96 protein-coding genes and 1 pseudogene (1 of these 97 running past the window's edge) are annotated in these 115,343 nt (G+C 66.7%); 48 read left to right on the forward strand and 49 right to left on the reverse strand.

Going from position 1 to position 115,343, the window contains the following annotated elements:
• The 4 genes from AC1DW3_RS17130 to AC1DW3_RS17145 all read right to left on the reverse strand — a co-directional run.
• Positions 1-1,057, reverse strand: a 1,057-nt coding sequence (locus tag AC1DW3_RS17130; RefSeq protein ID WP_477933043.1) for a tryptophan halogenase family protein, incomplete at its 3' end; no start/stop codon positions are given.
• A complete protein-coding gene (locus AC1DW3_RS17135) occupies positions 1,054-2,595 on the reverse strand; it encodes a tryptophan halogenase family protein (protein ID WP_477933045.1) in 1,542 nt (513 codons plus the stop codon). The genes AC1DW3_RS17130 and AC1DW3_RS17135, both read right to left, overlap by 4 nt.
• Positions 2,596-2,734: 139 nt before the next feature.
• A complete protein-coding gene (locus AC1DW3_RS17140) occupies positions 2,735-5,875 on the reverse strand; it encodes a TonB-dependent receptor (protein WP_477933047.1) in 3,141 nt (1,046 codons plus the stop codon).
• 158 nt (positions 5,876-6,033) lie between these two features.
• Positions 6,034-8,517, reverse strand: a complete 2,484-nt coding sequence (locus tag AC1DW3_RS17145; protein ID WP_477933049.1) for a glycoside hydrolase family 2 protein — start codon at positions 8,515-8,517, stop codon at positions 6,034-6,036.
• A 209-nt stretch (positions 8,518-8,726) separates the two neighbouring features.
• On the opposite strand from AC1DW3_RS17145, the gene AC1DW3_RS17150 reads away from it, so the two are divergent.
• The 7 genes from AC1DW3_RS17150 to AC1DW3_RS17180 all read left to right on the forward strand — a co-directional run bounded on the left by AC1DW3_RS17150 (position 8,727) and on the right by AC1DW3_RS17180 (position 17,252).
• Positions 8,727-9,965 (forward strand): extracellular solute-binding protein, encoded by a 1,239-nt coding sequence (locus AC1DW3_RS17150; RefSeq protein WP_477933051.1) that lies wholly within the window; start codon positions 8,727-8,729, stop codon positions 9,963-9,965.
• A complete protein-coding gene (locus tag AC1DW3_RS17155) occupies positions 9,962-10,846 on the forward strand; it encodes a carbohydrate ABC transporter permease (protein ID WP_477933053.1) in 885 nt (294 codons plus the stop codon). The genes AC1DW3_RS17150 and AC1DW3_RS17155 overlap by 4 nt, the downstream gene beginning before the upstream one ends.
• A complete protein-coding gene (locus AC1DW3_RS17160) occupies positions 10,843-11,721 on the forward strand; it encodes a carbohydrate ABC transporter permease (protein ID WP_477933055.1) in 879 nt (292 codons plus the stop codon). The genes AC1DW3_RS17155 and AC1DW3_RS17160 overlap by 4 nt, the downstream gene beginning before the upstream one ends.
• A 73-nt stretch (positions 11,722-11,794) precedes the next feature.
• A complete protein-coding gene (locus tag AC1DW3_RS17165; protein ID WP_477933057.1) occupies positions 11,795-13,867 on the forward strand; it encodes a GDSL-type esterase/lipase family protein in 2,073 nt (690 codons plus the stop codon).
• Positions 13,864-15,075, forward strand: a complete 1,212-nt coding sequence (locus tag AC1DW3_RS17170) for an AGE family epimerase/isomerase (RefSeq protein WP_477933059.1) — start codon at positions 13,864-13,866, stop codon at positions 15,073-15,075. Before AC1DW3_RS17165 ends, AC1DW3_RS17170 begins: the two co-directional genes overlap by 4 nt.
• 4 nt (positions 15,076-15,079) lie before the next feature.
• Positions 15,080-16,213 (forward strand): glycoside hydrolase family 5 protein, encoded by a 1,134-nt coding sequence (locus tag AC1DW3_RS17175; RefSeq protein WP_477933061.1) that lies wholly within the window; start codon positions 15,080-15,082, stop codon positions 16,211-16,213.
• 13 nt (positions 16,214-16,226) lie between these two features.
• Positions 16,227-17,252, forward strand: coding sequence for a glycoside hydrolase family 5 protein (locus AC1DW3_RS17180; protein WP_477933063.1), 1,026 nt, complete (start codon positions 16,227-16,229; stop codon positions 17,250-17,252).
• Here the strand turns inward: AC1DW3_RS17180 and AC1DW3_RS17185 are convergent.
• Complete coding sequence (locus AC1DW3_RS17185) at positions 17,224-18,222, reverse strand: saccharopine dehydrogenase NADP-binding domain-containing protein (protein ID WP_477933065.1); 999 nt, start codon at positions 18,220-18,222, stop codon at positions 17,224-17,226. The genes AC1DW3_RS17180 and AC1DW3_RS17185 overlap by 29 nt on opposite strands.
• An 88-nt stretch (positions 18,223-18,310) precedes the next feature.
• Between AC1DW3_RS17185 and AC1DW3_RS17190 the strand changes: the two genes are divergently transcribed.
• Together AC1DW3_RS17190 and AC1DW3_RS17195 are read left to right on the forward strand one after the other, a co-directional pair.
• Positions 18,311-18,907, forward strand: a complete 597-nt coding sequence (locus AC1DW3_RS17190) for a TetR/AcrR family transcriptional regulator (RefSeq protein ID WP_477933067.1) — start codon at positions 18,311-18,313, stop codon at positions 18,905-18,907.
• A 107-nt stretch (positions 18,908-19,014) separates the two neighbouring features.
• The gene (locus AC1DW3_RS17195; protein ID WP_477933069.1) at positions 19,015-19,812 is read left to right on the forward strand and encodes a class II glutamine amidotransferase; all 798 of its coding nucleotides are present in this window, start codon (positions 19,015-19,017) and stop codon (positions 19,810-19,812) included.
• On the opposite strand, the gene pgm is transcribed toward AC1DW3_RS17195, so the two are convergent.
• The 4 genes from pgm to garD form a co-directional block, all read right to left on the reverse strand.
• Positions 19,798-21,453, reverse strand: a complete 1,656-nt coding sequence (gene pgm, locus AC1DW3_RS17200) for a phosphoglucomutase (alpha-D-glucose-1,6-bisphosphate-dependent) (RefSeq protein WP_477933071.1) — start codon at positions 21,451-21,453, stop codon at positions 19,798-19,800. The two genes, AC1DW3_RS17195 and pgm, sit on opposite strands and share 15 nt — an antisense overlap.
• Before the next feature lie 83 nt (positions 21,454-21,536).
• Complete coding sequence (locus tag AC1DW3_RS17205) at positions 21,537-22,472, reverse strand: ketopantoate reductase family protein (RefSeq protein WP_477933073.1); 936 nt, start codon at positions 22,470-22,472, stop codon at positions 21,537-21,539.
• A gap of 107 nt (positions 22,473-22,579) precedes the next feature.
• The gene (locus tag AC1DW3_RS17210) at positions 22,580-23,734 is read right to left on the reverse strand and encodes a tellurite resistance TerB family protein (RefSeq protein WP_477933075.1); all 1,155 of its coding nucleotides are present in this window, start codon (positions 23,732-23,734) and stop codon (positions 22,580-22,582) included.
• A gap of 20 nt (positions 23,735-23,754) precedes the next feature.
• A complete protein-coding gene (gene garD, locus AC1DW3_RS17215; protein ID WP_477933077.1) occupies positions 23,755-25,344 on the reverse strand; it encodes a galactarate dehydratase in 1,590 nt (529 codons plus the stop codon).
• Positions 25,345-25,460: 116 nt separating this feature from the next.
• Between garD and AC1DW3_RS17220 the strand changes: the two genes are divergently transcribed.
• From AC1DW3_RS17220 to AC1DW3_RS17245, 6 genes are all read left to right on the forward strand, one after another.
• Positions 25,461-26,186 (forward strand): FadR/GntR family transcriptional regulator, encoded by a 726-nt coding sequence (locus AC1DW3_RS17220; protein WP_477933079.1) that lies wholly within the window; start codon positions 25,461-25,463, stop codon positions 26,184-26,186.
• A gap of 112 nt (positions 26,187-26,298) precedes the next feature.
• Positions 26,299-27,210: a 5-dehydro-4-deoxyglucarate dehydratase gene (kdgD, locus tag AC1DW3_RS17225; protein WP_477933081.1), complete on the forward strand. Its 912-nt coding sequence runs from the start codon at positions 26,299-26,301 to the stop codon at positions 27,208-27,210.
• A gap of 30 nt (positions 27,211-27,240) precedes the next feature.
• The gene (locus tag AC1DW3_RS17230) at positions 27,241-28,212 is read left to right on the forward strand and encodes a Bug family tripartite tricarboxylate transporter substrate binding protein (RefSeq protein WP_477933083.1); all 972 of its coding nucleotides are present in this window, start codon (positions 27,241-27,243) and stop codon (positions 28,210-28,212) included.
• Positions 28,213-28,219: 7 nt separating this feature from the next.
• On the forward strand, positions 28,220-29,551 hold the full coding sequence (gudD, locus tag AC1DW3_RS17235) for a glucarate dehydratase (RefSeq protein WP_477933085.1): 1,332 nt from the start codon (positions 28,220-28,222) through the stop codon (positions 29,549-29,551).
• Between the two features lie 22 nt (positions 29,552-29,573).
• Complete coding sequence (locus tag AC1DW3_RS17240) at positions 29,574-31,013, forward strand: aldehyde dehydrogenase family protein (RefSeq protein ID WP_477933087.1); 1,440 nt, start codon at positions 29,574-29,576, stop codon at positions 31,011-31,013.
• A 63-nt stretch (positions 31,014-31,076) separates the two neighbouring features.
• Complete coding sequence (locus AC1DW3_RS17245; RefSeq protein WP_477933089.1) at positions 31,077-32,438, forward strand: MFS transporter; 1,362 nt, start codon at positions 31,077-31,079, stop codon at positions 32,436-32,438.
• 149 nt (positions 32,439-32,587) lie between these two features.
• Here AC1DW3_RS17245 and pelA read toward each other — a convergent pair whose 3' ends face one another.
• Positions 32,588-33,895 carry a pectate lyase gene (gene pelA, locus AC1DW3_RS17250; RefSeq protein WP_477933091.1) on the reverse strand — a complete coding sequence of 436 codons (1,308 nt, stop codon included), beginning with the start codon at positions 33,893-33,895 and terminating at the stop codon, positions 32,588-32,590.
• A 94-nt stretch (positions 33,896-33,989) separates the two neighbouring features.
• Between pelA and AC1DW3_RS17255 the strand changes: the two genes are divergently transcribed.
• From AC1DW3_RS17255 to AC1DW3_RS17265, 3 genes and pseudogenes are all read left to right on the forward strand, one after another.
• Complete coding sequence (locus tag AC1DW3_RS17255) at positions 33,990-35,375, forward strand: metallophosphoesterase (protein WP_477933093.1); 1,386 nt, start codon at positions 33,990-33,992, stop codon at positions 35,373-35,375.
• Between the two features lie 194 nt (positions 35,376-35,569).
• Entirely contained in the window at positions 35,570-37,009 is a 1,440-nt protein-coding gene (locus AC1DW3_RS17260) for a S41 family peptidase (RefSeq protein ID WP_477933095.1), read from the forward strand.
• A 224-nt stretch (positions 37,010-37,233) separates the two neighbouring features.
• Positions 37,234-37,452: pseudogene (locus AC1DW3_RS17265) on the forward strand (helix-turn-helix domain-containing protein); the annotation flags it as partial.
• 52 nt (positions 37,453-37,504) lie between these two features.
• Here the strand turns inward: AC1DW3_RS17265 and AC1DW3_RS17270 are convergent.
• Positions 37,505-38,674, reverse strand: a complete 1,170-nt coding sequence (locus tag AC1DW3_RS17270; RefSeq protein ID WP_477933097.1) for an MFS transporter — start codon at positions 38,672-38,674, stop codon at positions 37,505-37,507.
• Between the two features lie 82 nt (positions 38,675-38,756).
• On the opposite strand from AC1DW3_RS17270, the gene AC1DW3_RS17275 reads away from it, so the two are divergent.
• The 6 genes from AC1DW3_RS17275 (at position 38,757) to AC1DW3_RS17300 (ending at position 44,288) form a co-directional block, all read left to right on the forward strand.
• Complete coding sequence (locus AC1DW3_RS17275) at positions 38,757-39,536, forward strand: HesA/MoeB/ThiF family protein (RefSeq protein WP_477933099.1); 780 nt, start codon at positions 38,757-38,759, stop codon at positions 39,534-39,536.
• A 181-nt stretch (positions 39,537-39,717) separates the two neighbouring features.
• Positions 39,718-40,602 (forward strand): LOG family protein, encoded by an 885-nt coding sequence (locus AC1DW3_RS17280; protein ID WP_477933101.1) that lies wholly within the window; start codon positions 39,718-39,720, stop codon positions 40,600-40,602.
• Positions 40,599-41,519: an arginase gene (gene rocF / locus AC1DW3_RS17285; protein ID WP_477933103.1), complete on the forward strand. Its 921-nt coding sequence runs from the start codon at positions 40,599-40,601 to the stop codon at positions 41,517-41,519. Before AC1DW3_RS17280 ends, rocF begins: the two co-directional genes overlap by 4 nt.
• A 7-nt stretch (positions 41,520-41,526) precedes the next feature.
• Positions 41,527-42,360 carry a phosphodiesterase gene (locus AC1DW3_RS17290; RefSeq protein ID WP_477933105.1) on the forward strand — a complete coding sequence of 278 codons (834 nt, stop codon included), beginning with the start codon at positions 41,527-41,529 and terminating at the stop codon, positions 42,358-42,360.
• A 28-nt stretch (positions 42,361-42,388) separates the two neighbouring features.
• The gene (locus AC1DW3_RS17295; RefSeq protein WP_477933107.1) at positions 42,389-43,810 is read left to right on the forward strand and encodes an amidohydrolase family protein; all 1,422 of its coding nucleotides are present in this window, start codon (positions 42,389-42,391) and stop codon (positions 43,808-43,810) included.
• 52 nt (positions 43,811-43,862) lie between these two features.
• Entirely contained in the window at positions 43,863-44,288 is a 426-nt protein-coding gene (locus tag AC1DW3_RS17300) for a PH domain-containing protein (RefSeq protein WP_477933109.1), read from the forward strand.
• Between the two features lie 131 nt (positions 44,289-44,419).
• Here the strand turns inward: AC1DW3_RS17300 and AC1DW3_RS17305 are convergent, their stop codons facing one another.
• Positions 44,420-45,313, reverse strand: a complete 894-nt coding sequence (locus tag AC1DW3_RS17305; protein WP_477933111.1) for a hypothetical protein — start codon at positions 45,311-45,313, stop codon at positions 44,420-44,422.
• Positions 45,314-45,338: 25 nt separating this feature from the next.
• Entirely contained in the window at positions 45,339-46,160 is an 822-nt protein-coding gene (locus AC1DW3_RS17310) for a DUF429 domain-containing protein (protein WP_477933113.1), read from the reverse strand.
• A 29-nt stretch (positions 46,161-46,189) separates the two neighbouring features.
• Between AC1DW3_RS17310 and AC1DW3_RS17315 the strand changes: the two genes are divergently transcribed.
• Positions 46,190-47,896, forward strand: coding sequence for a GGDEF domain-containing protein (locus tag AC1DW3_RS17315; protein WP_477933114.1), 1,707 nt, complete (start codon positions 46,190-46,192; stop codon positions 47,894-47,896).
• Here the strand turns inward: AC1DW3_RS17315 and AC1DW3_RS17320 are convergent.
• On the reverse strand, positions 47,893-48,813 hold the full coding sequence (locus tag AC1DW3_RS17320; RefSeq protein WP_477933116.1) for a LysR family transcriptional regulator: 921 nt from the start codon (positions 48,811-48,813) through the stop codon (positions 47,893-47,895). The genes AC1DW3_RS17315 and AC1DW3_RS17320 overlap by 4 nt on opposite strands.
• Positions 48,814-48,913: 100 nt before the next feature.
• On the opposite strand from AC1DW3_RS17320, the gene AC1DW3_RS17325 reads away from it, so the two are divergent.
• A complete protein-coding gene (locus tag AC1DW3_RS17325; protein WP_477933118.1) occupies positions 48,914-49,573 on the forward strand; it encodes an NAD(P)-dependent oxidoreductase in 660 nt (219 codons plus the stop codon).
• 175 nt (positions 49,574-49,748) lie between these two features.
• Positions 49,749-50,780 carry an asparaginase gene (locus tag AC1DW3_RS17330; RefSeq protein WP_477933120.1) on the forward strand — a complete coding sequence of 344 codons (1,032 nt, stop codon included), beginning with the start codon at positions 49,749-49,751 and terminating at the stop codon, positions 50,778-50,780.
• A gap of 11 nt (positions 50,781-50,791) precedes the next feature.
• On the opposite strand, the gene AC1DW3_RS17335 is transcribed toward AC1DW3_RS17330, so the two are convergent.
• Positions 50,792-51,274 (reverse strand): hypothetical protein, encoded by a 483-nt coding sequence (locus AC1DW3_RS17335; protein WP_477933122.1) that lies wholly within the window; start codon positions 51,272-51,274, stop codon positions 50,792-50,794.
• A gap of 204 nt (positions 51,275-51,478) precedes the next feature.
• On the opposite strand from AC1DW3_RS17335, the gene AC1DW3_RS17340 reads away from it, so the two are divergent.
• The 4 genes from AC1DW3_RS17340 to AC1DW3_RS17355 are packed head-to-tail and all read left to right on the forward strand — an operon-like array spanning position 51,479 to position 57,764.
• On the forward strand, positions 51,479-52,117 hold the full coding sequence (locus AC1DW3_RS17340) for a TetR/AcrR family transcriptional regulator (RefSeq protein WP_477933124.1): 639 nt from the start codon (positions 51,479-51,481) through the stop codon (positions 52,115-52,117).
• The gene (locus AC1DW3_RS17345; RefSeq protein WP_477933126.1) at positions 52,114-53,568 is read left to right on the forward strand and encodes an efflux transporter outer membrane subunit; all 1,455 of its coding nucleotides are present in this window, start codon (positions 52,114-52,116) and stop codon (positions 53,566-53,568) included. Before AC1DW3_RS17340 ends, AC1DW3_RS17345 begins: the two co-directional genes overlap by 4 nt.
• 5 nt (positions 53,569-53,573) lie before the next feature.
• Entirely contained in the window at positions 53,574-54,662 is a 1,089-nt protein-coding gene (locus AC1DW3_RS17350; protein WP_477933128.1) for an efflux RND transporter periplasmic adaptor subunit, read from the forward strand.
• Between the two features lie 12 nt (positions 54,663-54,674).
• On the forward strand, positions 54,675-57,764 hold the full coding sequence (locus AC1DW3_RS17355) for an efflux RND transporter permease subunit (protein ID WP_477933131.1): 3,090 nt from the start codon (positions 54,675-54,677) through the stop codon (positions 57,762-57,764).
• 3 nt (positions 57,765-57,767) lie between these two features.
• On the opposite strand, the gene AC1DW3_RS17360 is transcribed toward AC1DW3_RS17355, so the two are convergent.
• The 7 genes from AC1DW3_RS17360 to hutC form a co-directional block, all read right to left on the reverse strand.
• A complete protein-coding gene (locus AC1DW3_RS17360) occupies positions 57,768-58,160 on the reverse strand; it encodes a cupin domain-containing protein (protein ID WP_477933133.1) in 393 nt (130 codons plus the stop codon).
• 70 nt (positions 58,161-58,230) lie between these two features.
• The gene (locus AC1DW3_RS17365; protein ID WP_477933135.1) at positions 58,231-59,784 is read right to left on the reverse strand and encodes a methyl-accepting chemotaxis protein; all 1,554 of its coding nucleotides are present in this window, start codon (positions 59,782-59,784) and stop codon (positions 58,231-58,233) included.
• A gap of 149 nt (positions 59,785-59,933) precedes the next feature.
• Positions 59,934-61,319, reverse strand: coding sequence for a formimidoylglutamate deiminase (hutF, locus tag AC1DW3_RS17370; RefSeq protein WP_477933137.1), 1,386 nt, complete (start codon positions 61,317-61,319; stop codon positions 59,934-59,936).
• Positions 61,307-62,107 carry an N-formylglutamate deformylase gene (gene hutG, locus AC1DW3_RS17375; RefSeq protein ID WP_477933139.1) on the reverse strand — a complete coding sequence of 267 codons (801 nt, stop codon included), beginning with the start codon at positions 62,105-62,107 and terminating at the stop codon, positions 61,307-61,309. The genes hutF and hutG overlap by 13 nt, the downstream gene beginning before the upstream one ends.
• Positions 62,104-63,285 carry an imidazolonepropionase gene (hutI, locus tag AC1DW3_RS17380; protein WP_477933141.1) on the reverse strand — a complete coding sequence of 394 codons (1,182 nt, stop codon included), beginning with the start codon at positions 63,283-63,285 and terminating at the stop codon, positions 62,104-62,106. Before hutI ends, hutG begins: the two co-directional genes overlap by 4 nt.
• A 12-nt stretch (positions 63,286-63,297) precedes the next feature.
• The gene (locus AC1DW3_RS17385) at positions 63,298-63,837 is read right to left on the reverse strand and encodes a HutD/Ves family protein (RefSeq protein ID WP_477933143.1); all 540 of its coding nucleotides are present in this window, start codon (positions 63,835-63,837) and stop codon (positions 63,298-63,300) included.
• Between the two features lie 67 nt (positions 63,838-63,904).
• Entirely contained in the window at positions 63,905-64,624 is a 720-nt protein-coding gene (hutC, locus tag AC1DW3_RS17390) for a histidine utilization repressor (RefSeq protein ID WP_477933145.1), read from the reverse strand.
• Between the two features lie 66 nt (positions 64,625-64,690).
• On the opposite strand from hutC, the gene hutU reads away from it, so the two are divergent.
• The 4 genes from hutU (at position 64,691) to AC1DW3_RS17410 (ending at position 70,045) form a co-directional block, all read left to right on the forward strand.
• Positions 64,691-66,367, forward strand: a complete 1,677-nt coding sequence (hutU, locus tag AC1DW3_RS17395; protein ID WP_477933147.1) for a urocanate hydratase — start codon at positions 64,691-64,693, stop codon at positions 66,365-66,367.
• A gap of 8 nt (positions 66,368-66,375) precedes the next feature.
• Entirely contained in the window at positions 66,376-67,881 is a 1,506-nt protein-coding gene (hutH, locus tag AC1DW3_RS17400) for a histidine ammonia-lyase (RefSeq protein ID WP_477933149.1), read from the forward strand.
• Between the two features lie 41 nt (positions 67,882-67,922).
• The gene (locus AC1DW3_RS17405) at positions 67,923-69,131 is read left to right on the forward strand and encodes an alpha/beta hydrolase (RefSeq protein WP_477933151.1); all 1,209 of its coding nucleotides are present in this window, start codon (positions 67,923-67,925) and stop codon (positions 69,129-69,131) included.
• Positions 69,132-69,322: 191 nt separating this feature from the next.
• Positions 69,323-70,045, forward strand: a complete 723-nt coding sequence (locus AC1DW3_RS17410) for a PEP-CTERM sorting domain-containing protein (RefSeq protein ID WP_477933153.1) — start codon at positions 69,323-69,325, stop codon at positions 70,043-70,045.
• A gap of 21 nt (positions 70,046-70,066) precedes the next feature.
• Here AC1DW3_RS17410 and clsB read toward each other — a convergent pair whose 3' ends face one another.
• From clsB to AC1DW3_RS17435, 5 genes are all read right to left on the reverse strand, one after another.
• A complete protein-coding gene (gene clsB / locus AC1DW3_RS17415) occupies positions 70,067-71,329 on the reverse strand; it encodes a cardiolipin synthase ClsB (protein ID WP_477933155.1) in 1,263 nt (420 codons plus the stop codon).
• Complete coding sequence (locus AC1DW3_RS17420; RefSeq protein WP_477933157.1) at positions 71,326-72,117, reverse strand: endonuclease/exonuclease/phosphatase family protein; 792 nt, start codon at positions 72,115-72,117, stop codon at positions 71,326-71,328. Before AC1DW3_RS17420 ends, clsB begins: the two co-directional genes overlap by 4 nt.
• Before the next feature lie 76 nt (positions 72,118-72,193).
• Complete coding sequence (nudB, locus tag AC1DW3_RS17425; protein ID WP_477933159.1) at positions 72,194-72,670, reverse strand: dihydroneopterin triphosphate diphosphatase; 477 nt, start codon at positions 72,668-72,670, stop codon at positions 72,194-72,196.
• Positions 72,671-72,689: 19 nt separating this feature from the next.
• Complete coding sequence (locus tag AC1DW3_RS17430; protein WP_477933161.1) at positions 72,690-73,490, reverse strand: CsgG/HfaB family protein; 801 nt, start codon at positions 73,488-73,490, stop codon at positions 72,690-72,692.
• A 120-nt stretch (positions 73,491-73,610) separates the two neighbouring features.
• Entirely contained in the window at positions 73,611-74,279 is a 669-nt protein-coding gene (locus AC1DW3_RS17435) for a response regulator (protein WP_477933163.1), read from the reverse strand.
• A gap of 124 nt (positions 74,280-74,403) precedes the next feature.
• Here AC1DW3_RS17435 and AC1DW3_RS17440 point away from each other — a divergent pair, with 124 nt between their 5' ends.
• Together AC1DW3_RS17440 and AC1DW3_RS17445 are read left to right on the forward strand one after the other, a co-directional pair.
• Positions 74,404-76,296, forward strand: a complete 1,893-nt coding sequence (locus tag AC1DW3_RS17440; protein ID WP_477933165.1) for a sensor histidine kinase — start codon at positions 74,404-74,406, stop codon at positions 76,294-76,296.
• Between the two features lie 250 nt (positions 76,297-76,546).
• The gene (locus tag AC1DW3_RS17445) at positions 76,547-77,182 is read left to right on the forward strand and encodes a hypothetical protein (protein WP_477933167.1); all 636 of its coding nucleotides are present in this window, start codon (positions 76,547-76,549) and stop codon (positions 77,180-77,182) included.
• A gap of 79 nt (positions 77,183-77,261) precedes the next feature.
• On the opposite strand, the gene aspS is transcribed toward AC1DW3_RS17445, so the two are convergent.
• The 6 genes from aspS to AC1DW3_RS17475 form a co-directional block, all read right to left on the reverse strand.
• Positions 77,262-79,055, reverse strand: a complete 1,794-nt coding sequence (aspS, locus tag AC1DW3_RS17450; protein WP_477933168.1) for an aspartate--tRNA ligase — start codon at positions 79,053-79,055, stop codon at positions 77,262-77,264.
• 87 nt (positions 79,056-79,142) lie between these two features.
• Complete coding sequence (locus AC1DW3_RS17455; RefSeq protein WP_477933170.1) at positions 79,143-79,811, reverse strand: DUF502 domain-containing protein; 669 nt, start codon at positions 79,809-79,811, stop codon at positions 79,143-79,145.
• A gap of 11 nt (positions 79,812-79,822) precedes the next feature.
• Positions 79,823-80,122, reverse strand: a complete 300-nt coding sequence (locus AC1DW3_RS17460) for an FmdB family zinc ribbon protein (RefSeq protein WP_477933172.1) — start codon at positions 80,120-80,122, stop codon at positions 79,823-79,825.
• Between the two features lie 45 nt (positions 80,123-80,167).
• On the reverse strand, positions 80,168-81,631 hold the full coding sequence (locus AC1DW3_RS17465; protein WP_477933174.1) for a high affinity choline transporter 1: 1,464 nt from the start codon (positions 81,629-81,631) through the stop codon (positions 80,168-80,170).
• 67 nt (positions 81,632-81,698) lie between these two features.
• A complete protein-coding gene (gene ubiB / locus AC1DW3_RS17470) occupies positions 81,699-83,264 on the reverse strand; it encodes a ubiquinone biosynthesis regulatory protein kinase UbiB (RefSeq protein WP_477933175.1) in 1,566 nt (521 codons plus the stop codon).
• Positions 83,261-83,815 carry a hypothetical protein gene (locus AC1DW3_RS17475; protein WP_477933177.1) on the reverse strand — a complete coding sequence of 185 codons (555 nt, stop codon included), beginning with the start codon at positions 83,813-83,815 and terminating at the stop codon, positions 83,261-83,263. The genes ubiB and AC1DW3_RS17475 overlap by 4 nt, the downstream gene beginning before the upstream one ends.
• A gap of 132 nt (positions 83,816-83,947) precedes the next feature.
• Between AC1DW3_RS17475 and AC1DW3_RS17480 the strand changes: the two genes are divergently transcribed.
• The 8 genes from AC1DW3_RS17480 to rfbC are packed head-to-tail and all read left to right on the forward strand — an operon-like array spanning position 83,948 to position 92,425.
• A complete protein-coding gene (locus tag AC1DW3_RS17480; protein ID WP_477933179.1) occupies positions 83,948-85,336 on the forward strand; it encodes an undecaprenyl-phosphate glucose phosphotransferase in 1,389 nt (462 codons plus the stop codon).
• 28 nt (positions 85,337-85,364) lie between these two features.
• Positions 85,365-86,576, forward strand: a complete 1,212-nt coding sequence (locus AC1DW3_RS17485) for a hypothetical protein (RefSeq protein WP_477933181.1) — start codon at positions 85,365-85,367, stop codon at positions 86,574-86,576.
• Positions 86,576-87,595, forward strand: coding sequence for a UDP-glucose 4-epimerase GalE (galE, locus tag AC1DW3_RS17490; RefSeq protein WP_477933183.1), 1,020 nt, complete (start codon positions 86,576-86,578; stop codon positions 87,593-87,595). The genes AC1DW3_RS17485 and galE overlap by 1 nt, the downstream gene beginning before the upstream one ends.
• A gap of 16 nt (positions 87,596-87,611) precedes the next feature.
• Complete coding sequence (locus AC1DW3_RS17495; RefSeq protein ID WP_477933185.1) at positions 87,612-89,045, forward strand: mannose-1-phosphate guanylyltransferase/mannose-6-phosphate isomerase; 1,434 nt, start codon at positions 87,612-87,614, stop codon at positions 89,043-89,045.
• The gene (gene rfbB, locus AC1DW3_RS17500) at positions 89,042-90,100 is read left to right on the forward strand and encodes a dTDP-glucose 4,6-dehydratase (protein WP_477933186.1); all 1,059 of its coding nucleotides are present in this window, start codon (positions 89,042-89,044) and stop codon (positions 90,098-90,100) included. The genes AC1DW3_RS17495 and rfbB overlap by 4 nt, the downstream gene beginning before the upstream one ends.
• Entirely contained in the window at positions 90,097-90,978 is an 882-nt protein-coding gene (gene rfbD / locus AC1DW3_RS17505) for a dTDP-4-dehydrorhamnose reductase (RefSeq protein ID WP_477933188.1), read from the forward strand. Before rfbB ends, rfbD begins: the two co-directional genes overlap by 4 nt.
• 8 nt (positions 90,979-90,986) lie before the next feature.
• The gene (rfbA, locus tag AC1DW3_RS17510) at positions 90,987-91,871 is read left to right on the forward strand and encodes a glucose-1-phosphate thymidylyltransferase RfbA (RefSeq protein WP_477933190.1); all 885 of its coding nucleotides are present in this window, start codon (positions 90,987-90,989) and stop codon (positions 91,869-91,871) included.
• A 2-nt stretch (positions 91,872-91,873) separates the two neighbouring features.
• The gene (gene rfbC / locus AC1DW3_RS17515; RefSeq protein ID WP_477933192.1) at positions 91,874-92,425 is read left to right on the forward strand and encodes a dTDP-4-dehydrorhamnose 3,5-epimerase; all 552 of its coding nucleotides are present in this window, start codon (positions 91,874-91,876) and stop codon (positions 92,423-92,425) included.
• A 70-nt stretch (positions 92,426-92,495) separates the two neighbouring features.
• Here rfbC and AC1DW3_RS17520 read toward each other — a convergent pair whose 3' ends face one another.
• From AC1DW3_RS17520 to AC1DW3_RS17530, 3 genes are all read right to left on the reverse strand, one after another.
• A complete protein-coding gene (locus AC1DW3_RS17520; protein ID WP_477933194.1) occupies positions 92,496-93,599 on the reverse strand; it encodes a nucleotidyltransferase family protein in 1,104 nt (367 codons plus the stop codon).
• Positions 93,600-93,672: 73 nt separating this feature from the next.
• Positions 93,673-94,998, reverse strand: a complete 1,326-nt coding sequence (locus AC1DW3_RS17525) for a UDP-glucose dehydrogenase family protein (RefSeq protein ID WP_477933196.1) — start codon at positions 94,996-94,998, stop codon at positions 93,673-93,675.
• A gap of 151 nt (positions 94,999-95,149) precedes the next feature.
• Positions 95,150-96,157 (reverse strand): NAD-dependent epimerase, encoded by a 1,008-nt coding sequence (locus tag AC1DW3_RS17530; protein WP_477933198.1) that lies wholly within the window; start codon positions 96,155-96,157, stop codon positions 95,150-95,152.
• A gap of 267 nt (positions 96,158-96,424) precedes the next feature.
• On the opposite strand from AC1DW3_RS17530, the gene AC1DW3_RS17535 reads away from it, so the two are divergent.
• The 3 genes from AC1DW3_RS17535 to AC1DW3_RS17545 all read left to right on the forward strand — a co-directional run bounded on the left by AC1DW3_RS17535 (position 96,425) and on the right by AC1DW3_RS17545 (position 101,573).
• Positions 96,425-98,680 (forward strand): DUF1800 family protein, encoded by a 2,256-nt coding sequence (locus tag AC1DW3_RS17535; RefSeq protein ID WP_477933200.1) that lies wholly within the window; start codon positions 96,425-96,427, stop codon positions 98,678-98,680.
• Between the two features lie 5 nt (positions 98,681-98,685).
• On the forward strand, positions 98,686-100,113 hold the full coding sequence (locus AC1DW3_RS17540; protein ID WP_477933201.1) for a DUF1501 domain-containing protein: 1,428 nt from the start codon (positions 98,686-98,688) through the stop codon (positions 100,111-100,113).
• Between the two features lie 365 nt (positions 100,114-100,478).
• Positions 100,479-101,573 (forward strand): acyltransferase family protein, encoded by a 1,095-nt coding sequence (locus AC1DW3_RS17545; RefSeq protein WP_477933203.1) that lies wholly within the window; start codon positions 100,479-100,481, stop codon positions 101,571-101,573.
• Between the two features lie 137 nt (positions 101,574-101,710).
• On the opposite strand, the gene AC1DW3_RS17550 is transcribed toward AC1DW3_RS17545, so the two are convergent.
• The 13 genes from AC1DW3_RS17550 to epsF form a co-directional block, all read right to left on the reverse strand.
• Positions 101,711-102,733 (reverse strand): acyltransferase family protein, encoded by a 1,023-nt coding sequence (locus AC1DW3_RS17550; RefSeq protein ID WP_477933205.1) that lies wholly within the window; start codon positions 102,731-102,733, stop codon positions 101,711-101,713.
• Between the two features lie 32 nt (positions 102,734-102,765).
• A complete protein-coding gene (locus AC1DW3_RS17555; RefSeq protein WP_477933207.1) occupies positions 102,766-103,875 on the reverse strand; it encodes a DUF1972 domain-containing protein in 1,110 nt (369 codons plus the stop codon).
• Between the two features lies 1 nt (position 103,876).
• Positions 103,877-105,019 (reverse strand): glycosyltransferase family 4 protein, encoded by a 1,143-nt coding sequence (locus tag AC1DW3_RS17560; protein WP_477933209.1) that lies wholly within the window; start codon positions 105,017-105,019, stop codon positions 103,877-103,879.
• A gap of 143 nt (positions 105,020-105,162) precedes the next feature.
• A complete protein-coding gene (locus tag AC1DW3_RS17565; RefSeq protein WP_477933211.1) occupies positions 105,163-106,197 on the reverse strand; it encodes a glycoside hydrolase family 99-like domain-containing protein in 1,035 nt (344 codons plus the stop codon).
• 29 nt (positions 106,198-106,226) lie between these two features.
• Complete coding sequence (locus tag AC1DW3_RS17570; protein ID WP_477933213.1) at positions 106,227-107,075, reverse strand: glycosyltransferase family 2 protein; 849 nt, start codon at positions 107,073-107,075, stop codon at positions 106,227-106,229.
• Complete coding sequence (locus AC1DW3_RS17575; protein ID WP_477933215.1) at positions 107,075-108,526, reverse strand: oligosaccharide flippase family protein; 1,452 nt, start codon at positions 108,524-108,526, stop codon at positions 107,075-107,077. The genes AC1DW3_RS17570 and AC1DW3_RS17575 overlap by 1 nt, the downstream gene beginning before the upstream one ends.
• Positions 108,527-108,529: 3 nt before the next feature.
• On the reverse strand, positions 108,530-109,429 hold the full coding sequence (locus AC1DW3_RS17580) for a polysaccharide pyruvyl transferase family protein (RefSeq protein WP_477933217.1): 900 nt from the start codon (positions 109,427-109,429) through the stop codon (positions 108,530-108,532).
• Between the two features lie 10 nt (positions 109,430-109,439).
• Positions 109,440-110,363, reverse strand: a complete 924-nt coding sequence (locus AC1DW3_RS17585) for a glycosyltransferase family 2 protein (protein WP_477933219.1) — start codon at positions 110,361-110,363, stop codon at positions 109,440-109,442.
• Positions 110,363-111,694 carry an O-antigen ligase family protein gene (locus AC1DW3_RS17590; RefSeq protein WP_477933221.1) on the reverse strand — a complete coding sequence of 444 codons (1,332 nt, stop codon included), beginning with the start codon at positions 111,692-111,694 and terminating at the stop codon, positions 110,363-110,365. Before AC1DW3_RS17590 ends, AC1DW3_RS17585 begins: the two co-directional genes overlap by 1 nt.
• On the reverse strand, positions 111,691-112,401 hold the full coding sequence (gene epsI / locus AC1DW3_RS17595) for an exosortase-associated protein EpsI, B-type (protein ID WP_477933223.1): 711 nt from the start codon (positions 112,399-112,401) through the stop codon (positions 111,691-111,693). The genes AC1DW3_RS17590 and epsI overlap by 4 nt, the downstream gene beginning before the upstream one ends.
• Before the next feature lie 8 nt (positions 112,402-112,409).
• On the reverse strand, positions 112,410-113,321 hold the full coding sequence (gene xrtB / locus AC1DW3_RS17600; protein WP_477933225.1) for an exosortase B: 912 nt from the start codon (positions 113,319-113,321) through the stop codon (positions 112,410-112,412).
• Positions 113,322-113,326: 5 nt separating this feature from the next.
• On the reverse strand, positions 113,327-114,196 hold the full coding sequence (locus AC1DW3_RS17605) for a polysaccharide biosynthesis tyrosine autokinase (RefSeq protein ID WP_477933227.1): 870 nt from the start codon (positions 114,194-114,196) through the stop codon (positions 113,327-113,329).
• A gap of 22 nt (positions 114,197-114,218) precedes the next feature.
• Positions 114,219-115,343: the 3' portion of a chain length determinant protein EpsF gene (gene epsF / locus AC1DW3_RS17610; protein ID WP_477933229.1), read on the reverse strand. Its footprint extends 297 nt past the window's final position; only the last 1,125 of its 1,422 coding nucleotides appear in the window; its start codon lies off the right edge, out of view; the stop codon is at positions 114,219-114,221.

Consider the following 115,343-nt stretch of genomic DNA (forward strand, 5'->3'; position numbering starts at 1 on the left):
ATTCCAGCGGCTCCAGGAAGCCCGACGACAAACCCACCGCGACGACGTTCTTCTCCCAGATGCGCTTGCGCATGCCGGTCTTGAAGCGCAGCTGGCGCGGCTCGCCCTGGGGTGCGCCGTCGAGGTTCTGCATCAGCACCTGACCGGCTTGCTCGTCGCTCGTGTAGGCGCTGCAGTAGACGTGGCCATTGCCCGTGCGGTGCTGCAGCGGGATACGCCACTGCCAGCCGGCGCTGCGCGCGGTGGACGTGGTGTACGGCGTCAGAGGCGCCACCTTGTCGCAAGGCACGGCCTGCGCGCTGTCGCAGGGCAGCCAGTGGGTCCAGTCGTGATAGCCGGCCTTCATGACGCCTTCGATCAACAGCGCGCGGAAGCCCGAGCAGTCGATGAAGAGATCGCCCTCGATGCGCCGGCCGTCGGCCAGAGTCACGGCCGTGACGAAGCCGTCGCCGGGGCGCAGCGACACGTCGACGATGGTGCCCTCCTCGCGCTTGACGCCGCGCGCCATAGCGTACTCGCGCAGGTAGGCCGCGTACAGGCCGGCGTCGAAATGGAAGGCGTAGGAATACGAGTTCGCAGCCGACGGCGGCCCGCCCTCGGGTGGCACGAAGCGGTTGCGCAGCGCCATCACGGTGGCGGTGGACCATTCCTCGTAGCTGGGCATGTCACCCGCGCGGTTCAGCTTGAGCCAGTGCGCCACGGACGAGCGGTTGACGATGGGCGGCCCGAAGCCACCGAAGCCGTGGAAGAAGCGGTTGCCGACGTGGCCCCAGTCCTTGAACTCGATGCCCAGCTTGAAGCTCGCCTGCGTCTTGCGCATGAACTCGGCGTTGTCGAGCTCGAGCGCGTCGTTGTAGTAGCGGATGCTGGGCAGCGTGGCCTCGCCCACACCCACGGTGCCGATCTCGGCCGACTCGATCAGCACGATCTCGCAACCCACGGGGTTGGCGGTCCCGCCCGGCTGCGTGCCGAACACCTGGCTGAGCGGCGCGGCGCTCATCCAGCCGGCGCTGCCGCCGCCGACGATGACGATGCGGCGGATGGCTTGGTCGTTCATGGCTTGACTGCCTGCATGGCTGGGGCACGGACGTGCCGATCGATGAAGGCGCCGTGGTCAGGCATGCCGTCCACGGTCTGCGAGATGGCCGCGCGAAGACGCTGGAAGTGCGCGCGTAGCGCTTGTTCGTCCACCTGTCGCAGCAACGGGTCGTGGCGCTCCGGCCAGCAGCCGAGGCCCAGGAACAGCGACACCCAGGAAGGCTCGGCGAAGCTGTCCGGGTCGAGGATGGCGACGCGCCCACTGCGGCGGAAGAGCTCGATCTGGTGGCTCAAAGCGTCCGGGATCGACATGGCCGCGCAGTAGCGCCAGAACTCGCTGTCGTCGCGCTTCGTCAGCTTGTAGTGCAGCACGATGAAGTCRCGGATGGACTCGTAYTGCCGCGTCATGCGGCGGTTGTATTCGTCGGCGAGGTAGCGGTCGCAGCGCTTGTCGGGAAAGAGTTCAATCAGGCGGCCGACGCCGTCCATGATGAGCTGGATGCTGGTGGATTCCAGCGGCTCCAGGAAGCCCGACGACAGGCCGATGGCCACGACGTTCTTGTCCCAGGCCTTCTTGCGCATGCCGGTCTTGAAGCGCAGCTGGCGCGGGTCGGCCTGAGGCGCGCCGTCCAGGTTCTGCATCAGCACCTGCCCGGCTGCCTCGTCGCTCATGTAGCCGCTGCAGTAGACATGACCGTTGCCGGTGCGGTGCTGCAGCGGGATGCGCCACTGCCAGCCGGCGCTGCGCGCCGTGGACGTGGTGTAGGGCGTCAGCGGCTGCACCTTGTCGCAGGGTACGGCCTGGGCACTGTCGCAGGGCAGCCAATGAGTCCAGTCGTGATACCCGGCCCTCATGACGCCCTCGATCAGCAGCGCGCGGAAGCCCGAGCAGTCGATGAACAGGTCGCCCTCGATGCGCCGGCCGTCGGCCAGCGTCACAGCGGTCACGAAGCCGTCGCCGGGGCGCAGCGACACGTCGACGATGGTGCCCTCCTCGCGCTTGACGCCACGTGCCATCGCGTACTCGCGCAGGAAGGCCGCGTACAGGCCGGCGTCGAAGTGAAAAGCGTAGGAATAGGCGTTGGCCGCCGACGGCAGGTCGCCCTCGGGTGGCACGAAGCGGTTGCGCTTAGCCATCACGGTGGCGGTCGACCATTCCTCGTGGCTGTCCATGCCGCCCTGTTGGTGGAGCCTGAGCCAGTGCATCACCGACGAGCGGTTGACGACGGCCGGCCCGAACTCGCCGAAGCCGTGGAAGAACCGGTTGCCGAGATGGCCCCAGTCCTTGAACTCGATGCCCAGCTTGAAGCTCGCCTGCGTCTTGCGGATGAACTCCACGTTGTCCAGTTCCAGCGTGCGGTTGTAGAACCGGATGGTGGGCAGCGTGGCCTCGCCCACGCCCACGGTGCCGATCTCGGGCGATTCGATCAGCACGATCTCGCAGCTGGCCGCGTGTTCGCCACGGCCCATGATCTGGCCGAGCGGCGCTGCGGTCATCCACCCGGCCGTACCGCCGCCCACGATCACGATGCGGCGTATGGCTTGGTCGTCACGCATGCTGTCAATCTCCTCTTGGCGCCCGGGAGCGCCGCTGGCCCTGGGCGCTGATGTCTTGTCTCACGACGCTACCCCAAAAAAAAGGCCCGGCGCGAGAGCGCCAGGCCTGTCTGGAGCCGGGACAAACCCGGCCGTTCGATCAGAAGGTGTAGCGCGCCGTCATGGTGTAGCGCGGGCCAGATGCGAACCAGGTGCGCCCCATCAAGCCGACGTGCTGCTGCATGAGCTGCTTGTATATCGAGTCGGTCAGGTTCTGACCTTCCAGACCCAGTTGCAGGCTCTCGGTGACCTTGTAGTGCATACCGACATCCAGCTGACCGTAGTTGTCCGTCCAGATCGGCAGGCCCAACGGCATGTTGTTGCGGCCTTGTTGCGGGCTATCCGGGTTGCCGTTCAAGCCGTTCGTCTGGTTCGGGCCGGTGTTGTCCGGGAAGGCGACACCGTTGAGGTACTTGCCGCGCCAGGCATAGGCCACGCGTGCCGAGAACGCACCATGGTCATACAGCAGCGCCAGGTTGAACGCCTTGCGCGACAGGTTGGGCAGCGGCATGTCCCCGTAGGACTGGCCGTTGGTGTCGCAACCGTTGACGAACAGGTTCAGGTTGGTGCCGTCCGCATTGCTGCTGCACCAGGCCGCACCCACCGAGTTGTAGCGCGTCTGGCGGCTGTCCACATACGTGGCGTTGGCCTGCACACCCAGGCCAGCGAGCAAGCCCGGCAGCCCATTGAAATAGTGCTGCACCGCGACCTCCACACCGCGCGCCCAACCCTTGGCCCCGTTGACCTTGGTCGAGTAGGCGAAGTCGTAGGACTTGCCCGTCGTGTCGGCCGCGGTCGCCACGCCTGTCTGGTTGACGATCACATCCTTGAGCCGCTTGTTGAAGGCGGCCACCGTGATGGAACTGGCGCGGTCGATGTACCACTCACCGGACAGGTCGAACTGATCCGACTTGACCGGCTTGAGGATCGGGTTGCCCAGCGCCGAGCCGACGTTGCGTAGATCGTCGACGAAGATCGTGCGCGACGAGTCTGCGTTGACCACCGTACGCGTCTGTGCAGCACCCGCCGTCAGCTGCAGGTTGGGCTGCAGGTCGCTGAAGTCAGGCCGCGCCACCGCCTTGGCATAGGCAAAGCGCAACTGCATCTGGTCGTTGGCCTTCCAGCGCAGGTTCAGGCTGGGCAACACATTGACGTAGTTGTTTTCAACAGCGACCGGCGTCAGGAACGGCGTGAACGTCGGGATGGGACGGCTGAGGTTCGGTGCCGTTGCCGCAGCTGTCGAGTTGAAAACCAGCGTCTGGTATCCGGTGGTGTCGTACTTGGTTTCCACCACGCGCAGACCGACGTTGCCGTCGATGGGCAGGCCGTGCTCTTCCAGGCCGAAGCGCAGTTGGGCGTAGGCCGTCTTGGTGTTCTCCTTCTGCTTGTTGCTGTTGGGCGAGTTCTCACCGAAGTCCGCCGGCTGCCAGGACACCGGGCAGGCCGCAGCATTCGGGCCCTGCAGCTGCCGCCGGTACTCGGTACACAGGGTGTCGTAGTAGCTGTGCAGCGTTGCGTAGGACTCTGGGTAGTTCGACGCGACGGCCATCTTCGGCAGCACCAGCGACGCCACCGAGTTCTTGCCGTTCATGAAGTTGTTGAAGTTCTTGACCTGGGTCTCGCCACCAAAGCGGGACAGGTAGGCCAGGCTTCTGATCGGGTGCCAATCCCAGGACTGGTCCCGGGCGCCGGCATCGAACTCAGCCGACTGCCAGCTCTGCGTGACGGCCTTCCAGTTGTAGCCGGGGTTGCTGACGACGTTGTTCGTGTCGCGGTCCGTCAGGCGCAGGCCGACGCGCAGGTCGTGCAGCACCGGATGGTCGAACACGTAGCGGATGTCGCCCTTCCACGCCTTCTGCGTCGCCCGGCTCCTGTCCAGGTGCTCCATCGTGAAACCCCAGTAGTACTTGGAGGGGTCTTGCAGGAAAGCCTTGTCCGTGTCATCCAGGATCAGGCGCGGCATGCCACCCGACAGGTCCACGGTTTCCTTCGGCATGTTGATGCCGGTGGCCACGGTGGAGTCGAAGTTGCTCGTGGTGGACTCGATGAACTGGAAGTCGTTGGACACGCGCAAGGCGGGGGTCGGCGTCCAGACCAGGTTGAAGGTGGTTTCCTTCGTGAGCGAATTGCGCTTGGAGAAGCGCGTGTTCGCGTTGAAGGGAATGCCGCCGTGCCCCGGGTCGGTGATCGTGCCCGTTTGCAGGGCACCGTTCGGACCCCACTTCGCGTCTGCCGCCACGATCGAGGTGTACGGATCGGCCTGGCTGTCGATCGAGCTTTCGTCCCAGAAGTTGTTGTACTTGGAACTGAAGTGCGTCAGCGAAGCCGCCAGGGTGTCGTTCTTCCACTGGCCGGCAAGGTAAGTGCCCTGGCGTGTGCGATCGAACTCGAGCGAGCGCCAGCCCACGGCCTTCGGGAACCAGTGATTGCCGGGCAGTGGCTCGTAGTAGGTGTTGTTGTCGGCGTCCGTCTTGGTCGACTTCTGGACGGTCTGGAAGTACGGGTCGACGAACATGCCGTCGGTGCGCGTGGCGCTTTCCGAGTGGGCCACGTCGATCAACAGGCCGACCTTGCCGATGTCGGTGTTCCAGGTGTTGGACAGCAGCGCCGAGACCGACGGCTTCTTCTTGTTGCCGAGCTGGTTGTTGGTGATCGAAACGCTGACACCGGCCTTGAAGCCGTTGTAGTCGAACGGCAGCGCCGTGCGCAGGTTCACCAGGCCGCCGATGGCGCCTTCGATCTGCTCCGCCGAGGGGTTCTTGTAGACGTCCACGCCGGCCATCAGCTCTGGCGGCACATCCTCGAAGCTGAGGCCGCGGCCGCCGTTGGCCGAGAAGGTCTCGCGGCCGTTCAGCTGCGACGACACATACGTCAAGCCGCGGATGATGACGCCCGAGCCTTCGGCCGAGAAGCGACCCGGGTCGCCACGGGCCATCACGCGGTCCATCGTCACGCCGACGATGCGCTGCAGCACCTCGCTGACGGAGCGATCCGGCAGTTTGCCAATGTCGTCGGCGACGATGGAGTCGACGATCTCGTCGGAGTTCTGCTTGATCTTCTGGGCCGATTGCAGGGCAGCGCGCTGACCCGACACGACCACGGTCTCCAACTGCTGCGAACCCGCCGCAGAAGCCGCTGGTGCGGGTGGTGTCGCGGCGGTCTGCGCCATGGCTGGCGCCGTCCAGACCATGACGGCCTGGAGGGCCGCCAGGGACAGCGTTGTCCTCTTGAAATGTCTCATTCTCTTGGCTCCTCTTTGGTGGGAAACATTCAGCCCTTGCGGGCTTCGTGTCGGTCCTGCTGATTTCTATGTCGCAGGTATTTGGTAACGCTAACAATCATCATGCAATCCAGCATCGGGACTACTAGGGATAGGGGATGTACGCATTTCTTCTGCATTCACGCCCCCTTTCTCCGCAGGTGGATCTGCTGCAACGGCAGCTCGAGTGCAAGCGCTTCCAATGCATTTGGTAGCGCTATCCTTGAGTCAACCCGGCGTTCGGTTCCAGGCACCAGGTCGATGAAGTTGTCGGCCACGGCCAGGCCCTGGTGCTGCAGCCACAGACCCTTGACGGGCCGGTCGCAACTCAGGCGCAAGGTCTGGCCGTCGGCCTCGATGGCGAGGCGGGCGCCGGCCAGTCGGTAGAACTTGAAGGGCTCGGTCCAGGCGCAGTCGCGCGCCAGCTCGCGGCCGTCGCCGTCCAGAGCGCACAGCTCGGCGACAACGGGCTCGTCGAGGCTCGGCAAGGGCTGGGTCGCCTCGACGCTGGTCGAAGCTGGAACCGCTTGCAAGACGCGCGTACTGGCCAGTTGTCGCCCATCCATGGCGAACACGCGCAGCTGCAGCGTCAGGGCAACGCTGTCAGCGTGGCCGTTCATCACCGCCAGCCGCGCCTGGCCGCTCTCCAACCGCACCGCCACCGCCAGCGGCGCCAATGCGCGGCGCACCGCATGCCAGGCCGGCTTGACGGTGCCCGCCGAGTCGATCAGCGCCCAACTCGTCACCGGCCAGCAGTCGTTCAGCTGCCAGACCAGGGCGCCGCCCACGGCGCGCGCGCCGGGCCGCTGCCAGCGGCGGCGGAAGTCCTGGTAAGCCACGCGCATGGCCTCGGCCTGCACGAACTGCGTCGCGTAGACGTGATCCGCCAGAGTGCTGCCGACGCGCAGGTTGTCGGCCAGATAGACCGACAGGCGCCTGTGCCCGTCCGGCCCGGCGGCCGAGCCGGCCTTGTTGTGCCATTGCACGGTGCGGCTCTCGGGGAAGCGCTCGGCCTCGGGCAGCACCGATTCGAGCAGCGCCAGCGAGGGATGCGACTGCATGCCGAACTCGCTGACGAAGCGCGCCTGCACATCGCCATAGCGCTGGTAGGGCAGCATCTGCTGGTGCCAGACCTCCCAGCTGTGGCGATCGCCCACGGTCACGTCGGAGGACTTGGCGCCGTCGCCGGGTGTGAAAGGGCTGCCCGGCCAGTAGGCGGTGTCGGGGTCCAGCGCTGCGCAGACCGCCGGCAGCAGTCCCTCGTAGATGGCACGTGCCTCGAAGCGCTCCGCCGGCACGCCGGGGCCGGCCAGGCCGACGGACTCGGCCAGCATGTAGTCCTCGTTGTTGCCGCACCAGAGCGCCATGCAGGCGTGGTGGCGCAGCCGCTTCACGGCGGCTTCGGCCTCGGCGCGCACGCTGGCCAGGTAGTCGGCATTGGCCGGGTAGAGGCCGCAGGCGAACATGAAGTCCTGCCAGACCAGCAGGCCCTGCTCATCACAGGCCTCGTAGAAGGCTTCGTGCTCGTAGATGCCGCCGCCCCAGACGCGCAGCATGTTCATGTTGGCGTCGGCGGCCTGGGCCACACGTTCGCGGTAGCGCGCGGGCGTGATGCGCTCCAGCAGGTTGTCGTCCGGAATCCAGTTCGCGCCACCGGCAAAGAAGGCCTGGCCGTTGACCTCGAAATGGAAGCTACTGCCCGCCTCGCCTTCAACCGCGGCCTGCACGAGGCGCAGCGTGCGCAGCCCAATGCGTCGGCTGTCCTGCGCCACCACCTGCTCGCCGTCCAGCAGGCTCACCACCAGCGTGTACAGCGGCTGCCCGCCCAGGCCGCGCGGCCACCACAGGTGGGCAGCGTCGACATTCAGCGTCGCCCGCGCCGCGTCGGCCGGCACCGTCTGGCGGGCCACGCTGCGGCCCTCGGCGTCCCGCAATTCGAAGCTGCAGCGCAGGCCCGCGCCGCCGGCAGGTCGGGCCGAGACCTGCAGCGTCGCGCGCCGGCTGGCCACGTCCACCTCGCTGCGGCAGTGCAGGTCATCGATGCGCGCCGCCCAGCTGTGCCGGCGCACCGCGCGCCAGGGGCCGCTGACGAGGAGCTCGGGGCCCCAGTCCCAGCCGAAGTGGTACTGCGCCTTGCGGGCGTGCAGGCGGGCGCTGTCGCCATTCCACAGCGCGCGCTTGCCGTGCACGGCCTCCACCTCGCGAGCGCTGGCCAGCGGCGGCTCGAAGCACAGCAACAGCTCGTTGCGCCCGGGCAGCAGGCGGCGGCGCACGTCGACACGGCGCGGCACGAACATGTTGTCGGACTCCAGCAAGCGCTCGCCGTTGAGCCAGACGCTGCACCAGGTGTCCAGGCCCTCGAAGACCAGGTCCTCATGGTCGGCCAGCTCGCCGGCGTCAAAGGCAAGCCGCCAGGCCCAGCGGCGCTCGCCGACCCAGCGCACCTCGGCCTCGTTCATGCCGTAGAAGGGATCGGGAATGCGGCCGGCCGCCAGCAGCGCGCCGTGGGCCGTGCCGGGAACGACAGCCGGCAGCCAGGCCGCGTCGGGCAGCGCAGACATGGCCCGCGCATCGGCGCCAAGCGGCGCCTCGGCGAGTTGCCAGCCCTCATGTAGATCGATCAAGCGTTCGGAGATCACTGCTGTCGAGGTCCTCGCGGTGCGCCTTGCGCTTGCCGCTAAACATTAATTTGTTGCGCATTTTGTTTCGTCGTCAAACGGACTGCGATCAGGGATAGCACCGACAAATTGCAGGTAGACAACGCTGTTTTCGCCGTTCCGAACTGCGGATAATCATTTCGTTTACTAAACATCATCGTATTTCCGCCGCCGCCGTGAGCCGCCTCCCGCTCCTCGTCAAGCTCAGCCTCTCGCTCTGCCTCGCCCTCGCCTGCGGGTGGGCTCAGGCCGGGCGCCTGGTCATCTGGATGGTGGGCGACGACAAGACGCCCCAGGTCATGCAGCCGGCCGTCGCGGCCTTCAGCACCGCCCACCCCGGCGTCGCCGTCGAAGTGCGCGACGTGCCCTGGGCGGACGCGATGACCAAGTATTCCGCCGCGCTGGCCAGCCGGCGCGGGCCCGACCTGGTGACGGGCAGCACGTCCTATGCAATCGCGCTGGGCGCCAAGGGCGCGCTGGTGGACCTGAACGAGGCGGCGCCCGATCTCGCCCGCCAGCTCGAACAACACGCCAACCCCGGCGCCCTGCGCGCGATCCGCCGCGCGGACGGCCGCCTCTACGGCGCGCCCTTCGACATGCATGTGCAGCTGCAGTACTACCGCAGCGATCTGCTCCGCGAAGCCCCGGCCGACTGGGAGGGCTTCATCACCGCCGCCCGCGAGCTGCGCGCCCGGGGCCATGGCTTTGCGCAGCAATGGGGCAACACGAGCTGGCTGGGCTTCTATCCCTATCTGCGCCAGGCCGGCGGCGCGGTCTACGACGCGACCTGCCAGCGCGCCGTGATCGACAGCCCCGAGGCCGTGCGCGCGCTGACGTACTACGCCCGCCTCTACCGGGAGCTGCAGGCGCCCACCGACAGCTGGCCCGATGCCGACGGTGGCCTGGAGAGCGGCGCTTATGGCCTGATGCAGTCCGGCACCTGGCTGCTGTCGCGCATGGACATGGTGCACAAGGGCCTGGTCGGGCGCTGGGCCGCCGCGCCGCTGCCCAAGGGGCCGACGGGCAAGCGCACGGCGGTGCTGGGCGGCACGGTGCTGGCCATCACGCGCTTCTCACCCAACCGGGCGCTGGCGCTGGATTTCATGGGCACCATCTACCAGCCCGAGGTCACGCGCCGCATGGCCGAGGCGGCCCTGGCCTATGGCGGCATGTGGCTGCCCTCGGGCAGGCAGGACCAGAYCGCCAGCCTGCCGCTGCCGAATCGCGACGCGCTGCTCCTGCAGCTCGCCGACGCCGAAGGCCCGCCACCCTGCCCCGCCTGGATGCGGCAGGACTACATCGTCACCCGCGCCGTGCAGCGCGTCGTGCTGGCCGGTGGCGACCCGCAAGCCGAATTGAGCCGCGCTGCTGCCGTCATGAACCGCGCGCTGGCCGCGCTGAGGGCACAGCCATGATCTGGCGCCGCCACGGCCGCGACATCCTGCTCGTCGCGCCCTTTTTCGCCCTCTTCGGCCTGTTCGGCGTCTGGCCCGTGCTGCGCTCGGCGTGGCTGAGCTTCACGGACTACCACGCCACCGACGATCCCGCCTGGGTCGGCCTGCGCAACTACGCCGAGCTCTTTGCCGACGAACGCTTCTGGATGGCCTTGGGCAACACCGCCGCCTACATGGCTTCGGTGTCCGTCATCGCCGTGCTGCTGGGACTCGTGCTGGCGCTGAACTTCGGCAGCAACTCGCGCCTGCACCAGTGGGTGCGCGTGGCCTTCTTCCTGCCCGCCGTGGCCGGCGGCGTCGGCGCCATCTCGGCCTGGAAGTGGCTGGCCAACTCCGAGGCCTATGGCCTGTTCAACAGCATCCGTGCGGCCTTCGGCCTGGAGCCCGCCCGCTTCCTGGGCGATCCGCAGTGGACGTTGCCCGTGCTGGTGCTGGTCGGCGTCTGGTCGGTGCTGGGCTACAACCTCGTCATCTTCGTCGCCGGCCTGCGCGCCATTCCCGAAGAGCTCTACCAGGCCGCGCGCCTGGACGGCGCCTCGCGCTGGCAGCAATTGCTGCACATCACGCTGCCCAACCTGCGGCCCACGCTGGTCTATGTGACGGTGACCGGCATGATCGCCAGCTTCCAGGTCTTCTACGAGCCCTATCTGCTCTATGGCTCGGTCGAGACGCTGGGCGGCCCGCTGGACTCGGCGCTGATGCTGGTGACCTATCTCTTCGATCGGGGCTTTCGCCAGCTCGACCTCGGCCTGGCTTCGGCCGCCGCCTGGGTGCTGACGACCCTGCTGTTCGGCCTGACCTGGCTCAACCTGAAGCTGATCGGCAAGGAGGGCGACCGATGAAGTGGACTCGCCTCCTCCAGGCACCGCTGTGGCTGCTGGTGCCCGCCATGCTGCTGCCCTACTACTGGATGGCCATCGGCGCCTTCAAGAGCGTGGCCGAGCTGCTGCGCCAGCCACCCACCCTGCTGCCCCAGGCGCCCACCTCGCACAACTTCTTCAACCCCGACTGGGCCGGTACCACCGCCGACCCCGACAAGCTCGCCGGCATCCTGCAGGTGCAGGTCGACGGCCACGGCTTCCTGCGCTTTTATGCCAACAGCCTGCTCGTCACCGTCGTCGTCACGGTCGTGAGCCTGCTGGCCGCGTCCCTCGTCGCCTTCGTGCTGACCAAGCGCCCCTTCCCCGGCAGCCGCTGGCTGTTCCGCGCCCTGCTGGTGTCGATGATGCTGCCGTGGGAGGTGACCATCGTCCCCAACTTCGTGACGGTGGCGCAGCTCGGCTGGATCAACAGCTACGCCGCCTTGCTGGTACCGGGCCTGGCCAAGGCCTTCGTCGTCTTCTACTTCCGCCAGGCCATGTTGAGCGTCCCCGACGAACTCATCAGCGCCGCGACGCTGGATGGCGCCGGCACGCTGCGCATCTGGTGGAGCGTCGTGCTGCCCATGCTGCGGCCGGCGCTCGCGGCGATTGCCATCCCTGTCGCGGTGGGCGAGTGGAACAACTTCCTGTGGCCGCTGCTCGTCGTCAACGACGCGGCCACGCTGACCCTGCCGCTGCAACTCGGCAAGATGGCCGGCGACCTGAGCTTCAACCCGCAGTCGGCCGCCGTGCTGATGGCCGGGTCGCTGCTCGCGTCGCTGCCGGCCGTCGTGCTCTTCCTGCTCTTCCAGAAGCAGTTCGTTGCCGGGCTGCAAGCGGGCGCCACCAAAGGTTGATATGAATTGGTTGAAAGGATTGGGATTGGCTTTGTCTTTGATGCTTCCAGCCGTTAGCCAGGCAGATGCGCGCTTGCAGGCCGTCTTGCAGCGGCTGGCCGCCGGCGAGCCCATCACCCTCGCCACCATCGGCGGCTCCATCACGACCGGCTATGCCGCCCAGCCGCCGCGCGAGAAGGGCTGGGCCGCACTGCTGGCCAAGTCGCTTGGCCCCAAGGTCAAGCTGGTCAATGCCGGTGTCAGCGGCACCGACTCGGCCGCCGGCGTGCAGCGCCTGGACAAGCAGGTGCTCGACGCCTCGCCCGATCTCGTCATCGTCGAGTTCGGCGTCAACGACCAATGGCTGGACCCGGCCGTGCGCGGCAGCAGCTATGAAGCCATGCTGCGTCGACTGCTCACCGCGAAGAAGCCGCCCGCCATCGTCGTGCTCGGCCTGACGCAACAGGGCAACCAGGCCCGCGACGCGGTCGATATCCAACTGAAGCTGGCGGCCCGCTACGGCCTCACGGCGCTGGACTTCGGCCGCTGGATGCAGGCCCGTGTCGATGCCGGCCAGGACCGCTGGGCGGCCCTCTACGACGAGCCCGTCCATCCCAATGCGACCGGCCACCAGCGCATCGCCCTCGCCCTGGTCGAAACGCTGCGCAGCGCCACGGCGGGCCCGGTCGCCGCCCTGCCCCCAGCGCTGTACGGCCGCGACCACGAATTCACGCGCATGCTCGCCGGCGAGACGCTCAAGCCCTACCAGTCGCGCGGCTTCGAGCGTGGCGGCGAGCTGCATCCCGAATGGACCGGCCAGCAACCCGGCTGGACCGCCAAGGCCGACGACGCCGAGGCCCACTTCCTCGTCTGGGGCCGCGAGGTCGCCGTCTTCCACGCCGAGAGCGAGCACTACCGCAACCTCGAGGCCTGGGTGGACGACGGCCCGGTCGTCACGCTGCAGGGCCAGGTGGCGGAGCGCAAGGGCTATCTCGGCTGGCATTACGCGGTGGTCGGTCGCGACCTCGAGCCCGGTGCCCATCTGCTGCATGTCCGCGTGAAGAAGGATGAGTGGGCGGGCAGCGGCCGCCCAGCCAGTCTCCTGGCTGTCATGCAGGCCGGCATCTTGCCGCCTGAACTGCATCCGAGCGACTTCGTGCGCGAGGCACCATCGGGCAAGCCGGGCTTGATAGCGGCGGACGACCCCAAGCTGCGCTGGATCGGCCGCATCGCCCCCGTACCCGGCGGCAAGCAGCTGAGCTGGAGCGGCAGCGAGCTGCGCGCCCGCTTCACCGGCGACCAGCTCGTACTGCGCCTGGCGCCTTCGCGCGGCGGCATCAACCATTTCACCGTCGAGGTTGACGGCCGCCGTCATGCGCTGGCCTTGCGCGGCGATGGGCCGGCGGATTGGCGTCTGCCCCTGCCGGCGGGCGAACACGAGCTGCGCCTGCTCAAGCGCACCGAGGCCTCGCAAGCCGAAGCCCTCTTGCTCGGTCTGCGCCTGGCTGAAGGCGGCCGACTGCTCGACCCACCCGCACCGCGCCCGCTGAAGCTGGAGTTCTACGGCGACTCCATCACCGCCGGCGCCTGCAACGGCGACATCGCCGACGACCAGTACGCCGACTTGTCCAGCCACGACGGCACGCGGGCCTATGGCGCGGTGACGGCCGCGAAGCTGGGCGCGGACTATGTCGGCATCGCCATCAGCGGCATCGGCATCACGGCGACCTGGGACCAGCTGCTGATGCCCGAGGTCTGGAACCGCTTTGCGCCGCGCCTGGATGCCCCCGTCGCACCGCCCGACCCGCGCGCCCCCGACGTCGTGCTGCTCAACCTCGGCCAGAACGACCACGGCTTCCCGGCCTCCAAGGGACAAGCCATCGCCGCCGACTTCGGGCCACGCTATCTCGCCTTCGTGCGCCAGCTGCGTGGCCGCTATCCCAACGCCAAGATCGTGCTGCTGATGGGCGGCATGTCGGCCCCGCGCGAACAGCCCGCCATCCCGCGCGGCGTGCTGGGCGCGGTGCAGACCTTGCGTGCGGAAGGCGATGCCAAGGTCTGGTCCTACCGCTTCGAAGCCTTCTCCTGGGCCCACCCGCGCATCGACGTGCATGCGCAGATGGCCGACGAGCTGACCCGCTTCCTGAAAGACGAGGTGCTGAAATGATTGTTCCGGACATGCGCCAGCCCGGGGCGCTGTGGGCCCATATGCGCCACACGCTGGCCTTCTACGCGCCGCGTGCGCGCGACGAGACCGGCGGCTGCTTCCAGTTCTTCAAGGACGACGGCAGCGTCTACGACCGCCGCACGCGCCACCTCGTCAGCAGCACGCGCTTCGTCTTCAACCATGCGCTGGCCTGGCGCTGGTTCGGTGGATCGGTGGACGACGTGGCGCATGCGCTGGCCTTCGTCAACCAGGCCCATGCCCAGCCGCAAGGGGGTTACGCCTGGGTGCTCGATTGGCAAGACGGCCATGCCACCGTCACCGACGCCACCAATCACTGCTATGGCCTGGCCTTTGTGCTGCTGGCCAACTCGCATGCAGCCGAGGCCGGCGTGCCTGGCGCACGCGCGGGCATCGCCGCGGCCTTCGAGCTGATGGAGCAACGCTTCTGGGAGCCTGCCCACGGCCTCTACGCCGACGAGGCGACGCCCGACTGGGGCATCGGCCCCTACCGCGGCCAGAACGCCAATATGCATGCCTGCGAGGCCATGCTGGCCGCTCACGCCGCCACCGGCGAGGCCCGCTACCTCGACCGTGCGCTGACCCTGGCCACGTCCATCGCGCAACGCCAGGCCGCCCTGGCCGGTGGCCTGGTCTGGGAGCACTACAAAACCGACTGGACGCCCGACTGGGACTACAACCGCGACGACAAGACCAATATCTTCCGGCCCTGGGGCTTCCAGACCGGCCACCTGACCGAGTGGGCCAAGCTGCTGCTGATGCTGGAGCGGCGCCTTGGCAATGCCGCGCCGACCTGGCTCGTGCCAACGGCCCGCCACTTCTTCGACACCGCGATGAAGCACGGCTGGGATGCCGCGCACGGTGGCCTGGTCTACGGCTTTGCGCCTGGCGGCGAGGTGTGTGACGGCGACAAATACTTCTGGGTCCAGGCCGAAAGCCTGGCCGCCGCCGCCTGGCTGGCCGTGCGCACCGGCGATGACGCCTACTGGGCCTGGTACGACCGGATCTGGGGCTATGCCTGGCAGCACTTCGTCGACCACGAGCACGGCGCCTGGTACCGCATCCTGGCACCCGACAACCGCAAGCTCACCGACGAGAAAAGCCCCGCCGGCAAGACCGATTACCACACCATGGGGGCCTGCCAGGACGTGCTGGCCGCCCTCGGCGTGCAGCCGCCGGCCGGGGCCTGACGCCATGGGCCGCCTCGCCACTGCCCTGCTGATCGCGCTGCTGGCCGCCTGTGGAGGTGGGGGCGGCGGAGCTGCCGCCGAGCCAGCTCCCGCCACGCCCATCGATCCCTGGGCCGCCTATCCCACGACACCCGCCGGCACGCTGCCCGGCGCCTCGGCCCAGGCGCGCGCTGCCGCCACGGCCCTGGCCGGTGGCATCAACTTCGGCAATATGCTGGAAGCGCCGAGCGAAGGCGCCTGGGGCCTGAAGGTTGAGGACGAATTCATCCAGCTCTTCGGTCAGGGCGCAGGCCCCGGCACCAAATACAGCCAGGCCGTGCGCCTGCCGGTGCGCTGGAGCAACCACGCCAGCCTGGATGCCGCGGCCACCATCGACGCAGCCTTCATGAGCCGGGTCGAGAGCATCGTCACCCGGCTGCTCGCGCGCAACGTCACCGTGGTGCTGAACATGCACCACTACCACCAGCTCGACGGCGACGCCGTCGAAACGGGCGAGGCCAGCGTCGCGGCCGACGTGGTGCAGCTGCGCTTCCTGGCGATGTGGCGCCAGATCGCCGAGCGCTTCGCGGCCGCAGGGCCGGGCCTGGTGTTCGAGCTCTACAACGAGCCGCACAACAAGCTCGAAGCCGACTGGAACACGCTGGCCTCGCGCGCGCTGCGCGTGGTGCGCACCAGCAATCCGACCCGCGTCGTCATGATCGGCCCGGTGCAGTGGAACAGCCCCTATGCGCTGTCCAAGCTGCAGCTGCCCGCCGACGCCAACCTGCTGATCACGGTCCACCACTACGAGCCCTTCGCCTTCACCCACCAAGGCGCCGAGTGGATCAGTCCGGTGCCGCCGCTCGGCGTGGACTGCTGCGACGCGACCCAGCTGGCCAAGATCCGCGAAGGCCTGGACCTGGCCACCAACGAAGGCAGGCGCCTGGGCTACCCCGTCGTGGTGGGCGAGTTCGGCGCCTACAGCCGCGCGGCGCCGGGCGCTCGCGTGCGCTATCTCAAAGCCATGCGCGCCGAGATGGCTACGCGACAGCTGCCCTGGATGTACTGGGAGCTCGCCGCGGGCTTCGGCCTCTACGACCCGCAAGCCCACGCCTGGCGGACCGATCTGGTCCAGGCCCTGTACGGCAACACGCTCTGATGAAAGAACCAAGATGCGACATCTGTTGACCCTCTGCTTGCTGGCAGGCCTCGCACAGAGCGCCTGCGCGGCCGAACCGCTGCCCTGGCGCGGCATCAGCCTGTCCAGCGCCGAATGGGGCGAGAAGAATTTCCCCGGCGTCTACGACAAGGACTTCGTCTACCCCAGCGTCGCCAGCACGGCCTACTACCAGGCCAAGGGCATGAACCTGATGCGCATCGCCTTCCGCTGGGAGCGGTTGCAGCCTGCGTTGATGGGCGAATTCGATGCGGCGGAGCTGGCCCGCCTGCGCGAGTTCGTCGACGGCACGACGGCGCGCGGCCTGCACGTGCTGCTGGACCCGCACAACTACGCAGCCTACAAGGAGGTGCACATCGGCAAGCCCGAGGTGCCCTTCGCCGCCTTCGCCGACTTCTGGCGCCGCTTGGCGCTGCAGTTCAAGGACAACCCCAAGGTCCAGTTCGGCCTCGTCAACGAGCCGCGCAACATGCCGACCGAGACCTGGGGCCAGGCGGCCCAGGCCGCCATCGACGCCATCCGCAGGACCGGCGCCACCAACCTCATCACCCTGCCCGGCAATGGCTACACCGGCGCCTGGAGCTGGTTCGAGTCCAAGTGGTACGGCACGCCCAACGCCGAGGTGATGGGCAAGGTGAGCGACCCGCTCGACCGCATGGTCTTCGAGGTGCACCAGTATTTCGACAAGGACGGTTCGGGTACGAATGCCGAATGCGTCAGCCCCGAGATCGGCGTCGAGCGGCTCAAGCGCTTCACCGAATGGCTGCGCAAGAACAAGAAGCGCGCCATCCTGGGCGAACTGGGCGGCGGCGCCAATGCCGTCTGCGAGCAGGCCGTCACCGGCGCGCTGCTGCACCTGCAGGCCAACGCCGATGTCTGGGACGGCTGGCTGTGGTGGGCCGGTGGCCCGTGGTGGAAGGACTATTTCCTTTCGCTGGAGCCGCGCGCCGACGGCCGCGACAAGCCGCAGATGCGCTGGTTGGAGCCCTTCCTCAGCCCCACTGCAGTTCGACGTCCTTGATCGCCTGAAGGAAGTCCCTGGCATCGAAGGCCTCGCCCAGCGCCAGCGCGCCGCTGCGCTTGAAGGACGGTTGCAGCATGCGCTCGGCCGCTTCCACGACCAGCGGGGCCGACACCGCGTAGATGTCCTGGCCGCGAGCGACCGCCTTTCTTGCGCTCTGACCCTCGCCCGCCTGCACGACCATCTCGAAGCGCTGCGCCGAGCGCCCCTGCGCGTCGCTGGCCGCGGGCGGCGGCGTGGTGGTATCGCGGATTTCTTGAAGCGACGACAGCGTCAGCCACGAGCGCAGGTTCTGCACGCGCAGATGGCGAGCGATGGTGATGACTTCGCTGAAAGGCAGCTCGACCATGGCCTGCTCACCGTGCTCAACGCTGAACACCCAGTCGCGCTGCGCCGCCGGCGTCGGCATGCGCGCGATCTGGCCGCCTTGCAGCACGACGCGCGGCACCTGGTTGCGCTCGCCGGTCTTGCGCGTGCCCTCGGTCGGCCACCAGTGATCCAGCGCGATGGCAATGGCCAGGTCGTGAACGGCACCGTCGCCTACCAACGCCGTCGCCAGCAGATCGGCCAAACCACCGTAGAAGCCGGCAGCCGGGATGACGGCCACGCCGGCCTCGCGGGCCCGGGCACCGAAGTTCTCGAAGACGGCTTCAGCGCTGGCCTGCTCGGCCGTCACGTCGATATAGCCACAACCGGCGCGCAGGGCCGCCTCGATGACGGGCGCCGCCGTGTCGAGAAAAGGTCCGGCGCAGTTGATGACGACGCCACAGCCTCTCAGCGCTTCGTCCAGCGCAGCCGCATCGTCGACGGCCGCCACCCGCGCCTCCACGCCGGCCGGCAGCCGCGACGCATCCCGCCCGATGGCGACGACTCTGAGTCCGCGCCTCAGCGCCTCGTTGACGACGAAACGCCCGGTGTGCCCGCCCGCACCGTAAATCGCGATTGCCTGCTTGCCCAAATCCTTGGTCATGATCATCCTTTGAAACGAGACAGACCTGTCTGTTCTTTGAACGATACAGAATGGTCTGTATCGTGTCAACATCGAATCGACCGCCGTGATGAACATGCCCGCTGAAACCGCCCCGGAAGCCCAGAACGTCCGCGAACGCCTGCTCGGCGTGGCCTCCAATCTCTTCTACAAGAACGGCGTGCGCGCCGTCGGCATCGATCTCGTCATCGAGCAGGCCGGCGTGGCCAAGAGCAGCCTGTACCGCCACTTCCGCACCAAGGACGACCTCATCGTGGCCTTCCTGGAGCGCGAGGACGTCGACTTCTGGGCGACCTGGGACCAGGTCGCGGCGGACCACGCGGGCGATGCCGCGGCCGAGCTGGACGCGCATATGCGCTGGATCGGCGAGCGCCTGGGGCGCGCCAACTACCGCGGCTGCCCGCAGATCAATGTGGCCGCCGAGTTCGCGGAGCAGGATCACCCCGCCCGCGGCGTGGCGCGCGCCCACATGCAGGCGCTGCGCTCGCGGCTGATGGCCCTCGCCCAACGGCTCGACGTCCGCCAGCCCGAACTGTTGGCGGCGCAGTTGGCGGTGCTCATCAATGGCGCCTTCGTCAGCGCCGAGCTGCTCGCGCCCGACGAGGCGACGGCGGTGCTGATGGCGGCCCAGCGCGCCCTCGTGAAGGGTGCACGCCGCACGGCGTGACACATGCCGCAAGGCATGAGCTCATGACAAAAGCTTTGTTGGGCTTTCTGTCATCCGCCATCAGACTTGCGGCGTTCCCACAGCACCGACAGCTTCCGCCCCCACCGATGTGTGAGCTTTTCGCCCTCAACAGCCGCCAGCCGGCCGCCGCCACCTTCTCACTGAGTGGCTTCGCCGCCCGCGGTGGGCGCACCGCGGATCATGTCGACGGCTGGGGCGTGGCCTTCCACGATGGCGAGCGCTGCGAGGTCACCGTCGAGGACAGCCCGGCCGCCGAGTCCGAACTGGCGCGTCATCTGGGCCACCACCCGGTGCGGGCCCGCAACATCCTGGCCCACATCCGCAAGGCCACCCAGGGCGCCCGCACGCTGGAAAACTGCCACCCCTTTCGCCGCGACTGGGCCGGCCGCACCTGGGTCTTTGCCCACAACGGCGACCTGAAGGACTTCCACCCCGCGCTCGACGGCAGCTTCACGCCCGCCGGCCAGACCGACAGCGAACGCGCCTTCTGCTGGTTGATGCAGCGGCTTGAGCAGCACTTCGGCGACCACCTGCCTGCATGGCCCGAGCTGGCGGCCACGCTGACGCCCTGGATCCACGAAGTCGCCGAGCACGGCCGCTTCAACCTGCTGCTCACCGATGGCCGCGCCATGCTGGCCCATGCGTCCACCAAGCTGCACTGGCTGCAGCGCCGCCCGCCCTTCGGCCATGTGTCGCTGCGCGACGGCGACCTGAGCGTGGACCTGGCCACCGTCAACAACCCGGCCGATCGCATGGCCCTGGTGTCGACCGAGCCGCTGACGCACGAGGCTTGGCAGGCATTCGCGCCCGGCGAGGTGCGTGTGTTCCAGGACGGCGACTGCGTGTTTCTGAGCGAAGGCGTGGCGGAACTAGCCGCCGCTTAAGGCGGCATCCACAAGGCCTCGTGCTTCCTGCAGCAGCAGCTGCAGATGCGCTTCGTCCCGCCAGCTCTCGGCGTAGACCTTGTAGATGTCTTCGGTGCCCGAGGGCCGCGCGGCAAACCAGCCGCCGCCGGTGATCACCTTGAGGCCGCCAATCGGCGCACCGTTGCCGGGCGCCTGGCTCAGGACTGCCTCGATGGGATCCCCCGCCAATGTCTTCGCGGTGACCTGGGCCGCTGTCAGCGCGGCCAGCTTGGCTTTCTGCTCCCGCGTGGCCGGGCCTTCCACCCGATCCGCATGCGGCGTGCCGAGCTCGGCAGTCAGGCGCTGGTAGTACACGCCCGGGTCGCGGCCCGTGCGGGCCGTGATCTCGGCGGCCAGCAGCGCCGCCGCCATGCCGTCCTTGTCCGTTGTCCACACGCGGCCGTCGCGGCGCAGAAAGGACGCCCCCGCGCTCTCCTCGCAGCCCAGGCCCAGGCTGCCGTCCAGCAGCCCCGGCGCAAACCACTTGAAGCCCACGGGCGCCTCGAACAGGCGACGGCCCAGGCGCTGCGCGACGCGGTCGATCAGTGCCGTGGTGACGACGGTCTTGCCGACGGCGGCACTCGCCTTCCATCCCGGGCGGTGGCCGAACAGATAGTCCACCGCCACGCTGAGGTAGTGGTTGGGCGGCATCAGGCCAGCGCTGCGCGTGACGATGCCATGGCGGTCATGGTCGGTGTCGCAGGCGAAGGCCACGTCGAAGCGCTCACGCATCTGCGTCAGCCTGCGCATCGCCCAGGGTGACGAGGGGTCCATGCGGATCTGCCCATCCCAATCCAGCGTCATGAAGGCAAAGCGCGGGTCCACCACATCGCTGACGACGGTCAGCGGCAGGCGGTAGCGCTCGGCAATCGCCGGCCAGTAGTCCACGCCGGCGCCGCCCAGGGGGTCCACACCCAACTGCAACCCGGAGCCGCGGATGACGTCGAAATCGATGACCTGCTGCAGCGCCGCGACGTACTGGGCCAGATAGTCGTGCTCATGGCAGCCCAGCGCCGCGAGCGCCTGCTCGGGGTCCTTGCGCAGCACGCCCTTGAGCCCTTGCTGCAGATAGGCGTTGGCGGCGGCCTGGATGCTGCCCGTGACATCGCCATCCGCCGGGCCGCCATGGGGCGGGTTGTATTTGAACCCGCCGTCGCGCGGCGGGTTGTGCGAAGGCGTGACGACGATGCCGTCGGCGCGCTGCCAGCCCTCGCGACCCTGGTTGTATTCCAGGATGGCGAGGGACACCGCGGGCGTTGGCGTGAATTGACCCGGCGGCGCCAGCATGACGTTCACGCCGTTGGCCGCCAGCACCTCCAGTGCGCTGCGAGAGGCGGGCTCGGACAGCGCATGCGTGTCGGCCCCAAGGAAGAGCGGCCCGGCTATGTTGTGCTGCTTGCGGTGGTCGCAGATGGCCTGGGTGATGGCCAGCACATGCCATTCATTGAACGAGCCGTCCAGGGAAGAGCCCCGGTGGCCCGAGGTGCCGAAGCTGACGAGCTGTTCGGCACAGGAAGGGTCGGGTTGGCGCGAGAAATAGGCCTCCCGCAGGGCCTCGACGTCGATGAGGATGTCGGGCGGCGCGGGTTGGCCGGCAAGTGGATGGTGTTCTGCACTCATGCCCCGCATGCTGCCCAGCATGGCGAGTCGATGATGCCGGACTGTTACACCTGGATTTGCAGGCCCTGGCCTACAGCACGGGGCTATGCCTGTTCGACCGGTACCACGCCATGCTCATGCAGCAGCAGCCCGCGGTACACCGCCGTGTGCGCCGGCGTCCCAACGCCCAGTTGCAAGCCCAGGCCATGCACGCGCCCGCTGAGCCAACTCAGCTCGAGGCGATTGCCTCGCTCCAGGTCTTCGGCCATCGATGAGCGAAAGGCCGCCGGCATCGCGGCAAGCTTGCCCATGACCTCGTCGGCGAGGCCCGCGCGCATCGCCACGCCATGGGCCTGTGCCACGGCAACGGCTTCGTCCACCAATTGGCGCTGGAAGGCCCGCGTCTCGGCATTGCCAAGGATGGCCCCCATGCGCGCACGCAGCAGCGAGGTGGCGCCGGACAGCGAGGCCAGGGCGACAAACTTCTCCCAGATCGTCTGCGTCGCGTTGTCGCTGAGCTTCACGGACAGCCCGGCCAGACCCGCCGCGGTCCGCTCCAACTCGGCCATCGTCGCGTCGCCATTCAGCCGGTCGGCAACGATCATGTGCAGGCCACCCGGTGAGCGGATCACGCCCGGCCGGGCGACGACGGCGGACACATAGATCACACCGCCCAGCACCGTGGCGGACGCATCAAGGTGAGCGCGGATCATGGCCACGCTGTCGATGCCGTTCTGCAGCGTGAGCACCCGCGTGTGAGGCCCGACCAGCGCGGCCATGGCCCGGGCCGCGCTCTCCGTGTCGAAGAGCTTGACCGCAAAGATCACCAGATCGACCGGCCCCACGCTGGCAGGGTCGTCCGTGGCGCTGACATGCGGAAGATGCAGCGCAAGCTCGGGGTGCTCGATCCGAAGGCCCTCTCGCTGCAATGCGGCCAGGTGAGCGCCGCGGGCGATGAACACCACGTCATGCCCTGCCTGCTGCAACCACGCGCCGGCATAGCCGCCAACGCCGCCCGAGCCCATGATCGCGATGCGCATGATCGTCCTGCCGCCTGAACCTTGAAGAACGCGCAGGATAGTGGGCTGCCGCGCGGCGCGCTCGCCTGTGGTTTCAGCTCATCGGCGCGGGTTTGAACGGCAGCAGATCAGCGGTCTGGCGGCCGCTTCTTCATTCTTTCAATGCCGGCCTTGGCCAGATCCAGCGAACGCTTGGCCTTGTCCTGGACCTGCTCAGCACTGGGCATCTTCTCCTCGGCCCAGGCCGCGACCTTGCGCACGCCCTGTTCCACCTGGGTCGCGGTCGTGCTCGCCGCGGCTTGCAACTGCTCCGGCGATGGCAGGCGTTCGCGCGTCCAGTCGGCGGCGTCTTTGGCCGACGTGCCCAGCTGCTCCGCACCCGCCCTGGCGCCATGCAAGGCCTTGGTCGCCACGCTGCCGGCGGCGGCCTGCAGCTCCTCGGGCGACGGCAGGCGCTCGCGCGTCCATTCGGCGGCTTCCTTCGCCGAATGCCCCAATTGGCCGGCGGCCTTGCCGACGCCCGACCTGGCCGTGACCCAGGCCTTGGCGAGTGGACCGTCAGGCTCGTGCAGCAGCAGCGTCAGGCTGGCCTGCAGCGCCGTCTCTTCAGCCTCGGACAGCGGCCCGCCGGCCTCCAGCAGCCGGCGCAGGAACTCGCCGAGATCGGTGGCGATGGCCTTGTGGTTGCAGTCGGGGTTGGCATGCAGGAACGCCGACAGCTCCGCCGCCATCTCTTCGACCGAGCCCTGCATGACGCCCGGCTCGATCTGCGCGATGGCCTGGGTGACGAAGCTGGCATCCAGACCCCAGTCGTCCACCAGGTGCTGCACCAGCGCATGCCTCTCGGCGGGCTCGATGCTGCCATCCACCGCGGCCAGCCGCAGCGCCAGCGGCGCGATGAGATCGAAGAGGGCCAGGCCCAGGGTATCCAGCGGCGTGTTCAGGAATTTGGGGATCTCGATGACGCGCGAGCCCTTGGTGTCGCCCAGCCATCGGTACAAGCCGTAGCAGGCGCCGCCCGAGGCCAGCGCAGCCAGTGCCACCCAGCCGATGGGCGTGGTGGCGGCGCCGATGCCCAGCACACCAGACTTCACGACGGCCGCGCCCGCGCCGGCGGCGCCCAGCACGTCCCAGACTTCGCGGGTGCGGTTGATCATGCGCAGGGACTTGTAGGCGTTCTCGCCGATGGCGAGCTTGGCCTTGAACCGCAGGGGCTCGGCAACGACGCGCGTGACGCCTTCAAGCGCGGTGCCGGTTTCGCTGGGGCTGGGTTGGGTGCTCATGGCACCCAAGCATAGAGGGATCAGGTGACAGGCGCAGGGTTGAACAGCACCAGGCTGTTGTGCAGCTTCCAGTGCTCGGCCCAGGTCTTCTTGCGGCCACTGGCGACGTCCAGCAGCAGGCGGAACATCGCCCAGCCGGTCTCTTCGATGGTGGCTTCGCCGTCGGCGATCTTGCCGGCGTTGATGTCCATCAGGTCATGCCAGCGGCGCGCCAGGTCGCTGCGCGTCGCGACCTTCACCACGGGGCATTCGGCCAGGCCATAGGGCGTGCCGCGGCCAGTGGTGAATATGTGCAGATTCATGCCGGCGGCCAATTGCAGCGTGCCGCAGATGAAGTCGCTGGCTGGCGTCGCCGCGTAGACGAGGCCGCGCTGGTCTTGCCGCAGCTTGTCGCCCGGCGCCAGCACATGCGAGATGGCCGAGCTGCCGCTCTTGATGATGGAGCCCATCGCCTTCTCGGCGATATTGGAAAGGCCGCCGGCCTTGTTGCCGGGCGTGGTGTTGGCGGCGCGGTCGACGCGGCCACGGTCGAGGTAGCGGTCGTACCAGCCGAGTTCGCGAATGATGGCGTCGGCCACTTCCGCGCTGGCGGCGCGGCTGGTCAGTTGCTCGACGGCATCGCGCACCTCGGTGTTCTCGCTGAACATGATGGTGGCACCGGCGCGCACCAGCAGGTCAGCGCAGAAGCCCACGGCCGGGTTGGCCGTCACGCCCGAGAAGGCGTCGCTGCCGCCGCACTGCACGCCGACAACGAGTTCGCTGGCCGGCACGGTCTCGCGGCGGCGCGCATTCAGGCGTTCGAGGTGCGGCCTGGCGCTGTTGAGGATGTCGTCGAGCATGGACATGAAACCGACGTGCACATCGTCCTGCAGGCAGATGGTCTCGGGGCCGCTCGCGGGGTCGCGCTCGTCGGTGATCGGGAAGGAGCCCGGTGGCAGCAGGCGCGCCGGCTGCAGCTTTTCGCAGCCCAGGCTCACCACCATCACTTCACCACCGAAGTTGGGGTTCAGCGAGATGTTCTTCAGCGTCCGGATCGGGATGACGGCGTCCGGCGCGTCGATGGCCACGCCGCAGCCATAGCTGTGCTCCAGGCCGATGACGTCGTCGACATGGGGATAGAGCGGCAGCAGCTCGGCCTTGATGCGCGCCACCGCCTGCGCGACGACGCCGGCCACGCACTGCACGGTCGTTGTGATGGCCAGGATGTTGCGCGTGCCGACCGAGCCATCCTTGTTGCGATAGCCCTGGAAGGTGTAGCCCGCCAAAGGCTCGACGGCCGGCGGCTTGACGGTCGCGATGGGCAGGCCTTCGAGCGCACGCGCCGCCGGCATCTGCAGCAGGCGCTCATGCACCCAGCTGCCGGCGGGGATGGCTTTCAGCGCATAGCCGATGGGCACGCCGTAGCGCAGCACCACCTCGCCCTCGGCCAGGTCGCGCAGCGCGACCTTGTGGCCCTGCGGCACCTTGTCTCGCAGAACCAGGCCCGCGCCGGGCACGCCGTCCGGCAGCTTCGTGCCTTCGGGCAAGCCGCCGTCGTTGGCGACGATGGCGACGTTGTCCTCGTCGCGCATGCGGATGGTCAGCGGGGGGCGAGTAGAAACGACATTCATATCCGGCGGCGGCGTGGCTAAAGTGCGAACAGGGCTTGTTGTACGTCGTCTAGTTGTCGTACAACTACTCCACTTTAGACGCCCTTGCCACTTCAAAACTCCGGGAAAACCCGCGAATGCACCCTCCCATCACCCGCCGCCGGCCGCGTTCGCTGGCTTTTGAACTGGTCGATTCGCTCGGAGACCGCATCCGCGCCGGCCAGTTGCAGACGGGCGACAAGCTGCCGACCGAGGCGGCCATCATGGAGGAGTTCGAGGTCAGCCGCACCGTCGTGCGCGAGGCCATCTCCAAGTTGCAGGCGGCCGGGCTGGTCGAGACGCGGCATGGCATCGGTACCTTCGTGCTCGGGGCGGGCGATGCGCCCTCCTTCAAGATCACGCCGGAGCAGTTCAGCACCTTGCAGGACGTCATCGCCGTGCTGGAACTGCGCATCGGCCTGGAAACCGAGGCCGCCGGCCTGGCGGCCCAACGCCGCAGCGAAGCCAATCTTGCTGCCTTGCGCAAGGCGCTGGACGCCGTCATCGCCGCCGTCGAGGCCGGCCAGGACTCGGTCGCGGCGGATTTCCAGTTTCACCTCGAGATCGCGCGCGCGACACAGAACGGCCACTTCGCCGAACTGATGGCGACACTGGGCGCCCAGATCATTCCGCGCGCGCGGCTGGAGCCGGTGGCGGACATGAGCGCCGAGCGCCTGGCTTATATGCGCCGGGTCAACACCGAACACGAGAACATCCTGGATGCGATCGCCAACCAGGACGCCGAATCGGCCCGCGCAGCCATGCGCACTCATCTGAGCAACAGCCGCGAACGCCGCCGCCGCGCCCAGGCCGAAGCCAACTGACCTTCGGTAAAGAAGCGATCCTCGCGGGTTTTCCCTAGTCTTTGTGGATTTGATCTAAGTTGTACGATGACCTACAACTTCTGCATCCCCACACCCTTTCGGAGAGCCGCCCATGTCGCCCCAAGAACTCAAAGCCGTGCTGGAAGCCGGCCTGCTGTCCTTCCCGCTGACCGACTTCGACGCGCAACTGAACTTCGCGCCCAAGCCCTACGCCGACCGCCTGGAGTGGCTGCAGCCCTATGGCGCATCAGCGCTGTTCGCGGCCGGCGGCACGGGTGAGTTCTTCTCGCTGGAGCCGGGCGAATACAGCGACATCATCAAGGTCGCCCTGGACACCTGCCGCGGCCGCACGCCCATCCTGGCCGGCGCCGGCGGTGGCACCCGCGTCGCCATCCAGTACGCGCAGGAGGCCGAGCGCCTGGGCGCGCAAGGCGTGCTGCTGCTGCCCCACTACCTGACCGAAGCCAGCCAGGAAGGCCTGATCGCCCACGTCGAGGCCGTCTGCAAGAGCGTCAAGTTCGGCGTCGTCGTCTACAACCGTGGCGCCTGCAAGCTGACGCCGCAGAGCCTGCTGGTGCTGGCCGACCGCTGCCCCAACCTGATCGGCTTCAAGGACGGCCTGGGCGACATCGAGAAGTTCGTCTCCATCCGCCAGACCCTGGGCGATCGCTTCGCCTACCTGGGCGGCCTGCCCACGGCCGAGCTGTTTGCCGGCGCCTACAAGGCCATGGGCTGCCCGGTCTACTCGTCGGCCGTCTTCAACTTCATTCCCAAGACGGCGATGGAGTTCTACAACGCCCACGCGGCCGGCGACACCGCCACCTGCGACCGCCTGGTGCGCGACTTCTTCATCCCCTATGTGGCCCTGCGCAACAAGGGCGAGGGCTATGCCGTGTCCATCGTGAAGGCCGGCGCGACGCTGGTCGGCCACAGCGCCGGCCCGGTGCGCCCGCCGCTGTCCGACATGCTGCCGACGGAAGTCGACCAGCTCGGCGCGCTGATCTCCAAGCTCGGCCCGCAATAAACCACAACGATTCCAACAGGAGACCAACCGATGAAGCGACTGCTGACCTCCGCGCTGCTGAGCCTCGCCACGCTGGCCATGGCGAGCACCGCCATGGCCCAGGCCTGGCCCGCCAAGCCCGTCACCCTGCTCGTGCCCTTCCCGCCCGGCGGCTCCACCGATGCCATTGCGCGCATGCTGAGCGTCAAGCTACAGGAGAAGCTCGGCGGTAGCTTCGTCGTCGACAACCGCGGTGGTGCGGGCGGCACCATCGGCACCGTCGCTGTCAAGCGTGCGGCGCCCGATGGCTACACCGTCCTCGTCACGTCCCTGGGCCCGCTGGTCATCGGCCCGCACCTGATGAAGAACATCGGCTACGACCCGACCAAGGACCTGGACTTCATCAGCGTCGCCGTACAGGCGCCCAACGTGCTGGTCGTGCCGGCCGCGTCGCCGCACAAGACCATGGCCGACGTGCTGGCCTTCATGAAGGCCAACCCCGACAAGATGAGCTTCGGCACCTCGGGCAACGGCAGCAGCGACCACATCACGGCCGAGTTGTTCTGGCAGCAGACGGGCACGAGCGGACTGCACATTCCCTACAAGGGCGGCGGCCCGGTCATGACCGACCTGCTGGGCAACCAGGTGGATTCCAGCTTCATGAACATCAACACTGCGCTGCCGCAGATCAAGGCCGGCAAGCTGCGCGCACTCGGTATCACGAGCGCCAAGCGCTCGCCAGTGCAACCCGATGTGCCGACGCTGGACGAACTGGGCATCAAGGGCGTGCAGGTTTATTCGTGGCAGGCCGTGGCGGCCCCCAAGGGTCTGCCGGCGGACATCAAGACCAAGCTGCACGGCGCGGTTGTCGCCGCGCTGAATGCGCCGGACGTCAAGCCCAAGCTGCTGGAGCAGGGCTTTGAAATCGTCGGCAACACGCCCGAGCAGTTCACCGCCTTCCAGGCCGCCGAGTTCGAGCGCTGGAAGAAGGTCATCACCGAGCGCAAGATCACGGCGGATTGAAGTTTCCATGAGCAGTTCCACACCCGTCATCAAAGAGCTGCGCGTCGTGCCCGTCGCCGGGCGCGACAGCATGCTGCTCAATCTCAGCGGCGCGCATGCGCCCTTCTTCACGCGCAACATCCTGATCCTGACCGACAGCGCCGGCCACACCGGCGTCGGCGAAGTGCCGGGCGGCGAGAAGATCCGCCAGACGCTGGAAGACGCGCGCCAGCTGGTCATCGGCCAGCCCATCGGCGCCCACCAGCGCGTGCTGCAGCAGGTCAGCCAGAGCTTTGCAGACCGCGATGCCGGCGGCCGCGGCCTGCAGACCTTCGACCTGCGCACCACCATCCATGCGGCCACGGCCATCGAGTCGGCCTTCCTCGACCTGCTCGGCCAGCACCTCGGCGTGCCGGTCGCGGCCCTGCTCGGCGAAGGGCAGCAGCGCGACGCGGTCGAGATGCTGGGCTATCTCTTCTACGTCGGCGACCGCAAGAAAACCGACCTGCCCTACAACGCCGAGCCCGACGCCGACAACGCCTGGAGCCGCCTGCGTCACGAGGTGGCGCTGACTCCCGAGGCCGTCGTCAAGCTCGCCGAGGCAGCGCGAGAGCGCTACGGCTTCAACGACTTCAAGCTCAAGGGCGGCGTGCTGCGCGGCGACGAGGAAGTCGAGGCCATCCGTGCGCTGCACGAGCGCTTCCCCGATGCCCGCGTGACGCTGGACCCCAATGGCGGCTGGCTGCTGAAGGATGCGATCCGCCTGATGCGCGACATGAAGGGCGTGCTGGCCTATGCCGAAGATCCCTGCGGCGCCGAAGACGGTTTCTCGGGCCGCGAGGTGATGGCCGAGTTCCGCCGCGCCACCGGCCTGCCCACGGCCACCAACATGGTCGCCACCGACTGGCGCCAGTTGAGCCACGCGCTGTCGCTGCAGAGCGTGGACATCCCGCTGGCCGACCCGCATTTCTGGACCATGGCCGGCTCGGTGCGCGTGGCCCAGACCTGCCGCGACTGGGGCCTGACCTGGGGCTCGCATTCCAACAACCACTTCGACGTCTCGCTGGCCATGTTCACCCWTGTCGGCGCGGCCGCGCCCGGCAAGGTCACGGCCATCGACACGCACTGGATCTGGCAGGATGGCCAGCGCCTGACCAAAGAGCCGCTGCAGATCCTCGGCGGCCACGTGAAGGTGCCCGAGAAGCCAGGCCTGGGCGTGGAACTCGACATGGCCGAAGTGGAAAAGGCACATGCGCTATACAAGCAACATGGCCTGGGCGCACGCGATGACGCCATCGCGATGCAATACCTGATCCCCGGCTGGACCTTCAACCCCAAGCGGCCCGCCCTGGACCGTTGAACAACCGATAAAGCAGTAGCCCATGTTCAAGAACCTGATTGCTGGCGAATGGCTGGACGGCCACGCCGTCTCCCGCAACATCAACCCGTCCGACACGCGCGACCTGGTGGGCGAATACGCCCAGGCCGACGCCGCCCAAGCCGAACTCGCGATTTCCGCCGCGAGCGCCGCCTTCCCGGCCTGGAGCCTGTCCACGCCGCAGCAGCGCTTCGACATCCTCGACGCCATCGGCACCGAGATCCTGGCTCGCCGCGCCGAGCTCGGCGACCTGCTGGCCCGCGAGGAGGGCAAGACCCTGCCTGAAGCGATTGGCGAGGTCGGGCGCGCCGGCTACATCTTCAAGTTCTTCGCCGGTGAGGCGCTGCGCCCGGGCGGCGAAAGCCTGCCCTCGGTGCGCCCCGGCGTCGGCGTGGAAGTCACGCGCGAAGCCGTCGGCGTCGTCGGCCTCATCACGCCGTGGAACTTCCCCATCGCGATTCCGGCCTGGAAGATCGCGCCGGCCCTGGCCTTCGGCAACTGTGTCGTCTTCAAGCCGGCCGACCTCGTGCCCGGCTCGGCCTGGGCGCTGGCCGAGATCCTGTCGCGCTCGGGCCTGCCCGCCGGCGTGTTCAACCTCGTCATGGGCCGCGGCTCCGTCGTCGGCGAGAAGCTGTTGAACGACCCGCGCGTGGCGGCCATCAGCTTCACGGGTTCGGTCGCGACCGGCCAGAAGGTCGCTGCCGCCTGCGTCAGCCGCATGGCCAAGTTCCAGCTCGAGATGGGCGGCAAGAACCCCATGATCGTGCTGGACGACGCCGACCTCGGCGTGGCCGTGAACGCCGCCGTCAACAGCGGCTTCTTCTCCACCGGACAGCGCTGCACGGCTTCGTCGCGCCTGATCGTCACCGAAGGCATCCATGACCGTTTCATCGCCGCCATGGTCGAGAAGATGAAGACGCTGAAGGTCGACGACGCCCGCAAGGCCGGCACCGACATCGGCCCCGTGGTGGATGCCAGCCAGCTCGGCCAGGACGTCGACTACCTCGGCATCGCCAAGGCCGACGGCGGCAAGCTGGCACAGGGCGGCGAGCGCATCGAGCGCAACGCCGACGGCGCGCCGGGCTTCTACCTGACGCCGGCCCTCATCACCGACACGACGCCCGAGATGCGCATCAACCGCGAGGAAGTGTTCGGCCCGGTGGTCAGCGTGCTGCGCGCCCGCGACTACGAGCACGCACTGGCCCTGTCCAACGACACACCCTTCGGCCTGGCCGCCGGCATCGCCACGACGTCGCTCAAATACGCCACCCACTTCAAGCGCCACTCGCAGGCCGGCATGGTCATGGTCAACCTGCCGACGGCGGGCGTGGACTATCACGTGCCCTTCGGCGGCCGCAAGGGCAGCAGCTACGGCCCGCGCGAGCAGGGCCGCCATGCGGCCGAGTTCTACACGACCGTGAAGACGGCCTACACCCAGGCCTGACCCCACCCCATTGGCACCACCGCCCGACAAGAGGCGGAGCCGCTGCATTCCCGGAGACAACCGATGCACACCGCCACCGCCTCGCTGGCCCAAGCCGCAAGCGCCACGCGAACCAAGAAGCGCTTCGCCATCCTGGCCATGCTCTTCATCGTCACGACGATCAACTACGCCGACCGCGCCACGCTGTCCATCGCCGGGCCTGCGTTGTCCAAGGACCTGGGCATCGACTCGGTGACCATGGGCTTCATCTTCTCGGCCTTCGGCTGGTCCTATGTCATCGCGCAGTTGCCCGGCGGCTGGTTGCTGGACCGCTTCGGCTCCAAGAAGGTCTATGCGGCCAGCATCTTCATCTGGTCGGTGTTCACGCTGCTGCAGGGCGGCATCAGCTTCCTGACCGCGACGGCCACGACCGCCGTCGTCGTGCTGTTCGCGCTGCGCTTCCTGGTCGGCGCGGCCGAGGCGCCCTCCTTCCCGGCCAACGGCCGCATCGTCGCGTCCTGGTTCCCGGCCAACGAGCGTGGCACGGCTTCGGCCATCTTCAACTCGGCCCAGTACTTCGCCACCGTGCTGTTCGCGCCGCTGATGGGCTGGATCACGCACAGCTATGGCTGGCCAGCCGTCTTCGTCGTCATGGGCTTGCTGGGAATTGCTCTCAGCGCCGTCTGGATGAAGACCGTCTTCACGCCCAAGACCCACCCCGGCATCAACCAGGCCGAGCTCGACTACATCGCCGCCGGCGGCGCCCTGGTCCACATGGACCAGCCCGGCACGCAGAGCCGCAGCTTCAAGCCCGAATCGCCCAAGCTCGACTACATCAAGCAGCTGCTCTCCAACCGCATGCTGATGGGCGTCTACGTCGGCCAGTACTGCATCACCACGCTGACCTATTTCTTCCTGACCTGGTTCCCCGTCTACCTCGTCAAGGAACGCGGCATGTCCATCCTCAACGCCGGCTTCGTTGCGGCGCTGCCGGCCATCTGCGGCTTCGCCGGCGGCGTGCTGGGCGGCGTGATCTCGGACGGCCTGCTGCGCCGCGGCAAGAGCCTGACCATCGCCCGCAAGACGCCCATCGTCATCGGCATGCTGCTGTCCACCAGCATGATCCTGTGCAACTACGTCGACAGCGCCACCGTCGTCGTCGCCATCATGTCGCTGGCCTTCTTCGGCAAGGGCCTGGGGGCGCTGGGCTGGGCCGTCGTGTCGGACACCTCGCCCAAGGAAATCTCGGGCCTGTCGGGCGCGCTGTTCAACACCTTCGGCAACACCGCCGGTATCACGACGCCCATCGTCATCGGCTATCTGATCAAGGGCACGGGCTCGTTCAATGCGGCCCTGGCCTTTGTCGCCGCCAACGCGCTGGTGGCCGTCTGCTGCTACCTGTTCGTCGTGGGCGACATCAAGCGGTTTGAACTCAGGAAAGGTTGAATGGGTCTCCGCGATGCAGCGCGCCCTGGTTTGGGATGGGCTGCAAGGCGCAAACCGGAGTCGGGTTGAACACCCGACGAGGATTTGCAACGCCGCAGACCGCCCAAAGCAGGGATGCGATGCGCGCTAGAGATTCGTTCAGCCTTTCCTCATGGCTTGACCCACCGCGGCGCCCAGACCTTGTCGTAGAACTCCAGCGTCTTCACCGGCGAGGCGCCCCACCAGTTGTAGCCGTTGCGGCGTTCCAGGCTGATGTCGTTGACGTCGTCATGCAGGCTCTTGTCGCGGTCGCCGAACACCGGCTTGAGCGTCTTCACGTCGTAGTAGCGCGCCCACAGCGGCCCGGCACCGGGCTGCACGACGAGGCGACGACCCTGGGCTTCGTCCACCTTGGTCCAGGCGCGGTCGCGCACGGCCAGCGCGCGCAGCATGGCGATGCCCGAGCGCACGGCGTCGACGACGGCTGGCGAGGGCTGCGGCAGGCTCATCAGATAGCCCAGCGCGTGGGCGCTCTCGCCGCTGCTCAGCGCCGGCGGCTCGTAGTTGCGTGCCGAAGCCGGCGCCAGCGTCAACGCGTCGTGCTGCTGGGCCCACAGCGTGGGCTTGCCGTCGATGCGGATCTGCGTGGCCAGCAACAGCTGCACGGCGCGCTTCTCGGCCGCGGCCGCCTCGGCCCGCAGCGGCGCCGGCAGCACGCCCAGGCCGGCCTCGCCGCGGGCCACGGCGCCCATCAGCTCCGCCACGTCGGTGACGGCGTTGTCGTTCATCGTGATGGCGTCGTGATAGCCGCCCTGCAACGGCCACACCTGCGGCCAGCCGCCGTTGGGGAACTGCGCCGCCAGCAGATAGCGCACACCGCGTTCGGCCCCCTGGCGGTAGGCATTGCCGGCCTCGCCGGGCAGGGCCGCAGCCACCTTGGCGAGGAAGCGGGTTTCAGTGATGGTCGCGTCGTTGTCGATGGTGCCGACATAGCTCCACTGCGCATCGTGCGGAAAGTCGAAATCGTCCGCAGGCGGCGGCTTCTTCGGGCTGTTGTCGGCCACGAAGGACTGACCCGGCTGGCGTGGCGCGGCGTCTCTGGGCTGGTTCTTGCCCCAGCCGCCGGCCGGCGTCTGATAGCTCAGCACATTGCGCGCGATGAGCAGGGCGGCGTCGCTGCCGTACCAGTCTGCCGGCTTGTCCAGCGGCATGCTGGCCGCGCCGTCACCACGCGACGCTGGCGGCGCAGGCCAGGTGCTCAGGCCCTTGCGCTCGGCGGCCAGCGCGGCGCGATCGGCCATGCGCTGGGCGTCGGAACGGGCCAGGTAGTCGGCCCAGGCCGCACGCTCGGTAGCCGGCAGCGTGGCAACGCGTTCGGCCGTCAGCGCCTGCGCCGACGGAATGGTGCCGATCTGCGCGGCAAAGGCCGACGACGAAAGGGCCAGGGCGAGCAGGGTGAGGCGGCTGGCGACGGTCATGGCGGGCGGCAAAGTTACAGGTGGCCCGCAATCTAACGGCTAGCCGCCGTCATGGGCGCGCTAATCTCCCACCGCTCACACAGTTGATCGACACATGATTCATCGCGCGCGTTTCCCGTGGCTCGCGGCCCTGCTGGTGCTTGCCGGCTGCGCCGCACCTCCTCTGCCACCGGCGCCGCCGGCCTCGCCTGCCCAGGTCGGGCTGCAGCAGGCCTGGGTGCAGGCCGTCGCCGGCCCCGCCTGGGCCGTGCGGGCGCTGACGGCCGACGCCGGCTGCCCGCGCCTCGTCTGGCCGGAAGGCAGCGCGGCGATGACGGAGCGCAGCGCCCCCGGCGACGAGCCCCCGCCGCCAGGCAACAAGGAGCCCGAGCGCAAGCCGACCGCCTTCACGCTGCGCGCCTGCGAGGCGCCCTGGCCGGGGGGCGTGGCGCAGCTGCAGGTGGGAGGTGTCGCCCTGCAGGCACCTGCGGCCGAGGCCCACCGCATCGTCGTCATCGGCGACACCGGCTGCCGCCTCAAGGCCTCGGACCGCGACTTCCAGGGCTGCAACGATGCCTCCGGCTGGCCCTTCCCGCGCGTGCTGGCCCTGGCCCTGGCGCTCAAGCCCGACCTCGTCATCCACGTCGGCGACTACCACTACCGCGAAAGCCCGTGCCCGGCGGACATGGCCATCTGTGCCGGCAGCCCCTGGGGCTATGGCGACGACACCTGGCAGGCCGACTTCTTCCACCCCGCCCGCGCCCTGCTGGCGGCCGCGCCCTGGGTCTTCGTGCGCGGCAACCACGAGGCCTGCGCCCGCGCCGGCCAGGGCTGGCTGCGCTATCTGGACGCCGAAACCGGCCCGGCACGCAGCTGCCAGCCCGCCGGGCCGGGCGCCAACGACGGTGATTTCACGGCGCCATTCGCCGTGCCGCTGTCGTCGCGCAGCCAGCTCATCGTCTTCGATTCCTCGGAGATTGGCAGCCGCACGCCGCCCCGGGATTCGCCGGCCTGGACCCGCTGGCGCCAGCAGCTCGACCAGGTGGGCGAGCTGGCCCGGGGCAGCGCCCAGAGCCTGTTCGTCAACCACCACCCCAGCCTGGCCTTCAGCCCCAGCCTGACCGGGGCGCCCGGCACGGCCCGATCGGGCCTGACCCCGCTGCTGCAGGACGCCACGCCTGGCCGGCTCTTCCCGCCCGGCGTGCAGGCGACCCTGCACGGCCACATCCACATGCACCAGGCCCTGGGCTTCGCCAGCAATCACCCCGTCACCCTGGTCATCGGCAACGGTGGCTCTGCCGCATCCGGCCGCGTCAACGACGCCGCGGCGCTGAAGCACGAACTGCTACCCGGCGCCCGGCTTGAGACGGTGCGCACGCATACCGATTTCGGGCTGTCGCTGCTGACCGCCACCCCCGAGGGCTGGCAGCTGCAGGCCCTGGACGCCCTCGGCCAACCGCTGTCGACCTGCCGCCTGGCCGGCCAGAAGCTCAGTTGCTGACGGCTACGTCTCGTACCAATGACTTTCGTCAGGCCACACGAGAAGTAACGCCCGCGCATTCCATCACTTCGATACCCGATTTGAAGGGTTTCCGGCAGGTAAATCGATGCCGCGCATAAATCACCGCCGGCTAAACTGGGCCCACCTGTCAAGCTGTTTTTGGCAGGACCTCGTTGATGACAGGACTCGGCCACATGAGCTCCAGATTGAAAGTCGCCGGTTGGGTTGCCCTCGGTGCCGTTGCAGGTGCACTCACCACGATGCAACTCCAGGCCAATGCGCGCAGCAGCCTTTCCCCACTGCCCCTGGACGAAATGCAGCAGCTCGCTGCCGTCTTCGGTCTCGTCAAGAGCGACTACGTCGAATCCGTCGACGAAAAGAAGCTGATCAACGACGCCATCGCCGGCATGGTGTCCGGCCTGGACCCGCACTCCCAGTTCTTCGACAAGAAGACCTTCAAGGAATTCCGTGAAGGCACGACCGGCAAATTCGTCGGCGTCGGCATCGAGATCGGCATGGAAGACGGCCTGGTCAAGATCGTCTCCCCCATCGAAGGCTCGCCCGCCTTCCGCGCCGGCCTGAAGAGCGGCGACATGATCAGCCGCATCGATGACACGGCCGTGCGCGGCATGACCATCGACCAAGCCGTCAAGAAGATGCGCGGCGACCCGTCCACCAAGGTCAGCCTCACCATCTACCGCAAGGCCGAGAACCGCACCTTCCCCGTGACCATCGTGCGCGAGGAAATCAAGGTCCAGAGCGTGCGCGCCAAGGTCGTCGAGCCGGGCTACGCCTGGATCCGCGTCAGCCAGTTCCAGGACCGCACCGTCGACGACTTCGCCAAAAAGCTCGAGGAAATCTACAAGCAGGAGCCCAACCTCAAGGGTCTGGTGCTGGACCTGCGCAACGACCCGGGCGGCCTGCTGGATGCGTCCATCGCCATCTCGGCGGCCTTCCTGCCCAAGGACGTCGAGGTCGTGTCGACCAACGGCCAGATCGCCGAGTCCAAGGCCAGCTACAAGGCCAGCCCCGACGACTACCGCCGCCGCAGCAGCGACGACCCGATCAAGCGCCTGCCCGCCGCCTTGAAGAACGTGCCGCTGGTGGTGCTCGTCAACGAAGGCTCGGCCAGCGCCAGCGAGATCGTCGCCGGCGCCCTGCAGGATCACCAACGCGCCACCGTCATGGGTGCCCAGACCTTCGGCAAGGGCTCGGTGCAGACCGTGCGCCAGCTGGGCCCGGAAACGGCACTGAAGATCACCACGGCGCGCTACTACACGCCGAGCGGCCGCTCCATCCAGGCCAAGGGCATCGTGCCCGACGTGCTGCTGGACGAAACCGCCGAAGGCAATGTCTTCGCTGCCCTGCGCATGCGTGAGGCCGACCTCGAGAAGCACCTGAACAACGGCCCCGAGGCTGAAGAGACCGAAGCCCGCACCAAGGCCCGCGAGGAAGCGCGCCAGAAGCTGGAAGCCGAGTACGCCAAGCGCGCCGAGCCGCCCAAGCCCCTGCCCGAGTTCGGTTCGACCGAAGACTTCCCGCTGATGCAAGCGCTGAACAAGCTCAAGGGCCAGCCTGTCATCGCCTCCAAGTCGGCCGTCGAGCGCAAGGCCGAAGCCAAGACGCCCGAGTAACCGGAGTCGTACACCTCATTGAAAACGGGCCTCAGATTGAGGCCCGTTTTTTTATTGGGTTGGCTTTGCCTGGGACTTCATGACTCGCGTGCAGTGAGCCGGGAGTCCGCCCCGGCAGGGCGGCTAACCTTTCTCTGACGCGCTGTATAGACCGGGGACATAGGTAACGGGTGTGCCAGGACATGGGTAACGCTTTGGGGGTTTAGAAGCCCCGGAAGAAGCCCATGGTCTGGACGGAGAAGAGCACCGTGTCCCTGCGTCAAGAATTCGTGCACCTGGCCCGCCAGGACGGCGCCAACGTGCGAGCGCTGTGTCGTCAGTTCGGCATCAGCCCCAAGACCGGCTACAAGTGGCTCGGCCGCTTCGAGCTCGCCCAGGGCGATGTTCAGGCGTTGCATGACCGCAGCCGCCGCCCGCTGATCAGCCCCGCTCGCAGCTGCGATGCCACCGAGCAGGCCGTGCTGGCCAAACAACCTTCAGCGCCTCAGAAGCACCTCAGCGCCGCCCCCAAGCCACCATCAACGCCCCCGCCGCAGCGGCAGCGCCCAGCGCAGGYACCGCCCTCCATCCAAACGACGCCAACAGCACAGACCCCAGCGCCGCACCGCTGGCCATGCCGACGAACATCGAGCTGACGAGCACGGCATTGAGCCGGCTGCGCGAGGCCGGGTCCAGGCTATAGACCACGCTCTGGTGCGACACCAATGCCGCCTGCACGCCCAGGTCGAACACGATCGCCACGCCCACCAGCAGCCACAGCGACGCCGGCGCCAGGGCCTGCACGGCGAAGGCGATGAAGACCAGCAGCGCGCCGACGCGGATGACGGCCTGTGGGCCGCGCTGGTCCGCCATGCCGCCGGCCAAAGGTGCCGCCAGGGCCCCGGCCGCGCCGGCCAGGCCGAAGGCGCCGGCCACGGCGCTGCCCTGGCCGAACTCCGGCCCCGCCAGCACCAGGGCCAGCGTCGACCAGAAAGCGCTGAAGGCCACGCTCAGCAGCCCCTGGGCCAGGGCGGCCCGCCGCAGCGCGGGATGCCTGACCCACAGGCCCGCCATGGACGCCAGCAGCGCGCCATAGCCCGCCTGCGTCGCCGGCACGAAGCGCGGCAGGCCACGCCACAGCAGCGGGATCAGGGCCGCCACCGCCACGGCGGCCACCGCATAGACGGCGCGCCAGCCGGCCAGGGCCGCCAGCGCACCGCTGGCCACGCGCGAAAGCAGGATGCCCAGCAGCAGGCCGGTCATGACCTGGCCCACGCGCTTGCCGCGCTCGGCCTCGGGCGCCAGCGTGGCCACGGCGGGCACGATGTCCTGGGCCAGCGTCGCCGTCAGGCCGATGGCCACGCAGGCCACGCACAGGGCCGCAAAGCCGGGCGCGAGCGCGGCGAAGGCCAGCGCCGCCACCAGCGCGACCGCCTTGACGAGGATGATGCGGCGCCGGTCGAAACGGTCTCCCAGCGGTGACAGCAGCAGGATGGCCGCCGCATAGCCGAGCTGGGTCAGCGTGGGCAGCAGGCCGATGGTGGCGCTGCCGACACCGAACTGCCCGGACAGCAGGCCGAGCAAAGGCTGCACGTAATACAGGGATGCGACGGCCAGGCCGGTGGCCGTGGCCATCAGCAACGTCAGCGCCGGGCTGAGGGGGGTGATTTCGGATGTGGATGGCATGGGCCCGGCAGTGTCGGCCCGCAGCCCAAGCCCTTGCCCGGCCGCGGGTCTCATGCAGATGGCGTAGAGCTATCCTGACGCCATGACCGACGACGATCTGCTGCGCTACTCCCGCCATCTGATGCTCGACGAGATCGGCATCGAGGGCCAGCAGCGCCTGCTCGACGCCAGTGCCCTCGTCATCGGCGCCGGCGGCCTGGGCTCGCCGGTGGCGCTCTACCTGGCCTCCGCCGGCGTCGGCCACATCACCCTGGTCGACCACGACACGGTGTCGCTGACCAATCTGCAGCGCCAGATCGCCCACGACATGGGCAGCCTGGAGCGGCTGAAGGTCGAGTCCGCCGCCGCGCGCATGGCGGCCCTGAACCCCGGCGTGCAGGTGCGCGCCCTGGCTCAGAAGGCCGATGCCACCCTGCTCGATGACGAAGTCCCGCGCGTGGACGTCGTCATCGACTGCACCGACAACTTCGCCACCCGCCATCTCGTCAACGCCGCCTGCGTGCGCCACGCCAGGCCGCTGGTGTCGGGCGCGGCCATTGGTTTCGACGGCCAGATCAGCGTCTATGACAGCCGCTCCCGCGAGCTGCCCTGCTATGCCTGCCTGTTCCCGCCCGAGTCCGGTTTCGAGGACGTGGCCTGCGCCACCATGGGCGTGTTCGCGCCGCTGGTGGGCATCGTCGGCAGCATGCAGGCCGCCGAGGCGCTGAAGCTGCTGGCCGGCATCGGCGAGCCGCTGGCCGGGCGACTGCTGATGCTGGACGGCCGGCGCATGCAGTGGAGCGAGATCGCCATGCAGCGCGACCCCGAATGCTCCGTCTGCAGCGGCGAATATGGAACCCCTCGTCCGGCCTCGCCTCGCTGAACGCGGGCGCCCCCAGCCGGTCCCCCGAGGGGACGAGGCCGCTCACGGCATTGAGCCGCTAGCGGCCCCTGGCGGGCCGGCTTGGGAGCGGCCCGGCGCTCGGCCCCGGATTTCATGCAGCGGTGGCTTCGGAATGAAGCACAAAATCCAGCGCTGACCTGCCCACAATCTCTCTCGCCCCATGAAGCCCACCGACGTCCCGACGCGCAACTTCCCGACCGCCAAGGAAGAGTGCCGCGACCTGCCCCCTCACCCCGACTACGACGGCCCGGGCGCCGCCTACAACCTGGCCTTCAAGGACGAGACCTTCCTGCTGCGCCAGGACATGCGCGCCGTGCGCATGCAGCTGGAGCTGATGAAGCCCGAGCTGCTGCAGAACGAGCACGGCGTCAAATCCACCATCGTCATCTTCGGCAGCGCCCGCATCCTGTCCGAAGAGGCCGCTCAGGCCCTGCTGACGGTGGCCGAGGACCGCGGCGACGAGGCCGGCGCGCTGCGCGCCCGACGCCACCTCGCCATGAGCCGCTACTACGAGGAAGCACGCCGCTTCGCCCAGATCGCGACGGCCGCCTGTGTCGAGCGCGGCAACCATGTCGTCATCGCCACCGGCGGCGGCCCCGGCATCATGGAAGCCGGCAACCGCGGCGCCTACGAGGTGGGTGGCAAGAGCGTCGGCCTGAACATCGTGCTGCCGCATGAGCAGTACCCCAACCCCTACATCACGCCGGAGCTGTGCTTCCGCTTCCACTACTTCGGCTTGCGCAAGATGCATTTCCTGATGCGCGCCTTGGCCCTGGTGTGCTTCCCCGGCGGCTTCGGCACGCTGGATGAACTGTTCGAGACGCTGACGCTGATCCAGACCAAGAAGAGCCGGCCCCGCCCCATCCTGCTGTTCGGGCGCGAGTTCTGGACCAAGCTCCTCAACATCGAGTGGCTGATCGAGACCGGCATGATCAAGCCCGAGGACCAGCAGCTCTTCCACTACGTCGAGACCGCCGAGGAAGCCTGGGCGGTGCTCGAATCCCAACCCGAACTTGCCACGCCCGCGAGCCCAGCCAAGCCATGACCAAACTCCGCAATGTCTCCCTGATCGGCGCCCCCACCGACATCGGCGCCGGTGCCCGCGGCGCCAGCATGGGCCCCGAAGCCATGCGCGTGGCCGGCCTGGCCGAGGCCCTGCGTGCCCGCGGCGTCGACGTGGTCGACCGCGGCAACCTCAGCGGCCCGTCCAACCCCTGGCTGCCGCCGACCGAGGGCTACCGCCATCTGCAGGAAGTGGTGGCCTGGAACCAGACCGTTCACGACGCCGTCTACAACGAGCTCAAGACCGGCCGCATGCCCATCCTGCTCGGCGGCGACCACTGCCTGGGCCTGGGCTCCATCAGCGCCGTGGCCCGCCACTGCCGTGATGCCGCCAAGAAGCTGCGCGTGCTGTGGCTGGACGCCCATGCCGACTTCAACACCAGCGAGCTGACGCCCAGCGGCAACATCCACGGCATGCCGGTCGCCTGCCTGTGCGGCTTCGGCCCCAAGGAGCTCATCGAGATCGGCGGCCATGTGCCGGCCATCTCGCCGAAGTGGATCCGCCAGATCGGCATCCGCAGCGTCGACGAGGGCGAACGCGCCTTCGTGCACGAGCACGACCTGGAAGTGTTCGACATGCGCTTCATCGACGAGATGGGCATGCGCCACACCATGGAGCTGGCGCTGGCGACTCTGGACGACAACACCCATCTGCACGTCAGCTTCGACGTCGACTTCCTCGACCCGGTGATGGCGCCCGGCGTCGGCACGACGGTCGGCGGCGGCCCGACCTATCGCGAAGCCCATCTGTGCATGGAGATGATCGCCGACACCGGCCGCATGGCCTCCATGGACCTGATGGAGCTGAACCCGGCGCTGGACGAGAAGAACCGCACCGCGTTGGTGGCGGTCGACCTCATCGAAAGCTTGTTCGGCAAGAGCACCTTGATGAGGAAGTGATGGCGCCATGGACGCCACGCCCTATCTGCTCGTCCAGCTCAGCGACCCGCACATCACGCATCCGGGCCGGCTGATCTGCGGCCGCGTCGACACGGCCGCGGCGCTGCGCCATGCGGTCGAGCGCGTGCTGCAGATCAAGCCACGCCCAGTTGCCGTGCTGATCAGCGGCGACCTCGTCGACGCCGGCCACCCGGCCGAGTACGCGCTGCTGCGCGACCTGCTCGCGCCGCTGATCGAGGCTGGCCTGCCGCTCGCGCTGCTGCCCGGCAACCACGATGCGCGCGGCCCGCTGCAGCAGGCCTTTGCGGGCCTGCTCAAGGTGTTCTGCGGCGATGCCGGCGCGCCGGCCATCCAGTACGCGCTGGACCTGCCCGGCCCGCTGCGCCTGGTCGTGCTCGACAGCCTCGTCGATGGCCGGCCCGAAGGCGGCCTGGACGAAGCCCGGCTCGCCCAGGCCGAAGCCCTGCTGGCCGAACGCCCTTCCATACCCACCCTGGTCGCCCTGCACCACCCGCCCCACACGACAGGCCTGGCGGTGATGGATGGCATGGCTCTGCAGCAGGGCCTGGCTGGCTTCGAGGCGCTGATCGCCCGCCACCCGCAGGTGCAGCGCGTCGTCTGCGGCCATCTGCACCGCATGACGCTGGGCCGCATCGCCCACGCCACCTCGCTCAGCGCGCCGTCCACGGCCCATCAAGTGGCACTGGATCTCGCACCCGATGCGCCGCTGGCCATCGCGCTGGAGCCGGCTGGCTGGCTCATCCATGCCTGGGGGCCGGGCCTGCCCCTGGTCAGCCACCTCGCCCACGCGGGTCACCCCGAGGTCATCCCCGATCTCTGAGCGCGATGGCCGTGCGAGGATGCTTCGCATGAAGAAGCCCAGCCTCCTCCTCGGTGCCCTGCTCTGCACGGCCGCCCTCGCGCAAACGCCTGCGCCGCCCAGCGACACCGAGCGCTTCACCCTCTTCAACGCCCCCGTCACGCTGCTGCGCAACGCCCAGCTCTACGACGGCACGGGCAGTGCGCCGCGCGAGCACATGAGCGTGCTGATCCGCGATGGCCGCATCGTCTCGGTCGCCCCCGACGCCGAGCTCAAGACCCCCGCCGGCGCGCTGGTGAAGGACCTCGCCGGTGGCGCGCTGATGCCCGGCTTCGTGCTGCTGCACGAGCACCTGTTCTACCCGACCGAGCGCGGCAGCTACGGTGCCTTCTTCCAGAGCTTCCCGCTGCTGTACTTGGCCGGCGGCGTGACGACGATGCGCACGGCCGGCAGCATGAGCCCCTATGCCGACCTCAACACCTGGAAGGACATCCGCGACGGCAAGGCACCCGGCCCCGACCTGGACGTGACGGCCCCCTTCCTGAACGGCATCCAGGCCTTCGTGGCCCAGGTGCCGCGCCTCGTCAACGCCGAGGACGCCGTGCGCCAAGTAGGCTACTGGGCCGACGTCGGCGCGACCTCGTACAAGGGCTATATGCATCTGACGCGCGAGCAGCTCGACGCGATCGTCAAGGCCGCCCACGAACGCAAGGCCAAGGTCACGGCCCATCTCTGCGCGGTGACCTATGCCGAAGCGACAGCCATGGGCATCGACAACCTCGAGCATGGCTTCTTCGCGTCCAGCGATTTCGTCGACGGCAAACAGGCCGACGCCTGCCCCAGCGGCGACGCCGTGCCCAAGTCCCTCGATGCCCTCGCCGTCGACGACCCGCGCATGGCCGCCCTGCAGCGCCAGATGATTGAGCGCAAGGTGGCGCTGACGTCGACGCTGACCATCTTCGAAACCTTCTCCTACGGCCGCCCCATGGCCCCGGCCGCGGCGCTGGACCTCTTGATGCCGCAGCTGCGTGAGCAGTACGTCGGGCGCTACACCGCCATCCAGCGCGGTGGCCCGAATCCGCACGGCCGCATCTTTCCGAAGAACATGGTGTGGGAGAAGCGCTTTCACGACGCCGGCGGCCTGCTCGTCGCCGGCACCGACCCGACGGGCTATGGCGGCGTCATCCCCGGCTGGTCGTCGCTGCGCCAGTTCGAGCTGCTGCGCGAGGCCGGCTTCGACGCGGCGGCGGCGGTCAAGGTCATGACGGCCAACGGCGCGACCTACCTGGGCCGCACGGCCGACATCGGCCGCATCGCCCCGGGCCTGCGCGCCGACCTGATTGCCTTTGCCACACCGCTGGATGCGGCCAAGCCGGCTTTGCCTGAAGTGGCGTGGACGATGAAGGCCGGCCGCGCCTGGGACCGGGCCAAGATCCTGAATGCCTGGAAGGGGCAGGTGGGACTGCGCTGACGGGCGCCAAGCTTTCAGCGCCCGGGCATCTTCCAGAGAAAAGGATCTCACCATGTCCAGCTATGTCGATGAAGTTCTCGTGCCCGGCGAACAAGTCGTTCACCTCGGGCGTACCAGCCTGTGGTCGGTCTGGCACCTGTTGCTGTTCGGGCTGCTGTTGCTGCCTGCCTTCGGGCTGGGGCTCATCCTGTGGGGCGTTGCCTACGTGCGCATCCGCTCCACCGAGGTGGCCGTGACCACCAAGCGCTTGATCGTCAAGCACGGCTTCATCCGTCGCCACACCATCGAGATCAACATCAACAAGGTGGAGAGCATCCAGGTCGATCAGTCGCTGGTGGGTCGCATGCTCAACTTCGGCACGCTGGTCATCGCGGGCACGGGCTCATCCCATGCGCCCATCGATGGCATCGCGGAGCCGCTGGCCTTCCGCCGCGCCTTCGTCGAAGCGCAGGACGCGGCGCACGGCAACCCGCCTTAGGCCTGCAGACGTACGCACGCGATGGCCCAGGGGCCGACCTCGGCGCGATGCAGTACTGGGTCGTGTCGGACGTCGACGCCGCCGAGCTGCAGCGCTTTGCCACGGCCTGGCGCGCGGCGGCGAGGCGCTAGCTAGCGTGCCTCGATGACACGCCGGATCGCCGCACCCGGCGCCGCGTCGTCCAGCCGCACGCCGTCACCCTCGGCCACCACGCCCAGCTCGCGCCACAGCGCGGCGAGGTCGACGGGCATGGCCGTGTCCTTCATGTCGCGATAGAGCTCGGTCAGCACCGTCTGGCCGACGGCGGCATCGGCCACGGCCAGCAGGCGCTTGACGCTCCAGTCCTGGCCATAGTGGCCGCCCGCCGCCTGCACGCCCTGCAGGGCCTGCCGCAACCCCGCGCGGCCACCGCTGGCCCGCAGCATGCGCACATCGGCCTGCAGGCAGAAGATGGCGCCGCCCCAGTAGAGACGGCCCCAGCTGTGCGTGCCGTCGAGGCCGCCATCGCCGCGGGCGGGCAGGCCTTGCGGCATGCCGCGGACCAGCTCGGTCCAGAGCTGCGTGACCGGCGTGATGCCGGCGCGCGCACGCGCCACCGTCTCGACATAGGTCGCCAGCCCTTCGTGCAGCCAGGTGTGCGCACGCGGCAGATTGGGCACGCTCAGGTGCACCAGTTCATGCACCAGCACCCAGTCGTTCAGAAAGCGCGCGGCGGCGGTTTGCCGGCCCACCCGCACGCTGACGAACGGCTGAGGGTCGACATCGGTCCAGCCGCCGTTGATGCCTTCGCCGGGAGCCGCCCGCAGGCGCAGCTCGATGCGCGGCTGGGGCTGGCGGCCGAAATAGCCCGCCAGCGCGGCCACGCTGCGCGCGACCCAGAGGTCGATCTCGCGCCGGGTGTTGGCAGAGAAGTCACCGTCCAGCAGCAGCGCCACCTCGCCCGAGGGCAGGCGCAGACTGTCGGCCCTGGCTTGCAGAGGCAGCAGGCCGAACAGCGTGCTGACGCAGAGATGGCGGCGGTTCATAGGGGGTGGGCGTGATGATGCTTCGCTAGGCGCTGACGATCCACCCCTCGAGCGGATCGACAGCCTCCGGCCAGCCATGGCGCGGCTGCTGTGCCGCCCAAACTGCCTGCAGCATGGCGAGCACCGCATCCAGGCTGTCGCCGCTGGCATCCGCCACCAGTTCGTCGCGCTGCGCGTGGCTGAGCTTGAGGCGCAGCCCCAGCCGCGTGCGGCCCTGCTCCAGGCCCTCGACGATGTCCTTGCGCGCGATCAGCCGTTCGGGCGTCTGCGCGGCCTTGGTGTCGCTCTTGTAGGAGCGCCTGCCAATCAGTTCGCGCGCCAGCAGGCCCGGGTAGGCCTCCAGCGCGACGCGGCTGGCGTCGCCGTCCAGATGGCCGGCCAGATGCACGCCGGCCTGGATCAACCTCGGCACACCGGCATGCAGCATCCAGGCCACCGGCGGGTTGACCCACTTCATGCTCGGGCTGGCGCCGGCCGGCCCGTCGCAGGCGCGATGGGCGAACTTGGACCCTGCCGGCCGCGCGTCGCAGAAGGCGGCGAAGCGCGCGCGGATTTCTTCGCGGCTCAGGCCGGCGTAATGCGCCATCAGCGCGGCGTAGTCGGTCGGCCAGCCCAGTTGCTCGACGAGCTCACGCGGCAGGCCGAAGGGCAGGTCGAAGCCGGCCACCCAAGGGCCGGGGCGGGCCAGCCAAGTGGAAAACTCGTCCAGGTCATGTAGCGCTACCAATCCTGTCAGGCGCACGACAGAACCATGGCGCTGGCCGCCGGCGACCCGGATTGGCTTGCTACGGCGGGGTGCACTCGTGAAGTCGACCCCGAAAACAGCTGTGTCGCTCATGGGCGGCATTCTGGGCCTAGGCAGAATCGCCTGATTCCATGTCTGACCTGCTAGACCTCCCCGCACTGCCTGCCGAAGACACCGGTTTTGACACCGCCGCCTTCGACGAGGGCTTTGCCGCCGCGCGCCTGCGCGCCGCGACGGGGGGCTACCAGGCGTCCAGCGAGGCCCTGGAGCAGCTGCTGCTGACCTGCCCGCTGACCCAGCTGCGCCGGCGTGCCGAGGCCCTGGCGCTGCTGGCCCATCAATACCCGCGCCTGGGCCGGTTGACGGCCAGTGCGCGCTGCGCCACCGAGGCCCTGAGCCTGGCCGAGCGGCTGGCCGACGACGCCCTGCTGGCCGACGCGCTGACCTCCGAGGCCTTCATCTACGGCCAGTTGCTGATGGGCCGCGAGGCGCTGGAATCCGGCATGAAGGCGCTGGCGGCGGCGCGCCGTGCCGCCGACCCCACCCGCGAAGCCTGGGCGCTGAACCGCCTGGGCGTGGCCTATTCCAGCCTGGACAACCCAGCCCAAGCCTGCGCCTCGACCGACCAGGCGCTGGAGATCGCCGCCCTCACCGACTGCGCCGAGGTGCTGTTCTCCTGCCACAACAACCTGGCCTATTTCTGGCTGCGCCGCGTCGAGGAGGCCCGGACCTGCGGCGAAACCGCCGTGCTGGCGGAAGCCGTGGCCAGCGCACGCCGCACCGCCGAGCAGGCCACCGTGCTGGCGCGCCAGTCGGGCAGCCCCTTCCAGGTGGCGGTGGCCGTGTCCAATCTCGTCAACGCGCTGCTGGCCGGCGGACTGCTCGACGAAGCCTTGCCGCTGCTCAACGAATTCGGCCACCTCGCCCACGACCACGGCTACCGCACGCTGGCCATCGAAGCCGACGCGCAGCGCGCCGTCTTCCTGCGCCTCAAGGGCGAACCGCTGCAGGCCGCGCGCATCCTGGAGGCGCTGCTGCACGCCGCCGTCGAGCCGCCGCCCAAGCTGCGCCGCCTGCTGATCCGCTCGCTCTACGAGACCCACAAGGCCTGCGGCCAATACCGTGAGGCCCTCGCCTGGCTGGAGGAACTCGTCGGCCTGGACCGCCAGATCACGCGCGACAACCTCGTGCTGCAGACCGAGGTCATCCTGATCCGCGATCAGGTCGAGCAGGCCCAGGCCCGCGCCGACAGCGCCACCGCCGACGCCCGCCGCGAGCGCGCCCGCGCCGTCCACCTCGAGACCGAGCAGGCGCGCCTGCGCGAGCACGCCATGGCCCTGGACCGCGCCGCCCACGAGGACGTGCTGACCGGCCTGCACAACCGCCGCCACGCCGAGTTCGCCCTGCCCCTGCTGGTGGAGGGAGCGCGCATGGCCAACCAGGTCATCAGCGTCGCCGCGCTGGACGTCGATCACTTCAAGAAGATCAACGACACCCATGGCCACGCCGTCGGCGACGCCGTGCTGCAGCAGCTCGCCCAGCTGCTGCGCCACCGCCTGCGCAGCGCCGACCTGATGGCCCGCATCGGCGGCGAGGAATTTTTAGCCGTGCTGGTGGGCATCGCGCCGCAGCAGGCCGCCGAGATCTGCGAACGCCTGCGCCTGGCCGTCGTCGAGCATGACTGGGCCGCCATCACGCCCGGCCTGCTCGTGCGCATCAGCGTCGGCATCTCGGGCGGCGCGCCGCTGCAGCATCAAGGCGACAGCCTGCTCAACCGTGCGGACCAGGCTCTCTACGCGGCCAAGCGGGGTGGGCGGAATCGGGTGCACGTCGACTAGACAAGCCCCGGCAGCGTCGCGAAATACCGCTTCAGCGCCTCGATCGCCACCCTCACCTTGGCCGGTTCGCCTTCGCGCTTCGGCGTAACCGCCACCGCGGGCATCGGCGTGAAGCGCCATTGCGGCAGCAGCCGCACCAAGGTGCCGCGCGACAGCGCCAACAGCACGTCTGAATAGCCCAGGCGCGCAATGCCCAGGCCCTGCTCGCACATCTGCTGCAACGCCACATGGTTGTTGCTGGCAATACGCACGGGCACCTGCAGGCGCTGGCTTTCGCCGCCGGCGCCGTGCAGCAGCAGGGCAATGGTCGGCGCGGCGTCCGGGGTGTCCTGCGCCTCGCGGGCCCAGGCCAGCCAGTCGAAACCAAGCAGATCGGCTGGCGTCGCTGGCTCGCCGTGGCGCTCGACATAGCTCGGCGCCGCGCACAGCACCATCTCGATCTCGCACAGCGGCCGCGCCACCCAGTTGGAGTCGGCGAGCTGGCCGACGCGCACCGCGATGTCGATGCGGGCGTCGATGAGGTCGATCATGGCGTCGTCCACCAGCAAGCGCAGCCGCAGCTGCGGCGACTGCGCCAGCACCGGCGCCAGCGCCTGGGCGATATGCGCCGCAAAGCCGACGGGTGCAGCGACGCGCAACTCGCCGCTGGGCGCGTCACGCGCGTGGGCCAGCGAATCCGCCGCCGCGCGGGCCGCCTCGACGAGGCGCAGGCAGTGCGGGTAGCAGCGCTCGCCGGCCTCGGTCAGCGCGAGCTTTCGGGTCGAGCGGTGCAGCAGCGTCACGCCCATCTGGCGCTCCAGCGTGCGCAGCGTCTGACTGACGGCCGAGGCGCTCATGCCCAGGCGCCGCCCGGCCGCGCTCATGGAGCCGGCGGCCACGGTTTCGGCGAACACGGCAAAGGGCTTGAGCTCGTCCATCTTCAACTCCTGCTTCAAGGTCTTGGCGATTTTGGCCGTCTTATCGCCAGATCTTGAAGCCCATATCGTTCACTCATCACTTCACCCTTTGGAGAACACCATGAACATCGCCCTCATCGGCCCCACCGGCTTCGTTGGCAGCGCCGTGCTGGCCGAACTGCTGCGACGCGGCCATCAGGTCACGGCACTGACCCGCGACCCCGCCAAGCTGGAAGCCCGCCCGGGCCTGACGGCCGTCGCTGCCGACGCCTACGACGCCAACGCCGTGGCGACCGCCGTGCATGGCCACGACGCCGTCGTGTCGGCCTTCAATCCGGGCTGGAACGAGGCCGAGCTCTATGACAAGTTCCTGCGCGGCGCCACCGCCATCACCCAGGGCGTGGAGGCCAGCGGCGTGAAGCGCCTGCTTGTCGTCGGCGGGGCGGGCAGCCTCTTCGTGGCACCCGGCGTGCAACTCGTGGACACGCCGGACTTCGCCAGCCATGTGCCGGCCAACATCGTGCCCGGCGCCCGCGCCGCCCGTGACCACCTGACGGCCCTGCGCGGCAACACCGCGCTGGACTGGACCTTCCTGAGCCCGCCGGCCCTGTTGGCGCCGGGCGCACGCAGCGGCGGCTACCGTGTCGGCGGCGAGCAGCTGCTGATGGCGGGCGACGCCCCCGCCGGCATCACGGTGGCCGACCTGGCCGTGGCCATTGCCGACGAGATCGAGCAGCCGCACCATCAGCGCGCCCGCTTCACGGTTGCCGCGCTCGGGTAGGGCTGCACTGACGATCGCATGCGGCCTCGCTCACCTGTGCAGTCGACGGCGTTCGACTAGATTGGAGTTGTCGCGAGCCAGAGTTGCAGCTGAAGAGTTGCTCTACAGGCGCTGACCGACACCAGGGCCCGATGCCTGAACGCATCGGGCCTTTTCTTCGGTGATGATCGGCGGCATGAACCCCGTCCTGATCGAAGTGCTGCGCGGCAGCGCCGTCGAATCCCGGCATGCCGGCGCGCTTGCCATCGTCGACGCATCGGGCACCGTGCACACGGCCCTGGGCGACATCGACCGACCCATCTTCCCGCGCTCGGCCGTCAAGCTGCTGCAGGCCCTGCCGCTGGTGGCCAGCGGTGCGGCCGAAGCCTTCGGGCTGACGGACGCCGAGCTGGCCCTGGCCTGCGCCTCGCACAGCGGCGAGCCCGAGCATGTGGCCACGGCGGCCGGCGTGCTGGCCAAGCTGGGGCTGGATGCCGATGCACTGGAATGCGGCACGCAATGGCCCAGCCGCGAGCCCGTGCTGCGCGGCATGGTGGCGCGCGGCGAGCTGGCCACGCCGCTGCACAACAACTGCTCGGGCAAGCACAGCGGCTTTGTCTGCGTCGCCTGCCTGATGGCACGCAATGCCGGCGCCGAGCCGGTCGAGTTCGTGCGGGGCTATGTCGCGGCCGAGCACGCCGTCATGCGCGAGGTGTCGGCATCCTTGTCGGCAACAACGGGCATCGACGTCGAGCAGGCGCCGCGCGGCATCGACGGCTGCTCCATCCCGACCTTCGCCCTGCCGCTGCGCTCATTGGCGCTGGCCTTCGCGCGCTGCGGCAGCGGCCAGGGCCTGTCCGACGGCAACGCCCGCGCCGCGCGCAGGCTGCGCCAAGCCGCCGCCGTCGCACCCTTCATGGTGGGCGGCACCGACCGTTTCGACACCCGCGTCATGCAGGCCTATGGCGAGCGCGTCTTCTGCAAGATTGGCGCCGAGGGCGTCTATTGCGCAGCCCTGCCGGAACTGGGCCTCGGCATCGCGCTCAAGATCGACGATGGCGCTGTCCGCGCGGCCGAAGCAGCCTTTGCCGCAGTCGCCCAAGGCCTGCTGAAGACCGAGGACGAGCTGTTACGCGGCCACAGCCACTTGCAATTGCGCAACTGGCGCGGCATCGACGTTGGCTCGCTGCGGCCGGCGCAAGCGCTCAGCCAGGCGCTCGCGCTCTAGCCTTCTCCGCCTCAGTGGCGGTCGCGCCGCGGCGGCAGTGCCTGATCGGCGTTGTTGTTGCTGCTGGTCGACGTGTCGGTCGTGGTCGTCGTGGTCGTGTCGGTGCTGCTCGGATACACCGGTGTGCTCGGCTGCGTGGGCTGCGTCGTCTGGGCGGGCATGGGCGCGCTGACATCCGTCGCCGGCGAAGCGGGCGTGGCCTCGCTGAGGGGCTGGGCGGGCTGAGGCTCGATGCTGGCCACGGGCGGCGCGGCGGCGACCGGGGTTTCCGCAGGCATGGGCGTCGCGATGACGTCGGGGGCATTGGGCTGGCTCGTCGTGTCCAGCGGATTGGTGGGGGTGGCCTGGGCCAGCGTCGGGGTCGTGTCGGCGTCGCGAGACAGGCCGGCGGTTTCGTCGTTGGAGCGCGTGGACGCGCAGCCGGCGATGCCGATCACCAGGGTCGCCGTCGCCACGGCAACGGCTGTCGACAAGGGGTTGAATCTCTTGCTCATGATGAACTCTCCAGGGTTGAGGAAGCGGTTCACGCGGCAAACGCCGCCTGAGTGGGTGGGCAAAGCCCGTTCCCGTGCCGGAAGCACCCCCTGCCGGCAGAGCCCATCTGATGCCTTGCGCGCCGTCCCGTCAGTCGCCAGCCGATAAAAAACGATACAAAACGCGACCAAGCAAGCGCTTGATTGGCTTTACAGTCCGCCCCCATGCGTGCTGAAAAGCCTTCCTCGACCGCCCCCATGCCGCCGCGCGAGCGTCTGTTGCAGGAGGCCATGCGCCTGTTCGGCGAGCGTGGCTTCGACGCCGTGACGACGCGGGAGATCTGCGCCGCCGCCGGCGTCAACCCGGGCGCCATCCACTACCACTTCGGCGACAAGGACGGCCTCTACCGCGAGGTGCTGCGCCTGCCGGTGCAGGAACTGCAGCAGCAACTCACCGGTTTCGACGACTCCGACCTGAGCCTGCACGAATCCATCTGCCGCTTCCTGCGCCCCTTCCTGTTCGACGATGGCGCCTGCAGCGCCCAGATGTTCTTCCGCGAGATGCAGGCTCCGAGCCCCATCTTCATGGAGACGGTGGCCCAGGAAGTCGGCCCCATCTTCGACCGCTTCGCCCGCCTGCTGGGCCGCCACGCCGGGCTGGATGAGCCCACCGCCGCCATCCACCAGCTCGCCATGGGGCTGCAGGCGATGGCCCACGACTACTCGATGACGCGGCCGATGCTGGACGCCTTCCACCCTGAACTGCTGGCCGACGACCCCCAGCTCGAACGCACCTGCCACCGCCTCGCCGACTGGGGCTGCGCCCTCGTCGCCTACGAGCGCGACAAACACACCGCCCCATGAGATTTTCAAGACGTCTTCTCTTCGCCGCGCCCCTGCTGGCCCTGCTGACCGCCTGCATGACGACGCCGCCGGCCGCCGCGCCGGCCGCGACGGCCATTCCCGCCGCCTGGCGCTCGCCGCTGCCGCACGACGGCAGCACGGCGGCCCTCAACAATTGGTGGCGCGCCTTCGACGACCCGCTGCTGGCCCGTCTCATCGAGCGCGCCGAGAGCGGCAGCCCGACGCTGGCCGAGGCCGCCGCCCGCCGCCGCCAGGCCGAGGCCAGCGCCACCCAGGCCCGTGCCGCCCTGCTGCCCCAGCTGACGGCCAATGCCCAGGTCCAGCGCGGTCGCAACCTCAACGCCGTCCCCGGCATCAGCAGCCAGGGCAGCGCCCAGTTCAACGCGAGCTGGGAGATCGACCTCTTCGGCGGCCAGCGCGCCGCCGCTGCCGCGGAGAACCTGCAGGCCCAGGCCGCGACGTCGGACTGGCATGCCGCACGCGTCAGCCTGGCCGCGGACGTGGCCCAGGCCTATGTGCAACTGCGCCTGGCCCAGGGCCACGAGGAATCCACGGCGCTGGACACCCGGTTTGCCGAACAGATTGCCGGCTGGGCGCGCGAGCAGCAGAAGGCCGGCCTGATGAGCGCCAGCGACGCGGCCATCCTGAACACCGAACGCGCCGCGGCCTCCGCCGCTCGCAGCCAGTGGCGGGCCGAGGCCCAGATCGCGCTGCAGAGCCTGGCCCTGCTGTGCGGCGAGCAGGCCCAGGCCCTGGCCATGGAGCTGGCGCCGCCGGCCATCGCCGACGAAAAGTTCGAGCTGCGCCGCAGCCAGCCCAAGGCGCCGGGCTTTGACGTCAGCGCCCTGCCCGCCCAGTTGCTGGCCCAGCGCCCCGACGTCGCCGCCGCCCACCAGCGCTGGCTGGCCGCCACCCAGCAGCAGCGCAGCGTCGAGGCCCAGCGCTGGCCGCAGCTCAGCCTCGGCGCCCTGGCCGGCGAGTCGCGGCTGCGCGTCGGCGGTGCCAGCAGCAGCGCTTCGATGTGGGCCGTCGGCCCATCGTTGAGCCTGCCCTTGTTCGACGGGGGCCAGCGCAAGGCCCGTGCCGAGGGCGCGCAGGCCGCCGCCGACGAAGCCGCCGCGGCCTTGCAGGCGCGGTGGCAGACGGCGGTCGCCGAGGTGGAAGAAAGCCTGCAACGCGTCGCCGCCGGTGCCGAGCGCGAGCGCGAGATCGATGCCGTCAAGCGTGAATGGGAGGGCATCGCCCTGCGTTCCTTCTCCCAGGCCCAGGCCGGCCTGCAGAGCGGCGTGCAGCGCAACACCACCTTCCGCAACGCGCTGGTCGCCTACGACGCCGTGCTCAGCGTGCGCGCCGAGCACGCGCTGGCCTGGATCCGCCTTTACCGCAGCCTGGGTGGCGGCTGGACCGCCGACGCCCCCACGACGAACACGAACACCGCCTCCGCGCGCTGAACGCCATGAAGATCCGCATTCCTTTCCTGACCACCGCACTCACCGTCGCCCTTGCGGCGGCCTTTGTCGCTGCCCTGTCCAGCCCCGCCTTCGCCGCCGACGCCGCCAGCGCGGCGCCCAAGGCGGCGCTGACCGTCAAGCGCGTCGTCGCCCAGGCCGGCACCTGGCCTCAAACCCTCGCCGGTACCGGCTCCATCGCCGCCTGGCAGGAGGTCGTCATCGGCGCCGAGATCGGCGGCCAGCGCCTGGCTGCGCTGCTGGTCGACGTGGGCGACCGCGTCAAGAAGGGCCAGTTGCTGGCCCGCTTGAGCCCCGGCACGCTGGAGACGGATCTCGCCGCCAGCAAGGCCGCGCTGCTGGAGGCCGAGGCCTCGGGGCGTGAGGCGCATCAGACCGCCGAGCGCGTGAAGACGCTGCAGGGCAGCGAGGCGCTGTCGCCCCAGGCCATCGACCAGGCCCTGGCAGCCGACGCGGCCGCGCAGGCCCGCGTGGCTGCGGCCAGGGCGCGCGTGCAGGCCGACCAGTTGCGCCTGTCGTACACGCAGATCACGGCGCCCGACGACGGTGTCATCAACGCCCGCATCGCCACGCCCGGCGCGCTGGTGCAGCCGGGCCAGGAACTGTTCCGCCTGCAACGCCAGGGCCGCCTGGAATGGCGCGCCGAGGTGCCCGGCGCCGAGCTGGCCCAGCTCAAGGTCGGCCAGACGGTGCGTGTGCAGCCCAGCGGCGCTCAGGCCGTGGAAGGCCGCGTCCGCCGCGTCGCGCCGCAGATCGACCCGCAGACGCGCAACGGCCTGGTCTATGTGGACCTGAAGGCCGGCGAGGCTTTGCGTGCCGGCCTGTTCGCCCGCGGCGACTTCGTGCTCGGCGAGAGCCAGGGACTGACGCTGCCGCAGACGGCGGTGCTGCTGCGCGATGGCTTCAGCTATGTCTTCCGCCTCGACGGCAGCAAGGTGCGCGAGCAGAAGGTGCAGCTCGGCCGCCGCGAGGGCAACCGCGTCGAGGTCAAGTCAGGTCTCGCCGCAGGAGCTGCCGTCGTCGAGTCGGGCGTGGGCTTCCTCGCAGACGGTGACACGGTTCGCGTGGCGCAGTAAGGAGGCGCCACCATGTTCAACGTCTCCCGCTGGTCCATCGCCAACCCGGTGCCGGCCATCATGTTCTTCATCATGCTGACGGCGGCCGGGCTCTACGGCTTCAAGCAGATGAAGATCCAGCAGTTCCCCGACATCGAACTGCCCACCATCGTCGTCAGCGCCTCGCTGCCCGGCGCAGCACCCGCGCAGATGGAAACCGAGGTCGCCCGCAAGATCGAGAACTCGGTCGCCACGGCCCAAGGCGTCAAGCACATCTACACCAAGGTGCAGGACGGCATCGCCACCGTCACCGTCGAGTACCGCCTCGAGAAGCCGCTGCAGGAAGCCCTGGACGACACCCGCGACGCCGTCGCCAAGGTGCGCGCCGACCTGCCGGCCGATTTGCGCGACCCGGTCATCACCAAGATAAATCTGTCGGGCATGCCCATCCTGACCTACACGGTCTCGAGCAACCGCATGGACGACGAGGCCCTGTCCTGGTTCGTCGACAACCAGGTGACCAAGCGCATGCTGTCGGTGCGTGGCGTGGGCTCGGTGGCCCGCGTCGGTGGCGTCAGCCGCGAGCTGCGCGTGGAGATCGACCCCAGCCGCCTGCTGGCCCTGCGCGTCAGCGCCGCCGATGTGTCGCGCCAGTTGAAGCAGGTGCAGCAGGAGGCTCCCGGCGGCCGTGCGACGCTGGGCGGCTCCGAGCAGTCGCTGCGCACCATCGCCACCGTGCAGACGGCCGCCGAGCTGGCCGCGCTGAGCATCCCGCTGCCGGACGGTCGCCATGTGCGGCTGGACCAGGTCGCTGCCGTGACCGACACCCTGGGCGAGAAACGCGCCGGCGCCTTCCTGAACGGCAAGTCCGTCGTCGGCTTCGAGATCGTGCGCGCCAAGGGGGCCGGTGAGGTCGACGTGGCCGAGCGCATCCGCGCCGCGCTGGAAGAACTGAAGGCCGCCCACCCCGACATCACCGTCACCGAGGCCTTCAACTTCGTCGACCCCGTCATCGAGAACTACGACGGCAGCATGAAGCTGCTGCTGGAAGGCGCGGCGCTGGCCGTGCTGGTGGTCTTCCTGTTCCTGCGCGACTGGCGTGCCACCTTCGTCAGCGCCGTGGCCCTGCCGCTGTCGGCGATTCCGGCCTTCCTCATCATGTACTGGATGGGCTTCACGCTGAACGTCGTGACGCTGCTGTCGCTATCCCTCGTCATCGGCGTGCTGGTGGACGACGCCATCGTCGAGATCGAGAACATCATGCGCCACCTGACCATGGGCAAGACGCCGCTGGAAGCCGCCCGCGAGGCGGCTGACGAGATCGGCCTGGCCGTCATCGCGACCACCTTCACGCTGATCGCCGTCTTCCTGCCCACCGCCTTCATGAGCGGCGTGGTCGGCAAGTTCTTCGTGCAGTTCGGCTGGACGGCCTCCATCGCCGTGTTCTTCTCCCTCGTCGTCGCCCGCATGCTGACGCCGATGATGGCCGCCTACATCCTGAAGGCACCCAAGAAGCAGCACAAGGAACCGTTCTGGATGGCGACCTATCTGGGCTGGGCACGCTGGGCCTTCACGCACAAGGGCAAGACCCTGGCCATCGCCGCGGTCTTCGGCGTGGCCGCCTGCACGCCGCTGTTCATGGGCGCCATCCCCGGCGCCTTCATCCCGCCGGACGACCTCAGCCAGACGCAGATCAGCATCGAGCTGCCGCCCGGCAGCACCTATGAGCAGACGGCGGCCATCGCCGAACAGGCGCGCGCCGCCGCCGCTGCGCACAAGCAGGTCAAGCTGGTCTACACGGCCGTGGGCGGCGGCAGCGCCGGTGGCGACCCCTTCGCGATGAGCGGCGCGGCCGAGGCCCGCAAGGCCACGCTGACGCTGAACCTGACGGCACGCAATGAGCGCCGCGGCATCAGCAAGCAGCAGATCGAGCGCGAGCTGCGCGAGAAGCTGGAGAACATCGCCGGCGCCCGCATCAAGGTGACCTTCGGCGGCTCCAACGACAAATACCAGCTCGTGCTGGCGGGCGAGGACGGCGAGGCGCTGGCCGCCCATGCCGCCAAGGTCGAGAAGGAGCTGCGCGCCCTGCCCGGCATCGGCCAGGTGACGAGCAGCTCCAGCCTGCAACGCCCCGAGCTGATCGTGCGCCCCGACGCGGCACGTGCCGCGGACCTGGGCGTGTCGACGGCCGCAATAGCCGACACGCTGCGCATCGCCACGGCGGGTGACTACGACCAGCTGCTGCCCAAGCTCAACCTGAGCCAGCGCCAGGTGCCCATCGTCGTGCGCCTGCCCGACGCGGCCCGCGCCGACCTGGCCCTGCTCAGCCAGCTGACCGTGCCGGGCACGCATGGCCCGGTGCCGCTGCAGCAGGTCGCCGAGCTGACGCTGACCAGCGGCCCGGCCCAGATCGACCGCTTCGATCGCCTGCGCAATGTCAACTTCGAGATCGAACTGAACGGCATGCCGCTCAGCGAGGTGCAGGCCGCTGCCGCGGCCCTGCCCAGCATCGCCAACTTGCCACCCGGCGTCAGCAAGGCCGAGATCGGCGACGCCGAGGCCTTTGCCGAACTGGGCCAGGGCTTTGCGCTGGCGATGGGCACGGGCGTGGCCTGCATCTACATCGTGCTGGTGCTGCTCTTCCACGCCTGGGTGCAGCCGGTGACCATCCTGGGCGCCCTGGTGCTGTCCATCCCGGGCGCCATCCTGGCGCTGTTCGTGACCGGCACCGACCTGTCCATGCCGGCCATGATCGGCATGATCATGCTGATGGGCATCGCGACCAAGAACTCCATCCTGCTGGTGGAGTACGCCATCGTCGCCCAGCGCGAGCAGGGGCTGACGCGTCTGGAGGCGCTGCTGGACGCCTGCCACAAGCGCGCCCGGCCCATCGTCATGACGACGCTGGCCATGGGTGCCGGCATGATGCCGATTGCCCTGGGCTTCGGCACCGATCCGAGCTTCCGCGCGCCGATGGCCATCGTCGTCATCGGCGGGCTGATCACCTCGACCTTCTTGAGCCTCTTGGTGATTCCGGTGCTCTACGAGGTGGTGGACGACTTCATCCAGCGCTTCAGCCGCAAGCGCGGCAAGGCGCCTGCTGCGGAGGTGGCGCCTACCTGAGCCTCAGCCCGGCGGAACGTCAGCGTCCTCGACGTACTCGCCGGCCTCGTCGAGGCCGCGCGTGCCGACGATGAGGTAGGAGCAAGGGTTCACCGAACGGTTGGAGACCGTGTGGCCGTTGCGCACGCCGGCGGGCCAGCATGCGGAGTCGCCGGGCTGCAGCGTGTGGGCGCCATCGTCTTCCGTCACCGTCACCTCGCCACTGACGACGAAGAGGTACTCGTCGACGTGATGGTGCCAGTGGCGGATCGACGACTTGGCGCCTGGCTGCAAGACCTGCAGGGACACGCCGAACTGCGTGATGCCGCCGGCATCTCCGAGACGGGCGGTGTCAACGGTGCCCCAGCCGGGGCTGGAACGGGAATCGACGGGAACTGCGGCTTTGCGAACGATCATGCGGGTGCTTGCTAGGGAATGGGCCAGGCCTGCTCTGCGCAAGCCGGGCACACCATAGCGCAGCCCCGCTTCAACTCAGCCTGAACACGGCCACCGACTGCGAGAGTTCGTCGGCCTGCTGCTGCAGGCTGGCCGCGGCGGCGGCCGATTCCTCCACCAGTGCGGCGTTCTGCTGCGTCATCTGGTCGAGGTTGGCGATGGCCTGGCCGATCTGGCCAATGCCGGTGCTCTGCTCGCCGGTGGCATGGCTGATCTCGGACACGATGGAGCTGACCCGCGCGATGGCGTCAATGATCTCGTGCATGGTCTGACCCGCGCGGGCCACCAGCGCGGTGCCGCTGTCCACGCTCTCGCCGCTGCTGAGGATCAAGCCCTTGATCTCCTTGGCGGCCTCGGCCGAGCGCTGGGCCAAGGTGCGCACCTCGCCGGCAACAACGGCAAAGCCACGGCCCTGTTCGCCTGCTCGCGCGGCCTCCACCGCGGCATTCAGCGCCAGGATATTGGTCTGAAAGGCGATGCCGTCGATGACGGAAATGATGTCGCCAATCTTGGTTGACGACGCACTGATGCGGCCCATGGTCTGCACCACCTCGTCCACCACCGCGCCGCCGCGGCGTGCCACCTCGGCGGCGTCCGTGGCCAGCTTGTTGGCCTGGCGCGCGGATTCGGCGTTGTGCGTCACGCTGGCCGTCAACTCCTCCATCGCCGAGGCCGTCTCCTGCAGGTTGGACGCGGCCTGCTCCGTCCGGTTGCTGAGATCCTGGCTGCCGATGGCCACCTCGCGTGAGGCGGTGGCGATGCTGTCGGTGCTGCTGCGCACGCCGGTGACCACCTCGGCCAGCGAGTCCTGCATGCCCTGCACGCCACGCATCAGCGCGGCGGTCTCGTCGCGACCCTCGGCCTGCACGGGCTGACTCAGATCGCGACCGGCAATGCGCTGGGCACTGAGGACGGCGCGCGCCAGGGGCTCCAGGATGGAGCGGATGTTGAACACCGTGTAGGTGCCGATGACCAGAACGCCACCGATGATGACCAGCGTCAGGTCCATGCGGATGGCCTTCTCCTGCTGGTCGAGCACAGCAACCTCTTCGGCCGAATGCTTGTCGACCTTCTCGGTCATCTCGGCAAGCGACTTGTCCATCGACCGCACCGTGCCTTTGATCGGTTCCATCGCCTGATTGGCCGCCGCGGTGTCGCTGAATTCGCCCTTGGCCAGGCGGTCGGCGATGCCGTTGAAGCCGCCGCGGTAGTCCTGCAGCAGCTTGATGAGCTCGGCCGGCATCTGCTTGACGTCGGGCGCGATGTCCAGCTTGGCGACCGTGTTCAAGCTTTTGGAAACCTTCTCATAGGTTTCGCCCCATTCCTTGCGGTAGCGCTCGACGGCCTTGGCGTCGGCCAGGTTGATGAGCAAGTCCTTCTCGTAGCGCCGCAGGTTGCCGACACCAGCGCGTATATGGGCCAGTTGGGTCAGGGACTCGACGTCATTGTCGAGGTAGTGAACAAACTTGGCCTTGGCCAGCGACAGGCTCCAGAGCCCGTGCAGCCCGATCACCAGCATCGCCGCGATGGCGAGACCCGCCAGCGCGTAGAGCCGCGCCTTGATCGTGAAATTGCTGAGCTTCATCGCCACTCCTCATCACGAACGCAAGCCGCACCGGGCGGCACCGTCGTCCCTCGCAGCCGCAGCCCGCAGACCCAGGAATGATCACAGCGGCGTGATTTATTAGAGGTCGTGGCGCGAGACTAGTCCTTTGTCAGGCTGCCGCCAAGGGCTTAAGCCCCTGGGGTGGCGTCAGGCGACCACAGCTCACGCATGGCGGCCTCGAAGGCATCCCCCACCCGGGTGGGCGCGCGCCAGGGCCTGGCCCGGCCGGCCACCCAAACCGACTGCCAGGGCGAGCCATTGCTGCCGAAGACGACAGCATCCAGCAGGGCTTCGTCGGGCAGGCCGCGCAGGGCGTCGGCCTCGCGGTTCAGCACCAGCGCGTCAGCACGGGCGCCGGGCGTGAGGCCCCAGGCGGCGAAGCCGGCGGCACGGGCGCCGCCGTGCACGGCGGCGTCGAACAGCCTGGCCGCACTGGAGGGCTGGCTGCCCGGGGCGGACGCGACATTGCGCTGGCGCAAGGACAGGCGCTGGCCGTATTCCAGCCAGCGAACTTCCTCCACCCAGCCGCGCGTGACCTGGCTGTCCGAGCCCACCGTCAGCGGCACGCCCTGGGCCAGCCAGCGCGGCAGATCGGCCAGGCCGTCGCCGAGGTTGGCCTCGGTGCTGGGGCAGATGACGACGCCGGCGCCGCTGCGGGCCACGGCTTCGATCTCGGCGGGCTCGGTGTGGGTGGCGTGGACGAGCTGCCAGCGCGGGTCCAGATGACCCTCGTCGGCCAGCCACTGGATGGGGCGCTTGCCCGTGGCCTTCAGGCAGTCGACCACCTCGCCCGTCTGTTCGGCCACATGGATGTGGATGGGCAGATCGGCCGCGCCGACGAGCTCCTGCAGGCGGGCGATGTCACGCGGCGACGCACCACGCAGCGAATGCAGGGCCACGCCGGCGTTCACGCGCGGCAAGCCGGCGGCCAGCACGCGCTGGCTGGCGCGCCAGGCCCAGTCGGCGTCGGCGGCAAAGCGGTGCTGGTCGGGCCTCAAGCCCTCGGTGCCAAAACCGCTGCGCGTGTAGACGACGGGCAGCAGCGTCAGGCCGATGCCGACTTCCTCGGCGGCCGAAGCCAGGGCCCAGGCCATGTCGAGTTCGTCGTCGAAATGCTGGCCTTCAGCGGGATGGTGCAGGTAGTGGAACTCGCAGACCTGGGTGTAGCCGCCGCGCAGCATCTCGGCATAGAGCTGGCAGGCCACCGCGCGCAGCTGCTGGGGCGAGATGCGCAGGGCCAGCGCATACATGCGGTCGCGCCAGCTCCAGAAGTCGTCCTGGCCCGCTTCGCGGCGCTCGGCCAGGCCGACAAAGGCGCGCTGGAAGGCGTGGCTATGGGCGTTGACGAGGCTGGGGATCAGGGGACCGGCCAGCACCTCGGCATCGGCCGGTGCGGGCAGGTTGACGGTGATCTCGGACCAATGGCCGCTGGCGTCGACGGTCAGCAGCACGTCGCGCTGCCAACGGCCATCGACCCAGGCCAGGGGGGCGTGCAGTCTTTTCAGGGCTGCCATGCGAGCATCTCTTTCAACATCTTCTCGATCAGCGGCACCGCCTGGATGGCCAGTGCGTCGTCGTAGGCGCCGGCCGGGTCGCAGGTTTCGTCCATATAGCAGCGCTGGCACATCTCCAGCTGCACGGCATGCACGCCGCGGCCGGGCTGGCCATAGTGGCGGGTGATGTAGCCGCCCTTGAAGCGGCCGTTGACGACCTGGCTGAACTGCGTCTGGCCGGCCAGCAGCGCACCCAGGCGCTCGGTGATAGCTGGCGCGCAGGAGGCCCCATCGGCGGTGCCGAGGTTCAGCGCCGGCAGCTCGCCCTCGAACAGCCAGGGCAGCTCGGAGCGGATGCTGTGACCGTCGAAGAGCAAGGCATGGCCGTGGGCCGCGCGCAGGCGTTCGAGCTCGGCCGCCAATGCCTGGTGATAAGGCTGCCAATAGGCCTCACGGCGCGCAGCGATCTCGGTGGCGTCGGGCTCGGCACCGTCGCGGTACAGCGGGTCATCGCTGAAGAAGCGGGTGGGCACCAAGCCGGTGCCACCCTTGGCGCCCGGGTAGAGCGGCTGGTCGTCCGGCGGGCGGTTCAGGTCGATGACGTAGCGGCTGTAGCGCGGAACTATGAGGCTGGCGCCGAGCTTGTCCGCCAGCGGCCGGTAGAGCTGCTCCAGATGCCAGTCGGTGTCCTCGCTGGCCAGGGCGCGCGGCACCAGGCGCTCGGCCAGCTCCGGCGGAATGGCCGTGCCGACATGGGGCAGGCTGATCAGCAGCGGCACGCGGCCCTGCTGAAGTCGAAAAACGCTCATGACCCTCCCTGATATACCCGCTTTAGCAAGGGGTTATGTCCGAAGCATGCTGCCAGCTCGCGCGGATGAGCGCTATCCCAGACACAGAAGTCGGCCCGCTGGCCGGCGACGAGCTGGCCACGGTCGCTCAGCCCCAGCGCGCGGGCGCCGTTGACGGTCAGGCCGCGCAGGGCTTCCTCGGGTGTCAGCCGGAACAGCACGCAGGCCATGTTCAGCATCAGCAGCGGCGACAGCGTCGGCGAGCTGCCCGGGTTGTGGTCGGTCGCGATGGCGATGGGCACGCCGGCTTCGCGCAGCGCGGCAATCGGTGGCAGCTGGGTCTCGCGCAGTGCATAGAAGGCGCCGGGCAGCAGCACGGCGACGGTGCCGGACTTCGCCATGGCGGCGATGCCGGCCGGGCTCAGGTATTCGAGGTGGTCGCAGCTCAGCGCCCGGTAGGACGCGGCGAGCTCGGCGCCGCCCTGGTCGCTGAGCTGCTCGGCATGCAGCTTGACGGGCAGGCCCAGGCGCCTGGCAGCGTCGAACACGCGGCCCACCTGGGCCGGGCTGAAGGCGATGTGCTCGCAGAAGGCGTCGACAGCGTCGACCAAGCCTTGCGCGTGCAGGTCCACCAGCCAAGTGCACACGGCCGCGATGTAGTCGTCGGCGTCGGCGAACTCGGGTGGCAGGGCATGGGCGGCGAGATAAGTCGTGCGCACGTCGACACCCAAGCAGCCGAGCTGGCGCGCGACGCGCAGCATGCGGGCCTCGGTGGCGGCGTCCAGGCCGTAGCCGGACTTGACCTCCACCGTCGTCACGCCTTCGCTGATGAGAGCCCGCGCCCGCTTGGCGGCCGAAGAGAGAAGCTCGGCTTCCGTCGCGATGCGCGTCGCAGCCACCGTCGACTTGATGCCGCCGCCGGCCTTGGCGATGTCGGCATAGCTCGCGCCGTGCAGGCGCTGCTCGAACTCGTGGGCGCGGCTGCCGCCGTAGACGAGATGGGTGTGACAGTCGACGAGGCCCGGCGTGACAAGGGCGCCGTGCAGCTCGACGACGTCATCGGCGCGTGGCGCCTCGGCGCTGGGCCCGACCCAGTGCAGCAGGCCGTCGTCGCCGACGAGCAGCGCGCCGTCGTCGATCAGGCCCCAGCCGCTGTCGCCCGCCAATGTCGCGAGGCGGCCGCCGCGCCAGAGCTTCATGCCGTCATTCCTTCATTCCTCATCGCCCCAGGTCAACCACCAGGCATTGCCCTCGCCGGTGAAGACGCAGCTCTGCCCCACCGGGTCCTCGCACCAGGCCAGCGTCAGCGGCGCCATCGGCATGGCGCGGTGACCGTGCTCGAGCAGGCCGCCGTTGACGGTGAACAGGCCCACCCAGGGCGTCTTGGGCAGCAGCACATGGTGGGCCGACTCGACCTCCAGGTTGCCGCGCCTCTCCATCACGTTGAAGACGTCCGTCGCGCCCTTGATGAGCTCGGCCTCGGGGGCCAGGCCACCGTCGAAGCGCAGCGGCTCGTCGCCGACGCTCTGCGGCCAGTCGAACAGCCGCAGGCCCGCGCCGCGGATGACGGCGAGCCAGCGGTGCACGCCGGGGAAGGCCGAGAACGGCCCGTCACGCTCGACGCGCGCGACGCTGATGCGCACCGCCCAGTCATGGGCATGCGGCCAGGCGAGCAGCTCGCGCGTCGTGCCGCCCTCGTTCTTCCAGGCCTGCGGCTCGACGTCGGCCGCGCTGACCTTGCTCCAACTCATGTTCTTGTCCTTGCGCTCTTGGCTGTACAGGCAACCGCGCATTTTCCGCAGCTCTGTACGGCGCGGCTCATGCCGCGAAGCTCCCTTGCAATTGGTAACGTACCCCGGGGTGCGTCAGTTTCACGCTGGTTACGGCCACGCCGCGGCTGTAAGTGATGCGCTTGACGACCAGGCAGGGGTCGCGGCGGTTGATGCCGAGCAGCTTGGCCTCGACCTCGCCGGGCAGGGCTGCCTCGATCATGTAGCGCGCCTCGGACAGCGGCGCCACGTCGAGCAGGTAGTGGGTCGGCGTGATGCGCGTGAAATCCTGCGCCAGATAGTCGGGCGCGCTGGCCGGGTTGACGGCGCGCTCCTCGCATTGGATGGCGACCCCGTTCTCCAGATGCACGATGAGGCTGAGGAACAGCGGCGCGCCGCGCTTGAGGCCCAACTCGACGGCCTGCTGCGGCGTGGCCTTGCCCTTCACCAGCGCGTGGACGCGTGCCTCATGCGTGCCACCGCGCTCGACGATCTCCTCATGCACATCACGCACGTTCAGCGTCGACGAGATGCGGTGCAGCTGGGCCACGAAGCTGCCCACACCCTGGACCCGCTCGATCAGCCCTTCCTGCACCAGCTCGCGCAGGGCCCGGTTCACCGTCATGCGGCTGACTTCGAACTGCGCGACAAGGGCACCTTCGCTGGGCAGCAGATCGCCGGCCACCCAGTGGCTGCTGGCGATGCCTTCACGCAGATGGTTCTTGACCTTGAGGTACTGGGGTTCGGGGCTGGCCGGGCTTCTGGACATGGCGCCATCCTAGTTGACTTGACTTGTATATACAACTAGAGTTCGCCGCACTTTCAGGAGTACCCCATGCCCGCCCTGCCCCGCCCTGTCAAAGCCCCCACCGGCACCCAGCTCAGCTGCAAGAGCTGGCTGACCGAAGCGGCCTACCGCATGCTGCAGAACAACCTCGACCCCGCCGTGGCCGAGAACCCGGACGCCCTGGTGGTCTATGGCGGCATCGGCAAGGCGGCGCGCAACTGGGAAGCCTTCGACGCCATCTGCCAATCGCTGCGCGAGCTGAACGACGACGAGACCCTGCTGATCCAGTCGGGCAAGCCGGTGGGCGTGTTCCGCACCCACCCGGATGCGCCGCGCGTGCTGCTGGCCAACTCCAATCTGGTGCCGGCCTGGGCCAACTGGGAGCACTTCCACGAGCTGGATCGCAAGGGCCTGATGATGTACGGCCAGATGACGGCTGGCAGCTGGATCTACATCGGCAGCCAGGGCATCGTGCAGGGCACGTATGAAACCTTTGCCGAAGCCGCACGCCAGCACTACGGCGGCGTGGCCAAGGGCCGCTGGGTGCTGACCGCCGGCCTGGGCGGCATGGGCGGCGCCCAGCCGCTGGCCGCCACCTTCGCGGGCTTCTGCTCGCTGAACATCGAATGCCAGCAGTCGCGCATCGACTTCCGCCTCAAGACCCGCTATGTGGATGAGCAGGCCTTCGACCTGGACGACGCGCTGGACCGCATCGCCAAGTACACGGCCGCGGGCGAGGCCAAGTCCATCGCGCTGCTGGGCAATGCCGCGCGGCTGATCCCGCAACTCGCCGAGCGCTGCAAGCAGGGCACGGCCATCAAGCCCGACCTCGTCACCGACCAGACCTCGGCCCACGACCTCATCCACGGCTATCTGCCGGCCGGCTGGACTGTCGAGCAGTGGAAGGCGGCGGCCGCCGACCCGGCCCAGCACGCCGAATTGAAGGCGGCTGCCGCCAAAAGCTGTGCCGACCATGTGAAGGGCATGCTGGCCTTCCAGCAACTGGGCATCCCGACGGTGGACTATGGCAACAACATCCGCCAGGTCGCCAAGGACCAGGGCGTGGCCAATGCCTTCGACTTCCCCGGCTTCGTGCCCGCCTATGTGCGGCCGCTGTTCTGCGAGGGCAAAGGCCCCTTCCGCTGGGTGGCACTGTCGGGCGACCCCGAGGACATCCGCAAGACGGATGCGAAGCTGAAGGAGCTCTTCCCCCAACACGCCGCCCTGCACCGCTGGCTGGACATGGCCGCCGAGCGCATCGCCTTCCAGGGCCTGCCGGCACGCATCTGCTGGCTGGGCCTGGGCGAGCGCCACATCGCTGGCCTGGCCTTCAACGAGATGGTGAAAAACGGCGAGCTGAAGGCGCCCATCGTCATCGGCCGCGACCACCTGGACAGCGGCTCCGTCGCCAGCCCGAATCGCGAGACCGAGGGCATGAAGGACGGCTCGGACGCCGTGTCCGACTGGCCGCTGCTGAACGCCTTGCTGAACACCGCCGGCGGTGCGACCTGGGTGTCGCTGCACCACGGCGGCGGCGTCGGCATGGGCTATTCCCAGCACTCGGGCGTCGTCATCGTCTGCGATGGCACGGACGCCGCGGCCAAGCGCATCTCGCGCGTGCTGTGGAACGACCCCGCCACCGGCGTCATGCGCCATGCCGATGCGGGCTACGACACCGCCGTCGAATGCGCCAAGAAGAACGAACTGAACCTGCCTTCCCTGTGAAGTTTTCTATGAAACTCATCCCCGGACAACTGACGCTGCCTCAACTCGCCGACATCGCCGCCGGCCGCGCTGCGCTGCAGCTCGAAGACTGGTCGGCCGTCGACAAGAGCGCCGCCCTCGTCGCCGCCGCCGCTGCCGGCGATGCGCCGGTCTATGGCGTCAATACCGGCTTCGGCAAGCTGGCCAGCACCCGCATTGCCAAAGACCAGCTCGCCCAACTGCAGCTCAACCTGATCCGCAGCCATGCGGTCGGCGTCGGTGCACCCATGTCGCCCGAAGTCATGCGGCTGATGCTGGCCACCAAGGCCGGCAGCCTGGCGCGCGGCTTCTCAGGCGTGCGCCGCGAGGTGGTGCAGTCGCTGCTGGACGCCTTCAACGCCGGCTTCATTCCCTATGTGCCCTGCCAGGGCTCGGTGGGCGCCAGCGGCGACCTGGCGCCCCTGGCCCACATGACGCTGGCCCTGATGGGCGAAGGCGAAGCCCTGGTGGCTGGTCAGCGCATTCCGGCGCGCGACGAACTGGCCCGCCTGGAGCTGCAACCCCTGACGCTGGCCGCCAAGGAAGGCCTGGCCCTCATCAACGGCACCCAGGCCAGCACGGCCCTGGCCCTGCATGCCCTGCTGCGCTTCGAGGGCCTGTTCGCGACGGCCCTGGCCAGCGGCGCGATGACGCTGGACGCAGCCCGCGGCAGCGATGGCCCCTTCGACGCCCGCATCCACGAGGTGCGCGGCCAGCCCGGCCAGATCGAGGTCGCCGGCGTCTATCGCGAGCTGCTTGCGGGCAGCGCCATCCGCCAGTCGCACCGTGAAGGCGACGAGCGCGTGCAGGACCCGTACTGCCTGCGCTGCCAGCCCCAGGTCATGGGCGCCTGCCTGGACCAGGCCCGCCACACGGCCGCCGTGCTGGTACGCGAGGCCAATGCCGTGACGGACAACCCGCTGGTGTTCGATGACGTGATGGTCTCGGGCGGCAACTTCCACGCCGAACCGGTGGCCTTCGCGGCCGACAACCTGGCCCTGGCCATCGCCGAGGTGGGCGCCATCGCCGAGCGCCGCATCGCCATGCTGATCGACCCGGCCATCTCGCGCCTGCCGCCCTTCCTGACGGCCGACGCCGGCCTGCACAGCGGCTTCATGATCGCCCACGTGACGGCGGCGGCCCTGGCCAGCGAGAACAAGAGCCTGGCCCACCCGGCCAGCGTCGACAGCCTGCCGACCAGCGCCAACCAGGAGGACCATGTCTCCATGGCCACCTTCGCCGCGCGGCGCCTGCACGCCATGATCGACAACACCAGCCACATCGTCGCCATCGAGATGCTGGCCGCGGCCCAGGGCATCGACTTCCTGCGCCCGCTGCAGAGCTCGGCGCCGGTGGAGGCCCTGCACACGCGGCTGCGCGCCGACTGCGCCAGCAGCCCGGCCGACCATTACCTGGCGCCCGACATCGAGCGCGCGGCGGCCCTGGTGCAGGCTGGTGTGCTGGTGTCGCCCCACGCGCCACGCTTCGTGGCCTGATGGCTTTTGGCAGGCCATGCCGCCGCGGCTATCGTGGCGGCATGCGCCTGTTCCTCGCCTCCCTGCTGCTCGGCCTGTTCGCCACGCCCTTGCTGGCGGACACGAGCATCCGCTTTGACATCGACCTGACCGCCGAGATCGCGGCCGGCCGCTTCGACCCCGCACGCGACCGCCTTGGCCTGCGCGGCAACGCCGCGCCGTTGAGCTGGGACCGGTCCCTGCCGGCCGCGGCCGGCGCCGCGCCGGGCCGCTACCGGCTGCAGCTGACGCTGCCCGACGACGCGGTAGGCGGCCAGCCGCTGGCCTACAAGTTCCGCATCGAGCGCGGCGCCGGCCAGGACGGCAGCGATGGCTGGGAGCCGGGGCGCAACCACACCGTGCTGCTCAAGGGTGGCGAGATCACGGTGGCGCGTGCGTTCGGCGCGCCAGCCGGCGACGTGCCCCTGTCGCGCGTGGGCACGATAGAGCGGCTGGGCCTCATCCCTTCCAGCCACGTCAAACCGCGCGAGGTGCAGGTCTGGCTGCCGCCGGGCTACGCGGAGCATCCCGAAACCCGTTATCCGGTGCTCTATCTGCACGATGGCCAGAATGTCTTCGACGCCCAGGCCGCCGGGGCCGAATGGCAGGTCGACGAAGCGGCGCAACGCGGCGTGGCGTCGGGCCGCCTGCGGCCCTTCATCGTCGTGGCGGTGTCCAGCGTGGATGCCACCCGCTGGGACGACTACACGCCCACGGTCGTTTCAGCCGTACCGCCGGGCCAGACGGCATTGGAACGGCGCGGTGGCGGCGCGCCGGCCTATGCGCGCTTCCTCGTGGAAGAGCTGAAGCCCGCGATCGACGCGCGCTTCCGCACGCGGCGCGGCTCGGCGGACACGGCCGTGGGCGGGTCGTCCCTGGGCGGGTTGGTGTCGATGTGGCTGGCCCTGCACCGGCCTGAGACCTTCGGCGCGGCCCTGGTGGTGTCGCCCTCGGTCTGGTGGGACGACCGCTTCATCCTGCGCGACGCAGCCGCCACGACGCCCACGCCACGCCCGCGGCTGTGGCTGGACATGGGCGCGCAGGAAGGCGACCAGGCGGTGCAATTCGCGCGTGAGCTGAACGAGCTGCTGCGCCGGCGCGGCTGGAGCGATGGCACTCTGCGCTTCATCGAGGACGCCCAGGGCCGCCACGACGAGGCGAGCTGGGCGCGCCGCGTGCCGGCCATGCTGGACTTCCTGTACCGCGCCGACGCAAAGACCGCTTCACCATGACGCGGCGTTGGTGCCGCCGCACCACCTGATTTCCCTACGCCTCCAGCTCGGCACGGTCTGTCGAAATTCTTTACAAAAGAAACAAGAAGTGTCTCCCGAGCCAGGTCTTGTCCCCATGAAAAGGGACATGTGGCCCGTTTTGTGCTTCCCGAGGCCGGCGTCCTCATGACGCCAACAAAAGGGAGCCCTCCATGTCCGCATTCATTCGCACGGTCGCCTTGGCCGCCACGCTAGCCCTCAGCGCCGCCGCATCGGCAGCACCGGTGGAACTGCTCAGCAACGGCGACTTCAGCGCCGGCTTCACCGGTTGGACGGTGCTCAACCAGGCCAACGGCAACGGCAACTGGTACATCGACGCCGTCGGCACCACCACGCCGCAATCCGGCTTCGCCACCAACGGCACGGGCGGCTCCGGCAACTACGCCGTCACCGACCAAGGCGGCCCGGGCAGCCACATGCTCTACCAAACCTTCGCCGTCGGCGCCGGCGCCTCTTCGGTGAAAGTGTCCTTCAGCATGTTCGCGAACGACTCCGCCGCCGGCCCGATCAACAACGGCAGCCTGAACTACGCCGGCACGGCCAACCAGCACGCCCGCGTCGACATCATCAAGACCACCGCCAACCTCTTCAGCGTCTCGGCCAGCGATATCGTCATGTCGCTGGTTGCGCCCATGGTCGATGCCGGCAACGACCCGCACGCCTTCCTGGCCTACTCCTTCGACATCACCAGCGCCGTGGCAGCCGGCGGCAGCTTCGTGCTGCGCTTTGCGGAAGTCGACAACCAGGGCTTCTTCAACGTCGGCGTGGACAACGTCAGCGTGCAGGCCAATGTGGTCCCCGAACCGGCATCGCTCGCCCTGGTGGGCGGAGCCCTGTTCGGCCTGGCGGCGCTGCGCCGCTCGCGCCGCGCCTGAGCGCCGGCCCGGGGCGCTGCGTCAGTAGCGCCCCGCCGCGCCTGCCACGCGCAGGAACACATAGGCGAACCACGCCACGACGGCGCGGTGCAGCATGGCGCGCAGGCCCGTGCCGCCATGCTCGCCGACGCGGCTGGACACGGCGATGGACGTCTCGATCTCGCTCGCCAGCTGAGCTGCGAAGCCAGCGTCCTGCACGACGACGTTGGCCTCCAGGTTGACGAGCAGGGACAGCGGGTCGATGTTGGAGCTGCCGACCGTGGCCCACTGCCCGTCGACGACGGCGACCTTGGCATGCAGGAAGGCCGGCATGTACTCGTAGATCTCGACGCCATGGCCCAGCAGGTCGGCGTACAGCGCTTCGGCGGCCCAGCCCGCGATGCGGTAGTCCAGCTTGCCCTGCAGCAACAGGCGCACCCGCACGCCGCGGTCAGCGGCGCGGCGCAGCGCATGACGGATGCGTTGGCCCGGATAGAAATAGGGGCAGATCACGTCGACGCTGCTGCGCGCCGCGTTGATGGCATCCGCGTAGGCATGCTCGATGGTGCGGCGCCGGCGCAGGTTGTCGCGCAGCACGAAGGCCGCGCTGACCGGTTGCAGATGCTGCACCGGCTCGGTCAGTCGCTGCGGGCCGCGCCACAGCTGCGTCACCCAAAGGCCGAAACGGCGGCGCAGCGGCACGTAGTCGATCAGTGCATCGTCGAACTCCCGCCCCAGCCAGGCGCGTGACCAGATCGAACGCACGCTCTGCGCGACGAGATCCACCAGGCCTCCGCTCAACTGCACGGCGAAGTCCAGGCGCGGCAACTCGCTGACGCCATGGTGGATGTCGAAGCGATCGTCGATGACGTTGACGCCACCGACGAAGGCGATGTCCCCGTCGACGACACAGAGCTTCTGGTGCAGGCGGCGCAGCTGGCCGGGCTGGAACCAGCGCCACCAGCGGTCCATGGGCCGGAACACGGCCAAGGCCACGCCGCTACCCGCAAAGCGCTGGCGCAGCGTGCGGATGCTGCCGTTGCTGCCGAAGCCATCGACGACGACGCGCACGCGCACGCCACGCCGGTCCGCTGCAATCAGCGCATCGGCCAGGGCGAGAGAAGTCTCGTCGTGATGAAAGATATAGGTCGCCAGCCAGATTTCGCTGCTCGCATGGCGGATGGCGGCATGCATGCGCGGGAAGAGCTGGTCGCCGCCGCGAAGCAGCTCGACCTGATTGCCGCCGACGAAGCCGGGGTCGGCGGCCTGATGGCGCCGGCGCCGCTTCGTTCCCAGGCGTCTCATTCGAGCGCCAGCTCCACGATCAGCGGCAGGTGGTCTGACATGCGCGACCAACTCGGGCCGCGCGGCACCTGAACGCCGGTGCAGCGCAAGCCACGCATGTAGACGCGGTCCAGCGCGAACACGGGCAGGCGCGACGGAAAGGTGGGTGCCCGAGCTCGCCCGTGCGGCGCCGTCGCGCGACGCAGGCCGTGGGCACGCATGGGCGTGTCCAGGCGCTCGCCCCAGTCGTTGTAGTCGCCGGCAACAAGGAAGGGCGCGCCCTCGGGCACGTTGTCGCGCACGAAAGCGGCGAGGCGGTCGACCTGGCGCATGCGGCTGGAATGGATCAACCCGAAATGCGCCACGACGACGTGCACCACCGTGCCATGCCAATGCACCGGCACATGCAGCAGGCCACGCTGCTCCAGGGAGTGATCCGACACGTCGTGGTGGCCGATGTCGCCCATGGGCCAGCGCGACAGCAGCGCGTTACCGTGTTCCCCGAACTTGGTCGTCGCATTGGTGCGGTAGGCGACCTCATAGCCTTCGGGCGCAAGGAACTCGGCCTGGCCCTTTTCCGGCCAGCCGAACCAGGTGCGGTCGAAATAGGCCGCCTCGCGGTGGTGGAAGAGGCGCACCTCCTGCAGGCAGACGAGGTCGGCGTCCATGGCTTCCACACCCATCTGCAGGTTGTGGATCTCCAGGCGCTTGGCCGGCCCCAGGCCGCGCACGCCCTTGTGGATGTTGTAGGTGGCCACGCGCAGCACTTCGCCGGGCGGGTGGGGGGTGGGGCGGGCGACGGATCTCATGACTCAGCGACGCCCGGCCACCCCAAATCGCTGAGCGCCCCCTCGGGGGGCAGAGAACGGAGTGAGCGTGGGGGCTTCATAGGGTCGTGGCTGTTGCGCTGAAGCGGGGCAGCTGAAGAACAGCCTCGGCATTCGACGGCGAGAAACAGCGATCCGCGGCCTCATGCCAGGGCAACCAGAGCCACGATAGATGCTCGCGCGGGGCGAGCGTGGGCGTCAACGCCGCAGGCAGTTGTAGGCCGAAGACGTGTTCGGTATTGCGCGTGACGCCGGGGGCGTAGCGATGCCGCCAATGCGGATAGATGTCGTAGACGTTGGCGAGATTCCAGTCGCGCAGCTCGCCGCCCAGGGCGCCGATATCGAAGCCGGTTTCCTCCAGCACCTCGCGCCGCGCGGTCTCGGCGGCAGGCTCGTCCAAGGCATCCTTGGAGCCCGTGACGCTCTGCCAGTAGCCCGGATGGTCGGCCCGCTCGATCAGCAGCACCTGCAGATCGGGCGTATGGATGACGACGAGGACCGACTCGGGAATCTTGAAAGGCTTGGCCAACTGCATGGCCAAAGCATAGATTCCTTTAGCCCCCTTGTTGCTTGCGTCGGGCCACCTCGGGCGGCAGCTCCTTGGCCTGCAGCTCGCGTACCTGGGCGACGAGCTGGTTGTGGGCGTCCAGGAAGGCCGCGGCGATGACCTTGCCCTCGTTGGAATTGCTCCAGCCGGCACCCGCCGCGCCGCCCAGTTTGCCCAGCACGGCACCGCCCACGCCGAGGTCTGCCACCTCGACCGAGCCGGTGGACGCGGCGACCTGCTCGGTCGTCTCGTTGTCGGTCAGCAGCAGGGCCGCCTGGGCCTGCTTGAGCTTGACCTGCTCGGCCGCGCCGACGAGCTTGTTCAGATAGGGGATGGCCTGCAGGATGCCGCCGATCTGGCGGCCGGCGTCCTGCTCGCTGAAGGTCAGGCTGGGCGTCAGGCTGTACTGGGCCTCGTAGCCCTTGCCCTTGCTGACCGTGTTGCCCTGCTGGCGCAGGATGCCGGCTTCCTTGAGCTCCTGCTCGCGCACCGTGGCCTTGAGCCCCGCGGCACGGTCGACGACGCGAAAGCAGCCGCTCTGCTGGGCCAGCAGGCGCACCAGCGGCACGGGGCTGGACGGCAACTGGTAGCTGCTGGAGTAGGCATAGCCGTTGGGGTTCTCGACCAGGGCCAGCGTGGCGACGGGCGCGTCGCATTTGACGAGCTCGCGGCTGGCCTTGTGGGCACCGGCGGGGCCGGCCGAGCCGCTGATGACCGAGCCCCCATCGCCCAACGTGGTGGACGACTTGCCGCAGCCCGCGAGCAGCAGGACGACGGCGGAAGCCAGGATGGAGCGGACGACGTTCATGCGGGTCACCTCAAGATACAGACGCGAGAGTCTGCCCTCGCCATCGCGCCGCCATGCCCCAGGGACGGGGGACATTCCCCCTGAGCGAGGGCGTAAAAAAGCCCGGCCGCGGTGCGGCAGTCACAGACGGGTGTCGATCAGGCCCAGGCGACTGGCTTCAAACACCGCTTCATTCTTGGAGTGCACTTCCAGCTTGCTGTAGACATTGCGGATGTGGGTTGCCACCGTGTTGCGCGAGATGCCTTCCAGGCCGGCAATCTCCGCATAGCTGAAGCCCTGGGCAATGCGGGTCAGCATCGTCAGTTCCTTCGCCGACAGATGCACCGCCAGCGGATCCGCAGCGACCTCGCTGGCCGGAGCCGGGGCATGCAGGGTGCCGAGCACGAGCCGGGCCACCACCGGCGTGATCGGTGATCCGCCGCGGGCCAGTTCATGGATGTGCTCCACCACCTCGGCGCCGACGCTGTCCTTGAGCAGATAGCCCTTGGCCCCGGCTTTCAGGCTGCGCAGCACATGGGACTCATCCTCGTACATCGTGATCACCATCACCTGGCAGCGGGGGTGGCGGTGCACGCAGTAGGTGATGATCGCCAACCCCGGCAGGTCGGGCAGGCCCAGATCGCAGAGCAGCACATCGGGCGCCTCGTGCTCCAGCCACTTCAGCGCGGTTCGGCCATCGTCGAATTCGGCGACCAGCAGCAGCGACGGGTCCTGGGCCACGGCCTCGACAAGGCGGCGCCGGGTCACGGGTTCGTCCTCGACGATGGCGATGCGCAGAGGTGGGCTCATGGAAGCGATCCTAGGCGCGGGGTCGGGGAGGCGCACTACCGAAAACTGCTGAGTCCGGCCCGCCGTACAGGCCCGCTAGGTGAGTTCCGCATCGACAAATCGAATTTCGCCCGTAACGTGAGCCATGGTCGCTTCAGCCCATCGTGTCGCCAGGTGGCTGCTGCTCGCCATCCTGCTGGCGCTGCAGGCCGCCTGCGGCCCGTCTCAGGGGCCGCTGCAGGACCTCACCGAAGCCCAGTTGGAATCCATGCCAGGCACGGGCACTGGCCCGAGCACAGAAGCGAGCACCACCCAGAAGGTGTCCCTGCCCCACGTCTGGAACCCCGCAGGGATGTCCGGGCAATACCGCTACCGCATGGCCTTCAGCGTCCCGCCCGAGGCCCTGGTGAGCGGCTGGGGGCTGTACCTGCCGCGGGTGGGCAACCGCTTCCACGTGAGAGTCAATGGCCAGGTGGTGGCGCGTTTCGGCGACCTGCGCGCCGTCGATGTCGATCACGGCATGGAGCCGCAGTATGTGTACATGGCGCCCGACACGCTGCGCGCGGGCAGCAACGAGCTCGTGCTGGAAGTTGCCGGAGAGATGGCCGGGTTCGCCGGGGTTTCGAGGCTCACGGTAGGTCCACCCGACGAAGTCCGTGCCCGCTACGAGTGGCGCGACTTGCTCCAGAGCAAGAGCTCCTACGCGGACATTGCGACTTCGCTGCTGTTCGCCATCGCCGCGATACCGCTGGCGTGGCGCTCGCGGGACCGGGCCATGCTGCTGTTCTGCGCCGCCTGTCTCTTCGGCGCGCTGTGCGTCTCCTTCAGGCTGGTCGTGCGGCCACCCTTGCCCCATGACTGGTGGGGTCTGCTCACCGATGCAATCTATATCTGCTATCTGCTTTGCCTGGCGGCCTTCTGCGCCGAGACCGTGATCCTGCGCGGACGTGCCGTGCGGGGAATGATGGCCACACTGACCCTCGCATCGCTGGTCTGCATTCCCTGGTACAGCCTCTGGCGCAACGCGCTGGTGCACCAGGTCTGGCTGACGGTCGTGCTGGCCTTCTCGGTGCTCTTGTGCCTGATGGTGATCTGGCAGTGGTTCCGGGTACGAAACCGTGAATCGGCCATCCTGGCCGTGGCGGGCGCCGGGGCGGTGTCCATGGGAATCTATGACCACTGGCTGGTTTTCTACAGCAGCGACGGCTTCTCCTCCCTGACCATCTCCCGCTACTCGCAATTGCTGTTCCTCATCGCCATGGGTTGGCTGTTGCTGGAGCGTCAGCGCCGCCAGGAGGCTGTCTTGCAGCGCGCCCGGGAGGGCATGTTGACCGAAGTGGCCGAGCACCGGGCTCGCCTGGAGCAGCGGTTCGACGAGCAGCAGGCCCAGGCGCACCTGAAGCTGCAGCGCCAGGAGCGAGACCGGATCCTTTGCGACATCCACGACGGCATGGGGCTGCAACTGCAGGCCCTGCTGGCCCAGGTGGAGTCCGGCGACCTGAAGCGCGACGACCTCGTTCACGAGGTACGCACCGCCATCGAGCAGATGCGCATGCTGGTCAGCAATACCGAGCAGTTCGACGGCGACCTGCTGATGCTGCTCGGCCAGATCCGCCATCAGGTGGAGCGTCGCCTCAAGCACAGCGGTGTCCGCACGCAATGGCACTGCACGCTGGCGCCGGACACCTATTCGCTGGACGGTGCACGCTGCATCGCGCTGCAGCGCCTGATCTTCGAGCTGACGACCAATGTCGTGCGCCACGCGCAGGCCCGAACGCTCTCGGTCAGCATCGGGCCGGATGCGCAAAGCGCGGGCGCCTGGGTGCTGAGCTTTTGCGATGACGGCATCGGCTTCGATCCCAGTACGGCAGGTTTTGGCAGCGGCATGCGCTCCCTCGCGCGCCGGGCGGCCGATATGGACGCACGCGGCGAATTCATCGCTGGGCGGCCGCAAGGCACTTGCTATGTGCTGCACATGGCGCCAACGCCATCCCTTGCGCCAGATGCGCCACGCGACTCGCTGACTCAGGCTCCGTAGGCACAGGCTTTCAGACAGCGCTCGCCTCCGACGGTGCTTAGCAAATCGGGCTGAAACGCGCCAGCGTCGTTGACTCTGCGCTCACCGGCTCATCAGTTCGTGCGATTCAGCAGACGGATGACTATCGCCACACTTGGCACGCCTGTACTCGTGCATCGAGAAGTACTGCAGGCGCAAATCTCTTTGTCAAAACTCCACGGGGGGAATGATGCCAAAAGCAATCCATAGGACCGTCGCCATCGCGTGCACCATGGGCCTCGCCTCATGCGGAGGTGGAGGTGAAAGCGGCAATGGCGGAGGAAGCGCGGACGTTGTCATCTATGGAGCGTGCGGCAACACGCCCAACTATGGCTCGGAATCCTCCATCACCCGCTGGAAGCGATTTCCAATGACGGTGGGACTCGACCTTTCAGCGGCGCCTCGATTCAACGATCCCAATATCGCCGCCATCTATCTGCGTGCGGTTCAGGCAGGAGTTTCCGGCTGGAACGTCGGGGGCGGGATCGGAGTCTTCAACTTCGTCGTCGGCCGTGACGCCGACATCGTCATCGACTTCGTCACCGGAACTGGCACGAGTGGTCAACTCGGCTGGACCTTCAAGCAATGGGATGGCGCTTACGCAACGAAAGGGACTCGCATCAACTTGAGTGCAGACTATTTCAGCGCAGTGTTGGCCAACGCGCCGCTGCAGAACTTCGAGAACCGACTGCAGGAAATCGTGCAGCACGAGGCGGGCCATGCCCTGTTTGCGGGCTCCGCTGACGGCGGCAACCAAGGCCACTCTTTGAGCTCTGGCAATGTCATGACGAATGGCGGGAATGGGGGCACCACCCTGAACCAGCGGGACATCAATACGATTCGCGAAGCCTATTGCAGAAAGCTCTAGATCGGCCGCGGAGGGGGCACCCCTCCAAGAGCAAAAAAAGGGCGCCACAAGGGCGCCCTTTTCAGCGGTGAGATGAAGCTCAGGCGGCCGTGCCACCCGCATTGCGCAGGCGGATGTGCAGCTCGCGCAGCTGCTTCTCGTCGACCAGCGACGGCGCGCCGGTCAGCAGGCACTGGGCACGCTGCGTCTTCGGGAAGGCGATGACGTCGCGGATGGAATCGGCCTTGGTCATCATCGTGACGATGCGGTCCAGGCCGAAGGCCAGGCCACCGTGCGGGGGCGCGCCGTACTGCAGCGCGTCCAGCAGGAAGCCGAACTTGATGCGCTGGTCTTCCGCGCTGATGTTCAGCGCCTCGAAGACCTTGGCCTGCACCTCGGCGCGGTGGATACGCACCGAGCCGCCACCCAGTTCCCAGCCGTTGAGCACCATGTCGTAGGCCTTGGCGATGCACTTGCCCGGGTCGGACGTCATCAGGTCCTCATGGCCGTCCTTGGGGGCCGTGAACGGGTGGTGAACGGCCGCCCAGCGGTTGTTCTCCTCGTCGTGCTCGAACATCGGGAAGTCGACCACCCACAGCGGCGCCCAGACGTCGTTGAACAGGTCGTTGGCCTTGCCGAACTCACTGTGGCCGACCTTCAGGCGCAGCGCGCCGATGGCGTCGTTGACAACCTTGGCCTTGTCGGCGCCGAAGAACAGCAGGTCGCCGTCCTGGGCACCGGTGCGCTTGAGGATCTCGGCAACGGCTTCGTCGTGCAGGTTCTTGACGATGGGCGACTGCAGGCCTTCACGGCCCTTGGCCACTTCGTTGACCTTGATCCAGGCCAGGCCCTTGGCGCCGTAGATCTTGACGAACTCGGTGTAGGCGTCGATTTCGCCGCGGCTCATGGACGCACCCTTGGGCACGCGCAGCGCGACGACGCGACCGCCCGGCGTGGTGGCCGGGCCGCTGAAGACCTTGAAGTCCACCGTCGTCATCGCATCGGTCAGCTCGGTGAACTCGAGCTTGACGCGCAGGTCGGGCTTGTCGGAGCCGAAGCGGTGCATGGCTTCCGCGTACTTCATGACCGGGTAGTCGCCCAGCTCGACGTTCAGCGCCTTGCGGAAGACGTGGCGGATCATGCCCTCGAACATCGAGCGGATCTCTTCCTCGGTCAGGAAGCTGGTCTCGATATCGATCTGCGTGAACTCGGGCTGGCGGTCGGCGCGCAGATCCTCGTCACGGAAGCACTTGGTGATCTGGTAGTAGCGGTCGAAGCCCGACACCATCAGCAGCTGCTTGAACAGCTGGGGCGACTGCGGCAGCGCGAAGAAGTGGCCGTCATGCACGCGGCTGGGCACGAGGTAGTCGCGCGCACCTTCGGGCGTGGACTTGGTCAGCATCGGCGTTTCGATGTCGACGAAGCCATGCTCGTCCAGGAACTTGCGGACTTCCATCGCGACGCGGTAGCGCAGCATCAGGTTGTTCTGCATATAGGGGCGGCGCAGGTCCAGCACGCGGTGCGTGAGGCGGGTCGTCTCGCTGAGGTTCTCTTCGTCGATTTGGAAGGGGATGGGCACCGACGGGTTCAGCACCTCGATCTCGTGGCACAGCACTTCGATCTTGCCGCTGACGAGGTTGGCGTTCTCGGTGCCGGCCGGGCGGGCGCGCACCTTGCCGACGATCTTGAGGCAGAACTCGCTGCGGACGTCTTCCGCGATCTTGAAGCTGTCGGCGCGGTCGGGGTCGCAGACGATCTGGACCAGGCCTTCGCGGTCGCGCAGGTCGATGAAGATGACGCCACCGTGGTCACGGCGGCGATGGGCCCAGCCCATCAGGGTCACGGTCTGGTCGAGCAGCTTTTCGCTGACTTGGCCGGCATAGCAGGTACGCATGGGATTTCTCCGAATTCTTTTCRGGGGATGTTCTTGGGGCGCTGGCGAGCTCGCTCGGCTCTCAGGATTGAACGCCTGCCGGGGCGCTCAACCCAGSTGATTTCGYGTATCGGCCAATGCCGCGTCCGGATGCGGCAGAGGCGCGACGGTGCCCATGGAGATGATGTACTTGAGCGCCTCGTCCACCGTCATGTGCAGCGGCTTGACGTCGGCGCGCGGCACGATGAGGAAGAAACCCGACGTCGGGTTGGGCGTCGTCGGCACATAGATGCTGACATGCTCCTGCTCCAGATGGCAGGCCACCTCGCCGCTGGGGGAGCCGGTGACGAAGGCGATGGTCCAGGAGCCGGCGCGCGGGTATTGCACCAGCACGGCCTCGCGGAAGGCATTGCCGCTGCTGGAGAACAGCGTGTCCGACACCTGCTTGACCGAGCTGTAGATGCTCTTGACGATGGGGATGTGGGACATCAGCCGGTCCCACTGCGTCAGCAACCACTGGCCGAAGATGTTGGCGACCAGCACGCCCGTGGCCAGCAGGCCACCGACCAGGATCACCAGCCCCAGGCCCGGCACATGGCGGAGTTCCAGGATGGCCGTGCTCAGCGAGGCCGGCATGACCAGGGCCAGCGCCGCCAGCATGGAGCCGAACACGCCGTTGACGACGTCCAGCACCTGGGCCAGCACCCAGATGGTGATGGCGAGCGGCAGCCAGACGAGCAGGCCGGCGACCAGGTATTTGCGGAGAGAAGCGCCCACGAAACTTCCGGTCAATGGCAGGCGCAGGAGCCGCCACAGGGGGTGGAGGAGGACGAGGCCGAAGCTTCGGTCTTGGGCGCCTCAGGCTTGGTCGCATCGGCGGCGGCCGGGGCCGCGGGAGCTGACGAGCCACCCTTGAAATCGGTCGCGTACCAGCCCGAACCTTTCAGTTGGAAGCCGGCGGCGGTAACCTGTTTGGAGAAGCTCTCGGCCGCGCAGGCCGGGCAGGTCGTCAGCGGCGCGTCGGACAGCTTTTGCAGCACGTCCTTGGCGTGGCCACAGGCGCTGCAGCGGTAGGCGTAAATCGGCATGATGGGCTCGTGTGAGGCGCAAAGCCCGCCATTTTAAGGGACAGCTCAGCCGTGGGGCTGCAGATGGTGGCTGACGTGCTCGCGGCGGTCGGTCAGAACCTGGGGCATCAGCGAGCCGACCACCATGCCGACCAGCGCCGCCAGCAGCCCGGCGAGTTGCCCCGGGAAGACTTCGCCCCAGGTCGTCACCTGCGGGAAGAAGGCCACCCAGACGGCGATGCCGGCAAAGATGGAGAACACGGCGCCCTGGGTCGTCGCCCGGCTCCAGTACAGGCCGAACACCAGCGGCACGAAGGCGGCGACCAGCGTGACCTGGTAGGCGGCGCTGACGAGGTCGTAGATGGACGTGCCCTGCAGCGCGATCGCATAGGCCAGCACGGCGAAGGCGAAGATCACCAGCGTCACGCGCATCGCGACGAGAGACTGCTTGTCGCTCATGCCCGGCCGGATCTGCTTCAGGATGTTCTCGACGAAGCTGGTCGTCGGCGCCAGCAGCGTGGCCGACGAGGTGCTCTTGATGGCCGACAGCAAGGCGCCGAAGAACAGGATCTGCATGAACAGCGGCATATGGCCCATGACGAAGCTGGGCAGCACGCGCTGGTAGTCGTTCTGGGCCAATTCCAGCGCCTTGTCACCCATAACGGCCACGGCGGCCAGCACGATGAACATGGGCACGAAGGCGAAGGCGATGTAGCTGAAGCCGCCGATCATGGCGCCGCGCTGGGCGGTTTTCGAATCCTTGGCGGACATGACGCGCTGGAACACGTCCTGCTGCGGGATGGAGCCCAGCATCATCGTCAGGCCCGAGCCGAGGAACATGGCCATCTCGGTGAAGGTCGGGTTGGGCAGGAAGCGGCCCAGGTCGCGGCTCTTGGCCAGGGCCAGCACCTTGTCCGCGCCGCCGGCCAGGTCGGAGGCGAACACCGCGATGACACTCAGGCCGATGACCAGCACGATCATCTGGATGAAGTCCGTCCAGGCCACGGCCAGGAAGCCGCCGATGACGACATAGACCAGCACCGCCAGCAGGCCGACGACCATGCCGGTCTGCGGGCTCATGGCGCCGTCGGTCAGGATGTTGAACACCAGCCCCAGTGCCGTGACCTGGGCCGCCACCCAGCCGAGGTAGCTGAGGATGATGGCCAGCGAGCAGAACACCTCGACGCCCTTGCCGAAGCGCTGGCGGTAGAAGTCGCCGATGGTCAGCAGGTTCATGCGGTACAGCCGGGCGGCAAAAAAGGCACCCACCAGCACCAGGCAGAAGCCGGCGCCGAAGGGGTCCTCGACGACGGCGCCCAGGCCGCCCTGCACGAATTTGGCCGGCAGGCCCATCACCGTTTCGGCACCGAACCAGGTCGCGAAGGTGGTCGTGACCACCATGATCAGCGGCAGGCTGCGGCCGGCGACGGCGAAGTCGCTGGTGTTCTTGATCCGTGTGCCGGCCCAGACGCCGATGCCCAGCGTGCCGAGCAGGTAGAGCACGACGAAGACGATGAGCGTGGTGTTCATGAGCGTGGAAGCGGGCGAAGGGCCGAAAATTTGGCGCGGATTATGAAGGCGCCGCCATGAATGCGCCCTAAGGGCTGATGCCCAGAAAGCGCACGGTCAGCCAGGCCACGGCCACGCCGATGGCGAAGCCGGCCGCACCCCAGAGCAGGCCGGACAGCAGCCGGTTGGTGCGGCGCAGCTCGCGCACCAGGGCCCGTGTGTCGGCGTCGTCGCGGCGCTGGGCCTGGCCCTTGAGGGCGTCGTGCAACAGGCGCGGCAGCTCAGGGATGAGCTGGGCAAAGCGCGGCGCTTCTTTCTGCAATTGCTTGGCCAGGGCCGGCCAGCCGACCTGCTCGTTCATCCAGCGTTCCAGGAACGGCTTGGCGGTCGCCCAGAGGTCGAGCTCGGGGTCGAGTTGCCGGCCCAGGCCTTCCACGTTGAGCAGGGTCTTCTGCAGCAGCACCAGCTGGGGCTGGATCTCGACGTTGAAGCGGCGCGAGGTCTGGAACAGGCGCAACAGCACCTGGCCGAGGGAGATGTCCTTCAGCGGCCGGTCGAAATGAGGCTCGCAAACCGCCCGGACCGCGCTCTCGAGCGCATCGACACGGGTCTCGGGCGGCACCCAGCCGGAGGCGATGTGCAGCTCGGCGACGCACTTGTAGTCGCGCTGGAAGAAGGCGATGAAGTTCTGCGCGAGGTAATCCTTGTCSACCTCGGTCAGCGTGCCCATGATGCCGAAGTCCAGCGCCACGTAGCGGCCGAAGGTCTCGGGCGCCAGGCTCACCTGGATATTGCCAGGGTGCATGTCGGCGTGGAAGAAGCCGTCGCGGAACACCTGGGTGAAGAAGATGGTGACGCCATCGCGGGCCAGCTTGGCGATGTCGATGCCAGCCGCCTCCAGCGCCGGGCGGTGCGAGATCGGCACGCCCTTCATGCGCTCCATGACGATGACTTCGGAGCGGCACAGGTCCCAGTGCATCTCGGGCACCAGCACCAGGTCCAGCCCGTCCATATTGCGGCGCAGCTGGGCGGCGTTGGCGGCCTCGCGCACCAGGTCCAGCTCGTCATGCAGATAGGTGTCGAACTCGGCGACGACCTCGCGCGGTTTCAGGCGCCGGCCGTCGGCCGAGAAGCGCTCGATCCAGACGGCGAGTTTTCGCATCAGCGACAGGTCGTCGTCGATGATGTCCAGCATGCCCGGGCGCAGCACCTTGACGGCGACTTCGCGGCCGTCCTTCAGCGTCGCGAAGTGGACCTGGGCGATGCTGGCACTGGCCACCGGCTCGGCGTCGAAGCTGGCGAACAGCTCCTCCAACGGCCGGCCGCCGAAGGCGCGCTCGACCAGCTCGCGCGACAACGCCGCCGGAAACGGCGGCACACGGTCCTGCAGCTTGGCCAGCTCCAGCGCCACGTCCTCGGGCAACAGGTCGCGCCGCGTCGACAGCACCTGGCCAAGCTTGACGAAGATGGGGCCCAGTGCCTCCAGCGCAAGCCGCAACCGCACGCCGCGCGGCTGCTGCCAGCGTCGGCCGAACCGGGTGGCCCGCCTCAGGACCTGGAAACGCCGCCGGCGCAGGCCCGACAGGGCCAGTTCATCGAGACCAAAGCGCCAGACCGTCCACAGAATGACCAGCAGCCGCGAGACAAACCTCATGCGCCGCCACCGGCCGTCGTCGTCGCAAAACGCGCGGCCATGCCCGACAGCGTGCGCCGCAGCGTGCGACCGAACTGGGCCAGCTGGCGGGCGGGCAAGGGCCCGACGATGCCGGCCAAGTCGTCCTCGATGTCCCAGCGCAGGTTGTCCATCAACCAGTGCATCTCGCCGGCAAAAGCGGCATCGCCCTGCACGCCGACGGTGGGCGCCTCACCGGTGAACGCACCCAGGGCCAGCTTGGCGGGGTTGGAGGCGTCGATCTCGATGCGCAGGCCACCGGCGCCCGGCGGCGGGGCATCCAGCCGTTCGAACAGGCCGGCAGGCGTAACACCCAGTACCAGATCGGGGGCGGCCGGCAACAAGGTCGGCCAACCGGCCAGATGGACGACCAGGCCACGCCCGGCCAGCGGCTTCAGGCGCTGCGCAGCGATGGGCTCACGCGAAACGACATGGTTGATCAGCAAAACGAGGCGGTCCTGCAGAGCCGGCATCAGCAAGGGTGTGATGGACGGCAGAGGAGGCAGGGGCGGCATGGACCAGGACGCAGACATACACAAGATTGTAGGCAGCGGACCATGAACAAGGGACGCGAACGGCTCGGTTGTCAAATTTGTTGGTAGAGAATCCCAGATCCATTTTCAGCCCCGGGTAGACCCTAGCCGAGGGCCACCAAACCCATCACGATGTTTGAGGACCGCAGCTACAAGAGGACGTTCTACAGCGCGCCGCAGTCGGTCGAATCCCTGATCGCCGCCTTCCTGGAGCCCGGCATCATCGTTCTGACCTTCCTTCTCGTGAACGGCCATTTCGACGAGCCGGTGCTGCGTCCCACCCTGACGCTGTGCCTGCTGGTCTTCGCCCTCACCTTCCCGGGCCGCAACCGCTTCAGCGACCACCCGGCCAGCGCCCTCGTCGACGTGCTGTCCTCCTGGCTGGTGCTGCTGGGCATCCTGCTGCTGTGCGGCTACGCGACCAACAGCCTGCATTACTTCGAGAATGAAGTCCTACTTTGGTGGGCCATCATCACGCCCATCGCGCAGATCGCCGCCATCGAGACGGGCCGGCGCATCCAGCAATGGCGGGCACGCGACCCGAGTGCGAGGCGCACGGCCGTGGTCGTCGGCGCCGGGGCGCTGGGCCACAAGGTGGCGCGCGCCCTGCGCGAATCCCAGGGCGTCATCTGCCTGGGCTATTTCGACGACCGCGCACCTGAGCGCCTCCACCCTGAAGCTGGCGCCTCCATCCTGGGCACCCTGGCCCAGCTCAGCGAGTTCGTGCGCGACAAGGGCGTGCGCGAGGTCTACATCACCCTGCCCCTGGGCTCCCAGCCGCGCATCGTCGAGTTGCTGGAACAGGTGCAGGGCACGACGGCCTCGCTCTTCTTCGTGCCCGACGTGTTCGGCATCAGCATCATCCAGGGCCGACTGCAGGACATCTCGGGCGTGCCTGTCGTCGGCATCTGCGAGACCCCGTTCACGGGCACCAACCAGCTGATCAAGCGCGTCAGCGACATCGTGCTGGCCGCGCTGATCCTCGTGCTGATCTCGCCCCTGCTGCTGCTGGTGGCCATCGGCGTCAAGCTCAGCTCGCCAGGACCCATCATCTTCAGGCAGAAGCGCAACGGCCTGGATGGCGAGGAGATCATCGTCTACAAGTTCCGCTCCATGCGCGCGCTGGACAACGGCAGCGTCGTCAAGCAGGCCACCAAGGACGACCCGCGCATCACCCGCTTCGGCGCCTTCATCCGTCGCACTTCGCTGGACGAGTTGCCGCAATTCATCAACGTGTTGCAGGGCCGCATGAGCATCGTGGGGCCGCGCCCGCACGCAGTGGCGCACAACGAGGAATACCGCAAGCTCATCAAGGCCTATATGGTTCGCCACAAGGTCAAGCCCGGCATCACGGGCTGGGCACAGGTGAACGGCCTGCGTGGCGAGACCGACACCATCGACAAGATGATTGCACGCGTCGAATACGATCTCGAATATCTGCGCAACTGGTCGCTGGCCCTCGATCTGCAGATCATTCTGCGGACGGTGAGGTTGGTGATTTTTGATCGCCATGCCTATTAAGCCCTTTCGCCGTTGCCCCCGTCGGGCGTTGCTTGCGCCGCTGCTCGTCACTCTGGCGTCGATTCAATCCGCGCAGGCTCAGACGGACGACACGACGCCCTTCTATGTGGGCGGTTCGTTGGGCGTGACCCATGTCTCCAACGTGTACAGGCAGTCGACGGCCACCAACAACGACAGGGTCACCAGCGCCGGCCTGCTCGGCGGCATTGACCAGAAGTTCGGTCGTCAACATCTGACCTTGGACGGCTCGGTACAAGACAACCGCTATGCCGAGAATCGCGACCTGAACAACCTGTCCTACACCTTGCGCACTGCGCTGAACTGGCAGACGGTGGGGGATCTTTCGGGTGTGCTGAGCGCCAAATCAGATCGCTCTCTTGCAGACTTCAACATCGGCAGTGGCGTCGATCCCATCCTCAAGAAGAACACCGAGCGAGAGGATGAGTACCAAGCATTGGCGCGCCTCGGCGTCGCCACGCGATATACGCTTGAGGCAGGCTGGTCCTACCGTCGCCGAGAGTTCAGCGCCCCGGAATACGACCGCTTCAATTTTCACCAGAACGTGGGTTCGCTGGGTATCTACGCGACCCCTGCGGGGAATGTCAGGCTCGGCTTGGTAGCAAGGCACACCAAGGGCACGAATCCGCGCTATCCGGTAGGCCTGGCCCTCGACCCCGCCACGCTGCAATTCGTTGTCATCACATCGCCCAATGACTACACCCGCAACGACGTCGACTTCACCACGAAGTGGAACACGGGAGGGCACAGCACGCTGAACACACGCATCAGCCGCAGCAGCACCAAAAACAGCCTGGACAACAAACTGCGGGATTTCAGCGGCACGACCGGCTCAGTCGCCTGGAACTGGCTGCCCACGGCCAAGTTGCAGCTGAACCTGCAATACGCCCGCGACACCGGTCAAGAAAGCCTGGTTCGCGCCGCTGACCTCAACCGCGTCTATACCACCGAGCAAGTGGGTGTCAGCTACGCCCTCACCAGCAAGCTCAGCCTGAACGCCAAGGCCAGCCGCAATCGCGGCACCCGCACCAGCGCATCGGGCGCTGTCGTGGCCGATGCGCTGGACGACTTCAAGACCTACAACCTCGGCGCTCGCTGGGCTTTCTCCCGCGGTATCAACCTTGGCTGCCAGTACGACCATGCCAGCCGCGACAACAGCGTGCCGCAATACGTCTACACCGCCAGCAGCTATGGCTGCACTGCCCAAGCCATCCTCTTCTGATGACCACCGTCCTGCTCACCGGTGCGGCCGGCTATATCGCCTCGCACACCTGGCTCGCCCTGCAGCATGCAGGTTATCGCGTCGTCGGCGTGGACAACTTCGTCAACAGCTCGCCCGTCGTGCTGGAGCGTCTGGCCGAACTGGCCGGCGCGCCCATCGAATTCGAACGCGCCGACGTCTGCGATGCGGCCGCCATGGACGAGATCTTCGGCAGCTACAAGCCGGCAGCCGTCGTGCATTTCGCGGCCTACAAGGCAGTCGGCGAATCGGTCAGTCAGCCGCTGGCCTACTACCGCAACAACCTCGGTGGCCTCGTCAACACCTGCGAGGTCATGAAGCGCCACGGCTGCATGCGCATGGTGTTCAGCTCCAGCGCCACGGTCTACGGCGCGCCCGAGAAGCTGCCGCTGCGTGAAGACGCGCCAACCTCGTCGACCAACCCCTACGGCGCGACCAAGCTGATGGGCGAGCAGATCCTGCACGACCTGGGCGTCGCCGAACCCAGCTGGCAGACCGCCTGCCTGCGCTACTTCAACCCTGTCGGCGCCCACCAGAGCGGCCGCATCGGCGAAGACCCGCGCGGCACGCCCAACAACCTGATGCCTTATGTCGCCCAGGTCGCGGTCGGCCGGCGCGACCGACTCTCCGTGTTCGGCAACGACTACCCGACGCCCGACGGCACCGGCGTGCGCGACTACATCCACGTGAGCGACCTGGCTGAGGGTCATGTTGCTGCATTGCGCTGGTTGCTTGGCAACCCAGGCTCGTTGACGGTCAACCTCGGGACCGGCCAGGGCTACAGCGTGCTGGACCTGGTGCGCGCCTACGAGACCGCCAGCGGCCGCAGCGTGCCCTATGAAATCGTGCCGCGCCGTCCGGGTGACATCGCGGCCTGCTGGGCCGACCCGACGCTGGCCCGAGATACCCTGGGCTGGGAAGCCAAACTCGACCTCGCCCGCATGTGCGAGGACAGCTGGCGCTGGCAGCACCACAATCCCCACGGATTCAAACCTGCCTGACACCGGCAACACAACAATGATTCAGGTCCAACCCGTCATCATGGCCGGCGGCTCAGGCACCCGGCTTTGGCCGCTGTCGCGCAGCGGCTATCCCAAGCAATTCCTCGTGCTGTCGGGCAACGAAAGCCTGTTCCAGCTGGCTGCCCGCCGCCTGGCCGCATTGGCCTCGCCCGAGTTCGAACTGGCCGGCCCCTGCATCGTCGGCAACGAGGAGCACCGCTTCCTGGTGCTGGACCAGCTCCGCGAAACCCGGCTGGAGCCCAGCAGCGTGCTGCTGGAGCCGCTGGGCCGCAATACGGCGCCGGCCCTGACGCTGGCAGCGCTGGCCGCACTCGAGGGCGGCCAGGACCCCGTCCTCGTCGTGACACCCGCCGACCAGACCGTCACCAACGCCGCCGCCTTCACGGCCGCGCTGCAGGACGCCGTCCGAATCGCCGCCGAAGGTGCCATCGCCATCCTCGGCATCACGCCAGACCGCCCCGAGACGGGCTATGGCTATATCCGCACGGCGGGTGACGCCGCCGGCCTGGCCGTCGCGCAATTCGTCGAGAAACCCAATCTCGAAACCGCCGAGCGCTATCTGGCCGAAGGCGACTACTACTGGAACAGCGGCATGTTCGTGCTGCGCGCCAGCGTCTGGATGAAAGCGCTGGAGCGGTTCCGCCCCGACATCGCCACCGCCACGCGCGCCGCCTGGGCCGTGCGCAAGACCGACGCCAAGTTCGTCCGCCCGGGCAAGCCCGAGTTCGCCGCCGTGCCCAGCGAATCCGTCGACTATGCCGTCATGGAGCGCTGCCCAGGCACCGACATCCCGCTGCGCATGGTGGCGCTGGATGCCGGCTGGAATGACCTGGGCGCCTGGGAAGCGGTCTGGCAGGTGGCCGAGAAGGACGAGAACGGCAATGCCTTCGTCGGTGACGCGCTGATCGCCGACAGCAAGAACACCCTGGTGCACGCCACCAGCCGCCTCGTCGGCGTCGTCGGCCTGACGGACATCGTCGTTGTCGAGACGGCCGACGCCGTGCTGGTCAGCGACCGTTCGCGCAGCCAGGAGGTCAAGCAGATCGTCAACCGCCTGGGCGCCGAGCAGCGCGGCGAGCACGCCCTGCACCGCAAGGTGCACCGCCCCTGGGGCTGGTACGACAGCATCGACTCGGGTGAGCGCTTCCAGGTCAAGCGCATCATGGTCAAGCCGGGCGCATCCTTGAGCCTGCAGATGCACCACCACCGCGCGGAGCACTGGATCGTCGTCAGCGGCACGGCCGAGATCGTCAACGGCGACAAGACCATCCTGTTGACCGAGAACCAGTCCACCTACATCCCGCTGGGCCAGACTCATCGCCTCGCCAACCCGGGCAAGGTGCCGCTGGAGATCATCGAGGTGCAGTCCGGCTCCTACCTGGGCGAGGACGACATCGTCCGTTTTGAAGACACTTACGGAAGAACATGACCATCCTCGTTACCGGCGGCGCCGGTTTCATCGGCAGCAATTTCGTGCTGGACTGGCTGCGCGATAGCGACGAGTCCGTCATCAACCTGGACGCACTGACCTACGCGGGCAACCTCGAGAACCTGGCTTCGCTGGACGGCGACGTCCGCCACATCTTCGTCAAGGGCGACATCGGCGACCGCGCCCTGATCGACCAGTTGCTGGCTACGTACAAGCCACGCGCAATCGTCCATTTCGCGGCCGAAAGCCACGTGGACCGCTCCATCCACGGCCCCGGCGCCTTCATGAAGACGAACGTCGAAGGCACGTTCACGCTTCTGGAGGCTGCGCGCGCCTATTGGGGCGGGCTGGAAGGCGAGGCCAAAGCCAACTTCCGCTTCCACCATGTGTCGACGGACGAGGTCTACGGCTCGCTGAAGCCCAGCGAGCCCCCCTTCGCCGAGACGCACCCCTACGAGCCCAACAGCCCCTACTCGGCCAGCAAGGCTGCCAGCGACCACCTCGTGCGCGCCTGGCACCACACCTATGGCCTGCCGGTCGTCACGACCAACTGCTCGAACAACTACGGGCCTTATCACTTCCCCGAGAAGCTGATCCCGCTGATGATCGTCAACGCGCTGGCGGGCAAGCCCCTGCCCGTCTACGGTGACGGCCAGCAGATCCGCGACTGGCTCTATGTGACCGACCATTGCAGCGGCATCCGCGCTGTGCTGGCGGGCGGCAAGCTGGGCGAAACCTACAACATCGGTGGCTGGAACGAGAAGGCCAACATCGACATCGTCAAGACGGTGTGCGCCCTGCTCGACGAGCTCAAGCCCTCGGCGGATGGCCCTTATGAGCGCCTCATCACCTATGTGAAGGACCGCCCCGGCCACGACCGCCGCTACGCCATCGACGCGCGCAAGATCGAACGCGAACTCGGCTGGCGCCCGGCCGAGACCTTCGAAACCGGCATCCGCAAGACGGTGCAGTGGTATCTGGACCATCCCGAGTGGGTCGCCCGCGTGCAAAGCGGCGCCTACAAGGATTGGGTGTCCAAGCAGTACACGCCATGAAGATCCTGTTGCTCGGCAAGGGTGGCCAGGTCGGCTGGGAACTGCAACGCTCGCTGGCCGTGGCTGGCGAGATCGTGGCGATGGACCATGACGACGGCGCCGACTTCACCCAGCCCGAAACCCTGCTGGCGCGGGTGAAAGAAATCGGCCCGCAGGTCATCGTCAATGCCGCGGCCCACACCGCCGTCGACAAGGCCGAGAGCGAGCCCGAGCTGGCGCGCCAGATCAACGCCACCGCGCCTGCCCTGCTCGCCATCGAGGCCAAGCGCATGGGTGCGCTGCTGGTGCACTATTCGACGGACTACGTCTTCGACGGCAGCGGCAGCCATGCCCGCGACGAGGAGGCCCCCATCGGCCCCTTGAGCGTCTACGGCGCGACCAAGGCTGAGGGCGAGGACGCCATCCGCGCCAGCGGCTGCCAGCACCTCATCCTGCGCACCAGTTGGGTCTACGCCGCCCGCGGCGGCAATTTCGCCAAGACCATGTTGCGTCTCGCCGCCGAGCGCGAGCAGCTCAAGGTCATCGCCGACCAGATCGGCGCGCCCACGGGGGCCGAGCTGCTGGCTGACCTCACGGTTCACATGCTGCGCGCCGCACGGGCCAACCCGGCGCTGACGGGCACCTATCACGCGGTGGCTGGCGGTGAAACGAACTGGCACGACTACGCCCGCTTCGTCATTGAATTCGCACGCACGCGCGGTAGCCTCGTCAAGGTTGCACAAGAGCAGATCCTGCCGATTCCGACCACCGACTACCCGACGCCGGCCAAGCGCCCGCTGAACTCCCGCCTGTCCACGGCCAAGCTGCAGCAGCGCTTCGGCCTGTGCCTGCCGCACTGGCAGCAGGGCGTGGAACGCATGTTGAACGAAATTCTTTGAGGCCTCCGATGAAAAACCGCAAGGGCATCATCCTCGCTGGCGGGTCCGGCACCCGCCTGCATCCAGCCACGCTGGCGATGAGCAAGCAACTGCTGCCGGTCTACGACAAGCCCATGGTCTATTACCCGCTGAGCACGCTGATGCTCGCGGGCATCCGCGACATCCTGCTGATCAGCACCCCGCAGGACACACCCCGCTTCGAAGCCCTCCTGGGCGACGGCTCGCGCTGGGGCCTGAACATCAGCTACTGCGTGCAGCCCAGTCCCGATGGCCTGGCCCAGGCCTTCATCCTGGGCCGCGACTTCGTCGATGGTGCGCCGAGCGCCCTCGTCCTGGGTGACAACATCTTTTACGGCCACGATTTCGCCGGTTTGCTGAGCAACGCCACGACGCGAACCGAGGGTGCCAGTGTCTTCGCGTATCACGTGACGGACCCCGAGCGCTATGGCGTCGTCGAGTTCGACCGCAGCCTGCGAGCGCTCTCCATCGAGGAGAAGCCCAAGGTGCCGAAGAGCAACTACGCGGTGACGGGCCTGTACTTCTACGACGAGCAGGTCTGCGACATCGCCGCCAGCATCAAGCCAAGCGCACGAGGCGAGCTCGAGATCACCGACGTCAACGCGCACTACCTGAAACAAGGCCAGCTCAGCGTCGAGATCATGGGCCGCGGCTATGCCTGGCTGGACACGGGCACGCACGACAGCCTCATGGAGGCCGGTCAGTTCATCGCCACGCTGGAAAAGCGCCAGGGCCTGAAAGTCGCCTGCCCTGAAGAAATTGCCTTTCGCTCCGGCTGGATCAGCGCGACCGAGCTTGAAGCCCTGGCGCAGCCGCTGGCCAAGAACGGCTACGGCCAATACCTGCTCAAGCTGCTCACCGATCTGGCGCGCTGACCATGAACGTGACCCCGACGGCCTTGCCCGAAGTTCTGCTCATCGAACCCAAAGTCTTTGGCGATGCCCGCGGCTTCTTCATGGAAAGCTGGAACGAGGAGCGCTTCAACAAAGCACTCGGCTACGACGTTCATTTCGTTCAGGACAACCACTCGCGCTCCTCGCGCGGCGTGCTGCGCGGCCTGCACTACCAGCTCGCCCCACATGCCCAGGGAAAGCTCGTGCGCTGCGTGAGTGGTGCGGTGTTCGACGTCGCCGTGGACCTGCGGCGATCCAGCCCCAATTTTGGCCGCTGGGTGGGTTACGAGTTAACCGCCGAAAACCAGCGCCAAGTCTGGATTCCACCTGGCTTCGCCCATGGCTTTGTCGTCATCAGCGAAACCGCGGATTTCCTCTACAAGACCAGTGGCCACTACGCGCCAGAGCACGAGGGCGCGGTGCGCTGGGACGATCCGACGATCGGAGTCGTGTGGCCTTTGGAAGGCATAACGCCACAACTCTCCGCCAAGGACGTGGCAGCGCCACCGCTGCACCAAGCCCGGCATTTCGACTGAGTAAGTCTGCCCGCTCAGGCGAAGATGTACGACATCGGTGCATTGCTTTCGGCCTAGGCCCGAACAAAGTTCACGCGCGCGCGTCGCCCCAACGCAGCGGCGTCACTTCATCGCCGACATAGCTCGTATGGCCGGTGCGGTCGACGCAGTATTGCGGCGAAATGATCATTTCGCGCACAGTCATGCCTTCGCCGATGCGGGTGTGCTCGATAAGCACGGAACGCTCAACGATCGAGCCGCTGCGCAGATGGGAACCGTGGCCGATCCAAGTCGGCCCAACCACACGGGCGCCCGGCTCTATGCGCACGTTGGAGCCGATATAGACCGGCCCCTCGATATGCACCTTGTCCCAGTCCACCGAGGTGTTCAAGCCCACCCACACCTGAGGTCGCACCTCGCGCCCTGGCATGTCCATCTGCGCTGCGCCTCCGGCCATCACCTGCTGGGTCACCGCCCAGTAGTCTGTCACTCGGCCAATATCGATCCAGTTGAACGGACGCTTCTGCGCGAAGAAGGGAAGGCCCTTCGCCACCAGCAGCGGAAACAGCTGGCTTCCGATGTCGAATTCGACACCGGGCGGTATCAGGTCCAGCACCGCTGGCTCGAAGATATAAATGCCGGTTGAGGCCAGAGTGCTCTTGGCATCCTCGGGTTTCGGCTTTTCCTGGAAAGACGTCACCCGACCATCAGCATCCGCGACAACGATGCCGTAGCTCTTCGTTTGCTCACGAGGCACATCCAGTGTGACGACGCTCGCAATCGCGCCCTTGGCCTTGTGTTCAGCCACAGCCGCCTCGATGTCGAGATCGATCACCGCATCGCCGCACAACACGATGAAGGTCTCATCGAAGAAACCGCCGAAGTCCTGAATCTTGCGCATGCCTCCGGCCGAACCGACGGGCTTGCATATCACCTCGCCCTGCTCTCGCACACCTTCATAGGAATAGCCGAGCTCGACGCCCCAGCGGTGGCCAGACCCGAAGTAGTTCTCGATCTTCCAATGCATGAAAGCCACGTTGACCATGATCTGCGTGACGTCGTAGCGCGCCAGATGCTCGACCAGGTACTCCATGACCGGCTTGCCGAGGATCGGCACCATAGGTTTGGGTGTGTGCTTCGTCAACGGACGCACCCGCGTTCCCTGGCCCGCAGCCAGGATCATTGCTTTGGCCATGCCGGCCTCCTAACATAGTGACGAGTGCACAGAGGCAAGCAAGCGTCGGGCCCGCCAAGCGCAGCTAGGGGGGTCAACCGCGGCCGATGCCGCGGTAGTCGAAGCCCAAGACCTTCATCAGCTTGGGGTCGTAGAGATTGCGGCCATCGAGCACGACCGGCTGCTTGAGCTTGGCCTTGATGGCATCGAAGTCCGGCGTGCGGAACTCCTTCCACTCGGTCACCACCAGCAGCGCGTCCGCATCGAGCAACGCATCCTCGGCGCGCCTGACAAGCCGCACGTCGTCGCGTGGGCCCAGCACGCGGGCCGCCTCGGGCATGGACACCGGGTCATAGGCCAGCACGATGGCGCCGCGCCGGGTCAGCTCCTCGAGGATGACCAGCGACGGGGCTTCGCGCATGTCGTCGGTGTTGGGCTTGAAGGCCAAGCCCCACACGGCGAAACGGCGTCCCCTCAGGTCCTCGCCGAAGCGCTCCACCACCTTGTCCACCAGCACGCGCTTCTGGCGCTCGTTTGCCTCTTCCACGGCAGCGAGCACCTTCAGCGGGATGCCGTTGTCGGCCGCTGTCTTCACGAGCGCCTTGACGTCCTTGGGGAAGCAGGAACCACCGTAGCCGGCACCCGCATAGAGAAACTGGTAGCCGATGCGCGGATCGGAGCCGATGCCGCGGCGCACCAACTCGATGTCGGCACCCACCTTCTCCGCCAGCAGAGCCAGCTCGTTCATGAAGCTGATGCGCGTGGCCAGCATGGCGTTGGCGGCGTACTTGGTGAACTCGGCGCTGCGCACGTCCATGATAAGCATGCGGTCCTGCGTGCGGTTGAACGGCGAGTAGATGGCGCGCATCAACAGCGTGGCCTGTTCGTCGTCGGAGCCCACGATGATGCGGTCGGGCTTCATGAAGTCCTCCACCGCAGCCCCTTCCTTCAGGAACTCCGGGTTGGAGACGACGGCGTAGGCCATGTCGCCGCGACCACGCTTCTCCAGCTCTTCCTGGATCGCGGCGCGCACCTTGTCGGCGGTACCCACCGGCACCGTGCTCTTGTCGACGATGACCTTGTAGTCGGTCATGCGCTGACCGATGGAGCGGGCGGCGGCAACCACGTACTGCAGGTCGGCTGAGCCGTCCTCATCGGGCGGCGTGCCCACGCCGACGAAGAGCAGCGTGCCGTGGTGCACGGCGTGGTCCACATCGGTCGTGAACTGCAGGCGGCCCGCGGCCACGTTGCGACGCACCACCTCCAGCAACCCCGGCTCGTGAATCGGGATCTCGCCCTCGTTGAGGACGCGGATCTTCTCCGGGTTCACGTCCAGGCAGACGACGTGATTGCCCATCTCGGCCAGGCAGGCGCCCGTGACCAAGCCCACGTAACCGGCGCCGATGGCGGTGACTTTCATGCCGTGTCTCGTTCATTGCGGTAACGGCTTTTTAATGACCGAACGTGACAGGCCTGTTGAAGCCGGCAAGCTGTGCAGGCTTCAAAAAATTGACATGAAAAAAGCCGCCAACTGGCGGCTTTCGGGGCGGGATGTCTCGCAAGCGCTGCGATCAGACCTTGTAATAGTCGCGGTACCAGGCGACGAAGCGCTGAATGCCTTCGGGCACCGGCATGGCCGGCTGGAAGCCCGTCCATGCCCCCAGCTCCTCGACGTCGGCGTGCGTTGCGGGAACGTCGCCATCCTGCATCGGCATGAAGTTCTTCACCGCCTCGCGGCCCACCGCCTGCTCGATGGCCTCGATGAAGCTCATCAGTTGGATGGGCGCGTGGTTGCCGATGTTGAAGACGCGATAGGGAGCGCTGGAGCGCGCCGGGTCGGCCTTGTTGGGGTCGTAATCGGGATCGGCCGTGGCCGTGCGGTCCAACACGCGCACCACGCCTTCGGCGATGTCGTCGACATAGGTGAAATCGCGAATCATCTTGCCGTGGTTGAACACGTTGATAGGCCGCCCCTCGATGATGGCCTTGGTGAACAGGAACAGCGCCATGTCCGGCCGGCCCCAGGGCCCGTAGACCGTGAAGAAGCGCAGGCCCGTCGTCGGCAACCCAAAAAGGTGCGAGTAGGTGTGGGCCATCAGCTCGTTGGCCTTCTTCGTCGCGGCATAGAGGCTGATGGGATGGTCAACGCTGTGATGCTCCGAGAAGGGCATCAGCGTGTTGCCGCCATAGACACTGGAACTGGAGGCGTACGCCAGGTGTTGCACGCCGCTGTGGCGGCAGCCTTCAAGGATGTTGGTGAAGCCGACGACGTTGCTGTCGATGTAGGCGTGCGGGTTCTCGATGGAATAGCGCACACCAGCCTGGGCCGCCAAATGCACCACACGGTCAAAGCGATGCTCGTCAAAAAGCTTGGCGATGCCGGCACGGTCTGCCACGTCCATTTGCACGAAGCTGAAACCCGGCTTGGCCGTCAGGCGCGCCAGACGGTCATGCTTGAGCTGAAGGCTGTAATAGTCATTGAGGTTGTCCAGGCCTACGACCTCATCGCCCCGTGCCAGCAAGATCTGGCTGACGTGCATACCGATGAAGCCGGCTGCGCCGGTGACGAGTACCTTCATGCTGAATTCCTATGCTGCCCGAGTGCAGCGCAGCATTCTCCTATACGTGACGAATTCAACGGTCCGATCTCCGATGAGGAAACCATCACTATTCCGGTGTACGTGTCTTCGTGTAACCAACTTTGAGGTCGTGACGGCATTCACGGGCCATGCCAGATAGCCCATTTCACAAGCAACGTCAACCACCTACATTGGGAGGGTCGGACTAACCTCCCAATCAGCCGCCAGCTCATGTGGCGCACATCGCTGTACATCGTGCTCCAACCTATGAATTTCCTGCTCAACGCCTCGCGTCCGGTTCTCACCGCCATCGCCGTCGCCATCTCCGCGGCGTCGCTGACTGCCTGCGGCGGTGGCTCGTCGGATGCATCGGTCCAGCCAACTGCGAACATCTCCGGCTCCTCAGCCGCCGATAACGGTGGCGCCGCTGTCAGCGGCTCTGCCGCGGTGGTCATTTCAGCATCCGCAACGCCGGAGACCACAGCTGAGCCCATGGCAAAGGCGATGGCCGCTGTGGCAGCTGTGCCCACATTGACCGTTCGTGCACGGGCCGACGTCGCCGGTGGCATGGGCGCCATGATGAGCGTGCGCATCAACGGGCAGGTCATCGGCACCGTCGAGGTGAAATCGACGACGCTGGAAGATTACAAGTTCGACGCGCCCACGCTAACCGCTGGCGTCAAGCTCGACGTGGTGTTCACCAACGATGGCACCGTCAATGGCGTTGATCGCAACTTGCACATCGCCTACATCAGCGATGGCGTGACGGTCCTCCTGCCGACCGTCAGTGGCGCCATCGTCGATCGCGGCCCGCGCACTCTGGCCTTTGATAGCGTCGACACCATCACCGGGCAGGGCAGCCTTTTTGTGGACGGCGCGTTGCGATTGACTTGGCCCGGCAGCCCTGCTTCAGACGCGCAATGGGCGAACAAGGTCGATGCTGTTCGCTTCCTGCAGCAGGCCACATTCGGCCCGACGGTGGAAGATATCAATAAGGTGGTCAGCAGCGACTACGCCAGCTGGATTTCCGCGCAACAAGCCTTGCCGTACGCACGAGACTTCTTCGCCAATGTGCAGGCGAAGTACGCCCTTGGCGATGCCTACCGCCCAAAGGGTGCGAACTACACGCCGGTTTGGGTGGGCCAGAAGTTCTGGGAACGCGCAGCCCGCGCCCCTGATCAGTTGCGTCAGCGCACGGCCTTCGCACTCCACCAGGTGTTCATGATTTCGCAGGCCGACGTCAACCTGTACGCCCACGCCCGCGCCTACGCGCAGTACGTCGATCTGCTGCACAAGAACTCGTTCGGCAACTTCCGCACGCTGCTGGAGGACATGGCGCTGTCGCCAGCGATGGGCATCTACCTGTCCCACATGCGCAACCGCAAGGAAGACACGGCGACCGGACGCTTGCCCGACGAGAACTTCGGTCGCGAGGTCATGCAGCTTTTCTCCATCGGCCTGTACGAACTCAACAACGATGGCACGCTCAAGCGCGATGCCAACGGCAACCCTATCGAGACCTACACCACCGCTGACGTCATGGCGATGGCCAAGGTGTTCACCGGCTGGAGCTGGGCCTATCCCGATTCCATGCTGAACGAAAGTACCTTCCGCTACAGCACCCCCAGCGTCACGGCCGCCAACGATCAACAGATCGATTTCCTGCCGATGAAGGCCTATGCCAGCCAGCACTCCACCGCGGAGAAGAAGCTTTTCACGGGCAAATCTTGGGCGGTGACGCTGCCTGCCGGCAACAGCGCGCAAGCCGATCTGAAGGGCGCGCTTGATGCGCTGTTCAAGCATCCCAACGTCGGGCCGTTTATCGGCCGCCAACTCATCCAGCATCTGGTCACCAGCAACCCGAGCGCGGCCTATGTCGACCGCGTCGCGACGGTTTTCAACGACAACGGTCAGGGCGTGCGCGGCGACCTTGGCGCCGTCGTCAAGGCCATCCTGCTCGACCCTGAAGCACGCAGCGCGCCCTCGGCCAATTTCGGCAAATTGCGTGAGCCTGTGCAGCGCGTGTCGCACTGGATGCGAGCGCTCGGCGCGCAGTCGGCCAGCGGCGAATACCTGATTCACGAGATCCTGGAGACACAAGGCGAGCGCGCGCTGTGGGCGCCCTCTGTGTTCGGCTATTACCGCCCCGGCTACATCCCCCCCAACAGCGCGTTCAGCGCCCGCAACGCCACCGCACCAGAATTTCAGATCATCAACGAATCCAGCGTGGCCACTTGGCTGAACGCCGTCGAATTCATGACCACCACGGGCATAGGCGCAAACAACGACGTTGCCAGCACCTATGCGTCTCAGGTGGCGATGGCCAGCTATTCCAACCTCGCGGCGCTTCCCGATCACCTGAATCTGATGCTGCTGGGCGGCCGCATGACCCCGGCACTGCGACAGCAAATCCTGGACATCACCTCCCAGATCAGCCTCGCCTCCGACGGCGGCGCCACTCGTCGGGCTCAGGTTGCCATCTTCCTGACGCTGGCTTCTCCCGAATACATCTTCCAACCCTGATTCCCATGGCCACCAACACCTCTCGACGCGCTTTTCTCGCAGCTGCAGGCGGCTTGGCCGCCACTGGGCTGGGCCGATTCGGCACCCCTCTCGCGATGAACCTGGCGGGGCTCGGCGCCATGGCGGCCGGACAAGCTTCGGCCGCCGCCACCAACGACGGTTACAAGGCCATCGTGTGCCTCTTCATGCAGGGCGGCAACGACAGCCACAACTGGGTTGTCCCGACGGACGCCAGCAGCTACGCCAGCTATGCCGCAGCTCGCCGTGAGCTTGCGGTTCCGCTGAACAAACTGCTTGCAATGAGCACCACGGGCCAAGCGGCCGGACGCACCTTCGGCATGCCGCAGGAACTGGCGCCGCTGCAAGCCCTATATGAAGCTGGCCGGTGCGCCGCGATCGCCAACGTTGGCACGCTGGTTCGCCCTGTCACCAAGAGCGAGGCTCTGGCCGGTGTTGGCCTGCCGCCCAAGCTCTACTCCCACAACGACCAGCAGGCCATGTGGCAGTCGCTGCAGCCCGAAGGCGCGCCCACTGGCTGGGGCGGCCGCATGGGCGACGTGCTCATGTCTGCCAATCAGCAGCCGGTTTTCACCGCCATCTCCACCAGCGGCAACGCCGTGTTCCTGAGTGGCTCCAAGGTCAGCCAATACCAACTGGGAGTCAACGGCCCGGTGACGATCAGCGCCGCACAGGCCGGCACCCATGCGGGCAGCACCGCCGTGCCCGGCGCGCTGAAGAACATGCTGGGGACCGCGAGCAGTCCCAATGACTTCCAGGCCGAATACCTAAAGGTCGTCCAGCGCTCGCTTGCCACCTCCGGCACCTTGCAAAGCGCGTTGTCGGCCGCCGCCATCCCTGCGCTCCCCAGTATCAACATCACGCTGCCCGACGGCACCACACTCAACCTCGCGTCCGACTCACTCGCCAAGCAACTGCGCATCGTGGCCCAGATGATCGCCTCCGCGCCCCGCCTGGGTATGGCTCGGCAGGTGTTCATGGTCAACGTGAGTGGCTTCGACGCACACGCCTTCCAGATGCGCGATCAACCCATGATGATGGCCCGCGTCGCCCAGTCGATCGGGTGGTTTATGGACGCCATCCAGGGCGTCGGCATGTCCAGCAACGTGACGCTGTTCACCGCCAGCGACTTCGGCCGCACGCTACTCAGCAATGGCGACGGCTCAGACCACGGCTGGGGCGGCCACCATTTCGTCTTGGGCGGCGCCGTCAAGGGCAAGCAGATCTTCGGCGACTTCCCCGTCACGGCCCTGGGCACCAACTCCGACGTGGGTCAGGGTCGCTTGCTGCCCGGCATCGGCGTCACTCAGCTGGCCGGTACGCTGGCGGGATGGATGGGCTTGAGCGCCACGGAGCGGCAGCTCGTGCTGCCCAATCTACCGAGTTTTGGTGCAGGGCCTGCGCTGTTCGGCTAAGAGAGCGCCCCGCCACCTGGACCTACCAATCTGTGGGGCGCGGGACCATCAGGCCGCGACGCAACCGCAAGCGATCTTGGCCGACGACATGCCTACGTAGATTTCTCATCGAATCGCCGGCCTGTTCAACGATCTCAGTTCAGCCACTCTCACGCTCGCACTTGCATCGCAAATAAACACTATGGCGCGAACTCGCTGCATTCAGTTACGCGCCCAATGCGATGCAGTGAGCGTCATGTGGCAGCAAGCGCCGAGCAAGGCGACTTGAGATTTGAAACCTATCGCGGGGGCACGATAGGCATTTGTCCGCCACAAGCCAGGGTTAGACTTCAGCCAGAACACGTGCCGGCCCTAAGAGTTCTTCCATGGCGGATCCCACACCAGAAAAATCGAAAATCAAGGCCCTTGAGGGCCTTCGTGGGGTCATGGCATGGTGGGTTGTTATCGGCCACATATCCTTAACAGCCGGCTGGCAACTGCCACTGATTGACCGCAATACGCTGCCAGTGGATGTTTTCATCTTGCTTTCCGGCTTCGTAATTGCCCTTCTGATCGACAAGAAATCGGAACCCTACGCGCCCTATATAGTGCGGCGCGCGTTTCGCATATTTCCGCTTTATCTAGCGGTCTTGATAGTGTCAGCGCTTTTAATAGAGATGCAAATCTCTGCCTGGGCCAATATTCCATTTGTCACGGCCACAAATCAATCGCGCCTTGAGCTTGCGAAAATGAGCGGCAGCGCTCTTGGCACGCACTTTCTGATCCACGCTCCGCTACTTCAAGGCATAGTGCCACCAAAGTTCTTAGCCGGTGCACCATGGACAATTGTCGGTCAGGCGTGGAGCTTATCCCTTGAATGGCAGTTCTATATCGTCGCCCCACTATTTGTTTGGGCACTGCGCACGCCCAAGAGAGCGGCGGCGGCGTTTATAGTTATGCTGGGAGCCTCGCTAGCGAGCAGATGGTTTTCATCAGCGTTTATCGGTAGTTATATCTGGCATTTCGGCATTGGCATTGCCACCTACTTCTTCATTACAGCTCAAGCGACTAGAAAATTTACATCGTCCATGATGTGCATCTTCGCTGTATTGATCCTGGTTAAGCAAGGCCTTTGGCAGGTTGTGCCGCTCGCGATCTGGGTCACAGCCATCGCATGCATATTGAATCCGTCTGGCAAACTAAAATTTCTCGCTGACATCCTCAATAGCCCCAGGGCAGTTCATCAAGGCGAGCGGTCATATTCCATTTATTTCACCCACATGATCCCGGTAACGCTGTTCGTTTACCTTTTCAATCTGGCGGGCATTGACAAGGCGCAATATGCCATTGCGCTGCTCGTGTGCGTGCTCCTTAGCACTTATGCGCTGTCGCAACTCACCTACCGGTGGATAGAAAAGCCGGGCATCAAGTTCGGAGCCACTTTGGGTATAACTCGCTCCCCAACGGCAGCAGTCAATTAGGCAAGAACAAACCGACAGGTGCGTTAAAGCCAACCGCTAGCGCCGAGGGTGATTGTTACTAGGACACTGCCGCCAGAAGGGGATTCGAGCCGCTGCTCAGCGGCTCGGGAAGTTCGGTGAATTTCCGGCCCAGTTAACTAGTGCACTAGACGCCTATTGAAACGGAGATTCATCCTCTCTACCAATGGACGTTCTATGTAACGATGCATGGCATGCCCTGTAGCGACACACAACACCAGAAGCAAAATGCCGATCCATGCCCTGGAAATCACCGAACTCCCGAGCGCGCCAAAGCCCACCGTCAGAACCAGTGGATGACTCAGATACAGAGAATAAGACGAGTCACCCAGGCGTTTTAATGGCTGCAACACGCTTTGTCGGATCAAATCCTCAAGCAGAATCGATGCAAACACAAGAAGCGCGGCAGGAACGCCAAAGTATATAAATCGCGGCCCACTCGGGAACATTCTAGGCGTAACAAACACATAGAACACAACCGCAGAAAGCACGAAAAAAATACCCAGAACCACACCCCGTTTTCCGCCCACGAAAACCGAGCGGCTTAATATTGCAATGGCGATGCCGGCCAAGAATTCAAAGAACAATGGGCTCGTCATGCGAAATTGGATGGGGTCCGAAGGGTCAGCCAATGTGCGCAGACTCACAAGCCCCACAAAGATTGCGACCAAGGTGCAACCGCGCTGCCATCTATTTGGAATATTCAAGGCCAACGCCATTATTCCATAGAACGCAAATTCATAGTTCAGCGTCCATCCTGGCGACAGGAACGGAGTCATCGTTTGATCAGTACTATTAACAACCGGAATGAAGGCAAACGCCTTAAGCGCCTCTAGGCCGCCGGGCATGTGCGCGCCCATTACCTGCTTTGTCGCCAAAGTGCTCAGCAGGGCAATCCAATACAGCGGCACGATTCGGATAAGCCGCCCACGCCACCAAGCCAACGGTGAGACTCCGACCCTGTCAGTAGTTTTCCAAATAATGAATCCGCTGATGACAAAGAATATATCGACGCCGGCGCTCAAGCCACCAATCGCCAGCGTTTTTTCAGCTGATTGGCCAACAATGAATGTGGCCACGTGGAACAAAACCACCGCCAACGCGGCCAGTCCCCTCAAATACTGAATTCCAACGAATTGCATTGTTTTGTTCACGCCAACACGAACCAAGTGTTTCAGTGGTTCGGCAACCACTGACTCAACAGCCGTTCGTACTGGTCCAGAATCTGCGGCCAGGTCAATCCGGCCGCAAAGCGGGCGTAGGAAGCAGCTCGCATGCGCGGCAGCAATTCAGGCTCAGCCAGAGCGCGGGTCAAGGCTTCACCAAATCCGCTTGCGCCACTGAAATAGAGCGCCTCGGGGCCGGCCACCCAGCGGTTGAAACGGTTGTCATGGGCAATCACAGCATTGCCCGCGCCGAGCGCTTCGACGAGCGAGGGATTGGTTCCTCCGACCTGATGACCGTGCACATAGGCCAGGCTGTGAAAACGCAGGGCCTGCACGACCGGCTTGTCATAGATCGCTCCCATGAAGCGCACTTCGTCGCTGGCGGCGGCCTTGACCGCGCGGTGGTAGGCGTTGTCATCGCTGTACTTGCCAAGCACGGCGAGCACCACACCGCGTCGTTGTGCTGAGAAACCCGTCACCACCTCAAGGATGGAGTTCTCCGGCTCAGCCCTGGCCACCAGCGTCAGATAACGCCCCGGCTCCAACCCTAWGGCCCGCACGGGCGCGTCCGGCATGTCCGTCACCCGGTCAGCGCCATAGGCGATGACCGTGATCTTCTCCGGACTGACACGCGAACTGAGGTGAGCTTTGATCTCAGGATGGTCGGCCACCAGGTGATTGCCCAGCCAGCAGCCAGCCCAGTCGTTAAGCCAGAACCAGCTCTTCGCCGCCATGCCCCATTTGGCCCGCGACCACTCGATGCCGTCCATGTTGATGACGTTGGGCACACCCTTGAGCCGCAGTAGCGCACAGAACACCGCCGTGTTGTAGCCCAGCGTTATGCACAGGTCGCGGTGCTGCGCTGCGTGGAGCGTGGCCTTCCAATCAAAAACGATGGTGCTCTTGGCGCCGTCTCCGTCCACAGGGATGCGTACACGCTCCACGCCTTCCCAACGGTCCTCGAAGATCGGGCCTGTGCCCTCCTCCTGACAGTAGACGACGACGCGCCAGCCCTGGCGCACCAGATGCAGGGCTAGGTACTCAGCAAAGGTTTCAAAGCCGCCATGGGCGGCGGGCACGCCACGTGTGCCCAGGATGCGCAAGGTTCGATTCGACACGTCAGCGCCTGTCAACAGTTTGGAAATACGCGCGGTAAGCCACGGCGAGGTTTTGCGCCGCCGCCTTCCACGTGAAATGGTCGGCTCGTGCCAGCCCGCGCCGGGCGAAGTCGGCCCGCAGCTCCGGCGAATGGAGCAGCCGCTCAAGGGCCTCCTGCAAGCCTTGGGGGTCTTTCGGGTCCACCAGCAGCCCGGCATCTCCGACCACTTCAGGAATGGCGGTCGATGCCGAAGTCACCACCGGCACACCACTGGCCAGCGCTTCAAGAGGCGGCATGCCGAAGCCTTCGGCGAACGACGGATAGACGAAGACCTGCGCATGCCGGTACAGCGCGGGCAGCTCGCCGTCGCCGATCTCGCTGAGCACGATCACCTGGCGATCTCTCGGCATGCGCGCCATCTCGGCCTCGAAGTCACCATAGCCGAAATCACGCTGCCCGACGATCACCAGCGGCGGCGGTGTGCCGCTCAGGGCACGGTAGGCCTTGAGCAGCGCCGCATGGTTCTTGCGCGGCTCAATACGGCCCACAGTCAGCAAGTAGCCACCCGGCTGCAGCCCGCGCGCACGAACGAGATCTGCCCCTTGCGGGCCTGGAAAGAAGACCTGACGGTCGACGGCGTTGTGGACGACGACGATGCGCTCCGCGCTGACGCCGTAGCGGTCGGCAATCTCTCGTCTCGAATACTCACTGACAGTGAACAGCAGGTCGGTGTTGCGCGCCGACCATCGCATCATCAACCGCGACCGCCAGACAAAGAAGCGGCCGAAGTACTCCGGATACGGCTCGAACAGCACGTCGTGGATGGTGACTGCGTTGCCCCGCACCGGCTGCAATGGGATGACGTACTGGGTGTGAACCAGGTCCAGCGACAACCTACGCCGCAGGGCTGGCAGACCGACGGCCAACCGCTTGAGCGGATTGGCAGCCGGCATCAGCACCCGCTCCACGTTCGGCTCAGAGAAGCCAGGCAACTGGCCGAGCTCCTCCGTCTTCTCGAGCAGGAAGACGAAGTCGTACTCCGGACACAACCGGGTCAGCTCGCCAAAGACACCGAGCAGATGGCTGCGCGAACCTTGGAACTTGCCGTCGAAGACATGGAAGTCGACACCAATGCGGCGCCGACGTGTCGGGCTCTCATTCATGCAGGCAGTCCCGCCGTCCATACACCTTCGGATGCGCTGCCCGCGGCGACACGCCAACACCATCGACTGCTTGATTCCACACTCGTCCCAACATTCTTAAAAAGGCGCTCATGAAAATGAGCGCTCTGCTCGCTCCACACGGGTCAACGGGCAGGGGCGCCAAAGACGGCCTTTACCTTTTCCAGGTAGCCAAATCCGTGAGCCCGGGTCGGCTCGATAAAGGAGCCCTCGCCATACTCGTTCCAGCAGCAGATGATCCCCATCCGATGGGTCTGCGCTTCGTGCGAGTCCATGAAGTCCCGCGCGGCGCGCAGATGCGCCTCGAAGGTGTCGAGATCGCCACCGGACTGGTCGTGCGCCGGGTCTTTGCTCCCGCCCCATGGCCGGCGGTCCCAACCCTGTGTCATCGGGACGATATAGGGCACGCCATGACGGCCCGCCTGGAACTCCCAGGCCTTGCGGTAGTCCGCGGTCAATTCGCCGTAGCTACGCGAAGGACGGCTGATGCCGTGGTAGTTGTAGGTGGACGTTGCGGCATACCCAAACGTCGCGGCCTTGGGGCTGTTGAACGTGCTGCCCACAAAATAGATCGACGGCAGCCCCTCGCTGCGCATCATGTCCTGGGCCTTCGCGATCAGTCCGGTCACATCCATGCCGAAGCGGCGCGCACGGTCGGTCAGCTGCTGGTGATCGAGGATGAACACCACCGGCTTGCCGTCCACCTTGAACATCTCGGGGCGGCGGAAATAGTTGTCGATCCAGTACTTCACCATGCTCGTGAAATCCTCGGCCGAGGTCGGCGCCGCATCGTGGTTGGCCCACATCAGCGCAAACGGCACCTGGCCGCGGTTGGGCGACGCGAAATAGGCGCGCAGGCTGTGCTCGAGCAAAGGTTTGCCATTGCCCCAATACCAGTCGAACGCCACGTACTTGAGCCCGTAGTCATGCATCCAGCCGAGTTGGCGATCCATGACGTCTTCGGCGCCATCGTCGTACCAGCCCAGCATGGGCTCACGCTCCTTGAATGACTGCACGCGCTGCCAGGGCTCCTTGGCCGGCGCCGCCTTCTGGCCAGTACGCCAGCCAGGAAAGTAGTAGACGCCGATTTGATACGAATCCGCGGCTCTCGCATGGAAGACCAATGAGAGCAATAAAAAGAGGGTGATCAGAGCCTTCATCATGACTACTCCTGAAGGGTTTGCATTACCTATCGCCGAATCAAGGTCGATGCAAAAGACTGGCGGCCGCTACTCACACGCTCCAGAGTTCGCGGCGATCGCAATGCCAGCCGGGCCAAATAAATTCCGATCGAAATGCGTGTTAACAGACCGCATCGCTTATCTGCCCGCGTCTTTTCTATATAAGCTCCAACGCCCTCATCGTAAAAATCCTCAAGCCGGCGATAGGCCTCCTCCGACCGTCCGTGATTGTGACCAACCACGATATCTGGCGAATATTTTCCTTGCCAACCCGCGAGCAGGAAACGCATGGCCAGCTCCAGATCCTCACCGGCAAATCGCGCTCCCGCACCGAACATGGGATCGAATCCGCCCACCTCATTGCGCAGCGGTCCCAGCCGAAAGGCCATGTTCGACCCTTGAACGAAGCCCGGCTTAAGAAACCAAGGTGATCGAAATGTTATCGGTTTTGAGTTATAGAAGTAACAGCACAGATGATCCAGCGGATTGAAAAGGTTGATCCGCCCTGCAACGAAGCCCAAGCTGTGATCCTCGAACTCCTTGTCGAGCGCCGCCAACGCGTCCGGCGCGACTACACAATCATCATCTGTAAAAAACAATATTTCGCCACGAGCCACCGCGATTGCCGCGTTTCTACCGTGCCCGTTGCCCGGTTTGGATTCGTAAATGACTTGGCTAGGAACCGGTATCACTTCCAACACCCGGCGCGCGGCGTCGGAAGTATCATCGGTGGAACCGTTGTCCACCACCAGAATTTCCCAAGGCTTATCAAATGTGCACGTGCCCACCGCTTCAAGCGCTTGACACAACGCCTTGCTTCTATTCTTGCTGCAAATGATGACGGAAATACGTGTCATCAGACAAACCTTCCACGGATAACAGCCAATGAACGCAGCGCATTAGATTTATTCAAAGCATATGAAGCTGAGGAATAGATCAGCACGTAGAAAATCGCAGACGTTGCCACAAATACCATGCCGGAAAGCGCCATGCTGCTACAAATCAACCACACCAATGCACCAGAACTCGCAGCAATAGCAAACGTTCGCACAACGCTCCGGAAATAGTCAGCGTATCGAATTTCCAGAAGTTTGCAGATCAACGCAACTGAATAGCCCCAAACAAAATAGGTCTTGACCACGACCGCAACCGCCAATGCCAACGCACTGACACCGGAGAAGAAGAAGACGGCCGCAATATTACCTACTGCCTGCAAACTCAGATATCTTGTCCAGATACCAGCCCGTCCCATGCCGCGAATAAGCGCGGCCTGAACGACACCAAGCGCCTGAATCACACCCAACACAAGAAAAACCCGATAGATCGGGACTGACCCCAGCCATTTCTCGCCGAAGACGCCCTCAACCAGTGGATCTGCGCAGAGAAACAGAAATGTCAACAGCGGCAGGACGAAGAATGCAGAACAGCCAATCCAACCCAGGAACCGCCCTCTGAGCACTTGCAAGTCCCCACCGGCACGGGCAAATACTGGCAGGCAAACCATTCCCAAACCGCCGCCAACTGTTTCAAATATTATGTCGTTCAGCCGCTTGCCGAAGCCATAGACGCCGATCTGCGCGCTTTGCATGCGCGCAGATACAAAAAGCCTGTCCAAACTTCCATTGACGTAATCGATGAGCTGCCATGAGACGACGCTCGCTGACTTTGGAAGGAGCTCTCGTATGAAATCCCGATCGATTCGGGCCGTCCAGAACCACTGAAATTTCGCAAAATGTAGAGCAATGCAGGATTGCACGAACTGGGCGACAGCTTGCCCGATCGCGAGACCAACGATTCCGATACCGGCTTTTACCGTGATCAACACGACGAAAATCAAGACTAACGAACCGATCATCGAGCTGACCGCCTGCAGTCTCAAATTCAGGGTCCGAGCCTTTCCCGCCAACGGCACAGCGACAACACCGTCAAGGAATATGCGCGATGACAGAAGGCAAACAATTGTCAATATCGCCGGCGAGCCCCCGCTATAGGAAAACCAAGCCCAAGCGCCAAGGCAGGTAAGTCCTGTGACCGCAAGTGACCAAAGAACGGAGATCTTTGCTGCCGAAGCGAGCTGCAACGTATTGACGTCGGCGCTCTGCACCACTGGCTCTCTGAAGATCGCCAAGCCGAAGCATTGCGCAACGCCCACGATTGCCAAGCCAACGACGTAGTCTGAATAGGCTGCGGGGCCAACTGCCCTGGCGACCAAGAAGAACGAGAAAAGTGCGGCGAATGCCTGTACTCCAAACTGCCCCAAAGCCCAGAAGAAAGCCCATCGGCCGTGAGCGCGACCGCCGTCATTCATGGCTTAACCAACGCTCGTCAATTCAGGGTAGTCAGCCTTGATTCTTTCAACTTCGATAAGCATCCTCTCGTGCGACAGCGCAATCGCTGCGTCGGAACTCAACTGCGGAGCAATTCGCGCCACGCGCTGAAGTTGCTCCGCCGTCTTGACAACGAAGGAGTCATGCCGGACGGAATTCAAAAACTTGCCATGGAACTGGAGCTTGCTCGAAACGAAGCCCCGCTGCCCCAGTTTCGAAATCAAATATTCAAGAAATGAAGATGGCTTAATAGGCTGGAACTTAATCGTCAGGTCCAATGCGGACGCCCAGTCCTCCCACTTCGCGCGATGTGCGGCATGAATGGGCTGAGCTGCAATCCATGGCACTCGAAGGGCATCTGAGACGATGGCGCCGTGCATTGCCTCGGTGATCACAACTTCGCTGGCTAGAATCTCGTCGAGAACGAAATCAACTTCGCCGCATGGATCGATGTAGTTGATGCCTACGAGCTGGCAGGCGTCCTTCCAAAGGCCAATTTCCGCACTTTCCCAGTGCGGCATATAGGAAAACTTGTAACGCTTGCTCGGGGACGAGAAGTCAACCAAGGAGCGAAGCAGAATGGCCGAGTCGCCCACCCCCAGATTCGCGTCCATCCCGAGCGCCTTCGCAGTGTGCTTACCGCGAAGAAATCGGACATCCCACTTCGAATCTATGACCGGCGGCGCGGTATATCCACCATACCCCGACCCAAAGACAATTTTCCGAGCTCTCTCAGGGTGGCTGGAAAAAAGAATCGAACCGATGCCGAGAAAAAGCTTCTCCTGGCTCTCGTCAAACACATTGCCGAAGATCTTCGGCCAAAGCCACCAATTCAGCTCATCGCCGAAATTCGGCCGCACACCTCGATAAAAGTACAGCTTCAAGTGCGACCTCTTACTTGATTTCCGTGATCATGTTTCTGTAACCTGCGGCATACCGTTCACGGATGATTGATCGCATTTCATCGATCGGTGAAGTCGCTGTGAGTTGGCGCGCCGGCTTGATCAACCAGGGGTCGCACCAGGATCGGACCAACTTCAGCGAATACTTGCCAAGCTGAAGCCGTCGCTCCAGGTGGGCTTCCGACACGCCCAGCCAGTAGGCATAGTCGACGATGTATTCCTTGCGCAGCTTGTTGGCAATCTTGTGAAACACGACGGCTTGCGGCGTGTACCAGACGACCCCACCCGCCGCACGAATGCGATTGAAAAGGTCGACCTCCTCACCGCCGAGCAGCTTGCTGCCCTTGCGCCCCAAGGCGGGATCGAAGGCGCCGACCTGTCGCACGCAGCTGGCGCGCAGCGCAAAGTTGGCGCCCATCACTTTGTCGGTCTCGCGCTCGCTGTCGAAAGGATCGAACACGCTCACGAGGTAGCCATACTCGCGCGGCAGCCAATCGGGCAGCTCACTGGCACCGTAAGCCAGCACCTTGCCGCCGACAACCGCCACCTGCCCATTGCGGAACGGCGCCAGCAGCGCCGGCAGCCAGCCGTCGTCCAACTCGACGTCGTCGTCCAGGAAAACCACCACCTCCCCTGAGGCTGCGTCCAGACCGGCATTGCGGGCGTGCGACAGGCCCTGTTGCGTCTCGCGCCGGTGCACGCATTGCGGAAAGCGCGCCTGCCATTCGGTCATGACCTCCGGCGTGCGATCGGGCGAGTTGTTGTCGATCAGCACCAGTTGCACGAGCTCCAGGGCGCCGAGCTTCTGGAGGTGTGCGTGCAGGCTGACCAGCGTCTCGACCAGCATGTCGGCGCGGTTATATGACGCGATGACGATGCTGCAGGATGGCAGCCCTTCAATGGTCACGGACGCCATCAACGTGCTCCCGCCCATGCCCCCGGGCGCTGGGATGCGGGCGCAACAGTCTCACGCCGACGCTCCACGCGCGAATAGACATCGCGGTCAATGGCGAACAGCAAAACGCCAATCAGGATCATGAAGAATAGGAAGTAGTAGCTGATGAGGAGGTTGCCGATCACCGTGGCGAACACGATGCTGCGGTAGATAGCGAAGCGCTTATCGCCGTACTCCAGCGATGCACGCAGCAGCGCGAAATACAGGCTGAGTTGCACCAGGAAGTAGGCGGCCAGCGTGAAGGGGCCGGATTCGACGAGGATCTCGAGGACGTTGGAGTGACCGGCAAGCCCGTTGATGCGCAGGGCGACCCAGGGCTGCACATAGTTCACGGGCAGGAGATTGCCCTTGTCCATCGTGACGAAGTTGCCCGGACCAACGCCCAACCAGGGATGCTGGAAATAGATCTTCAGGCCCGAATACCAGGCGAGGATGCGTGAGAAGCCGCTTTCGTTGCTCGTATCCACGACGTTGACGTGGGCGACGATCTGCTCGAATCCGAAATAGGCATAGGCGACCAACAGCAGCGGCACCACGACCATGAAAGGCAATTCGACGGCGAGGATCAGCGCGCGCCGCCCCTTGGCCAGCCGATAAAGCACGTGGCTGCCCCAGGCGGCAAGCAGCATGAGCACGCCACCGCGCGAGCCCGACAGCACCAGCGCGATGAGAAGGAGAGCCGCAATGGCCAGACGCTTGCCACGGCTGGCAATGCCGGTAAGCGGCTCGCCGCCGGCCAAGGCTAGCCAGAGCGGGAAGAGCAGGAAATAAGCGAGGAAGTTGCCGTCCGGATACAGCGAGTTGATACGCGTGTACGGTATAGGGCCCAGGAAGCGCACTTCGCGGCTGACCTGAAAGATGCCCGACGCCTCCTGGAGGAAGCCAAAAAGCGCGACAGTGAGCCCGCTGTAGACGATGCATTTGCCCACCTTGCGCATCAGCATTTCGGGTGGGTACTTCGCGGAATTGACGCTCAGGTAGAGATACACCACCAGCGGCATCAGATAGATGCTGGTCGTGTTGAGTGCACGCTTGCCGGAGTACTCAAGATCGCTGCTGGCTGTCACGCTCAGTGCAGTTAGCAAGATCAGCGCCACGACGGCGGCTGCGAATCGCTTGGCGCTGGGGCCGACCTTCCACGGCTGCGAAGCCATACCGCAATAGCCGACGTAGGTGACGTAGGCGAGGACCAACAGGAACAGCCGGGTCGGCGAAAGATAGAAGGCCCCGAGGTCGATGAGCCGCTCGAACAGCTCGGTGAGACTGCTGAGAACCAAGCCGAAAAAGATCATGAAGGGATACCCATAGGGCGCCCGACGAGGTACTGGCGTGCCGCCGGTTTCACCGCGCCCAACATGGCCTGCACGAACGCTTGCTGGAGTTCGTACTGCGCGCTGGTGTCATCGCCTAGCGTCGAAACCCGGACCAGCAGCCCGTCCGGGATGCTGCCCGCCAGCCCGTATCTGACGCGGGCGATGCCCTGCTCGAGATTGCCGCGCACCAGTTCGTCACCCATTCGCACCCAATAGGTGATGGGCTCGATGCGGCCACTGCGGGAAGCGACGAGCTGCATGGCCGGCACTTCGCCGAAGGAGGACTTCAGGTTGACCTTGGCGGCATCCTTCACCTGGAAGCCCTGGGCGGCATAGCAGACTTCGGGGCGATGCACTTGGAGCTCGCGGCTCTGATCACCCCCGTACGCCAAGGCCAGCATCACGCGTTGGCCCGAAGCGTTCACGTACGTGCGCGTCAGCGTCTGCGAATACAGGCTGGCAAGGGAGGCGGTGGTGGTTGGGTCAGGCGTCAGCGGCAGGATCGTTTCATCGATACGCCAGCCCGCGAACTCGCGCGGAATCAGCGTTTCCAGCGAAACATCGGCGTACCGCGCTGCCATGCGCTGCGTCGGCGCGAGGGCCTTGGAAGCGACCGCGCTGCCGAGCATCAAGGCTGTAGCAATGATGGCAACGGTCAGGCGTGACTTGGGTGTCTGCAGGCTCACGACTCACCTCAGGCGGGATTGGACGGTGGCCCGCGCACCAGCGAGACGCGAATGAGGCTGTCCAGGCTGATGATCAGGATCAGCGCGGCCAGGAAGAGCACCATGCCGGCGAAGCCGTGCAGGAAGCCCTGACCTGCGGCATCGCCGAAGTGGTACGTGATCAAGGTGAGGATGATCACGCGAATGACGTTGGCAGTGAAACTGATCGGCACGATCAGGATGGCGAGCGCCACATTGCGCAAGGTGGAGGAGTGGCGCACCAGGTTCAGGTACAGCAGCCCCAGGGCCTCCAGCGTGAACAGCGTGTGTAGGCCGGCACAGGCATCGGCAACCAGCAACTGGTAGGGGCCGATCTGCAGGATGACGCCCGACCGTGAGATCGGATAGCCGAACCAGTACAGAAAGTGCTCGGCGACCACGGACACGCCGAGCTTCATGGGTTGGGTCAGGGCGTCCACGACGACGCCGGGCAGCGGTACGAGGAACACCATGAAGAGCAGCGGGAACCACATGGCGCCCAGTTGCTTCGGGCCGCGCATCAGCAGCACCAGGCCGGCCAGCAGCGGAATGACTGACCCCACCTCCAGCATGAGCACGTCCATCGCGCCCCCGATGGCATGCGCGAGAGCGCCAAGGATGATCAGCGGCCAAGCAAACAGCGGCGATGGCGCACTCGCCGACGTCTCGTTCACCAAAGCGCGCGCGCGCCAGATCAGCCAGACGGCGATGGCCAGGACGATAGGGCCGTGCCCCTGTTCGTCGGAACTCCAAACCGTGCGCAAAAGCCCCACGACGGTGGGCAAGTACATGGCCAGGACGCCGAAGCCGAGCAGCAGCCACGCTCGGTTGACGGGCAGCCACAGCGCTCGCGCAGCACCTGCCAGGTCAGCCGACCAACTCGCGCCGCCACGGATTTCCATGGAAGTCACTGGTGGTCGTTGATGACGGCGCCAACCATGACGGTGTCAGCAACGTCGGCCAGCATGCCGGCCAGGGCCTTCATGCGCGAGTTGTTGCGCCGCGCGACCATCAGCGCTGCACCGCATCGCGCTGCGATCACGGCCGCGTCACTGCCAAGTTGCACCGCCGGGGTGTCGACGACGACATAGTCGAACTTCGAGACCAGCTCCCGGATCAGCAGGCCGAACGCCGGGCGCTCCACCAGTTCGACCGGGTTGGGCGGCGTCGCGCCGACAGGCAGAACGAATAGGCTGGGCACGCTCTGGATCTGCCGGATGACCTGGGACTCCGCCCGGCCGCTAAGGATGCCGGACAGGCCCACCTTGTTCTCGAGGCCGAACACCTGATGAAGGCGGGGACTGCGCAGATCAGCATCCACCAGCAGCGTGCGGCCGCCCAGCTGTGCCAGGGCGACGGCGAGATTTGCCGCGAAGAAGGTTTTGCCGTCGCCGACGTCCGGGCTCACCACCGCAATTGCCCGACGCGGCTGAGACTCGTTGAAGAGCCGCATCATCAACTGGCTGCGGATTGCCCGGAAACTTTCGGCCTGGACGCCAAACGGTTGGTTGAGAGCCACCAATTCCGGGTTCAGCTTGCCTTCCTCACCCAACGCATAGGGGTAATGGAACTGCTGGGCAAGCGCGAACATCACGTCGTCGGCGCTGGCAAAGCCCAGCGCGATCGCGGCCTCACCGAAACGGACGCCTTGCGTGCGCTGGTGGTTGAGGATGCGCTCGACCTGGTCGGCTGAGAGGTTGCGGGTTTCGGCAATGATGGCGCCGATCGACCGATCAGCTAGGGTCTGCTCGCCGAGGAGGGGGGCACTGGTTGTCACGGAGCTGTCCTGTCTCGTTCGGTCAAGAATGCGTCGGCTTGCTGGCGGCGCTCAGCGCAGGCATTCCGCCCATCGCCAGACGCCCCGACACGAAGCGCTTGGCATTCGGATTCGGAAGAACGCCCAGCACAGGCAGGCCGAAGGCGTTGACGAGGTCCTCCGACGAACGCGCTCGGCGATCGAATTTCTCCAGCGTCATCACCACGGCCACCGCGAAGAGCAGGCCGAAGAACACCGACGCGACCATGTTGCGCAGAATCTTGGGAGACGATGGCTCGGAGGGCGGCTGAGCCACCGTCAGGCTGTTGGCGTAGCTCTGTGTGCTCTGCGCCTCCAGGGCGATCTGATTCAGGCGCTGCGTCAAGAGGTCATAGGTCCGCTGCGAGTTGTCGACCTCACGCTGGAGCAGCATGCCTTCGTCGCGCACGGCCTTCAGCTGAAGCACCTTGGCGCGCTGGGCTTCGAGCGAGCTGCGCATCTGGGCTTCGCGTCCCTGATTGATGGAGTTGTTGACCCCCACGCCCGACGTGACCTTCTTGGTCTCGGCGTCGATGCGGCTGCGAAGTTCGCCGATGTTGGCCTTGGCCTCCACGACCTGCGGATGGGCATCGCCAAACTTGGAGGAGAGTTCCTTCAGCCGCGCTTCGTTGCGGCTGAGGTCCGCCTTCAGGCCGCTGATGAGCGGATTGTTCAGGACCTCAGCGAGTTGGTCGCTGCGGGCGCCCGTCGCCTGACCCTGCCGGCTGTTGCTCTCCGCGGAAATGGCCTGGATCTGCGTCAGCTGGCTGCTCAGCTCATTCAGGCGGGCGTTCTCCACGTCAAGCCGTTCGTCCGTGGCGATGATGCCCTTCTCCTGCTGGTAGGCAGACAGCTTGGCCTGCGCCTTCTCCAGCAAGTCCCGTGCTTCCTTGGTTTGGGTGTCGAAGAAGCGCCGGAAGTTCTGCGCCGGATCGGCCCGCAGCTCAAGCGTGGTGGCGATGTAGGCCTGAATGAAGGCGTTAGCCAGCGTCGCGGAGAAACGCGGATCGGCGCTCTTGTATGAAACAGTGATCACGTTGCTCTCGCGGCTGGGCTTTACGTCAAGGCCCAGTTGGAAAAGCTCGATCAAGTATTGCTCGATGGTGCTGTCCCCACCTTCCCGCTTCCA

The organism is Roseateles sp. P2_H4 (genome assembly GCF_056403315.1).

Coding starts and splice junctions, on each gene's coding strand:
- AC1DW3_RS17140 (WP_477933047.1), bottom strand. CDS start 5,875: ATGAGACATTTCAAGAGGACAACGCTGTCCCTGGCGGCCCTCCAGGCC.
- AC1DW3_RS17155 (WP_477933053.1), top strand. CDS start 9,962: ATGATCTGGCGCCGCCACGGCCGCGACATCCTGCTCGTCGCGCCCTTT.
- AC1DW3_RS17160 (WP_477933055.1), top strand. CDS start 10,843: ATGAAGTGGACTCGCCTCCTCCAGGCACCGCTGTGGCTGCTGGTGCCC.
- AC1DW3_RS17170 (WP_477933059.1), top strand. CDS start 13,864: ATGATTGTTCCGGACATGCGCCAGCCCGGGGCGCTGTGGGCCCATATG.
- AC1DW3_RS17175 (WP_477933061.1), top strand. CDS start 15,080: ATGGGCCGCCTCGCCACTGCCCTGCTGATCGCGCTGCTGGCCGCCTGT.
- AC1DW3_RS17180 (WP_477933063.1), top strand. CDS start 16,227: ATGCGACATCTGTTGACCCTCTGCTTGCTGGCAGGCCTCGCACAGAGC.
- AC1DW3_RS17185 (WP_477933065.1), bottom strand. CDS start 18,222: ATGACCAAGGATTTGGGCAAGCAGGCAATCGCGATTTACGGTGCGGGC.
- AC1DW3_RS17190 (WP_477933067.1), top strand. CDS start 18,311: ATGAACATGCCCGCTGAAACCGCCCCGGAAGCCCAGAACGTCCGCGAA.
- AC1DW3_RS17195 (WP_477933069.1), top strand. CDS start 19,015: ATGTGTGAGCTTTTCGCCCTCAACAGCCGCCAGCCGGCCGCCGCCACC.
- pgm (WP_477933071.1), bottom strand. CDS start 21,453: ATGAGTGCAGAACACCATCCACTTGCCGGCCAACCCGCGCCGCCCGAC.
- AC1DW3_RS17205 (WP_477933073.1), bottom strand. CDS start 22,472: ATGCGCATCGCGATCATGGGCTCGGGCGGCGTTGGCGGCTATGCCGGC.
- AC1DW3_RS17210 (WP_477933075.1), bottom strand. CDS start 23,734: ATGAGCACCCAACCCAGCCCCAGCGAAACCGGCACCGCGCTTGAAGGC.
- garD (WP_477933077.1), bottom strand. CDS start 25,344: ATGAATGTCGTTTCTACTCGCCCCCCGCTGACCATCCGCATGCGCGAC.
- AC1DW3_RS17220 (WP_477933079.1), top strand. CDS start 25,461: ATGCACCCTCCCATCACCCGCCGCCGGCCGCGTTCGCTGGCTTTTGAA.
- kdgD (WP_477933081.1), top strand. CDS start 26,299: ATGTCGCCCCAAGAACTCAAAGCCGTGCTGGAAGCCGGCCTGCTGTCC.
- AC1DW3_RS17230 (WP_477933083.1), top strand. CDS start 27,241: ATGAAGCGACTGCTGACCTCCGCGCTGCTGAGCCTCGCCACGCTGGCC.
- AC1DW3_RS17240 (WP_477933087.1), top strand. CDS start 29,574: ATGTTCAAGAACCTGATTGCTGGCGAATGGCTGGACGGCCACGCCGTC.
- AC1DW3_RS17245 (WP_477933089.1), top strand. CDS start 31,077: ATGCACACCGCCACCGCCTCGCTGGCCCAAGCCGCAAGCGCCACGCGA.
- pelA (WP_477933091.1), bottom strand. CDS start 33,895: ATGACCGTCGCCAGCCGCCTCACCCTGCTCGCCCTGGCCCTTTCGTCG.
- AC1DW3_RS17255 (WP_477933093.1), top strand. CDS start 33,990: ATGATTCATCGCGCGCGTTTCCCGTGGCTCGCGGCCCTGCTGGTGCTT.
- AC1DW3_RS17260 (WP_477933095.1), top strand. CDS start 35,570: ATGAGCTCCAGATTGAAAGTCGCCGGTTGGGTTGCCCTCGGTGCCGTT.
- AC1DW3_RS17275 (WP_477933099.1), top strand. CDS start 38,757: ATGACCGACGACGATCTGCTGCGCTACTCCCGCCATCTGATGCTCGAC.
- AC1DW3_RS17280 (WP_477933101.1), top strand. CDS start 39,718: ATGAAGCCCACCGACGTCCCGACGCGCAACTTCCCGACCGCCAAGGAA.
- rocF (WP_477933103.1), top strand. CDS start 40,599: ATGACCAAACTCCGCAATGTCTCCCTGATCGGCGCCCCCACCGACATC.
- AC1DW3_RS17290 (WP_477933105.1), top strand. CDS start 41,527: ATGGACGCCACGCCCTATCTGCTCGTCCAGCTCAGCGACCCGCACATC.
- AC1DW3_RS17295 (WP_477933107.1), top strand. CDS start 42,389: ATGAAGAAGCCCAGCCTCCTCCTCGGTGCCCTGCTCTGCACGGCCGCC.
- AC1DW3_RS17300 (WP_477933109.1), top strand. CDS start 43,863: ATGTCCAGCTATGTCGATGAAGTTCTCGTGCCCGGCGAACAAGTCGTT.
- AC1DW3_RS17305 (WP_477933111.1), bottom strand. CDS start 45,313: ATGAACCGCCGCCATCTCTGCGTCAGCACGCTGTTCGGCCTGCTGCCT.
- AC1DW3_RS17310 (WP_477933113.1), bottom strand. CDS start 46,160: ATGCCGCCCATGAGCGACACAGCTGTTTTCGGGGTCGACTTCACGAGT.
- AC1DW3_RS17315 (WP_477933114.1), top strand. CDS start 46,190: ATGTCTGACCTGCTAGACCTCCCCGCACTGCCTGCCGAAGACACCGGT.
- AC1DW3_RS17320 (WP_477933116.1), bottom strand. CDS start 48,813: ATGGACGAGCTCAAGCCCTTTGCCGTGTTCGCCGAAACCGTGGCCGCC.
- AC1DW3_RS17325 (WP_477933118.1), top strand. CDS start 48,914: ATGAACATCGCCCTCATCGGCCCCACCGGCTTCGTTGGCAGCGCCGTG.
- AC1DW3_RS17330 (WP_477933120.1), top strand. CDS start 49,749: ATGAACCCCGTCCTGATCGAAGTGCTGCGCGGCAGCGCCGTCGAATCC.
- AC1DW3_RS17335 (WP_477933122.1), bottom strand. CDS start 51,274: ATGAGCAAGAGATTCAACCCCTTGTCGACAGCCGTTGCCGTGGCGACG.
- AC1DW3_RS17340 (WP_477933124.1), top strand. CDS start 51,479: ATGCGTGCTGAAAAGCCTTCCTCGACCGCCCCCATGCCGCCGCGCGAG.
- AC1DW3_RS17345 (WP_477933126.1), top strand. CDS start 52,114: ATGAGATTTTCAAGACGTCTTCTCTTCGCCGCGCCCCTGCTGGCCCTG.
- AC1DW3_RS17350 (WP_477933128.1), top strand. CDS start 53,574: ATGAAGATCCGCATTCCTTTCCTGACCACCGCACTCACCGTCGCCCTT.
- AC1DW3_RS17355 (WP_477933131.1), top strand. CDS start 54,675: ATGTTCAACGTCTCCCGCTGGTCCATCGCCAACCCGGTGCCGGCCATC.
- AC1DW3_RS17360 (WP_477933133.1), bottom strand. CDS start 58,160: ATGATCGTTCGCAAAGCCGCAGTTCCCGTCGATTCCCGTTCCAGCCCC.
- AC1DW3_RS17365 (WP_477933135.1), bottom strand. CDS start 59,784: ATGAAGCTCAGCAATTTCACGATCAAGGCGCGGCTCTACGCGCTGGCG.
- hutF (WP_477933137.1), bottom strand. CDS start 61,319: ATGGCAGCCCTGAAAAGACTGCACGCCCCCCTGGCCTGGGTCGATGGC.
- hutG (WP_477933139.1), bottom strand. CDS start 62,107: ATGAGCGTTTTTCGACTTCAGCAGGGCCGCGTGCCGCTGCTGATCAGC.
- hutI (WP_477933141.1), bottom strand. CDS start 63,285: ATGAAGCTCTGGCGCGGCGGCCGCCTCGCGACATTGGCGGGCGACAGC.
- AC1DW3_RS17385 (WP_477933143.1), bottom strand. CDS start 63,837: ATGAGTTGGAGCAAGGTCAGCGCGGCCGACGTCGAGCCGCAGGCCTGG.
- hutC (WP_477933145.1), bottom strand. CDS start 64,624: ATGTCCAGAAGCCCGGCCAGCCCCGAACCCCAGTACCTCAAGGTCAAG.
- hutU (WP_477933147.1), top strand. CDS start 64,691: ATGCCCGCCCTGCCCCGCCCTGTCAAAGCCCCCACCGGCACCCAGCTC.
- hutH (WP_477933149.1), top strand. CDS start 66,376: ATGAAACTCATCCCCGGACAACTGACGCTGCCTCAACTCGCCGACATC.
- AC1DW3_RS17405 (WP_477933151.1), top strand. CDS start 67,923: ATGCGCCTGTTCCTCGCCTCCCTGCTGCTCGGCCTGTTCGCCACGCCC.
- AC1DW3_RS17410 (WP_477933153.1), top strand. CDS start 69,323: ATGTCCGCATTCATTCGCACGGTCGCCTTGGCCGCCACGCTAGCCCTC.
- clsB (WP_477933155.1), bottom strand. CDS start 71,329: ATGAGACGCCTGGGAACGAAGCGGCGCCGGCGCCATCAGGCCGCCGAC.
- AC1DW3_RS17420 (WP_477933157.1), bottom strand. CDS start 72,117: ATGAGATCCGTCGCCCGCCCCACCCCCCACCCGCCCGGCGAAGTGCTG.
- nudB (WP_477933159.1), bottom strand. CDS start 72,670: ATGCAGTTGGCCAAGCCTTTCAAGATTCCCGAGTCGGTCCTCGTCGTC.
- AC1DW3_RS17430 (WP_477933161.1), bottom strand. CDS start 73,490: ATGAACGTCGTCCGCTCCATCCTGGCTTCCGCCGTCGTCCTGCTGCTC.
- AC1DW3_RS17435 (WP_477933163.1), bottom strand. CDS start 74,279: ATGAGCCCACCTCTGCGCATCGCCATCGTCGAGGACGAACCCGTGACC.
- AC1DW3_RS17440 (WP_477933165.1), top strand. CDS start 74,404: ATGGTCGCTTCAGCCCATCGTGTCGCCAGGTGGCTGCTGCTCGCCATC.
- AC1DW3_RS17445 (WP_477933167.1), top strand. CDS start 76,547: ATGGGCCTCGCCTCATGCGGAGGTGGAGGTGAAAGCGGCAATGGCGGA.
- aspS (WP_477933168.1), bottom strand. CDS start 79,055: ATGCGTACCTGCTATGCCGGCCAAGTCAGCGAAAAGCTGCTCGACCAG.
- AC1DW3_RS17460 (WP_477933172.1), bottom strand. CDS start 80,122: ATGCCGATTTACGCCTACCGCTGCAGCGCCTGTGGCCACGCCAAGGAC.
- AC1DW3_RS17465 (WP_477933174.1), bottom strand. CDS start 81,631: ATGAACACCACGCTCATCGTCTTCGTCGTGCTCTACCTGCTCGGCACG.
- AC1DW3_RS17475 (WP_477933177.1), bottom strand. CDS start 83,815: ATGTCTGCGTCCTGGTCCATGCCGCCCCTGCCTCCTCTGCCGTCCATC.
- AC1DW3_RS17480 (WP_477933179.1), top strand. CDS start 83,948: ATGTTTGAGGACCGCAGCTACAAGAGGACGTTCTACAGCGCGCCGCAG.
- galE (WP_477933183.1), top strand. CDS start 86,576: ATGACCACCGTCCTGCTCACCGGTGCGGCCGGCTATATCGCCTCGCAC.
- AC1DW3_RS17495 (WP_477933185.1), top strand. CDS start 87,612: ATGATTCAGGTCCAACCCGTCATCATGGCCGGCGGCTCAGGCACCCGG.
- rfbB (WP_477933186.1), top strand. CDS start 89,042: ATGACCATCCTCGTTACCGGCGGCGCCGGTTTCATCGGCAGCAATTTC.
- rfbD (WP_477933188.1), top strand. CDS start 90,097: ATGAAGATCCTGTTGCTCGGCAAGGGTGGCCAGGTCGGCTGGGAACTG.
- rfbA (WP_477933190.1), top strand. CDS start 90,987: ATGAAAAACCGCAAGGGCATCATCCTCGCTGGCGGGTCCGGCACCCGC.
- rfbC (WP_477933192.1), top strand. CDS start 91,874: ATGAACGTGACCCCGACGGCCTTGCCCGAAGTTCTGCTCATCGAACCC.
- AC1DW3_RS17520 (WP_477933194.1), bottom strand. CDS start 93,599: ATGGCCAAAGCAATGATCCTGGCTGCGGGCCAGGGAACGCGGGTGCGT.
- AC1DW3_RS17525 (WP_477933196.1), bottom strand. CDS start 94,998: ATGAAAGTCACCGCCATCGGCGCCGGTTACGTGGGCTTGGTCACGGGC.
- AC1DW3_RS17530 (WP_477933198.1), bottom strand. CDS start 96,157: ATGAAGGTACTCGTCACCGGCGCAGCCGGCTTCATCGGTATGCACGTC.
- AC1DW3_RS17535 (WP_477933200.1), top strand. CDS start 96,425: ATGAATTTCCTGCTCAACGCCTCGCGTCCGGTTCTCACCGCCATCGCC.
- AC1DW3_RS17540 (WP_477933201.1), top strand. CDS start 98,686: ATGGCCACCAACACCTCTCGACGCGCTTTTCTCGCAGCTGCAGGCGGC.
- AC1DW3_RS17545 (WP_477933203.1), top strand. CDS start 100,479: ATGGCGGATCCCACACCAGAAAAATCGAAAATCAAGGCCCTTGAGGGC.
- AC1DW3_RS17550 (WP_477933205.1), bottom strand. CDS start 102,733: ATGCAATTCGTTGGAATTCAGTATTTGAGGGGACTGGCCGCGTTGGCG.
- AC1DW3_RS17560 (WP_477933209.1), bottom strand. CDS start 105,019: ATGAATGAGAGCCCGACACGTCGGCGCCGCATTGGTGTCGACTTCCAT.
- AC1DW3_RS17565 (WP_477933211.1), bottom strand. CDS start 106,197: ATGAAGGCTCTGATCACCCTCTTTTTATTGCTCTCATTGGTCTTCCAT.
- AC1DW3_RS17570 (WP_477933213.1), bottom strand. CDS start 107,075: ATGACACGTATTTCCGTCATCATTTGCAGCAAGAATAGAAGCAAGGCG.
- AC1DW3_RS17575 (WP_477933215.1), bottom strand. CDS start 108,526: ATGAATGACGGCGGTCGCGCTCACGGCCGATGGGCTTTCTTCTGGGCT.
- AC1DW3_RS17585 (WP_477933219.1), bottom strand. CDS start 110,363: ATGGCGTCCGTGACCATTGAAGGGCTGCCATCCTGCAGCATCGTCATC.
- AC1DW3_RS17590 (WP_477933221.1), bottom strand. CDS start 111,694: ATGATCTTTTTCGGCTTGGTTCTCAGCAGTCTCACCGAGCTGTTCGAG.
- xrtB (WP_477933225.1), bottom strand. CDS start 113,321: ATGGAAATCCGTGGCGGCGCGAGTTGGTCGGCTGACCTGGCAGGTGCT.